Genomic DNA, 113,260 nt, shown 5'->3' with positions numbered 1-113,260 from the left:
AGCCGTCGCTGCCGCCTGCCGCGGTCTGCGCCGTGTCCACCTGCCCATGGTCGCCGCGGCGCCGACATTCACGACTGTCGGGCCGCACCGGCCGGGCCGCCCCCCACGGCCCACGCCGGCCGGCCGGCCGCTCACGCGTCGCGAGGAGTCAGGGCAGTGACCAACGACGTGTGAGCGGAGTCCGCGGTCAGTTCAGCCGTACCTCGTAGGCCGTCACCGAGACCGAATCGTCGTCCAGACAGCGCCCGGTCGCCAGGTCGAAGCGCTGCTTGAGCAGCGGCGACGCGACGAAGGGGCCGCCGGAGGACGAGCCGACGAGGCCCCGGGAGAGGACCTGGGCCCCGGCGAAGGGGTCCTGGTTGTCGATGGCGTACGGAGTGCCCTCGCGGTCCAGGAAGACCGCGGCCTGGCGGCCGTCCGGCAGCAGGGCCGCGACCCCGCGGCCCGGTGTGAGCAGGGACAGCGCGCAGAGCGCGAGCCACTCCTGGCCCAGGCGGAGCTGGACCTGTGTTTCCGTCTCTACGGGGGCGGTCTGCTCGGGTGCGATCGTCATCGGGTGGCGGTTCCTTCCAGGACTTCCAGCGGGCGGATGGTCAGCAGCGGCAGATCGGGCTTGACCTGGTCGCGCTCGGGCACGAACTTCACCGTCGGGTCCGGGACTTCGGGCGCGTTCACGAAGGAGACGAAGCGGCGCAGCCGCTCCGGGTCGTTGATGGTCTCGGACCACTCGTCGCGGTAGCCCGCGACATGGTCCGCCATCAGCGATTCGAGTTCCGCGCAGATGCCCAGTGAGTCATGGACGACCACATCCCGTACGTGATCGAGGCCGCCCTCGATCCGCTCCAGCCAGGTCGAGGTGCGCTCCAGCCGGTCGGCGGTACGGATGTAGAACATCAGGAACCGGTCGATGAGCCGGACCAGTTCCGCGTCGGAGAGATCCTGCGCGAGCAGATCGGCGTGGCGCGGGGTCGCGCCGCCATTGCCGCCGACATACAGGTTCCAGCCGTTGGCCGTGGCGATGACGCCGAAGTCCTTGCTCTGCGCCTCCGCGCACTCGCGCTGACAGCCGGAGACCGCCGACTTCAGCTTGTGCGGGGAGCGCAGGCCCCGGTAGCGCAGCTCCAGATCGATGGCCATCCGGACCGAGTCCTGCACGCCGTAACGGCACCAGGTCTGGCCCACACAGGACTTCACGGTGCGCAGCGCCTTGCCGTACGCATGCCCGGACTCGAAGCCCGCGTCCACCAGCCGCGCCCAGATCAACGGCAGTTGATCGACGCGCGCGCCGAACAGGTCGATCCGCTGGCCGCCCGTGATCTTCGTGTAGAGCCCGTAGTCGCGGGCCACCTCGCCGATCACGATCAGCTTCTCGGGAGTGATCTCGCCGCCCGGGATACGCGGCACGATCGAGTACGAACCGTTCTTCTGCATATTGGCGAGGAAGTGGTCGTTGGTGTCCTGCAGCGCGGCCTGCTCGCCCTCCAGCACATAGCCGTCGGCGCCGATCGTCGGCGCCAGCGAGGCGATGATCGAGGCGACCGTCGGCTTGCAGATCTCACAGCCGTTGCCGCCGCGGGCCGCCTCGCGTCCGTGCGCGTCGAGGAGCTTCTGGTACGAGGTGATGCGCAGCGCGCGCACGGTTTCGTACAGCTCCTGGCGGGTCTGGGCGAAGCAGGCGCACAGGCCCTTGTCGACCTCGACGCCCGAGGACTCCAGCTCGGCATTGACCAGCTGGCCCAGCACCTTGACGCAACTGCCGCAGCCCGTACCGGCCTTGGTGCACTTCTTCACCTCGGGCACGGTCGTGCAGGAGTGCTCGGTGACCGCGCCGCGGATCGTGCCCTTGGTGACGTTGTGGCAGGAGCAGATGACCGCGTCGTCGGGCAGCGCGGACGGGCCGAGCGCGGCCGGTGCGCCGATCCCGGCCGGCAGCACGAGCTGTTCGGGCGGGAGCGGCGGGACGGAGCCGGTGAGCGGGCGCAGCATGCCGTAGGAGTCGGCGTCACCGACCAGTACACCGCCGAGCAGCTCGCCCTCGCGGCCGATGACCAGCTTCTTGTAGACGCCGGAGCGGGAGTCGGAGTAGACGACGTCCAGGCAGCCCTCGGCCGTGCCCTGCGCGTCGCCGAAGGACGCCACGTCCACGCCCAGCAGCTTGAGCTTGGTGGAGGTGTCGGCGCCCGTGAAGCCGCCCGCCTTTCCGGCCTCTCCGGCGATGGCGTCAGCGGCCACCTCCGCCATCTCGTATCCGGGCGCGACCAGCCCGTACACCCGGCCGTCGGCGGCCAGCGCACACTCGCCGATCGCGTACACCGCGGGGTCGCTGGTACGGCACTGCTCGTCGACCGTGATGCCGCCGCGTTCGCCGACGGTGAGGCCGCTCTCGCGCGCGAGCTGGTCCCTGGGCCGCACGCCGGCCGAGAAGATGACCAGGTCGGTGTCGATGGACGAGCCGTCCGACAACGCCATCGCGGTCACCGCGCCGTTCTCGCCCGCCGTGATCTCCTTCCCGCCGACGCCCGTGTGCACGATCAGGCCCATGTTCTCGACGGTGCGGCGCAGCGCGGCGCCGCCGCCCTCGTCCACCTGTATGGCCATCAGCCGCGGATTGAACTCGACGATGTGCGTGTCGAGCCCCAGCCCCTTGAGCGCCCCGGCCGCCTCGAGGCCCAGCAGCCCGCCGCCGACCACGGTGCCGGTCGTGCAGTTCTTGGCGTACTCCTCGATCGCGAGGAGGTCCTCGATGGTGCGGTAGACGAAGCAGCCCTCGGCGTCCTTGCCCGGCACCGGCGGTACGAAGGGGTACGAGCCGGTGGCCAGGACGAGAGTGTCGTACGCGAAGGTCCGCCCGGCGCGCGAGGTGACCGTGCGCGCCTCCCTGTCGATGGTCTCGGCCGGGTCGTCGAGATGCAGCTCGATGCCGTGGCGCTCCATGAAGTCGCCCTCCACAAGGGAGAGTTGCTCGGGCGTCTGGCCGGAGAAGTACGAGCTGAGCCGGACCCGGTCGTAGGCGGCGCGGGGCTCCTCGCACAGCACGACGATCCGCGCCCGCCCGGTCAGGCCGCGCTCGGCGAGAGCCTCGAGGAATCGCTGGCCGACCATGCCATGGCCGACGACCACGATCGTGGGAGTCGTGGGGGTGGACATCGCAGGCATGTCAGAGGCCTCCATCATTGGTGAGCAGGTGGAGCAGGGGCACACTCTCCGGGAGGGCCTCGTCGCCCTCCCAGGCCCGGGCGAGCGCGCCGACCGCGGCGAGATCCCCGAGCAGCACCCCGCCGACGAGCCGGTCTCCGCGGACGACGACCTTGCGGTACGCGCCCCGGGTGGCGTCGGCGAGCTGGACGACGTCGTCCCCGGGCCGGGGAGTCGGATCGCCGAAGGCGGCGAGATCGAGCGGGCCGGCCGTGGCGGGTCCCGGCCCGGTGAGCGTGAGGCGGGTGAGGGCGCGGGTGCCGGTGTACCGGGGCGACGCCGAGATGAGTTCCGGCGCCGAGGTAAGTTCCGGCGCCGAGGTAAGTTCCGGCGCCGAGGTGAGTTCCTGCCCCGAGGTCAGTACGGAGGCCAGGACATCGGCCTGTTCCAGGGCCGGACCCGCCAGGCCGTACACCTGGCCGTCATGCTCGGCGCAGTCGCCGATGGCGTATATGTACGGGTCGGAAGTGCGCAGCTCGTCGTCGACGACGATGCCGCGACGCACCTCAAGACCGGCGGCGTGTGCCAGGCCGATCCGGGGGCGCACCCCGCACGCGAGCACGACGAGCTCGGAGTCGAGGACATACCCGTCGGCGAGCTCGACCGCCGTACCGCGCAGGCCCCTCACCCGGCACTCCGTGTGGACCTCCACACCCAGTGACTCGAGGTGGCCGCGCAGCAGCTGAGATGCGGACACGTCCAGATGGCGCTCCATCAGATGCTCGCCCTGCTGGGCCAGCACCACCCGGGCACCGCGTGCGGCCAGCGCGCGGGCGGCCGAGACGCCGAGCAGTCCGCCGCCGACGACGACCGCGTGGATCCCGGGGCGTACGGCGGCGGACAGCGCCGCGCAGTCGTCCAGGGTGCGGAAGGGGTGCACACCGTCGGGAAGCTCTCCGGCCAGTCCGCGCAGCGGCGGCAGCACCGGGTTGGACCCGGTGGCCAGCACCAGCCGCTCGTACGCCACCGAGGTGCCGTCCGCGCAGTGGACAAGCCGCAGGTCCCGGTCGATCGCGGTCGCCCGCACACCGCGCCGTACCGGCGCCTCGGGCAGGGCTATCACCTCGGGGCCGTAGCGCCCGGCGAGTACCTCCGCGAGCAGCAGCCGGTTGTACGGTGCGTGCGGCTCCTCGCCGAGGACCGTGACGTCGACGCCGTGCACGCCGAGCTGTCGCGCAAGCCGCACGCCCGCCGTTCCGCCGCCGATGACCACGATCTTCGATTCCATGCCTGCAGCCTGCGGCGTCGGTGTTACCCGGCAGGTCTTCTGCTGTTTCCCTCGGGGAACGCTGCGCTCAGCGCGGCGCGAGCCGGGATGTGAGGGCGCCCCCCGACCACTCACCCGGCGCCGGAACCTCAGGCGTCGCTCAAGTCTCCCGGGATTGATGGACGGCGCACTCATCTCGTCCATAGGGTCGTGACCATGCCCGACATATCGCTGACCACACTCGTCCTCCTCTGCCTCGCCGCCGCGGCGGCCGGCTGGATCGACGCGGTGGTGGGCGGCGGCGGGCTGCTGCTCCTGCCCGCCCTGCTGCTCGGCCTGCCCCACGTCCAGGCCGCTCAGATCCTCGGCACCAACAAGGCCGTGGCCATCGTCGGCACCTCGGGCGCCGCCGTCACCTATGTGCGCAAGGCCCCGGTGCAGGTGAAGACGGCGCTACGGATCGGACTCGCCGCGCTCGCGGGCTCAATGGGCGGCGCGTTCTTCGCGGCCGGCATCAGCAGCGACGTACTCCGGCCCGTGATCATGGTGGTGCTGCTCGGCGTCGCGGCCTTTGTGATGCTGCGCCCCAACTTCGGAACCGCCGCGGACACCGGCAAGGGCCCCGTCACCCGCGCCCGCGCTGTCACCGCGATCGTCCTCGTCGGCGGCGGGATCGGTTTCTACGACGGGCTGTTCGGGCCCGGCACCGGCACCTTCCTGGTCCTCGCGCTCACCGCCGTACTCCATCTCGACCTGGTGACCGCCTCGGCCACCGCCAAGATCGTCAACGTCTGCACCAACGGCGGGGCGCTCGCGATGTTCGCCTACCAGGGCACGGTGATGTGGCAACTGGCCGCGCTGATGGCGGTGTTCAACCTGGCGGGCGGCATGTTCGGCGCCCGGATGGCGCTCAGGAAGGGCAGCGAGTTCGTCCGTGGAGTGCTGCTCGTGGTCGTCTTCTCGCTGGTCGCGAAGCTCGCCTTCGACCAGTGGACGGCCTGACGGCCTGCGCGACCGAGTGCGCCACAGTTGCGGTGCAGCTGCCTGCCACGGAGGCAGGCACCGAGACGATCAGAGTCGGATTCCAGGTCACCGGAAAACGCCAATAGGATCGTGAGCAGTAACGTATAAGAGAAGGCGCGCGGGAAAGGCGCATCGCGACACGAATAATTCGTCTAATTCGTCTAATTCGTCCATTCGCTTCTGTATGGGCGGAGAGACGCGTCTAGCAGGTTCGCCGACGGCGTCGCAAGCCCGCCAGGACGAGTCCGATGACGACCAGGACAGCGGCTCCGATTCCGGCGTAGAGGAGTGCGCGAGATGTGGCCTCCTTGGAAAGCGTCACAGTTGCTGTGGCCTTTCGTTCCACTGTGCCGCTCCGCAGCCTCACCTTGGCTTTCCAAGGACCGTCGGGCAATCGTGGCTCAAGGGGAACCGTGACGGTACCCGTTCCGTGCGGGGGAAGTGTGGTGCCGGAGGGTACCCGGAACGGGCCTGCGCTGATTCCGCCGGGGCCGTCGCGCAGGTCGAGTGTCCCGCTCAGGTCCACTGCTCGTCTGCCGAGGTTTCGCACGGCGGCGGTGACGCTGGGGCGGCCCTTTTTGTCACGCGCCCCCCTCATCTTCTCGATCTTGAAGTCGGAGACGGGCTCTCCGCCGGGCCCGACGTCCAAGTAGATCCGCACCCCCACGCGGTGGATGCTGCCGACGTTGTGGGTGGCATCCGCTGCCGCGCTGCTTTCCGCCCACACGACGGCGTAGCGCTCTCCGGCTTGCGCGGTCCTTGGCACATTGATCGTGATCTCGGCCTTGGCTACTGAGTGCGGGCGCAGGTTCACCATGCCGGGTTTGGCTCTTGTCCACTGAGTCAGTTCGTTGGCCGTGCGCTTCGGGGCGAAAGTGAATCCGTTGTTCGCGATCGAGGCGGCGGCCGCATACAGGTCGATGTGACGTGGGACTGACGACTTGTTGGAGATCTCGATCCGCCGTTGGATGGTGACGCCCGGATGGAGGTGGTCAACGATGTAAGTACGTGCGCGCGGGTCGGCGCGCCGGGCCACGGGGACTTCGAGGAGCCGGATTCCGAAGAATTCCGGCTCGGCCTCCGCGGCCGCCGCTGATGGGACGCCGACCGGCGCGAGCCCACTCATGCCGACCGCCGCTGCGGCGAGGGCCGCAGCGGCGATCAGGGTGAAGACCCGGCGAAATGGCTTGTCAAGCCACAGAATGGGTCACCGTCCCGGTGTAGGTGCCGGCGACTGCGTCATCGGGCACGGCGACGTCCAGGGTCGGGTTCCATGTGACGGTGTTGTTACCGGAACCGCCCACTTTGCTGTAGGCGGTCACGGGGGCGGCAAGGGTTCCAGTAGCGCCCGCGGTGAACGGCCCGTTGACCTGGGCAACGGTAGCTCCGGGTGTGTAGGTGACGGCGTCGCCGGAGATGGGGCTGCCACCAGGGGTGGTGAAGTCAGTGGTCAAGGAGACGGTGGCCACCCAGCTGGCATCGGCCAGCGAACGCTGGTCGTCCACCGTGACGTTGCCGAGCGGGCCGCTGGCGGTCCCGCCCGGAGCGGCCGCGCTCAATGCGGCTGTATCAGGAACGGTGATGGTCAGGCCATCTGTCGGGGTGACCTCGAACGTGACCACCGTGTCCCCCTGACTCGGGGAGGCGGCAGCTCCTGATGCACCGCCGCCGACGGTGAGGAGGGTGGCGCTGGCCGTGTCGGTAGTAGTGTCGATCACCGATACGTTGCCGCTGGTGGTGTTGGTGACGTAGGCCTTGGCGCCGTTTGCGGCGAAGGCTACCCCGGTGGGGCCGTCACCGATGTTGGTGGTGATGGTGGAGCTGACGGCGTCGGTGGTGGTGTTGATCACGGACACGCTGTCGGAGCCGTTGTTGGTGACGTAGGCCTTGGATCCATTGGACCTGACTGCCACCCCCACGGGCCCCGTACCGACAGTGATAGGGGTACCGACGGTGTTGCCGGCGGTGGTGATCACCGAGACGGTGCCGGCGGTTTCGTTGGCGACGTAGGCCTTGGCGCCGTTGGGGGTGATGGCCACCCCTTCGGGACCGTCACCTACGGCGACGGTGTCGGTGACGGTGTCAGTGGCGGTGTCGATCACGGACACATTGTCCGAGCCGTTGTTGGTGACGTAGGCGAAGTCGCCGTTGGGGGTGACGGCCACCTCGTGCGGGGTTGTGCCGACAGTGATGGCGGTACCGGTAACGGCGTCAGTGGCGGTGTTGATCACCGAGACGGTGCCGGCGGTGGCGTTGACAACGTAGGCCTTGGCGCCGTCGGGGGTGACGGCCACCCCTTGCGGACCGGCGCCGACAGTAATGGTGGAACTGACGCTGTTGTCGGAGGTGTCGATCACCGAGACGGTGCCGGCAAGGGAGTTGGTCACATACGCCTTGGTGCCGTTCGGGACGATGGCCACCCTCAGGGGACCGTCGCCGACGGTGATGGGCGTGCCGCTCACGGTGTCAGTGGTGGTGTTGATCACCGAGACCGTGTCGTCGGCGGTGTTGGCCACATAGAGGAAGTCCGAGGGAGCCGCGGCTGCAGGAGGCGCGGTGACCATGGGCAAGATCACCGAAGCCGCCGCCACCAACCCCAAGGCGGCCGCCCGCTTGCGGGCCCACCGCAAGCTCCGTCGTTGCCGTCTTTCAGGCCGCCCTGCGAGGCAATCAGCCATCCCTGGCTGATGAGCCCGTTGTCCGAACACGAGGACCTCCACGTCCACGATGATGGCGCCCGCATACGCCGGGCGCCGAGATCATCCGCGATGACTCGAAGATCACTATATGAATGCCAATGTCGTGATACTGGCATTAGTGCGCTTAGTTTGTTTCGTGTCCTTTTTCATTCAATATTCCAAATGGGTGCACTTGGTGCTGTTTATCGGATCTCCTGATGCCGGTAGATCCACTAGGCCTGCAGCACCCCGATGAGATGCGCGTACGCCACCACATTGCCCTGGTAGCCGGTCTCCCTCGTGAAGCCGCCGCCACAGGTGATCACTCGCAGTTCGGCCCGGTCCTTCGCTCCGTAGACCTTCTCGTCCGGGAAGGCGTCGGCCTCGTACACCTCGATCGCGTCGATGGTGAACACGGCGGTACGGCCGTCCTTGCGGGTCACCTCGATCCGGTCGCCCTTCTTCAGCGCACCCAGGTTGTAGAAGACGGAGGGCCCGTCCTCGTTGTCGACATGCCCGGCGACGATCGCCGTGCCCTTGGCGCCCGGCGAAGTGCCGTCCCTGTACCAGCCGGCGAGGTTGCGGTCGGCGGCGGGCGGCACGTTCAGGCTGCCGTCCTTGTCGAGGTCCAGCGGCATCACGGGGGCGTCGACACTGATCTCGGGGATGCGCAGCCGTACGGGTCCGGACGGCGGCAGCGGGTCGGCGGCCGCGTCGGTGTGGTGTCCCGGGCCGGCCGCGAAGGTCTCGGCGGCCGACGGCATCGGCGGGGTCACGTCCGCGGAGCCGTTCTGGACCAGCCGCAGGCCGATGCAGACGGCGACGGCTATGCCCCAGCCCCGTCCTTTGGCGTTCATCGCTCCTCGGCGGTCATCTGGTCCTACGGACGAACTCCCCGCTCCCGGCAGGCGCGGCGAACCGGCCTGACGGGAACGGGGACACGGCGGGACGCGGGACGGTGCAGACCGTCCCGTCAGCTGTCCTGCGCGCCGCTCGCCCGGCGGCGCAGGAGCAGGATCCCGCCGGCGGCGGCCGTGGCCAGTACGGCCACACCCGCCGCGATCTGGGTGGTGTCGGGGCCGACGCTGCCGCCGACGCCCGTTCTCACATGGCCGCTCGGCCTGTCGTGGCGATGTACCACCGGCTCGGCCGCGGCCCTCCTGTCGTTCTGGCAGGTCACGCCGATGGCGTAGGTCCCCGGCTCGGTGCCGTGGGGGACCGTGAGCCGGCCGGACGCGACCGCGTTGTACGTACCGGGAGACAGGCGGAAGTCGCCCGCGCCGATCGACCGCGCGTCTGCGACGCCCTGGCCGTTGTGCTCGCAGGCGATGGTGTTCGCGTTGAGGGTCGCCCCCGGGTCGACGGGCGACGGGAATATCTCGAGCGGCCCGAAAACCCCGGCGAACGCAGTGTGGGCGCCGAGCCCGATCGTCGCGGCTGCCAGCGCGGCGCTGGTCAGCAGACGGGCAGTGGTGCGCATGGCGGTCCTCCGGGGAAGTGCGGTGGTGCTCTGTTGCGTGCTCTCTCCGAGGTAAGGCGCAGCCCGCCCGCAACGCCTGCTGATGGGCAATCAGATTCGATGGCCTCGCTCGGCGTGTCGCGCTGGACGTGATGCGTCGTCGCAGGTCATCGCCGGTGATGGGGAATCAGATGGTGTGCGGGGAGTCGTCGTGCTGAACGGGTGAAGGATGCTCCGGGTCCCGAGGTGTCAGCCCGCCTGGAGGGGCGCGAGGGGCCGCGTGAGGAGAGCGCCGGGCGCCGCGAGGGAGCCTGGCGCGCCGGAGCTCGGTGACGAGGGCTTCGGCCTCCCGCGCGAGGAGAGGGCCGGCCGCAGGTCGGAGTCGTCCCGGCCGTACTCCCAGGACGCGTCGATCCGGCCGGACGCCGCGTCGGGGATCTGCCGGGAGACCGGTGCCGGTGTCGGGCGGCGGTTGGCCGGGCACCCGGCTGTCCACGGCGCACCGGCCACCACCTGCGCACCGGCGACCACCTGCGCACCGGCCACCACCGGCGCCGTCGGCCTCCACCTCGCGGTCCGGCGGCGGGGAGCCCGGCCAGGGGCTCAGATCAGGTCCCACTCCACCGCGTCGTACGCCGTCGTCACCGTCTTCATCAGCTCCGCATCCACCGCGTACTCCACCTCGTCGATCCGGCGCACCGGCGCGATGCCCTGCGAGTTGGTGATGAATGCCGCCTCGTACGAGGGGAGGTCGGCGAGCGTCACCCGGCGGCGCACCGACGGCAGACGCGGCTCCAGCAGCGCCATCGTCATGCCGAGCAGCGATGGGGCATCCGGCCAGACCACCGAACTCCCGTCCCAGAACGCGATGTTGGTGATCGCGCCCTCCGTCACAAGACCGTCGGGAGCGGTCAGCAGCGCCTCGTCGACGCCCGCCCGGCCCGCGAGCGTCAGGCAGTGGTTCTGTCCGAAGCCGCCCAGATGCTTGATGTGCGGTATATCGCGGACGTACGGAACGGACATCAGGCTCTTCGGGTGCTCCGCCATCTTCTGCGGCGGCCGTACGGTCACCATCAGCGTCGCCCGCTCGTCGCCGTCCGGCCAGTAGACATGGACCCGCACGGAGGCATCGCGCGCGTCGGCCGCACCCAGCGCGTGCCTGATGTCCTCCCGTACCCGCTCGCCGTCCAGGCCCCGGCCGAACAGCTCCCGGGTCGACGCGTCCAGCCGGCCGAGGTGGAGTGCGAGGCCGCGCACCCGGGCGTCCCTGACCTGCATGGCGGTGAAGTGCCCGTAGCTGTTGAGCGCGGGGAGGTGCAGCGCCTCCGCGGTGGCGGGCGCGCCGTTGATCTCTATGTACGTCATGCGATCACCGTAATGCGGGCGATGCGCCATACGTTCAGGAGCGGCTTGACCTCAACCTCGGTTCAGGTACGAACCTCTTCCTCATGGACCTCACCACGCCTTTGAAGCTTGCCGTCATCCTCGGCAGCAACCGCGACGGCCGCTTCGGCCCGGTCATCGCCGACTGGTTCCTCTCCCGCACCGCCGAGCGCGCGGACTTCGCCGTCGAACTGATCGACCTGGCCGAAGTGGACCTGCCCACCGCTCTCTCCTACCGCCCGGCACCCGAAGTGCAGGCCGAACTTGCCAAGACCGCACCGAAGTTGGCCGACGCCGACGCCTTCGTCGTCCTCACGCCCGAGTACAACCACTCCTTCCCCGCCTCCATCAAGAGCCTCATCGACTGGCATTTCGGCGAATGGCAGGCCAAGCCCGTCGGCTTCATCTCGTACGGCGGAATCTCCGGTGGGCTGCGCGCCGTCGAGCAGCTGCGCCAGGTCTTCGCCGAAATGCACGCCGTCACCGTCCGCGACACCGTCTCCTTCCACAACGCCGGCAGCCAGTTCGACGACGAAGGTCAGCACAAGGACCCCGTCGCCTGCGACGCCGCCGCGAAGACGATGCTGGACCAGCTCGCCTGGTGGGGGCACGCCCTGCGCAACGCCAAGTCGGTCTGTCCGTACGCCGGCTGACGCCATCGCCATCGCCATCGCCATCGCCATCGCCACCGCCGCGGCCGTGGGCAGGGGCGGGACGACGGGGCGGGAAGGGTGCGTCGTGCGTACGGTGGCCTGATCGACCGGCAATGGACTTAAGGTCCCGCCCGCCCCTGCGACCCGAAGGAACGTGTCCATGGCCCAGGCACTGACCGCACTCACCGTGCTGACCACGACCGACAGTGCGGAGAAGGCGGAGGCGCTCGCGCGGGGTGCGGTGGAGTCGCGGCTGGCCGCCTGCGCGCAGATCTCCGCGCCCGTCACCTCCGTCTACCACTGGAAGAACGCGATCGAGACGGCGGAGGAGTGGCAGGTCCTGTTCAAGACGACCGAGGCCTGCTACGCCGCGCTGGAGGCGCATCTGACGGCCGCGCACGACTACGAAACGCCGGAGATCATCGCGACGCCGGTGGTGCGCGGCAGTGCGGGGTATCTGGCATGGATCGACGCGGAGACCGTGGCGCCGTGACCGAGCCCGTGACCGAGCCCGAGCCCGAGCCCGAGCCCGAGATCGAGAACGAGTCCGGTTCCGGGCCCGGGTCCGAGACCGAGTCCGGTTCCGGGCGTGGGGCCGAGCTCCCGTTCTTCGTCTACGGCACGCTGCGCCCCGGCGAGTGCAACCACGATCTCTTCCTGCACGGCCGCACGGCGGCGGAGGAGCCGGCGCTGCTGGCTGACGCGGTGCTCTACGAGGGCCCGGGCTATCCGTACGCCCTGCTCGCCGCCGGTGGCGGCACGGTCGCGGGTGAGGTGGTGACGGCGGCGCCGGGGGAGTACGGGGAGCTCCTCGCCGTACTTGACCGGCTGGAGGAGTACGTCGCGCCGGGCCACCCGCGCAATCTGTACGAGCGGGTGGCCCGCGATGTCGTCCGGCCGGACGGCACTGCGGTCCGGGCCTGGGTGTACCTTGCGGCGCCGGGCCTGGCCCGGGAGCTCCGCGCGAACGGCACCCGCATCCGCGGCGGCGACTGGTGCGGCCGAAGCAGCAGCTGACCCGCGCCTGCTGCTGCTGTCACCACTACTGCTGTTCCTCCTGCTCTGCGCGTTCCACCCGTACCGCGCACACCTTGAACTCCGGCATGCGCGAGGTCGGGTCGAGCGCCGGATTCGTCACCGAGTTGACCCGGCCCTCGCCCGGCCAGTGGAACGGCATGAAGACGGTGTCCGGCCGGATCCCGGTCGTGATCCGCGCGGGCCCGACGGCCCGCCCGCGCCGCGAAACGACGGCGAGCGGAGCCCCCTCGACGGCTCCCACGCGCTCGGCGAGCTGCGGATGCAGCTCGACAAAGGCCCCGGGCGCGGCGGCATTGAGCTCATCGACCCGCCGGGTCTGCGCCCCGGACTGATACTGGGCGACGACCCGCCCGGTCGTCAGCAGCACGGGATACTCGGCATCCGCTTCCTCCGCGGCGGCCCGATGCCCGACGGCGATGAACCGGGCACGCCCGTCCGGAGTGGCGAACCGCTCGAGGAAGAGCCGTGGCGTACCGGGATGGGCGGGTCGGGGTCCGGGCGCGTGCTCGGCCACGGCGGGTCCATGGGCGCCCCCGGCCGCAGCCGGCTCCTCCGGGCACGGCCAGAACACCCCGTCCTCCTCCGCGATCCTTTTGTAGGTGATGCCCGAGTAGTCCGCGGGGCCGCCCGCCGACGCCCGGCGGAGTTCCTCGAAGACCTCCTCCGGGTCCGACGGGAAGCCCTTCTCGTGGCCCAGCAGGCCCGCCAGGCCGCCCAGGACTTCCAGGTCGCTCCGTACTCCCGGCGGCGCCGACACCGCCTTCCGGCGCAGCAGGACCCGGCCCTCCAGATTCGTCGTCGTGCCCGTCTCCTCCGCCCACTGGGTGACCGGCAGCACCACATCCGCCAGCGCCGCCGTCTCCGACAGCACCACGTCCGCGACCGCGAGGAAGTCCAGCGAGCGCAGCCGCTCCTCCACATGCCCGGCGCGCGGCGCGGACACCACCGGGTTCGAGCCCATCAGCAACAGCGACTTCACGTCCCCGCCCAGCGCGTCCAGCAGTTCGTACGCGCTGCGCCCGGGACCCGGCAGCGTCTCCGGCTCCACACCCCACACCCCGGCGACATGCGCCCGCGCCGCCGGGTCGTCCAGTTTGCGGTAGCCCGGCAACTGGTCCGCCTTCTGGCCGTGTTCGCGGCCGCCCTGGCCGTTGCCCTGACCGGTCAGACAGCCGTAGCCGGACAGCGGCCGCCCCGCCCGGCCCGTCGCCAGGCAGAGGTTGATCCAGGCGCTCACCGTGTCCGTGCCTTTGGAGTGCTGCTCGGGCCCGCGCGCCGTGAGCACCATCGCGGACTCCGCGTCGCAGAACATCCGTACCGTCTCGCGCAGTTCGGGTACGCCGACACCCGTGATGCGCTCGACGAGCTCGGGCCAGTGCGCCATCGCGGCCGCCCTGGCCTCTCCCCAGCCGCTCGTACGGTCCCTGACGAACTCCTCGTCCGTTCGTCCCTCCGCCACCACCACATGCAGCAGCCCGAGCGCGAGCGCCAGGTCCGTTCCGGGCCGCGGCGCCAGATGCAGATCGGCCTGCTCCGCGGTCCGCGTGCGGCGCGGATCGACGACGATGAGCTTGCCGCCGTTCGCCCGGAGCTCGGTCAGATAGCGCAGCGCGGGCGGCATGGTCTCGGCGAGATTCGAGCCGACGAGGATCACGCATCCGCTGCGCGGAATGTCCTCCAGCGGGAACGGAAGCCCGCGGTCGAGACCGAACGCCCGCTGGTGCGCGGCCGCCGCCGACGACATGCAGAAGCGGCCGTTGTAGTCGATCTGCGAGGTGCCGAGCACGACCCGGGCGAACTTTCCGAGCGTGTACGCCTTCTCGTTGGTGAGGCCGCCGCCACCGAAGACGCCGACCGCGTCGGGACCGTACACCGCCCTCGTACGCCGCAGTCCCGCAGCGACCGTGCCCAGGGCCTCCTCCCAGGTGGCCGGCTCGAGCCTGCCTGTGGCGGGGCGTCGGACCAGGGGCTCGGTCAGGCGCACCCGGGAGGAGAGCAGCGCGGGCGCGGTGCGGCCCTTGCCGCACAGCGCGCCACGGTTGACGGGGAAGTCCGGCCGCTCCACCACCTCGACCGCCTCGGCTCTGCCGCGCAGGCTCATGCCGCACTGCAGGGCGCAGTAGGGACAGTGGGTCGGGGTGGTGTCGTCGAGCATGTCGGGCATAGCGCCAGCGTGCGACGCCCGTGTTACGCGGGCGGACGCCCCGGATTACGGTCCGGGTACGCCCGGCTCCGACCGCGCCCGACCGCCTCGTGAGGCGCCTCGGCCTCTTTCAGGCGCGCCGGCCCAGCAGGGCCAGCAGCCTGGTCTGGTGGCCGTCGCCCGGCGGCGGCTCGATGGGCGGGGCGAACAGGCCGGACTTCGACAGGCCCGACGCGTACGGCGTGACTTCGTCGAGCGCGAAGCTCACCAGCGCGGCCGGCAGCTGCTCCTGCGCCCCGATCCCACGGGACAGGTCCCAGGTGTGCACCACGGCATCCGTGATCATCTGTGCGCAGTACGCGACGGCCGGTGTCTCCCCGTACGACAGCTGTACGGTCTGCTCCAGCGCCCCCGGGGCCGCGAAGGCCTTGCGTGCGGCGCGTGCGGCGGCGTCCCAGGTGGCCTTCGGTTTCTTGCCGAGCACATCCCCCTCGTACGCGTCGCCGACCTCCTCGACGCTCGATCCGTCGGTCACCAGGGCGGGCACCCAGAGCTGTTCCGCAGCGAGGTGGTTGACGAGATCGCGTACGGACCAGTCGGTACAGGGCGTCGGAGCGTCCCACTGGTCGGCCCCTACGGCATGTACGCGCTCGGTGAAGAGCGCGAGCGCTTCGGTGTGCCGGGTGAGGAGGATTGCCACGTGGTTTTCCATACGGCTCACTGTCGCGCGCCGCGGATGCCGACGCGAGTCGGTCGGCCGCCGTGAGGCTCGTGTCGCAGCGTGTCACCCTGCCGCTGCGGCCAGTGCTTCCTTCACACCGCGCTCCTGGGCGCCGAGGAATTGCGGATCGGGCGTGAGCGTGGCGTCCAGCGCCGCCTTGCCGGCGGCGAACATCTCCCGCGTCCCGCCGTAGTACCAGGTCGCGTCATGGGGCTCGGCGACCCCGACACCGTACGACTCGACCCCGGCCGCCTGGCAGAGCGCGACGGCCCGCCGGATGTGGAAGCCCTGCGTCACCAGGACCGCCCGCTCCACACCGAAGATCTTCTTGGCGCGGACGCACGAGTCCCAGGTGTCGAAGCCGGCGTAGTCGCTGACGATCCGCCCACCCGGTACTCCGCGGGCGGTGAGATACGTCCGCATGGCATCCGGCTCGTCGTACTCGACCCTGCTGTTGTCGCCGGTGACCAGCACGACCTTGACCTTGCCCGCCCGGTACAACTCGGCGGCGGCGTCGAGCCGGTGCGCGAGGTACGGCGTGGGCCGGCCCTTCCACAGCCCGGCCCCGAAGACGACGGCGACATCCTGTGCGGGCACCTCGGCGACCGTGCGGACCCGGCTGTCGGCGACGGCATGCATCCAGGTCGCGGGCGCGAGCGCGAACACGCACGCGAGCATGACCGTCTGCACGATCCGTCGCTGGGTGCGGCGGGCGCGCGGCAGCTTCGGGAGTCGCAGCAGCTTCAGTCCTGATGCCTTGGACGGCTTCGGAGCCTTGGCTGCTTTCGGTGCTTTCGACGTCTTGGGCGCCTGCGATGCCTTCGATGTGCGGGATGCCTTCACGCCTGGTCAGACGCGGATCGGGGCTGAACGGTTCGGTCCACGGCGCCGGAGATCGCCCTCGTGCCGTGGTCCGGGCCCGTCGCCGACCATGCGGCCGACAGCAGCGACCTGGCCGCCGCCGAGGTGTAGACCGCGGCCGCGAGCCAGGCTGCCGCGAAGGCGTCCGGGTCGGCGGGCAGTAGCCGGCCCAGCGCGTCGTGGCGGCGGTCCGCTGCCGTTTCTGCCAGGGACAGGGCGCAGTCCGCGCCCGTGGCGAGGCCCACCGCGCGCAGGCGGCGAGGGAGTTCGCCGTCGGCCGATGCGGCGGTGACGGCGCGGCCGCCCGCGACCGTACGGTCCACCGCGCGGCGCAGCAGATCCAACTCCACCGGCAGCGCGGGCGGCGCGGCGGCAACGAGGTGCAGTGGATCGGTCTGTGCCGGTATGGGCGCCGGTATATGGGAACGGTTCAGCCGCCGCAGGCCCAGGTCCGCGCGGACGCTCTCGCCGTCGTGGCCCGTCCAGGCAGCGGCCAGGGCATGGACGCCGCCCGGCCGGTCGGGAACGGCTCGGGCGATCAGCCGCAGCGCGAGTCCGGGTCGCGAGGCGAGCAGACGCAGATTCTCGGCGTACGGCAGTTCCGGGCGCTCGTCCGGGGCGAGCAGCTGCAGCGCCGGGCCGCCGGCGACGCGGAACCCGCCGCCGGAGACCGTCCCGGTGAGGAAGAGCAGATCGCCGCCCGCCGTGCGGGCGTCGGCCGGTTCCGCCAGCCAGTCGAGTGCGGCGGCGAGTTGAGCCGCGGGTGGCCGCTGCCAGATCGCGTCGAGCGGCGGCTCGTGCCATTGCGCGCCCGCCGCTCGTACGGAACGGAGCCGGGCGCCGCCGCCGATCCGGCCGTCCGGTGAGACGGTCGGGCCGGTCAGGATCACCCCGCCGCCGTCCCCCCACGCCCGCAACGGCAGCGCACAGCCGCCCGGCACCGGAGAGCCCGCCGCCTGGACCGCCCGCTCCGGGCCGCCGGGCGCCACGTCCGAGACCGTGCGGAGGGTGCCGTCCGGTGCGACGGCGTACGTGGTCGCGCCCGCATAGCCGGACGCGGTGACGACCGGTTCGGTGAACAGGCCGTACAGGCGCAGGGGTTTGGCCGGCTGGTAGGCGCGGCGCGCGGGGGTGACGGCGTCGGCCTGCCGCTGTACGAGATCGAGCAGCTCCGCGAGCTCGGCGGAGAGCTCGGGCAGCCGGAACGCCGGATCCTCGGAGCGCGCCTCGCCCAGCCGGCGTGCGATCCGTACTGCGGCGGCGGAGTGCAGCTGGAGCCCGGCGAGCCGCGCGGAGTGCGCGGCATGCAGCAGCTCGGCGCGGTGAACGGCGCCGGAGCCCGTAACTCCCGTGACGAGGACCGCTGTTGCGGCGGCGCGGAGGGTGTGGAGGGCGGTCGACCGGGTGGTGCCGAGACTGGTGCTGGTGCTGGTGCTGGTGCTGGTGCTGGCGGGGGCGCTGGCGGGGGCGGTGGTGCTGCCCGTGGGCGCCGCGGCTTCCGCCTCCGGGGTTTTCGGTGGTGCCGCGTCCGGGACCTCGGGCGGCGCCGTGTCCTCCGCGAGTGGCGCGTGCGACAGGACCGCCGCGCGATGCAGGCAGGCCGGGGCCAGCAGACAGCCGCATACCGCGTCGTCCGCCCGCGCCACGATCCCGTTCGTGACCTTCAAGGTCACCGCGGTGTCCTCGTCCACCCGGACGCGGACACCGTCCGGTGTGGCCTCCACCGGCCAGCCGGACACCTTTGCCACGGCGCCGTCGACGCGCTTGCGCAGCCGGGCCGGGAGCAGGTCGAGAGCCCCGGCCGCCACCTCGGTGGTCACCGGAGGCAGTCCCGGGGGTCCTGAAGGCAGTCCCGTAGAGGGTGGTGTGGTCACCGGTGCGTACCTCCTACGCGCTCGCCGACCCAGCGGGCCAGCTCCAGGGGACTGAGTGCCGCGACCGGCATGCCCGCAGCCACCAGCCGGCCCGCCACGCCCGCCGAGTAACGCGGTCTGCCCTCGTCGTCCAGCGAGGCGCAGCCCAGGACATGGCAGCCCGCGTCGACCAGCGTCCGTACCTCCGACAGCAGGGGGCCGACCGGCCCGCCCTCCTCGAAGTCGCTCACCAGGACGACGAGCGTGCGTGACGGCACCGTCACCAGCTCGCGCGCGTGGCGCAGGCCGCGCGCGATGCTCGTGCCACCGCCGACGCGTACCTCCAGGAGCAGGCTCAGCGGATCGTCCACATGGTCGGTGAGGTCGAGCACCTCGGTGGAGAAGGCGATGAAATGCGTGCTCAGGGCGGGGACTCCGGCCAGTACGGACGCGGTGAGCGCGGACCAGATCGTCGAGGCCTCCATCGAGCCCGACACGTCGACGACGAGGACCAGCCGCCAGTCGGCCGACCTGCGGGCCCGGGTGCGGAAGACGGGCCGCTCCGGGAGGACCGTGACCGTGCCGGTGTCCGGGTCGCGGCGGGCGGTCGCCAGGTTCGCGCGCAGCGTGCGCGGGAGGTCGAGCGGGCCGCCGGGGCGACGGGTGGGGCGCGGGTGGGCCAGGCCGGTGAGCGCGGGGCGCAGCCGGTTGGCGAGGGCCTCGGTCAACTCCCGTACGAGCCGGGCCACCAGGGGCCGCAGACGGGCGAGCTGCTGCTCGGGGAGACCGCCCGCGTAGGAGAGGACGGTGCGCAGCAGCTCCACGGAAGGGCGGGCCGAGGCGGGGTCGAGCTCGAGCGCGGCGTCGAGCCGGCCGGCGTCGGCGGCAGCGGCGAGCACCTCTTCGCGGACGCCGGGCCCGAAGAGCGCGGCGAGCTCGTCCGACCAGGTCCGTACATCGGGGTACGGAGCCTCGCTCCCGCCGCCGCCCCCGAGACCGTCACCGTCCTCGCCACGGGAGCCCTCGCCCCGCCCGTGCCCGTACAACTCGTCGAGCGCGGCGGCAACTCGCGCGGCGTTCCCCGTCAACTCCCGCCCCCGCCCGAGAAGCAACCGCCACCGCTCCCCGGACACGAGCCCGAAGCCCGCACCCTTGGCTTCAGGCCCGTCCGGTCCGGCTCCGGCCCCCGGGTCACCGTCCACCGGAGCACCAAGGCTCTGATGTTCCGGAACCGGCGCACCCAACGTGCCCCGTCCCGCAGTCGCCTCGGACCGGCCATCCCGGACCTGGGGCTCCCGGGTCAGGTCTCTTGCCGCCAGTGCATCCCTGCCCGCCAGGTCCGCCGTCGCCAGCAGGGCCAGCGTCGCCGGATCTGTCACCGGTCCCTGGAGGGTGCCGGCGGCCGTACCCGTGCGGTCCTCCACCACCGACAGCAGCCGGGAACGGGCCGCGGGCGCGAGCGTGTCGAAGCCCGCCCGCAGCGCGGGCAGCCGGTTCAGGAACTCCCGGTCGGGCAGCGACTCCACCCGCTCCAGCAGCGGGTCCAGCGCCTTGCCCGTCTCCAGCAGCGGGCCCGCCGCGAGCAGTGTCCCGCGCAGGAACTCCGCCAGCCCCGCGCGCAGTTCCGGCGAGGTCGCGCCGTCCGCGCGGGAGGCCAGGCGCTCCCCGAACTCTCCCGGGTCCCGCTGACCCAGCAGCACCCGTGCCGCGCCCGCCGCGCCCCGCATCAGCGGTGTCGCCCCCGAATCCAGCCGGGCCAGCGCGTCGGCGAGGCGCAGGCCGCCGCCCACCCCGGCGGCCTGGCAGGCGAGCGTGACGAGGGCGCGGGCGTCGTCCGGTGCGGTGGAGCCCGCGAGGCCGTCGAGCGCGCGGACCCCCGCCGCGGCCAGTTCCTCGTACGCCGCGTCGACGGCGTCCCGCTTCCATCCGGCGTCGAGCCCCGGCAGATGGCCGGATCTGATCCGGTCCAACAGGGCCATTCCGGCGAGCAGTTCGGGCAGCGTTCCGGTGGCCGGGAGCAGTTCGGCGGACTCCGCCAGCCGCTCCGCCGCCAGGTCCGGCAGGCCGCACCGCGCGGCCTCCGCCAGCCCGTCGACGACCTCGGCGGCGGTCGGCCCGCCCTGCCGCCGCTCATCGGCGCGCCGCTGCCGCAGCACTCCGGCGGCGGCCTGCTCGATGGTCACCCCGTGCAGGCCCGCCACATCGAGCATCGCGGCCGTCGACGGGGACCAGGCGACGGCCCAGCGTGTGGTCAGCGCGGCGGCGTGGCCGACTCCCGCGACCGCGGACTCCTCGCCGTACGGGACACGGCAGACCGCGAGCCGCCGCAGAGTGATCTCGCGGCGCCGGTCGAGCTCGGAGCGGAGCATGTCCAGGCGCAGCTCGCGCCGCTCGGGCGCGTCCGGCACGGGCAGCTTCAGCTCGCCGAGCAGCGTCTCGACGGAGGGGCCGAGCCCGGAACGCGGTGTCCCCGGCGCCGGCCGCCCCTGCCGTCGCCCGACCAGCACCCGCTCCATGGCGGCGGCCACCACGCGGCCCCGCCCCAGCAGCCGGCCCTGCGTGAGCACGGTCTGCGCAGCCTCCGCCAGCTCGCCCCGCCCGGCCGCAGGCAGCCCGCGCAGCGACGCCAAGTCCCGGGCGACGCGGACCACTTCGCGGGCATCGGCGGGCCCGCTCGGGTGACCGGCATCCCGTACAGCCGCACATATCCGTACGGCGGTGGAGGTCAGCAGGTCGTCCAGCAGGCGGGGATCGCCCGCCGCGTGGAAAACACCGCGCTGCCACTCCGGGTCCCGGATGCCTGCGGGATAGCCGGAACGCTCGTCGAGCAGCGCGTACGAGTACGGCACCAGCGAGGTGACGACCTCGGCGCCACCCGGCCGAGGCGACTGGGGCAGGCCGCTCTCGGCACCGGAGCCCGCCGTCAGCGCGGGCGCGTGAAACGCGCCGATCACCGCGGCCGCGCGCCGCCCCGCATGCTCGGGATCCGCCAGCCGGCGCCGCATATTCGCCTCGCGCCGCAGGTCGTACGGATCCACCGCACCCGCACCCGCACTCGTACCCGCACCCGCGTCCGTCCGCAGTGCCCACCCCACCAGCAGTGCGGCACGCCGCAGCGCTTCGGGCCCGGAGCCGGGAGCGGTCGCCTCGACCAGCCGGTCCCACAGGTCGTCGCCCGGCCGGCCACCGGCTCTCGCACGCAGCGCCGCCGTGAGCGAGCCCGCACCGGGACCTGCCTCCCGCGCCTCCTCGTCGGCAGGACCTCGCGCCGCCAGCGGGAGATCGAACGGCACCACCTCCACGCCCGCCTCCCCCGCCCAGCGGATCGCCGCCAGCTCCGGCGAGAACTCCGCGAACGGCAGAAACACCAGACCGGCGCCACCTTCGCCCCCGCTGCCCGCCAGCGCGACCGGCGGCACCGTCGCCGGGTCGGCAAGGTGCTCCAGCCACGGCGCGAACTCCTCCGGCAGCTCGATGAACAGCACCTCCGGCGCCGCCTGAGCCAGCAGTGCGGGCACGGCCGCCGCGAGCGCGGGGGAGTGGTGCCGCACCCCGATCAGATACGGGTCACGGCACCCGGCAAGTTCAGTCAGCGCTTCCTCCGGAGCTTGCTCAGAAGCCTGCTCAGGTGAGCTCATCGCGCAGCTCCCACAGCGTCCGCCACAGCGGTGCGCCGCCCTCGGCCCGCCGCCGCACCGGCCCGTCCCAGTACCCCAACAGCCGTGCGTGGTCGGCCGGGTCGTCCTTGCGCACCGTGCCGAGGAGATGTCCCGGCAGGGTGCGTACGACATCCCGCCCGTCGCTCAGATACGCCGCACCCAGCCCCATCGACGTGGCCACATGGACCGCCTCCGCCGTCGACATGACCGTCGACGGCCGCTCGACCTCCCAGCCCTCCGCGCTGCGCCCGGTCCGCAGATCCCGGAAGGCCGTCACCAGCGCCTCCAGCACCGTCTCGTCCACCCCGAACGGTGCGCCGGAACGCGCCAGCGCCGCCGTGGCCTGCCCGCGCACCAGCTCCGTCTCGGCGTCGAGGTCGCCGATCGGGCCGACCTCCTCGAAGTTGAAGCGGCGCTTCAGCGCGGCGGACATCTCCGAGACGCCCTTGTCACGGAGGTTGGCCGTGGCGATCAGCGTGAAGCCGGGCACGGCGTGCACGGTCCCGTCCGCTCCCTCCGTCCCCTCGGTGCCGTCCCCGCCCGCGAGTCCTGCCAGTTCCGGCACAGACATCCGGCGCTCGGAGAGCAGCGAGACCAGTGCGTCCTGCACCTCGGGCAGACAGCGGGTGACCTCCTCGATCCGGGCGACCGCGCCCCGCGTCATCGCGGTCAGCACCGGAGAGGGCACCAGGGCCTCGCGGCTCGGCCCCTTGGCGAGGAGCATCGCGTAGTTCCAGCCGTACCGCAGCTGGTCCTCGGTGGTGCCGGCCGTTCCCTGCACGGTGAGCGTGCTGCTGCCGCACACGGCTGCGGCCAGCAGTTCGGAGAGCATCGACTTGGCCGTGCCCGGCTCGCCGACGAGCAGCAGCCCCCGCTCGCCCGCGAGTGTCACCACACACCGCTCGACCAGTGCCCGGTCGCCCACGAACTTCCGCGAAACGACCAGCTGCTGCCCCTCCGCCGTCCGCAGCGGCTCGCCGTCGGAACCGCAGACGAACAGCACCGCCGCGCGTGGCGTCATCCGCCATCCCGGCGGCCTCGGCCCGCCGTCGTACGCAGCGAGGAAGCTCAGCTCCTCGCCGTATCGGTCCTCCGGCAGCTCCACCTGCCGCGCCGCGCCCCCCGTGACCCTGCTCATCGCCACCTGGCTCTTCGCGACCCTGCTCCCCGCGCCCGCTCCCGCGCTCATCGCGAACCTCCCCTGCTGCTACGTCCCTTGAACTCCTCGAACCCCGGCGCATCGCCTTCCACGACCCGCCGCCATGCCGCCGCGTACAGCTGCGCCACCGGACGGTCCGGCACCACGAAGCCGTACAGATCCCATGGCACGATCGCCGTCTTCCAGCTCTCCGCCGGCAGTCGCGGTGTCTTCTGCTCCAGCCAGCCGCCGGGCAGGAAGAGCGAACGTCCGGCGCGCGCCCGCTTTGCCTCCACCACCAGGTCGGTGGCGGCCAGTTCGGCCCGCGCCTTCTTGAGCCGGGCAGGCTTCCAGCCGGTCCACTCCGCCTGATTGCGGTCGGTCGGATCGGGCAGGGCCAGCAGCATCAGATAGAGCGCGGCCGCGTCCTCGGAGAGGCCGAAGCGCTCCGCCGCCGCTGTCACCAGCTCCGGCACGCTGTGCGGTGGATACTGCGCCGCCCCTGCCTGTCCGTCGGCCGTGACCAGCGCCGTGAACTCCTCGCTCAGCACCGTACGCAGCGCCTTCAGCGCCGGCTTCTCGCCCGCCATCGCGGCCAGCTGCTTCAGCGCCGGATGGTCCGGACCTCCGCTCGCACCGTCCACGAGGGCAGCCGACCGCACCCACACCGAATCCCACTCCGAGCGGTACCGCATCGGCGCAAGCACCACCGCGTCCGAGACCTCGACCAGCCCGTCCTTCGCACTGTCGCGCTTCAGCGGCAGTCCATACGCCTCCCGCAGCCGCACCGAGGTCGCGCTGCCCTCCGTGTCCCAGTCCACGCCGAGGTCCAGCAGCAGCCCGGGGTCGGCGAGCCGGTCACGCACCATCCGCAGCGTGACCGGCAGGACCGCGCGCAGCGGATCGCCGTACGGCAGCCGGTACGCGAGCCAGCGCAACATGGCCACATAAGTACTCAGCGTGGATCCGGTGAGCAGCTTCTCCGGGTCCGCCGGGACCAGCCCGTCGTCGCCGTGCCGCTGCTCGGTACGGCCGGTGAGCTCCGTCTTTGCCTCGGGGTTGAGCGCGTAGTCGAGGATCGGTCCTGTCCCGATCTCGGCCACCGCCCGTGTGATCAGCCAGGCGGGCGCGACGCGCCGCTTGCCCCGCGCCGCCAGCCAGGCCCGGGTGAGCGGCTCCAGATCGAACCCCTTCGTCCACAGCTCCGCCACCCGCTGCGCCTCGGCCGGCACCAACAGGCCGGTGTACAGCTGCCGTTCCGCTGGTGACAGCGAGCCCAGCACTCCTCGCCCGGCCTGCGCCTCGGCGCTCTTCGCCCCCAGCGGCGCCAGATACTCGGCGGAGAGCAGCCCGCCCCGGCCGTACGCGGTGACGCCCGGCAGCCCGAGCAGCAGCAGCGCACCCGTGACCGCGCCGACGCCGACCTCCTCGGCGAACTCCTGTGCCTGCTCGGGCCGGTACTGCAGCGGGCCGTGTTCCCGTACCCCGTCCACCATCCGGCGCACCGAGGCCGCCCGCAGCGGATCGTCGGCCGCGCCCAGCACATCCGACTCGGCGAGCGTGAAGTCGTCCCAGGCACCGAAGGCCCCGGCCGGGTCGTACTCGATGCCGTTCCAGTACGCGTACTTGTCCTCGATCCGCTGACAGGCGACGATCAGCAGCCGCCGCGCCCCCGAGTGCCGGACCTCACCCAGCAGTTGATCGCTGTGGGAGGGCCGCGCGATCCGCAGCTGCACGATCCGCAGCCGACCGCGCGGATCGACGAGTACCGCGTCGCCGTCCGCCTGTACCTCCAGCACCGCGTCGAGGAACTCCAGCAGCGCCGCGCGGTCCGTCTCACTGGTCGTCGGGGAGGCCGCACGTACGGCGAGCGCCGACATACCGGGCCCCGGAAGCGTGAGCCACCCCACGCCGGTGCCCGTCAGTGCCACCTTCCCGGCGCCGGCCTCAGGTGCCAGCACCCGTTGCAGCAGCCGGAGTTGGTTCACGCACGTGGTGGTGTCCCGCTCCCAGTAGCGGTGGTGGCCATAGAAGTGCCGGGAGCCCATGAAGCCGTCGAATGCTTCGCGCAGCGCGCCGTCGAGCGCATGCCGTACCCGCTGCTCCTGCGCCTCGGCCGCGTCCGGCTTCTGCCGCTCCTTGGCCGCCCGCTCGGCGAACACACCGATGCGCTTGCCGTGCCGTGCCGCCTCCTCGACCAGGCCGGCCACGCCCGCCACCAGCCCGGGATGGGTGACCTCCGGCAGCAGTTTCCGTACGGCCGCTTCCGGCTTCGAACCGTCCGCGACAGCGCTCAGAAGCGCCTTCGCGTCCGCCTCCGTCACCGCCCGCAGCACCGCCGAACCCCGCTCGTCGCGCGGCCGCAGCGCATGCCAGTAGGCGATCGGCGGAACCAGCGGAGTACCCGCCGCGTGTGCCCCGCCCCGGTCGCCCTCCTTGAACATGGCCAGGCAGATGCCCTCGGAGTCGTACAGCGCGAGCTGCCCGTCGAAGCCGCGCGACTCGCGCGGATGCAGCGCGGCCCCGCCCGGCAGCCGCAGCGGTGGCAGCGGGATTCCGTGCGTGAGGTGCTCGATGCTGCTGCCTCGCGGGAGCTCCACCGCAGGGCTGCGGCTGCCGTCCACCGAGCAGGCGGTGAGCGTCCGCGCCTGCGCGTCGTACCGCACCCACCAGCCGAGCAGCCCGTCCTTGCTGCCGAACGGCGAGGACTCCAGGCCCGGTTGTACGGGCAGCAGCCGGCAGGCCCTCTCCAGCAGGCGGCTCTGTCCGTGCGCGCTGCCCGCTCCTTCGGCGAGCGCCGAGTCGAAGAAGGCCGGCAGCGAGACCCGGCCCCTGCGGGCCGAATCGGGGTCGTAGTCCCACCACTGGCCCTGGTGCAGCACCCATACCGAGATGCCGTCCGAAGCGACCGGCCGCTGCTCCGCCGCGAACGAGGTGTCGCCCGCGTGGACGGGCCGCCCGCCGAAGGTGCGGCTGCCGTCGGGCAGTGCCAGCGTCGGATTCTGGAACGAGGTCCAGTGGTCCCTCAGGTCGCCGTCCGGCTTGAACACCTCGGCGGGCCGTCCCGACCAGCGCGCCCGCCGGTCGGCACCATGGCCGTTGGCGACCAGCCACTGGCCGCCCACATAACGGACCGTCGGCACATCCCAGGAGGACGACGACCGCACCGGCAGCGTGAGCGTCTGCCGGTCCAGCACGCCGTTCGGCCCCACCGCCGCGACGCGCGTCCCGACCCGGACGACCAGCGCGGGCCAGGCGTCCGCGAGCCGGTACCACTCGTCGGCCAGATAGCCGTGCCGCTGCCCGGAAGCCATGGGATTGACCTTGCCGAGCTCCGGAAGCGCCTCCTCCAGCGCGGGCCAGCCCAGCTCGTCGAGAATGCCCGCGCGCAGGGTGCGGGCCAGCGCACCGGCCGGGGAGACGGCGGCGATACGGTCCACGGCCTCGGGCGCCGCCGCCAGGACGGACGGTGCGGAGAACTTCGTCAGCCGGCCCAGCAGGCCGTCAAGACCCGGCAGTCCGAGCGGCTGCGACAGATCCTCGGCCCGGTCGGCCAGCCAGCCCGCAAGCACCGCACGCAGCGCCGGATGGTCCGCGATCCGGTTCAGCTGCGCCGACGCCTCGTTGGTGCCGGCCGCCCGTTCCACGCCGCCGCGCAGCAGCGGCGCAAACCGTGAATCGGCGGCCAGCGCCGTCAGATCCCTGCGCCCCTCACCCTCGTCGGACAGCCACGGCCCCAGCTCCAGGTTCTCCATCGCGTCCGACGGCGCCTCGACCGGCACCCCCAGGGCCAGACACGCGTCGAGGAGATCCAGGTCGACGGTGGTGCGCCAGCCGCCGCCGCGCAGCAGTTGCAGCGGTGTGCCGTCCGCGACGAGCCGGTCCGCCAGCCGCTCCACCAGGGCGAGTTCGGCCGCGAGCCGCTTCATGCCGCGCCAGCCCCGCTGCCGGTGCCTGGCCCAGGACGACAGCCACTCGGCCGCCGGAACCGTCCCGTCCAGCAGCAGCCCGATGGCCCCGCACCGGTCCAGCAGTGACAGCCAGGCCTCGTCGAACTCCGCCGGGCTGTCGCCGCCCACCGCCGGGAGCAGCGCCAGCAGCCGCTCCCGTACCGCCATATCCTCGGCTGCGATATGAGCCAGGGCCGGCAGCGCCGACTTCCAGAAGCTCGCCGCCGCGCGGTTCATCGCCCCGGTGTGGATGATCTCCGAGATCAGCGCACGCTCCTCGGCGGCCGCGTCCAGACCCGCGCCCTTCGCGAGGCGCCGCAGATCCTCCACCATGCCCGCGTACGGAGTGAGTCCGGCCGCGCACCGCTCCAGCGACACCGTCCTGAACTGCGCGTACGCCTCCGGTGACGCCAGCCGGGCCGCCAGCCCCTTGGCGTACTCCCGCAGCGCCTTGCCGCTCAGTGCGCCCGCACCCGCGAACTCCAGGAAGACCTCCCGCAGCCGCTCCTCGTCGACCGCCAGTGCGTGCCGCTGCTCCGCCGCCCGCGCCTTGCCGAAGAACACCGCGGCGTGCTGCCGCGACTCGGCGGCCAGGAACAGCCGCGCCGCCTGCTCGTAGAAGGTCGGCAGGAAGTGCGGTACGGAACGGTCCAGCCGCGCACCGATTTCGTCGAAGCCGTCCTTGGCGAGCCCCGGCTTGGTCGTGACGAGCCGCGCGAGCCGCTCCATCTCCTTGACCACGGCGAGCGCGTGATGCCCGTTCTCCGGGTCGTGGACCAGTGCCCAGGCGGGGAAGCCGAGCGACTGCCGCTTCACCCGTCCCACCGGCGCCGACCCGGAAGGGGCGAAGCCCAGATACTCCAGGGCGAGATCCTCGGCGGGGCCGATCGCCTCCGGGACCAGCCGCACCACCGTGCGCCCATCGAGCGCCGGATGCCCGTACGCCCGCGCCGTCAGCTCGTCGCCCTGAGCCTGTACCTGTCCCTCGTCGCCAGGTCCCGCACTGTCGCCCGCGCCGAGCGGCAGCACCGCCCCCGCCTCCAGCAGCCCGTTCACCGTTCCCCCTGCCGTGCTTCCCACGCCGCTCACAGCAGCCCCTCCTCGTCACCCGCGGCCACCCGGCCCGCGTACACCAGCGCGGCCATCCGCTCGCCCTCCGACCAGGCGACCGGCCCCACCTCGGCGAGCGGCAGCCGCCGGCCGTCCTTGTCCCGCCACTCCAGCGGGCCGGTCAGCGCCTCCAGATCCGGATAGTCGTCCCCCAGCCAGTACGCCGCCTCGAGCGACCGGCCGTCCTCCACCAGAGGGCAGACCGCCTGGCCGCCGCGCACCCGGTAGCCGAGCGAGACCGCGCGCGTCGTGGCGTGCCGCAGCTGCTCGAACTTTCCGTTGGCGTACGCCTGCCAGTCCTGGCCCCGCACGTCCTCGGGCCGCCGCCACACCTCGCGGAACAGCTGCTCCACGCCCTGCTCGACCCCCAGCTCCACCGCGAACTCCCGCAGATCGTCGAGGTCTTCGAGGAGCACGGGATGCGGGATCAGCACGGTCTCGCAGTCCAGCCGCACCGAGTCGCCGTCCAGATCGACGATCCCCGCGCCCTTCTGCGCATCCGCGTCCCGCAGAAACCCGGCGCGTTCCATGTCGGCCGTTCCGTCCGCCGCCACCGGCGCCACCACAAGATCGCGCAGCGCCGTCTGCCATGCCGTGTCCGGCCACACCCGGGCCAACAGCCCCACCGGTACCGGCAGCGAGCGCACCAGCCAGGTGTCCACCTGCTCGCGGCAGTCCCGTTCGTGCCGCTCCAGCCACTCGGCCAGCTGCCGCAGCCGCACGACCTCGGCGTCGTCCCGCAGCTTCGCCGGCACCTGCTTCAACGCGCGCCCGGCAGCGTTTCTGCACAGCACCTTGGTGCCGTCCAACGTGACGGCGTATCCGCCGCTCTCCGTCTCGATCCAGCCCATGGCAAGACCGCCTCCCCGACGTTCCGGTTCCGATGTCGATCACAGTAGGTGACGGGTCTGACAACGCCGGCGGGCAGCCGGTGAGCCCGTGGAAAACACCTGTCACCCTCACGCAACGACCCGGCAACCTGCGCCCGTCAGGATCGGTTCATGACGGAGTCGGCACACGTTCGTGAGTCTCTGCCCCTCGACACCACCGCGCAGCTTCTTACGCGCATCACGGCTCAGCTCGGCACCCAGCTCAGCCACGTCACACTGAACGGAACCCGCAGGCCCATGCCCCCGACCGACCGGCAGCCCACCCTCGTCGCAGTCGCCCACGGCAGCCGCGACCCGCGCGCCCTGCGCGCCGTGACCACGCTCCTCGACCGGGTCCGCGAACTGCGTCCCGGGCTCGATGTCCGCCTCGGCCACATCGAGCTGAACGAGCCGCTGCTCTCCGCCACGCTCGCCACGCTCGCCACGCTCGGCGGCGAAACCGGCGAAACCGGCGAAACCCGCGACGTGCGCGAGGTGCGCGGCGGGCTGAGCGGAGCCAAGGCCGTCCTCGTACCGCTGATGCTGAGCCGCGGCTACCACGTCAAGCACGATCTGCCGCAGGCCGCCGCGGCCGTCCCCGGCGCGGACATACGCATAGCCGCCCCGCTCGGCCCGCACCCCCTCCTCGTCGAGGCGCTCTGCTCCCGTCTCGCCGACGCGGGCTGGCGCCCCGAGGACGGCACCAGCAGCAGCGTCGGAGTCGTCCTGGCCGCCGCCGGATCCCGTGACCCGGACTCGGTCGCCGACGCCCGCCGCACCGCCGACCAGCTCAGCGAGCGCCTCGGCGGCGTGCCCGTCGTCCCCGCGTACGCCTCCGCCGTCTCGCCCACCGTCCCGGCGGCCGTGCGCGCGCTCACCGCCCGTGGCCGCCACCGGATCGCCGTCGCCTCCTACTTCGCCTCCCCCGGCCTCTTCGCCACCCGCAGCGCCGCCGTCGCGCCCTGGATCGCCGCCGCCCCGCTCGGTGCGCACCCGGCCCTGGCCCGGCTGCTGCTGCAGCGTTACGACGAGGCCGTGACCACTGCGTACGCCCCTCAGCGGCGCGAACTCACTCCGGCGTAGCCCGCCCGCAGCCACCCGGCTGTCACCGGCTCCGGTTACCTTCGGTGCATGGAAGGCACCACCAGCACCACCTCATACGACCCCGCCGGCCACGACGTGTACGACGAGGCTGCCACCGCGCGCTGGGCCGCCGAGCCCGACAAGCGTCCGGGCCGCACCGCCTTCCAGCGAGACCGCGCGCGCGTGCTGCACTCCTCCGCGCTGCGCCGCCTCGCCGGCAAGACCCAGGTGGTGACCCCCGGCACGCGCAACCAGGCATGGGACGCCAGCCCGCGCACCCGGCTCACCCACTCCCTGGAATGCGCCCAGGTCGGACGGGAACTGGGCGCGGCGCTCGGCTGCGACCCCGATCTGGTGGAGGCCGCCTGCCTGGCCCACGACATGGGCCATCCGCCCTTCGGGCACAACGGCGAGCAGGCGCTCAACGACTTCGCCAAGGACTGCGGCGGCTTCGAGGGCAACGCCCAGTCGCTGCGGCTGCTGACCCGTATCGAGCCCAAGCGGTTCGTCCACAGCGAGGCCGTGACATCATCCGCCGCCGCGGCGGGCGGCGAACTTGTCAGCGTCGGCCTCAACCTCACCCGGGCAGCCCTGGACGCCGCCACCAAATACCCCTGGCCGCGCGGCGGCCACCCCACCGATCCCGGCTCGGTGAAATTCGGCGTGTACGAGGACGATCTGCCGGTCTTCGAATGGGCCCGCCAGGGCGCGCCGGCGTACCGCAAATGTTTCGAGGCCCAGGTCATGGACTGGTCCGACGACGTGGCGTACTCCGTGCACGATTTCGAGGACGGTCTGCACGCCGGCCATCTCGACCCCAATCTGCTCCTCGCCGAGCCGGAGCGGAGCGACATCTGGGCGGTGGCGATCGGACGGTACGTACCTCAGGACACCGATCCGCAGGAGCTGGCCGAGGCCCTCGACCGGCTCGTCGGCCAGGAGTGGTGGCCGCACCACTACGACGGCTCGGCCGTCGCGCAGGCCCGGCTGAAGGACGCGACGAGCCAGCTCATCGGCCGTTTCTGTCTCGCCGCCGAGGCCGCGACACGTCAGGCGTACGGATCGGGGCGGCTCACGCGGTACGCCGCCGAGCTGGTCGTCCCGCGCGCCACCCGCAATGAATGCGCGGTACTCAAGGCCGTCGCCGACCGCTATGTCATGCAGCGCGCCGAACAGGAGGCCATCCGCGCCGACCAGCGCATCGTGCTGGCCGAGCTGGCCGAGGCGCTCACGGCCCGTGCCCCCGAGAGCCTCGACCCGCAGTTCCATGCCCTGTTCGACGCCGCGCCGGACGACCGGGCGCGCAAGCGGGTGATCGTCGACCAGCTCGCGTCTCTCACGGACGCATCCGCGCGTACGCTCCACACCCAGCTCACGGCCCGCCGCTGAGCGGCCCGGAGCGCCTTGGCGGCGCCTGGCCGGCACGTCCGAGATGGCACGCCCAGGGACTACTCCCTCTTCCGCCATCACGCTCCGTGCGGGACGCTCGCTGAAGGCTGAACGGCGTAGAAGCAAAGAGGAGGCATCAAGTGGTCGACGCACATCGGACATTCGTCATCGTCGGCGGTGGACTGGCCGGAGCCAAGGCCGCCGAGACCCTCCGCGCCGAAGGGTTCACCGGACGAGTGATCCTCATCGGTGACGAGCGCGACCACCCCTATGAACGCCCGCCCCTGTCCAAGGGCTATCTGTCGGGCAAGGAGGAGCGCGACAGCGTCTTCGTCCATGAACCCGCCTGGTACGCGCAGGCCGACGTCGAGCTGCACCTCGGCCAGACCGTCGTCGCCATCGACCGCGACGCCAAGTCCGTACGGATGGGCGAGGGCACCGTCCTCCACTACGACAAACTCCTGCTCGCCACCGGCGCCGAGCCGCGCCGGCTCGACATCCCCGGCACCGACCTGGCCGGCGTCCACCATCTGCGCCGCCTCGCCCACGCCGACCGGCTGCGCCAGGTGCTCACGGCCCTGGGCCGCGACAACGGCAAGCTGGTCATCGCGGGTGCGGGCTGGATCGGTCTGGAGGTCGCGGCGGCCGCCCGCGGCTACGGCGCCGAGGTCACCGTCGTCGAACCGGAGGCCACCCCGCTGCACCAGGTCATCGGCCCCGAGCTGGGCCAGGTCTTCACCGAGCTGCACCGTGAGCACGGTGTCCGCTTCCACTTCGGCGCCCGCCTGACCGAGATCACCGGGCAGGACGGCATGGTGCTCGCTGTCCGTACCGACGACGGCGAGGAACACCCGGCCCACGACGTCCTCGCCGCGATCGGCGCCGCCCCCCGCGCCGCACTCGCCGAAAGCGCCGGCCTCGCGCTCGCCGACCGGGGCCACGGCGGCGGTATCGCCGTCGACGCGGGCCTGCGCACCTCCGACCCCGACATCTATGCCGCGGGCGACGTCGCGGCCGCCCACCATCCACTCCTCGACGCCCGGCTGCGCGTGGAGCACTGGGCGAACGCCCTCAACGGCGGCCCCGCCGCCGCCCGCGCGATGCTCGGCCAGGACGTCTCGTACGACCGCATCCCGTACTTCTTCTCCGACCAGTACGACCTGGGCCTGGAGTACTCCGGCTGGGCGCCGCCCGGCTCCTACGACCAGGTTGTTCTCCGCGGCGACGTCGGAAAGCGGGAGTTCATCGCCTTCTGGCTGAAGGACCGCAGGGTGCTTGCCGGGATGAACGTCAATGTGTGGGACGTCACCGACCCCATCCAGCAGCTGATCCGCAGCGGAACACCCGTGGACCCCGAGGCCCTCGGCGACCCGTCCGTACCGCTCACTTCCCTCAACAGCTGACGGGAGTGTCACAGCGCCACCGTAGACTTCACGCGTGGCAGGCAGGATCAACGATGACGACGTGAAGGCGGTACGGGACGCGGTCCCGATCGACGCCGTCGTTTCCGAGTACCTCCAGCTGCGCAATGCCGGCGGCGGAAACCTCAAGGGGCTCTGCCCCTTCCACGACGAGAAGTCCCCCTCCTTCCAGGTCAGCCCGAGCAAGGGTCTCTTCCACTGCTTCGGCTGCCAGGAGGGCGGCGACACGATCGCCTTCGTGATGAAGATCGACCATCTCTCCTTCTCGGAGACGGTCGAGCGCCTCGCCGCGACGGCGGGCATCACCCTGCGCTACGAGGAGGGCGGGTACAACCCCACTCATCAGCGCGGCGAGCGCATCCGCCTGGTGGAGGCGCACAAGATCGCGGCGCAGTTCTACATCGAGCAGCTGGAGACCGGCTCCGAGGCCGAGACCGGCCGCAAGTTCCTCGCCGAGCGTGGCTTCGACCAGGCCGCGGCCCAGCACTTCAGCGTCGGCTACAGCCCGCAGGGCTGGGATCACCTCACCCGCTTTCTGCGCGGCAAGGGCTTCAGCGACAAGGAGCTGATCCTCTCCGGCCTCTCCCAGGACGGCCGCCGCGGCCCCATCGACCGCTTCCGCGGCCGGCTGATGTGGCCGATCCGCGACATCTCCGGCGATGTCGTCGGCTTCGGCGCGCGCAAGCTGTACGAGAGCGACAACGGCCCGAAGTACCTCAACACGCCTGAGACGGGCATCTACAAGAAGTCCCAGATGCTGTACGGCATCGATCTCGCCAAGAAGGAGATCGCCAAGACCAGCAGGGCCGTGGTCGTCGAGGGCTACACCGACGTCATGGCCTGCCATCTCGCCGGCGTCACCACCGCCATCGCGACCTGTGGCACGGCCTTCGGCGGCGACCACATCAAGATCCTTCGCCGGCTGCTGATGGACAACGCCACCGCCGAGGTCATCTTCACCTTCGACGGCGACGCGGCAGGCCAGAAGGCCGCGCTGCGAGCCTTCGAGGACGACCAGAAGTTCGCCGCGGAGACCTCCATCGCGATCACGCCGGGCGGTATGGACCCCTGCGAGCTGCGCCTCGCGGAGGGCGACGACGCGGTGCAGAAGCTGGTCGAAACCCGCACGCCGCTCTTCGAGTTCGCGATCCGCCACAGCGTGATGCGCCACAACCTCGAGACGCCCGCGGGCCGGGCCGCCGCGCTGGACGAGTCCGCGCCGATCGTCGCCGGCATCAAGAACATCGCCATCCAGCACGAGTCGGCGGTGCAACTCGCCGGCATCCTGGGCATCCTCGACACCCAGTTCGTCGTCAAGCGCGTTGCCCAGCTCGCGCGCTGGGCCCGCGACCGCGGCGGCCGCGGCCCGGTGACGCCGTCCCGCGCCCCGCAGTCGTACGAGCAGCAGGGCGCCCCGCGGACCCCGGCGGGCCCCGCCCTCAACCTGCGCAGCCCCGCCCACCGCACCGAACGCGAGCTGCTCAAGCTCGCGCTCCAGCACCCGGGCCTGGTCTCCCCGGCCTTCGACGCGTACGGCGTCGACGAGTTCACCGCCCCGCCGTACGCCGCGGTCCGCCAGACCATCGCGGAGGCGGGCGGCGCCGAACAGGGCACCCAGGACAGCCCCGACTACCTCGCCCGGGTCCGCGACGCCGCACCGAACGACACGGTGCGCGCCATAGTCACCGAGCTCGCCGTGGAAGCCATCCACGCCAGGACGGTCGACGAGACCTACGCCGGCACCCAGTTGGTCCAGGTCCGCCTGCGCGCGGTCGACCGCCGCATCGGCGACGTCCAGGGCACCCTCGCGCGCCTCGGCCCGAACGCCGACCCGGAGCACCACACGGCCGTGGCGAACGAACTCTGGGTGCTCCAGCAGTACGCCCAGTCCCTCCGCAACCAGGGCGCGGACGCTCTCTAGCCCATCTCCAGCCCATCTCCAGCGCATCTCCGGCCCCCGCGGATCCCCCTTCGGTAACCACCCGGTCACGCACGGGACTCAAAAAGTCACCGCACGCCCCTCGTGGCAGCGATGTGTCGTACCCCACACTGGGGTGCGGTGCCTGAGTCCTCGGAGCGCGGCCGGTCCACCCACAGTGGGCCCCTGACCCCCGCGGATCCGCTCATCGTGTACGGGACGGAAAGTGGCCCGGCCGCCTCCGTCCCGCTGCCGCACGCCCCCGAACCGGCAGCGATCACCCTGGAGGTCGCCCCCGTGCAGACCCAGACCCTGACCGAGACCGACTCTGTCGCGGCCGTCTCCGCGCAGGTCCCCGCGCAGAGCCGGGCCGTACATCACCCCGAGGCGGTACCAGAAGCGGTCCCGGAGACCGTTGTCGAGGATCCGGTGGAAGTGCCCGAACCTCCCGAGTCGCGGGCCCGCAGCCGGGCGGACAGCGGTGGGCCCTCGTCCGATCTCTTCCGGCAGTATCTGCGGGAGATCGGCAGGATTCCCCTGCTCACGGCCGTCGAGGAGGTCGATCTCGCGCGTCGCGTCGAGGCAGGCCTGTTCGCCGAGGAGAAGCTCGTCAGCACTCCCGACCTGGACTCCCAACTCGCCATCGACCTGGACAAGTTGGTCGTCATGGGCCGGATGGCCAAGCGCCGGCTGATCGAGGCCAACCTCCGGCTCGTCGTCTCCGTCGCCAAGCGCTATGTCGGCCGCGGACTGACCATGCTCGATCTCGTCCAGGAGGGAAACCTGGGCCTGATCAGGGCAGTCGAGAAGTTCGACTACGCCCGCGGCTACAAGTTCTCGACCTACGCGACCTGGTGGATCCGTCAGGCCATGTCCCGGGCCCTCGCGGACCAGGCACGCACCATCCGGGTGCCGGTCCATGTCGTCGAGCTGATCAACCGGGTCGTACGGGTCCAGCGCCGGATGCTCCAGGAGCGCGGCTACGAACCCACTCCCGAAGAGGTCGCCATCCACCTCGACCTGCCCTCCGAGCGGGTCAGCGAGGTGCTGCGGCTCGCCCAGGAGCCGGTCTCCCTGCACGCCCCGGTGGGGGAGGAGGACGACGTCGCACTCGGCGATCTCATCGAGGACGGCGACGCCGCGTCCCCCGTGGAGTCCGCCGCCTTCCTGCTGCTGCGCGAGCACCTCGAGGCTGTCCTCTCCACCCTCGGCGAGCGCGAGCGGAAAGTCGTCCAGCTGCGGTACGGACTGGCCGACGGCCGGCCGCGCACGCTCGAAGAGATCGGCCGGATCTTCGGCGTGACACGCGAACGTATCCGCCAGATCGAATCCAAGACCCTCAACAAGCTGCGCGACCACGCCTTCGCCGACCAGCTCCGCGGCTATCTGGACTAGCGGCTGTCCGGACTAGTGGGGACCCTGCGCCTCAGTCGCCGGCGAGGCTCCTGTTGGGGCTCCTCCCCAAGCCCCGCTCCTCAAACGCCGCAGGGGCTGAGTTTCGCCGCCGAGGCTGGAAATCCAAGCCCGTTCGGCGTTTGCGGACACGGCCGAAGGCCGTACGGGTCTGGGGCGGAGCCGCTCACTCCACCTCCACGACCGCCTGCGCGAACTGGGCCGCGTACAGCCGCGCATACGCACCGTCCGCCGCCAACAGCTCGTCATGCGTGCCCTGTTCGACGATCGCGCCGTTCTCCATCACCAGGATCACATCCGCGTCCCGGATGGTGGAGAGCCGGTGCGCGATGACAAAGCTCGTACGGCCGTGGGCCAGGCGCGCCATCGCCTTCTGGATGAGCACCTCGGTACGGGTGTCGACCGAGCTGGTCGCCTCGTCGAGCACCAGGATCACCGGGTCGGAGAGGAACGCCCGCGCGATGGTGATCAGCTGCTTCTCGCCCGCGCTCACGCCCGAGCCCTCGTCGTCGATCACCGTGTCGTAGCCGTCGGGCAGGGTCCGTACGAACCGGTCCGCGTGGGCGGCCCGCGCCGCCTCCTCGATCTCCTCCCGGGTCACCTCGCGGGAGGCTCCGTAGGCGATGTTCTCCGCGATGGTGCCGCCGAACAGCCAGGTGTCCTGGAGCACCATGCCTATCCCGGACCGCAGTTCCTCGCGCGACATCTTCGCCACGTCCACGCCGTCCAGACTGATCCGGCCGCCCGTCACCTCGTAGAACCGCATCAGCAGATTCACCAGCGTGGTCTTGCCCGCGCCGGTCGGTCCGACGATCGCGACCGTGTGACCGGGCTCGACGCTCAGCGACAGATCCTCGATCAGCGGCTTCTCCGGCTCGTACCGGAAGGCCACCTTCTCCAGCGACACCTGACCGCGCAGCTGCTCCGGCCGCTCGACCGAGGAGGAGTCCGGCTCCTGCTCCTCCGCGTCCAGCAGCTCGAAGATCCGCTCGGCCGAGGCGACGCCCGACTGCACCAGATTCGCCATCGACGCGACCTGCGTCAGCGGCATCGAGAACTGGCGCGAGTACTGGATGAACGCCTGCACATCGCCGATCGACAGCGACCCGGACGCGACCCGCAGCCCGCCGACGACCGCCACCAGCACATAGTTGAGGTTGGAGACGAAGAACATCAGCGGCTGCATGATGCCGCTGTTGAACTGGGCCTTGAAACCGGCCTCGTACAGCGCCTCGTTCTGCTCGGCGAAGGCCTGCGCCGACTCGTCCTGCCGTCCGAAGATCTTCACCAGCGCATGGCCGGTGTACATCTCCTCGATATGGGCGTTGAGCTTGCCCGTGGACTTCCACTGCTGCACGAACTGCGGCTGCGAACGCTTGCCGACCTTCGTCGCCACAAAGACCGACACCGGCACCGTCACCAGCGCGACCAGCGCCAGCAGCGGCGAGATCCAGAACATCATCGCCAGCACGCCCAGAATGGTCAGCAGCGAGTTGATCAGCTGTCCCATGGTCTGCTGCATGGTCTGCGAGATGTTGTCCATGTCGTTCGTCGCCCGGCTGAGCACCTCGCCGCGCTTGGCCCGGTCGAAATACGACAGCGGCAGCCGCGACAGCTTCGCCTGTACGTCCGCGCGCATCCGGTACATCGTCCGGTTGATCACCCGGATCGACATCCGCGTCGACACCAGCATCAGCAGCCCGGCGGCCACGTACACCGCCAGCGCGATCAGCAGCACCTTGCCCACGGCGTCGAAGTCGATGCCGTTGCCGGGCGTGAAGTCCACCCCGGAGAGCATGTCGGCCAGTCCGCCGCTGCCCTTGTCCCGCAGGCTCTCGATCGCCTGATCCTTGCTGGTCCCGGCCGGCATCCCACGGCCGACGACCCCCGCGAAGACCAGGTCCGTCGCCTGCCCCAATATCTTCGGCCCGACCACCGAGAGTGCGACGCTCAGCACACACGCGCCGAGCATCGTCCACAGCGTGGCCCGCTCCGGCGCGAGCTGCCGCAGCAGCCGCTTGCCCGAGCCCTTGAAGTCCATGGACCGCTCGGTGGGGCCCATCATCATGCGTCCGCCCGGCCCGCTCATGCGGCCTCAGCCTCCGTCAGCTGCGAGAGCACGATCTCGCGGTAGGTCTCGTTGCTCTCCATCAGCTCGTGATGGCTTCCCGTCCCCACGACCTGCCCCTCGTCCAGAACCACGATCCGGTCGGCGTCACGGATGGTGGACACCCGCTGGGCGACGATCACCACGGTCGACTCCGCGGTCTCGAGCGCCAGCGCCCGGCGCAGCGCCGCGTCCGTGGCGTAGTCCAGCGCCGAGAAGGAGTCGTCGAAGAGATAGATCTCGGGCCGCTGCACCAGCGTCCTGGCGATCGCAAGCCGCTGGCGCTGGCCGCCGGAGACATTGGTCCCGCCCTGCGCGATCGGCGCGTTCAGCCCGGCTTCCAGCTCCCGTACGAAGTCGGCGGCCTGCGCCACCTCGAGCGCCTGCCACAGCTCTTCGTCGCTCGCGCCGGGCTTGCCGTACCGCAGATTGGTGGCCACGGTCCCGGAGAAGAGATACGGCTTCTGGGGCACGAGCCCCACCGTCTTCGCCATCAGCGCCGGATCGAGTTCGCGCACATCCACGCCGTCGACGAGCACCTCGCCGCCCGTCACATCGAACAGCCGCGGTATGAGCCCGAGCAGCGTCGACTTGCCACTGCCCGTCGACCCGATGATCGCGGTCGTCTCGCCCGGCCGCGCCACCAGTTCGACGCTCCGTAGCACCGACTCCTCGGCCCCCGGGTAGCGGAACTCGACGTTCCGTATCTCCAGATGCCCGTGCCTGCGCAGCTGCCGTACCGGCTCGGTCGGCGGGACCACGCTCGAATCCGTGCCCAGAACCTCCTCGATCCGCTCGGCACAGACCTCGGCGCGCGGCACCATCATGAACATGAAGGTGGCCATCATCACGGCCATCACGATCTGCATCAGATACGCGAGGAACGCGGTCAGCGCGCCGATCTGTATGGCGCCGCTGTCGATCCGGTGCGCACCGAACCAGACGACAGCGATGGACGACACATTCACCACCGTCATGACGGTCGGGAACATCAGCGCCATCAGCCGGCCGGTGGACAGCGACACGTCCGTGAGCTCGTTGTTGGCCTCGCGGAAGCGCTCCTTCTCGTACTCGTCCCGTACGAAGGCGCGGATGACGCGGTTGCCGGTGATCTGCTCCCGCAGCACCCGGTTCACGGTGTCCAGGCGCTCCTGCATGGTGCGGAACAGTGGCCGCATCTTCTTGACGATCAGCGACACCGCGATGCCCAGCAACGGCACCACGGCCAGCAGCACCGCCGACAACGGCACGTCCTGGCCGAGCGCCATGATGATGCCGCCGACGCACATGATCGGCGCCGACACCATCAGCGTGAACGCCATCAGGACCAGCATCTGTACCTGCTGGACGTCATTGGTCGTACGCGTGATCAGCGACGGCGCACCGAACTGCCCGACCTCCCGCGCGGAGAAGCTCTGCACCCGGTCGAAGACGGCCGCGCGGACGTCCCGCCCGAGCGAGGCCGCGGTCCGTGCGCCGTAGAAGACGGCTCCCATATTGCAGAACACCTGGACGACGCTGACGGCGATCATGAGCGCGCCGAGCTCCAGGATGTAACCCGTGTCCCCCTTCACGACACCGTTGTCAATGATGTCCGCGTTCAGGGTGGGCAGATAGAGGGTGGCGCTGGTCTGCAGCAGCTGGAGAGTCACGAGCAGGGCGATGGGTTTCTTGTACGGACGCAGGTGCGTCCGCAGTAGTCGTATTAGCACACGCAGTCTCTCGAGGTCGGCAAGATCGGGGGGTCACCCCATCTTCCGACACTCCACCCCTGGAATCTCAAGCCATTAACCCAAGGCGGGGTCAAGAAGTCGGGTTGAACGCCCCCGGATGAATCTGATCCCGCGTCGCACCGTACTGCTGGCGCACCGCCTGACCCACCGCCAGATCCTCACCGGGCTCGAAGACCTGCGCGGCCGCGCCCTGCCAGGCCGGCGGAGCGGCCGGCGACAGCGTCCCCTGCGAGACGCCGAGCGACCAGGCGGCCTGCCGGGCCGCGCCCACCGCCGCATAGTCGGCGGGCTGCGGTACGACGACCTGTGCCCCGAAGATCGCGGGCGCCGAGGCCTGTACGGCGGGCAGCCCGGCGGCCGCACCCAGCAGAAAGACCCTGCGCACGTCGACCCCGCGCCGGCGCAGTACGTCCATCGCGTCCGCGAGCGAGCAGAGCATGCCCTCGAACGCGGCCCGCGCCAGATGCTCGGGCTTCATCGACTCGCGCCGCAGCCCGCTCAGCGTCCCCGCGGTGTGCGGCAGTTGCGGAGTCCGCTCGCCCTCCAGATACGGCAGCAGCACAAGCCCCGACGATCCCGGCGTCGACTTCAACGCATGCGCGGAGAGCTCGTCGAGGCCCTCCAGACCCAGCAGCTCGGCCGTTCCGCGCAGCGCCCGTACGGCATTGAGCGTGTGCACGACCGGCAGATGCATCCCGGTCGCATCGGCGAACGACGTAATCATCCCGCTCGGATCGGCCAGCGCCTCATGGTGCACGGCCATCACGGAACCCGAAGCCCCCAGCGACACCACCGCGTCGCCGGCCCCGACGCCGAGCCCGAACGCCGCCGCCATCGTCTCGCCGGTCCCGGCGGAGATCAGCAGCCCCTCGGGCGTCGTCCCCGCCGCCTCGGCCGGGCCGAGCACCTCGGGCAGCGCGCACTGGTGCCCGAGCGCGAGCTCCACCAGATCGGGCCGGTAGGACCCGCTGCCCGCGGACCAGTACCCGGTGCCGGAGGCGCCGCCGCGGTCCGTGGTCCTGCGGGCCGGTCGGCCGAGCAGCTGCCACACCAGCCAGTCGTGCGGCTGCATCACCATCGCGACCCGCTGCGCGAGCTCCGGCTCGGAGCGCGCCATCCAGCGCAGCTTCGCCACCGGCTGAGCGGCCTGCGGCACCGAGCCGACAGCCTCGGCCCAGGCCTGCCGCCCGCCCAGCGCATCGATCAGATCCGCCGCCGCGACCTGCGCCCGCTTGTCGTTGCCGAGCAGCGCGGGCCGTACGAGATTGCCCTGGCGGTCCAGCGCCACCAGTCCGTGCTGCTGCGCGGACACCCCGATGGCCTGTACGCCTTCCAGCAGCCCGCCGGTCGCGGCCTCACCGAGCGACAGCAGCCAGGCCTGCGGATCTATCTCGGTGGCCTTCGCCTCGACGGGGTGCGGTGCGTACCCCTGGCGCAGCACGGCGCCCGTGTCCGCGTCACAGACGACGATGCGCGTGAATGCAGACGAACTGTCCAGCCCGGCGACTATCCCCATGTCAGAAGATTCTGCCGCACCCGTGGAGGTATCCCGTCACGTGTTGCTCGTTCCCCAGTCGTCCTCACCGGCCGCGGTCCGCTCCCGCAGGGACCGCACCCGCTCCGCAACCGAGTCGGGTACCCGTTCCCCGACCTTTTCGCTCACGGTGTGGAAGGCCTTGCCCGCCACCTCGCGGCTGCTGTGCGCAGCGGACTCGGCGGCATTGCGCACAGCGGGGTTCTGGGCGAACTGGCGCGCGGACTTCTTGAGCTGCTCGTAGCGCTCGTGGCCGGCCCGAGTGCCGAGCACGTAGCCGATTGCCAGTCCGATGACGAACGTCAGCTTGTACCGCATGGCTGCCACCCTTCCCTTGCGTCGGTGCTGCCCGCCTACCCGGCGCGGCCCGAGATCACCCCGGGCATACCGATTGGCGGAACACCCCCCTGCTTGCGCTAATGTATGTGTCGCAGCGAGCACACGCCCCCCGGGACGCCCTGAGGTGGGTACGTTCGGTGCACATGCAGCAATCCCCTGTAGCTCAATTGGCAGAGCAGCCGGCTGTTAACCGGCAGGTTACTGGTTCGAGTCCAGTCGGGGGAGCGCGATCCCCTGTAGCTCAATTGGCAGAGCATTCGGCTGTTAACCGGAGGGTTGCTGGTTCGAGTCCAGCCGGGGGAGCAGATACCGGAAGAGGACCCCTTGGGGGTCCTTTTTCGTGTGTCCTGCACGACTCTTCGATGTCTTCTGGAACCGGGCAGCGGGCAGCACAGTCCTCATGATTGTGCGTTGCCGACCATCCGAGGCAGGAGATCGTATGAGCGGCTATGCTGCGGCAGACGGCGCGCACATATGTGCGCGACGCGCCGTTAGGGGCGGTAGCTCAGCCGGTTAGAGCAGCGGACTCATAATCCGTCGGCCGTGGGTTCGAGTCCCACCCGCCCCACTTGAAGCATGCTCTGACCTGCGGAAACGTTTCTCACGAGGTGTTGGAGCGTCAACTCCGGCTCAGCGGACTGAATCCGCTGCTCGCGAGTTCGGTCCCGGAGGGGTCTGTGCCGGTTGGCAATTCGCTGACCTGCGCGGATGTATCGACCCGGCGTTGGTGCGAGCCACCGCAGGTGGCTGGCCTGACGGTCGGCACTGTGAATTCGGGACGCTGGCAGGACGCGGGTACCGGAAAGTGTCAACGAGGGGTCCGAGCACATCGGCCTGCTGGGCGTACCGTCCACCTCGTGGTGGATGTGATTGATGCCGCGGACGACTGAGGTTGTGGATCACCTTCCGGCTGGCGCGAGCCGCGGCAGACGACCGTGCGACGACGGAGCCGTGATGTGGGGACAGCGTGGGGCCCTCGGTAACTTGGCACGTGTCCGCGAGGGGTCTGCGCTCCGGTCGGCCGCCTGCATGCGGTCGCCGGGGTTCATCCGGGCACAGGCCGTGTTCACCACGTTCACGCCGGGCGGTGGCCTCGGTCCCGACCCCCACCTTTACGGCCTGGCGACCACCGGCTGGGCGAAGTCCGACGAACTCGAAGGCTGGGCCGAGCCCGCCCCCGGCTGGAACGCCGTCCTGGACGTGGCCTGGCAACCTTCTCACCATGACCGGCCCCGGCGGTGTGCTGTTCTACTCCTGCATCCTGGGCAGCGAACCGCACGAAGGGCGGTGCCCGCCGCTGTGCCCAGGTGCGCCGTGGTCCCCTGCTCGCTCGCAGCGAGGACCGGTATTTCCGCGCCCCGGTCGCCGTGGTGATGCTGTCGGCCTAGCGTGGAAGTGCCCGGGTCGCGCCCCAGCCGACGGCCGACGACAGGGTGTCCTGTTCGGCCATCCGATAGGGATCCCGTGTCGGCGACAGGGCTCTGTTGTGGCAGCCGCATGCACAAACATCACCGGTTCTCGTGCCGGCTGGTGGGACGGAGGCCGGAATGTCGCAGACATCGTGGAGTGAGTACAGGCCGGGGCAGGGGTTCCCGGGAGTGGTGGGGCGGACGACGGATGAGTCAACCCCGGCGTGGCCGCAGCCGGTGCGGGCGGTGCCGGGTGCACCGAACGTGCTGCTGATCGTGTTGGACGACACCGGGTACGGGCAGTTCGGCTGCTACGGGAGCCCGATCGAGACGCCGAACTTTGATGCGTTGGCCGCGGGCGGGCTGCTGTACAGCAACATGCACACCACCGCGCTGTGCTCGCCGTCGCGCTCGTGCATCGTGACGGGCCGCAACCACCACGCCAACGGCATGGCGGCGATCACCGAGCTGGCCACTGGCTATCCCGGCTACAACGGGCAGATCCCGTCCGAGAACGGGTTCCTGTCGGAGATGCTGCTGCAGCACGGCTACAACACGTACATGGTCGGCAAGTGGCACCTGATGCCCTCGGAGCAGGAGTCGGCCGCGGGGCCCTACGACCGGTGGCCGCTGGGGCGGGGCTTCGAGCGGTTCTACGGGTTCCTGGGCGGCGATTCCAGCCAGTGGTATCCGGACCTGGTGTACGACAACCACCAGGTCGAGCCGCCGGCGACGCCGGAGGAGGGCTACCACCTGACGGAGGACCTGGTCGAGCGGGCGATGTCGTTCATCGCCGACGCCAAGCAGGTCGCCCCGGACAAGCCGTTCTACCTGCACTTGTGCCCCGGTGCGACGCATGCCCCGCACCATGTGCCGAAAGAGTGGGCGGACCGTTACCGGGGGCGGTTCGACGACGGCTGGGACGCCTACCGCGAGCACACCTTCGACCGGCAGAAGCAACTCGGCGTGGTGCCGGCGGACGCGCGGTTGTCCCAGCACGATCCGGACGTGCCCGCCTGGGAGTCGCTGTCTGCGGACGCGCGGCGGCTGGCCGCGCGGATGATGGAGGTCTACGCCGGGTTCCTCAGCCACACGGACCACCACATCGGGCGGCTGCTGGACTTCCTTAAGGAGACCGGCGAGTTCGACAACACACTGATCATGGTGATCTCCGACAACGGGGCGAGCGCCGAGGGCGGGGTGACTGGCACCACCAACGAGCTGCAGTTCTTCAACAACGCGCCCGAGCCGCTGGAGGAGAGTCTGGCCAGGATCGACGAGCTCGGCGGCCCGGAGACGTTCAACCACTACCCCTGGGGCTGGACGTGGGCGGGCAACACCCCCTTCCGGCGCTGGAAGCGGGAGACCTACCGCGGCGGCGTCAGCGACCCCTTCCTCGTCCACTGGCCGGCCGGCATCCGGGCCCGCGGCGAGATCCGCAACCAGTTCGCGCACGCCATCGACATGCTCCCCACCGTCCTCGACGTGCTCGGCATCGAACCGCCCGCGACCATCCGAGGCGTCACCCAGTCGCCACTGCACGGGGTCAGCTTCGCCCACACCTTCGACGATCCCACCGCGGCGAGTCGCCACCGCACGCAGTACTACGAGATATTCGGACACCGGGCGATCGACCACAACGGATGGCGGGCGGTCTGCCCCTGGCCCGGCCCCTCCTTCGCCGAGGCCGAGCGGCCGTTCGGCGCCCCGATCACCATGGCGGACCTCGACGACATCGACGCCCACCACTGGGAGCTGTACCACGTCGACGCGGACGTCGCCGAAACCAGAAACCTCGCCGAAGAGCACCGCAGCAAACTGATCGAGATGATCGCCCTGTGGTACGTGGAGGCCGGCAAGTACAACGTGCTGCCGATCGACGGCAGCGCCTTTGAGCGCGTGATGATCGAGCGCCCGCAGATCACCCAGGCCCGGAGCAGCTACACCTTCCGTCCCGGCACTCAGGTCCTGCCGGCCGCGGTGGCCCCACGGGTCCTCAACCGCCCGCACAGCGTCACCGCCGACGTCGACATCCCGCCCGGCGGCGCGGAGGGCGTCCTGCTCTGTCAGGGCACCAACGCCGGCGGCTGGACCTTCTATGTCAAGGACGGGCACCTCCACTACGCCCACAACTACGTCCAGCGGACCCTGCACCACGTGGCCTCGAGCGAAACCGTCCCCGAGGGACGGCACGCGCTGCGCTTCGAGTTCGAGCCCACTGGCGCGCCGGACATCGCCCATGGCAAGGGCACACCCGGCCGGGCCCAGCTGTACATCGACGGCCGCCTGGTCGGCGAGACCGACATGCCACTCACCACCCCGGTCATCTTCAACCCGGGCGGTATGGCCTGCGGCGCCAACCCGGGATCGGCCGTCACCCCCGACTATCCGGCACCGTTCCGGTTCACCGGCACCCTGCACACCGTCACCGTCGACCTGTCCGGTGACCTGATCGTCGACGCCCCGAGCGAGATGCGCATGCACATGGCCCGCCAGTAACCGTCCGTCCGGCCGGGGCTGCTCAGCCGGTGCCTTCGTCCATCAGCAGCCCCAGCCGCTGGCCAGTCTGGAGCGACTACGCCCCGCTGTTCCACTGCCTTGGCGGCGCACCCCGGCGTGTCCTCGTCGACGTCAGCGGGCAGCCCTGCGCCGACCTGTAGAAGGAGGCCACCGGCGCGTTCATGCGGAATCAGCGGGGCTGCCGCAGCGGCGCAGAAGTCGACAATCTGCCGGGAGCGTCCGGTGGGTGGATCCGGAGGGCGAGAACATGAGCAGTGGCGCCTGGACCGGTGTGGCGGTGGCGGGCGTCGCTGCCGCGTACGCATTGGGCTCGCGTCGGCTGTCCTCGACGCCGCTGTCGTCGGCGATCGTGTTCGTCGGCTCCGGGATCCTCCTCGGGCCGGCTGTGCTGGACATCGTCGACCTGGAGCACGACGCCGCACCGATCATCGCGCTTCTCGAAGCCACCCTGACGCTCGTGCTGTTCACCGATGCCATGGCGGTCCGCAGACGGGACCTGGTGACCGGCGGCTTTCTGCCGGGCCGCCTGCTGGGCATCGGACTGCCGCTGAGTCTCGGGGCTGGCTGGCTGCTTGCCTGGCCCTTGCTCCCGGGGTTGACGGTGTGGGAGCTCGCACTCGTCGGCGCCATCCTCGTCCCCACCGACGCCGCCCTCGAAAAGACCGCCATCTCCAGTCCCCGCGTCCCGGCGCTCGTACGTCACGGCCTGAATGCCGAAAGCGGCCTGAACGACGGCATGGTGCTGCCGTTCTTCGTCCTGTTCCTGGCAGCCATCCCGGGCACGCAGTATGCGGAAGAGGGCGTGGCGGGTGTCTTCTGGCGCGCACTCGTGCTGAGTACCGTGCTGGGCCTCCTGGTCGGTGGACTCGGCGGTCGGCTGCTGCAGTGGTCCCGGGCAAGGGAATGGGCCACGGGGGAGTGGCGGCAGGTCTACCCGCTGGCTGTCGCGGCAGCGTCGTACGAACTCGCCGTCGTGACGGACGGCAGCGGCTTCATCGCCGCCTGGGTCGCCGGATTCGCCTTCGGGTTCGTCCTGCGCCGTCACCGGACCGGCCACAAGCAGGAAGACCCGGACCGCACGGCCGAGTTCGCCGAGAATCTCGGAGGACTCCTCGCGTCGATCAGCCTGCTGGTCTTCGGGGCGGTGCTGCTCGGCCCTGCGCTGGAGCACCTGAGCTGGCGGGTCATCCTGTACGCGGTGCTCAGTCTTACCGTCGTCAGGATGCTGCCGGTGGCCCTCTCGCTCGCCGGGAGCAGGCTGCGGCCCCCCACGGTGGCGTATATCGGGTGGTTCGGGCCGCGCGGTCTCGCGTCCGTCGTGCTGGCGCTGCTCGTGGTGGAGGAGAACGTCCCCGGGGTGGAACTGCTGGGCAGGGTGGTCGCGATCACCGTCGGCCTCAGCGTCCTCCTGCACGGCGTCTCGGCCGTGGCCCTCGCCGAGCGGTACGGCCGCTGGTACGAGAAGGCCGCAGCCACCACCCGCGACCTGCGCGAGGGCACACCCGTACCCGAGAGCCCCGCGCGCCGCAGGCTCGATCCCCCGGACCCGCCCGAGATGTGAGGCAGCGGCCCGAGCTCGCTGCATCACGGCATTGCGCGTGGCTCAGCCGTCTCCGTCCAGCAGCCAGCGCAACTCGATCTCAAGCCATTGGCTCTCGTGACGCCACGTGTCCAGGGCGGTCACCAGCTGGCGGCTCACGGCGTCGGCCGTCAGCGAGCGCCACCGGCAGCCGGTAAGAAACTCGACGAGTACCCCGATCCGCTCGTCGTGGCGGGCCACCGGCGCCGCGTCGGCCGCTCCGTGTCCATTGATCGCGGCGAGCGCGCGACGGCTGACCATTTCGGGGGTGAGCCTCCGCCACGCGTACGGGCTCAGCGCCTCGCTCACTGCACGCACGCGCGCATCGCTCAAGGAAGCCGGCCGCACCATCGGAAAAGCCCTCCGCAATATCTGGTGACGTTCCCCGTCAATGGCCACGTCACCGGTCGGCACTGGGCTGCCCGGGCCCTGCATCGTGGGGAGCGGCATGTTGCGCAGAGCGTAAGGGCCACACCAGGGCACGTCCAGCTCTACATCGGCCGCCACCGTTCCGGTGCCCGGCAGTAAAGGGCGTCCCGAGCGTCGCCACCCGCAACTACGTGTTTGAGTTCAATCTCACCGGATGGGGCTGGATCCATCTGATCACGGGCGTAGTCTCTCGCCGGTTTCGCCCTGTTCCAGGGCGCCACGTGAGCGAGGGGCGTCGGCGTGGGGCTGGCTGGCCTGGCCATGTGCGCTCTGTTTCTTCCGGCACTGCGGACACGCTGACCGACCCGAGCTGGGACGCCAGCGCGCGCATGCCGGGCCCGATCAACAGGAGGGGGATGGTGGCGATTTCCGCGCCGACGTCTGCGTCGAGCGCGGCCATCAGGGCCACCGCGCCCGCGAGCAACGCGAGCAACGCGAGGATCCCGAGCCGCACGATCCGCCGCGGCGAGACGGCCGGGAAGAAGCGTGGGATCAGGATCGCGGCGGCCAGCAGTGTCACCGAGATCGGCAGAGGGGCAGCGTCATACGCTGCGGCAGATGTGCTTGTCGTCGTCCGCGCGCCGGCAGAGCGCGAACGCTCACGTTGGAAAGGAAATCCGCTGCGGGCGAGTTCGAGACCCTTTGCCGAGCTGGGGCGATCGCGCTCGCACTCGTCGGGGCCGTCCGTCTGGGACGCGGTCAGGACGCGGTCAGGACGCGGTCAGGACACAAGGACAGGAACAGACCGACGAAGACGAAGTAGCGCAGACACGGCTTGCCCCGTCTGACCTGCAAAACGTCGTAGATCGGCGTAGATCGACAAGGGCCGCCAAGATCCCCAAAGGACTCATAATCCGTCGGCCGTGGGTTCGAGTCCCACCCGCCCCACTGCGCGCTACGCGTGGAGAAACGATCTGACCTGCTCAAACGCAGTAGTGAGGCCCCTCGCGAATCTCGTGAGGGGCCATCTCTTTCCCCGGAACAAGATCCAGTGGACACGCAGTGGATGCGGCGTGTCCGAAATGGGGCTGATGCTCGATGAGTCTCATGTGCCCTAAAAAGTGATCAAGGTAGATGCCGTCGCGTGCGTCGAGAATCAGGACTTGGGTCTTGGGTGGGCTCGCTGATTCGGCTTCGTGTCGCCGCTCCTCTCGGGGCTCCGATAGTGAATGTTGGTGATGTACCTTGAATATGTACATCGTGGACTCTCGGGTGGGGTGGTGAGCATGTCTGTTACCCAGATCGACCTTGACGACGAGGCGCTGGCCGAGGCGATGCGCCTGATGGGCGTGACGACGAAGAAGGAGACCGTCAACGCGGCTCTGCGGGATTATGTGGCCCGCATCCGGAGGCTTGAGGCCGCGGAGAAGTTGGCTGAGCGGGGCGAGCGCGGCGAGTTCGAGGAGGCCGCAGCGGCGTACGACGCTGCCAAGCGCGCGCGGCGGGCGGCCTTTGAGTGATCACGTATCTCGTTGACACCTCTGCGTTGTGGCACCTGTTCCGTACCCCTGGGGCACTGCGCCCCTGGGAGGGGCACATCGCCGCCGGGGTGTTCCGTATCTGCGAGCCCACGCGCACCGAGTTCCTGTACTCGGCCACCAGCCCGTCTCACCGCGACGAGTTGGCCGGGGAACTGGATGCGCTGTGCCAGCTCTCGCCGGTCTCGAAGAACGCCTGGCGCTGGGTCGACACCGCCCAGTACAAGCTCACACAGCGGGGCCAGCACCGGGCCGCAGGAGCCATCGACCTCCTGGTGTGTGCGACCGCGGTCCATCACGGTCACACCGTGCTCCACGTCGACAACGACTTCGCCACCGTGGCCACGGTCCTCAAGGAAGTGCAGCAGCGCGACGTCCGCGCCTGACCACGACGTGTTTCAGCCGCTGCTACCACCAGTCCCCAGGAGACCGTCCACGTCGGACGCGCCCTGATCGACTCCGCCGCACGGCGCGTACCCTCGCCCCTCTCACGGCCTTCGACACCGTCCTGGTCGATGACGGTCTTCCGCTTAAAGGAACGGCCGCATCCGCGACGCCGGAGTGGCCCTCAGAGTCGTCAGACGGCCATGAACATGACCGCCGAGTCGTAGGCAAGAGTGGGCGCCAGGACCTCCACGCCCGCTCCATCGAGCGAGCCTGTTGGCGGTATCCCACGCACCAGCAGCTCAAGTGCTTGGCTGTGGTGGGTATTCGCGCCGGAGATGGCGACCGAGACCGCAGTGCCGGAACCCGGCCGCCCCAGGATGTAGGACCGAGCGGTCACGCTTGGGGCCTGCCCGTCTCGGCAGACCGCGGCCCAACCCGCGACACAACCCACCTGCCCCCCAGAGGTGAGCCTGCGAGACCCGTGGCGGTGCCACCCAACTGCCGCCCCGCCGGCGTTCCATGTGCAAGGTGAAGCTGCCTCGCGGCCATACGAGCGACGGCCTGCACGGTTGGCGCACCAGGGCGCGACGGAAGAGTTAAAGGGCGGAGATGCTGACCTGAACGCCCCAAGACGGAAGTTCCTCCCATGTTGGAGCGTGCCCGCCACAAGAAGTGCACCGAGGCCCTGGTTGGGTCGACGGGGCGGAATGGTCAGTGTTTGAAGGCGTCCTTGATCTTCGCCCCGGCCTGCTTGATGTTGCCCTTGACTTGTTCTCCGTGGCCTTCGGCCTGCAAGCGCCGACTGCCGGTGGCGCGGCCGGTTGTCTTTTTGGCGCTGCCTTTCATCGCTTCGGCCTTGTGCGCGATCTTCTTCGCGATACTCATGGGTGGCCACCCTGGGTGAATTGTCTGCTGGGGTTCGGTGGCAGGAATACCGTGGCGCCGGCCGGTCAGCGATCTGCGCGTGCCGCACACCTACTGGGGGGCGGATCGGTGCCCGAAGTGCAGCCTGCTGCGGCGACCGCTGTCCGGGGCTCGAGTGCGATCACCGCGGGGTGAGTCGTTCGCCCGCGCATTCGCGTTGTCCCCGCGGGCGGGCTCGCGTTGGTCGACCGGGTCGTCGCGGTCCCTCCCGGCAGAGGCCGTCTCGCGGCGCGACTGCTTCAGTCCGCGGCGCGAGACACTGCCACGGCGAGAAGGGCGGCGGCGTGCACCGGTCAAGAGCAGGATCAGCCCGAACAGCGCCACCGCTCCGACAACGATGCCGTACAGGAACAGCGTGCCGGTGGAGCCGGTCATGTCGTGGCCGAATACCGAGAACCCGCCGGTGAGTTCATGCCCGCTGCCGCTGTTGGTGAGTACACCGGCCACGCCGAAGACCACCGCGGCGATCAAAATGATGAGTCCCAGGATGACGATCATGACGCGCTCCGAGGGTCTACCTACTACTCCCCCAGTAGAACCGCACCGTCCACAAAGCCACCGCGACAGGGATGGCAGGCTCGCCGGGACTGGTGGCCCACTTGCTGGAGACCATCGACCGACCGAGATGCCGCTCGGCCGTGGCCCGTGCCGACTTCCAGGGGTCCAGGTGTGGGATTGCGCTGATGGCGGGTGGGGGACCTGCTGGGCAGGGGGATCACTCGGCGCGATCGGAGGACATCATGATCATCCTCGGTGTCGTCCTGCTCGTCGGGCGGACAAGACAGTGATGGGGCCTCTGGCCAGGCTCTTATGAAGTCACGGCCCCCGCCCGGCGGATGCACGCGAGCGTTCCCGGACAGAGCCGACAGATCCACTTGAGGACCCTGAGTCAGTCAGGTGCTGGGTCAGACCCGCCGGAGGACGTTCATGAACATCCTCACTGTCAGGTGCTGAGCAGGCGGTCGAAGAAGGATCGGTATTGGCGCAGGGCCAGGCGCAGGTCCTCGGTGGCGACCTCCTCGCCGCGGTGCCATTGGCCTTCCAGTCCCTGCTTGTGGTCGGCGAATGTGGTGGCGAGCAGCTGCATGACCTCGGCGACGAGCCCGTCTGCCGCAAGCACCGACTGCTGCGGGTCATCGACGAATCCCTGCTGGATCTCCTGCCACCTGGTGCGGAGGCCTTCTGTCTCCTGGGGCCCGAGAAGCGGGGCAGTATCGGGTTCCTTCGCGGAGGCGTCGTATTCGTCGGCGTCCGGTTCGTTTCCGGTCTCGTCCGTGATTCTGGTCCTCGGTGCTGCCCGGTCCGCCTGCTCCTCGAACTGCTCGCCGTCGGGGAAGCCCCGGTCCTTCGCCAGCCGCGCCAGCAGTGCATCGGCCTCGGTGACCGCCTTCTGCGGCGAGTCCACGAACTGCTCCTGGGTTCCGGCCCACTGGGCCACGTACTGCTCGCGGGCCTCGGGCGGCAGCGGCTGCTCCTTGAGGGAACCGTGCCGCTTCACTCGCTCGTCGAGTTCCCGCTCTGCCGCCTTGGTGTCGCCGTCGTGGCGGGCGACGGCACGGTCGTACTCGGGGCCGAAGCGCCGCTTCAACCCGCGGCCGCCACCGTCCCGGCCGAGTCCGGCGAAGAGGGCGGCCACCACGACAACGACGGCCACGGCAATGATCACGGCCATGAACATGGCTGCCCTCTCTGGCTCTCGTGTCGTAATCCGCTCTGCTTCATTCCCATCAACCCCTGTCGGCTCGTGCCCCGCATCGTTGCCTGCCGGGTGGTGTTCACGCGACGTGAACACCACCCGGGGCGGAGGTGGTCAGCGCCTGAACGCGCCCTTGGCCTTCCCACCGGACTGCTTCAGATTGCCGACGACTCGGTCGGTCTTCCCCTGCCTCTTCAGCCGCGGGTTGCGGGTGGCCCGGCCAAAGGACTCGGTGATCCGGCCCTTGAGTTCCTGTGCCTTGTTCCTGATCTTCTGTTCAAAGCTCATGACTGTCCTCTGCTCGCCTATGGGGTGGGGCTCCCGATGCGGGATTGCCGTCCAACTCGCCATTCCTGCGGGTGGGGCTGCGGCCTGGTACGGATTACCCGCGGCTTCGGCCGTATCGGCGCCCGCCGCGACTGCGACCGCGGCCGCGCATGGCGAACCCGGCGATCCAGACGACCAGCAGTACAACCGCGACGTACCAGAGGATCTGCATGGTGAAGCCGAACCCGAAGAGAGCCAGGATCAGCAGAAGGAGAAGTATCCAGAGCAGCATGGCTGCGCCTCCACGCGGTCACAGGGACATGTCCTGCGTTCCGCGGGGGCTGGGCGAAGCGAAGGTGAAGGCTTTGCCCGGGAAATCCGGAGCACCACAGCCCTACGCCGTCGTTGTCAGTCAACGCCGGGTGGAGGTCCCTGTCAACGGACCAGTGTTATTGGGGAGTTGCGGCGTGGGGTCCGGGGCCTCGGGTGTGAACGCAGCCTCGGGGGCTTCCGCCGGCTCCTCGGCCGGTGGCAGGACGTGATCCTCCCATCAGGACAGGCCCATCACGGTGCCGAGCAGGACGAAGGGGACCGAAGCCGGAACGATCAGCGCGTACATGTGTACTGCCAGTTGTCGGATACGTGCGACGCGGCGGGCAGCGGAAGCGGCCCGCACGGTGGCGCATCGAGGCTGCGCCGGGATCGCGTAGCGACGGCGACTGCGGGACGGCCACGCTCGTGACGAGGCAGGTTCCGGCATCGATGCGCAAGGTGCGCCCCCGAGGGAGCGCGGTAACTTCTCGACGCTGCCGGGGGCCCGGGCCGCACCACGCACGCTAGTCGCCGAGGCACTCCCTGAACAGGCATCAGGCGGCCATCCGACGCCCGGCAGGGCTGTCTTGCGGCGTACACGCAGGACTACGCTGGCCGGAGAGTCCCCAGCCCCCGGATGCCATGACCTGTTCCGCTCCGAGGAGCTCGTGCCGCACAGAGGGTCGGTTTCTTCCCCGTCGCATTGGGGCTCTCCACTTGGCTGGGGAGGCTGAGCAGAGGTCAATCCGATGGGCGGGAGCGCAGGGAAGCCCATCCCGGTCTGCCAGGCGCCGGGTGCACCGGCTGGACCGGTGCGGCGCCCAGGAGCAGTCACAGGGTGCGCGCTGGTTTCGGGTAGCGGATGGGGGCACACTGAGAAGTGCTGAGGTCACAGGCCCGGGGCGGGGCGCGACCCCCGGTCGGCGAGCACGCCCCGAGCGGTCGGGCCTCCGGGAGGGATCCAGGATGATCAACGTGGGCGATATCCGCGAGTGGCGCAGCCACGATGTCATTGACCGCGACGGACACAAGATCGGCATGCTGGAATCGATCTATGTGGACACCAGCACCGACGAGCCGGCCATGGCGACCGTCCAGACCGGTCTGCCCACACGTCACCGCCTGGTCTTCGTACCGCTGGACGGCGCGACTGTCGGACCCGGCTACGTCAAGGTCACCTACGACAAGGCGCTGGTGAAGGAGTGCCCCTCGATCGGCACGGACGACGTCCTGCCGGCCGAGGAAGAGGAACCGATCTTCAAGCACTACGGCCTGACCTACCAGCCGGGCACCGGCGGCGAGCGCCAACTCGCCCGGCGCTGAGCGCCCGCTCCTACGAAGGAGGCATCCGCGTCACGGTGCTGTCCTTGTCGTCCTCGTCGTGGCGATCGTGCTGGGCATCATCGGCGTAGCCGTCGAAGGCATGCTCTATCTGCTCTCCGTCGGCGCACTGCTCCTCGTGGCCGCTTATGGCGTACCTCGCCGTTCGCTCGGCATTGCGCTCACGCCGACGCCCGGCCCGCTGACGCGCAGGCTCACCACTTCCGAAGGAGGCGTCTGCGTCATGACTCTCTTCCTGCTCCTCGCCATGGCGGCCGTCGTGGTGGGAATCATCGGCGCGGTGGCAGAGAGGGGCTGGGCTACCTGCTGATCATCGGCATCGTGCTCCTCGGGGCCGATCTGGCCTTCATCGCCGTGCGATGGTCCCGATCCTCCGGTCGCCACCCCATCCGATAGCCCTGGCGGAAACTCATCGTCGCCGGCACCAGGGAGGCCTGGCCGCCCGCGACATGTTGCCCAACCCCGAGCAACAGCATCGAGTTCCTCGCGCGCCTGCTCGGCGTCAGCGCCTGCACCCTCTACAACCACATCCCCTCCCTGAACTGCGCTCCTCTCGCACCTCCACCCAGCTCAAAGCAGCACGACGTGAACTACGGCTACCACCGCGCCAAGGGCAACGCGCCCGTGCTCGGCGCCACCCGCCCCGACGAAGAGGGCCCCTTCGGCCGCTGACCCAAACCAGGCGTGGACGAGAACACCGCGGTGAACCGGTCGCGTCGGCCAGGCGGCGCTCGACCTTGCAGTCGAGCCACTGAAGCAGCAACTCGGTACGGCCACGCCGCACTTCTACCGCCGGACCCCGCATGCCGGAGGCTGCCTGAGCCACCCACCAAGGGCGCCCTGGATGCCCGCAGCGGCGAGCAGATTTGGAAGCACTACCCCCCCGCGATTGGGGGAAGCACCGGCCCCTGGTAGCGACCACCAGTCCTGGCCATCTCCCCACAGGGCAGCGTGTACACAGTCGGATAGACCTCACGGCCCTGAACAATTGACGGATAGCCACTTCCACCGGATGCCGGTGCCACACGAACGGGATCGCGCACAGCACCTTGCGGTGATCAGCGCAGTCCTTGCCCGGATACCGATGTCGGCGCTGACCGGCAGCAGCGGTTCGATTGATGCGGCTCCCGAGGTCGCGTATGTGGGCCTCGGCGGCCACACGCGCTTCGGCTCGGCGTCCGGATGCCGGTTCAGCCAGGCGTCCAGGTGCCCGATCACGCGCCCCATGAGGTCCGGGCCCGTCGCGCCTGACCCGGAGGCCCCGTCCGCGCCCTGCCGCAGCCGGTGCGCCGCCTGTTGCAGGAGCGTGAAGGCGCCGCCGTCGTCCGGCCAGGCTCGACCGGCACACCACCGATCACCAGGAAGAATCCTCCGTCGACTTGGCAGCATGATCAACCCCCGAAGGATTTCCGAAGCTGACCGTTAATTAATGGCTGATTAACGACAGTTTCTCAAAGGGAATGTGCGACTCAATATTGTCGCCCGGTGTGGTGACCGGCGCATATTCGATTCCGGGTGATCTTCGCTCGACGGCCGGGCGATTGTGCGGAATGACTTATTCATCGCATAGGGGTGATCATGAGAGGTGCATGAGAATTGACATGCTTCTGAGGCTCTGGAAAGAATAAGGGCGTTCGCTCGGCGAGTGGGCATTTGGTGCAAGTCAAATGCCGACTGGTATTGGTGCAAAACCAACGCAGTGAATGGGGAGAGATGAGTATTCGAAAGAATCTTGGTCTTGTGGGGGCCGGCGCCCTGCTGATGCTCGGTTCCGGGGTTGGCCTGGCGCCCGCCGCGAGCGCGGCCTCGACCGGCAACGGTCAGGCGGTCTCCGTTGCGCAGAACGCCCAGGGTCAGACGAGGACCGAGGTCGCCTCGAAGTCGCTCGACAAGTCCACCGGTGTCAAGGCTGCCGCCAAGGGCGACGTCAACACCATGGCCAGCTGCTGGAACGGCTCCACTTCCGGCCAATACATGTACATGACCTGTTCCGGCAACGGCTACCGGGTCTACATCGACTGCTCCAACGGCTACCGGTACATCTTCTCGACGTACTACTACGGCACCTTCAACCACACGATGTGGTGCCCGTCGGGTACGTACGCCATCTGGGGCGGTTCGATCGGCGGCTGACCAGGGCCGCTCGCAACTGCTGAAGATCGAATTCGTGGACTGCCCGGACAGCCCACGAATTCGATCTTTTTGTACACCGGCACCGGAATGATTTCGTCCCTTTCTTCTCAGAGGAATTTCATGAACCTCTCATCGGCCTCTCGGTGGCCCTCGGCAATAATGACTGTCGCACCCGAAGTGCGGAATTTCTCCAGAGAGTATTCGACGAGGAGTCGACGTTGAAACTGCAACGATTACATCGAATCGCGATGAGTTCCGTCGCCGCGTTGCTCCCGCTCGTTGTGCTCACTGGTTGCGAGTCCGGCGAGAAGAGCGACATCCCCTCCACCGGCGGTAAGAAGGCGCCCAGCAGCAGCGCGAAGAAGCCGGGTGGCGGCGAGCCGGAGGAGGGCGTCCTCAAGTTCGTCCGCTGCCTGCGCCGGAACGGCCTCACGGTCGACGACCCGGCCAAGGACGGAAACCTGTCGATCCAGGTCACCGAGACCCAGGACCAGGCCAAGATCGACAAGGCGCGGAACGCCTGCAAGCAGTTCATGGACCAGGGCGGCAGCGGCGGTGGCGGCGCGGCCTCCGGCGGCAAAGAGAGCGAGGAGCGCAAGGTCTGGCGCCTCAAGGTCGAGAAGTGCATGCGCGCCAAGGGCTTCGACATGGGCAACGTCAAGGAGAACCAGAAGGCGGAGCACGAGAAGGCGTCGAAGGAGTGCTACAAGGAGGCCGGTCCGCTTCCGGATGAGGGGCAGTGAAAGACGGTGGCGGCGAGCACGAAGCCATGACCGAAGTCCACGCTCGGCCCCAGGCACACACCGACACCGTGACCAGGGCCGACGACCACGCCCCCCGCCCGCGGCGCTCCCGCGTGCTGCTGGTCTCCATCGCCGTCGTACTCACCGCAGGCACGGTCGCCGCCGTGGTGCTCCGCGACCGGCCGGGCGACGAGCCGCCGGCCCGGCTCTCGGAGACCGCGACCACACCGGTCACCCGGGGCGACCTGGCCGCGACGGACAAGCTCGACGGGACACTGGAGTACGCGGACGAGGTGTATTTGCCCAACCGCCTCACCGGCACCGTGACCTGGGTGGTCCGCCCCGGCGAGACGGTCTCCCGCGGCGGCGTCCTCTACCGAGTCGACGAGAAACCTGTGGTGCTCCTGTACGGAAAGATCCCGGCCTACCGCGCCTTCGGACCGGACATGTCCGACGGAGGCGACGTACGCCAGCTGGAGAGCAACCTCGCCGCCTTCGGCTACACCGGCTTCACCGTGGACGAGGAGTTCACCGACAACACGGCCGACGCGGTGAAACGCTGGCAGCGCGACCTCGGTCTGCCGAAGACCGGAAGGCTCGAACTCGGCCGTGTCCTGTTCGCGCCGCAGTCCGTCCGGGCGGGTGCGGCCGACCGCAAACCCGGTGACGAGACGCAGAGCGGCAGCCCCGTCCTGGCCACGACCAAGGCCGAACGGGCCGTGACCGTGAAGGCCAAGATGTCCCAGCAGCAGCTGCTGCCCGTGGGCAAGAGGGTGCTGGTCACTCTCCCCGGCCGCGACAAACCCGTCGCCGGCAAGGTCACCTCGGTCGGCACGGTGGTGGGCGGCGGGGGAGGCGACGACGACAAGAACAAAGGCGGCGGCGGGGGAGGCGACGACGACAAGAACAAAGGCGGCGGCGGGAACGGCGGCGGCGGGAAGAACCCCGAGGGTGGCGACCAGACCGTCGTCGTAAAGATCGCCCTCCTCGACCAGAAGGCCGCGGGCACCCTCACCTACGCCCCGGTCCGCATCGAGGTCGAGAGCGAACGGCGCCAGGGCGTCCTGTCCGTACCCGTCGCCGCGCTGCTCGCCCTGCGGGAAGGCGGATACGGCGTCCAGGTCGTCAAGGGCGACACCACACGCATCATCCCGGTCACCACCGGGATGTTCAGCGGAGGCAGGGTCGAAGTGTCGGGAACCGGAATCACCGAGGGACTCAAGGTCGGGATGCCCGCGCTGTGAACGCCATCATTGAGGTGACGAATGAACCGGCCGCCGCCGGGTCGGCACCGCCCACCGATCCCGTCATCGAGCTCACCGGGGTGACCCGCAGTTACCCCGGAAGCCCGCCCGTCCACGCCGTCCGCGACCTGTCGCTGCGCGTCCTGCCGGGCGAACTGCTCGCCGTGGTCGGCCCTTCGGGATCCGGGAAATCGACCCTGCTCAACCTGATGGGCACCCTCGACCGGCCCACCGATGGCCGCGTCGCCATCGCGGGCTACGCCGTGGACCGGCTGTCCGACCGCGAACTCTCGGCGCTCCGGGCGGAGCACATCGGCTTCGTCTTCCAGCAGTTCTTCCTCACCGCCGGGGTCAGCGCGGTCGACAACGTGGCCGAGGGGCTCTTGTACGCCGGACTGTCCCGGCGCGCCAGGACCGCGGCCGCCGTCGAGAGCCTGCGCCGGGTCGGCCTCGGCCACCGGTTGCGGCACCGCCCGCACGAGCTGTCCGGCGGAGAGCGGCAGCGGGTCGCCCTGGCCCGCGCGGTGGCAGGCCGGCCCTCCCTGCTCCTCGCGGACGAACCCACCGGGTCCCTCGACAGCGCGTCAGGGGCGAGCGTCGTCGAACTGCTGCGGGAGCTCAACGCCGACGGCACCACGATCGTCGTCATCACCCACGACACGGAACTCGCCGCCCGGCTGCCGCGCAGGGTGACCATGCGCGACGGGCGGATGGTCGAGGACGGCGGTCGCCCCGCGCCCGACGGCGGTCATCGCCCGCCCGACGGTGGCCGTACCGCCCCAGGTGCGACCGCCGACACCGCCCCCGGCACCGCGCAGGAGGCCGCCCGATGACACCCTCCCGACCTGCGCTGCGCCCGGCCCGCCTCGGACCGCTCGACGTCCTGCGGCTGAGCCTGTCCGGGCTGCGCGCGAAACCCATGCGCGCCGTGTTCTCGGCGGCCGGGATCTCCATCGGTATCGCCGCGATGGTGGCCGTGATGGGCATCTCCACCTCCAGCCGCGCGGAGCTCCAGGCCACCCTCGACACACTGGGGACCAATCTGCTGCACGTCGAAGCGGGGGAGTCCCTGACCGGCGGTGCGGCGAAGCTGCCAACCGGGGTGACCGGGATGGTGCGCCGGGTGCCACCGGTGACCGATGCGAGTGCCGTCGGGACGGTCGACGCCAAGGTATACCGCTCGGACCTGATCCCGAAGGAGGAGACAAACGCCCTGGAGGTCGCCGCGACCCACCCCGACCTCCTGGCCACCCTGGGCGTACGTACGTCGAGTGGAGTCTGGCTCAACCAGGCCACGGGCAGGTATCCGGCGGTCGTGCTCGGCTCCGCCGCCGCCCGCAGGCTGGGCGTCGTCCGCGCTGATCCGGATGTCCAGATACTGATCGGCGGTCGTTCCTTCACGGTGATCGGCATCCTGGAACCGGTCGTGCTCGCACCCGAGCTGAACAGCTCGGCGCTGGTCGGGTTCAAGGCCGCGCAGCAGAACCTGGGCTTCGACGGGCACCCTACGGCCGTCTACCTCCGGGCCGAGGAGCACGCGGTGACCGACGTCCGCAATGTGCTGGCCCGTACGGTCAATCCGGAACAGCCCGACGCGGTACGGGTCGCCCGACCGTCGGACGCACTGGCGGCGAAGCTAGCCGCCGAGGAGGCGTTCACCGGGCTGCTGCTCGGTATCGGAGCGGTCGCCCTGCTCGTCGGCGGCATCGGTGTCGCCAACACAATGGTCATCGCGGTGCTGGAACGACGTGGCGAGATCGGGCTGCGCAGGGCACTCGGTGCCACCCGGGGCCAGGTCCGCAACCAGTTCTTCACCGAATCCCTGGTGCTGTCCGGGCTCGGGGGCTGCGGTGGCGCGGTCCTCGGACTGCTGATCACCATCGGGTACGCGGAGCACCGGGGCTGGCCGGTCGTCCTGCCGGCGACCGCCGTGCTGGCAGCAGCGGCGGGCACTCTGGTCATCGGGGCCGTGGCCGGGCTGTATCCGGCGATGCGTGCGGCGCGGGTCTCTCCGACGGTGGCCCTCGCCTCGAGCTGACATGGTGGGGTCCCTGACGGTGCTGTGGGTGTCGATGCAGGCGAAGGTGCCGGGGGATGTCCCGGTGGAGACGGTGCGGGTGGCGCGGGGCGGCTTTCCCGAAGGGGAGTCTGGCGATCCGGGTCAGGGACGAGTCAGCTAACCCGTGGTGACACACCAGCCCCTACACGCCTCGCATACGGGTGAGGCTGGAGCGATCGCTGCCAACGGGGCTGCACGGGATGTCGGCGGGAGCCTTGGGGCCGGGGGACGCTGACCTTCGCCGTGGCCAGGAGGACCAGGGCTCACCGCGGGTCCCGTCTAGGAACAGACTGACAAAGGGGCGACGGTACCGACGCTGTGCAACGGTCCGGGGGAGAGTCTGGTGATGACATTGCTGCGGCGTTCGACGAGGACGACGTCCGGCCAGATACCGTGGTGGCGGCCGGTGCGCTCGCGGTTGCCGATGACCAGGAGGCCGGCACGCTCGGGCACGGCAGGGCGGGCGGTGTTCTCGGGGAGTAGGCACCTCGCGCCCGGCCAGCGGCACCTATCCAAGCGCGGTAGAGATATTGCCGTCGTCGAGCCGAGCCGACAGACCTCACTGCATTGGGCGTCACGCTCGTCGTGGGCGCGGACTGGCGCACCGGCGACGCCTTCCTCCAAGGCGGAGCCGTCGACGGCTCCGCCGAAGAACACCGAGACGGTCATGGGCGACGAGTTGGGCTGCATGGACGTCTCCGCGGAAGAGTCCAGAAAAATGGGACCGGACCAGCCCCAGCGCGTCGAGTGCCGTTTGACGCTTGCTAGGCCGCGGTTTCTGTGATGAGGACGGCGGCGGTTACCAGGCCCGGGGCGTCACTGGTGGCTGCGTCGGCTACCGCTGCCCGGACGGCGCGAGAGACTTCCAGTGGATGGTGTCCGGGCGCGACCGCGAGTTGGACCTCGATGTGTCGGCCGGGTGGATCGTCACGTTGATCCATCTTGACCGGGCGGCCTCCCAGCACGGCGGTGAGGCGGAAGACGCCCGGAACGGCCGCCGCGACGTCGGCCAGCTCCCCGATGGGCCCCGGCATGGGTCCTGTTCCGGTCGCTGGGGCCGAGCTTCGCGCGGCTACGACTTCCGGCGGGGGCCTCATGGCCTTCTCTGCGGTCCGCGACCTGACGCTTGTCTCCGGGCCCTCATGGAGATCCGTGACACGCAGATCAACCGCCACAGTGGCCAGGCCGAGCCGTTCAGCGGCCACATCGAGCAGTGTGCTCCTCAACTGTTCGGCGGTCTGGGGCAGCGGCTGCCCCATGGATGCGGTGAAGGCAGCCTCGATCCTGAGCGGGCCAGGCGGTAGCGCGCTGGCCGGCGGACGGACGGCCGGCTCGGACACGGGCTCGAGCGGTGCCGGCCCGATGCGCAGGGTCTCCAGCCACACGCCGGGAATCTCAGCGGCCGTGCGCCTGAGGGGCCGGACGGCCGCTTGCTCGGTGATCCATGTCCCGTCGTCGGGCCCTCCGAGCGGGAGCAGCCGACCCAGGTCGAGCTGGCGCCGTACTGCCTGCATCCACGCCTCAGTTTTCACCGGCCTTTCACCCTCTCCCACGGCCGCGGATCTTCCTGCCCACTGCGCTCGGAGTGTCCGCAAGGGCTCCAGGCAGCGCCGCTCATGCCACCCGTTTGGCCACCCCGTCTCATGGTTCACACACCGGCCAAAACGTACTAATACGATTATGATCTGAATAAAAGGTGCCAGGTGCCTTTATGGAGGAATTCCCGATGACTGAGAACGCCGGCGTAAAGCACGGCGGTGCGCCCGGCTCTCGCGGCCGGACGACCATCGCCGATGTGGTGGTGGAGAAGATCGCCGGAATGGCGGCACGGGACGTGATAGGCGTCCATGCTCTGGGCAGCGGATTCGCGCGCTCCATGGGTTCGATGCGGCAGCGGATGCCTGGCGGCGGCAGCGGCAAATCCGCCACCCGTGGGGTGAGCGTCGAGGTGGGAGAGGTGCAGGCGGCCATCGATCTGGAGATCGTCGTCGATTACGGCGTCTCGATCACCGACGTGGCCGGTGCCGTTCGGGAAGACGTGATTTCCGCTGTGGAGCGGATGGCGGGCCTGCAAGTCGTGGAAGTCAACATCGCGGTCAGCGATGTGAAGCTGCCCGACGAGGAAGACGAAGAAGAAGAGCGGCAGCGGGTCCAGTAGCCGGGGCAGGAGTAGGCCGCTTGAGCGAAGGAGCGCGCGATGAGCAGGGCCGTGGTGGGCTTGATTGCGGGGATGGCGCTGGGTTTCGCTGGGTATTTCGGCGGCTTCGGGGCATTCCTGCTGGTGTTGGCGTTGGGTGTTGTAGGACTTGTGGCCGGGCGGTTGATGGAGGGTGACCTGGAACTGGGCGACTTCTTCCGGCCCCGTGACGACCAGCAGCGGAACCGCGACGACCGGCGACGGGCTCAGGGGGACTGGCGGCGGTGACGACTGACACCGATCGGCGCCCGGGCATCCCCCGCAGGGAGCGGGGTGCGGTCACCATCGCCGACCGGGTCGTCGCGAAGATCGCTTCCCAGGTGGCGCGCGAGGCGCTGAGCCGGTTCACCGAGTCGGACGGTCTCGTACCGCCCGGCCGCCGGACACCACGCGTGACGACGTCCGTGCGGCGGGCACCCGAGCGGAACGACGCAGGACGAGACGCCGATCCTGCCGAAGGCCGGCCGGCAGTGCTCGGCCAAGCGCGGATCCGCATCGCCGTGGAGCTGGGCTATCCGTCCGACATCGGGGCGCAGTGCGCTGCGGTGCGCCGAGAGGTCACCGAACGGCTCAGGGCGTGGGCCGACATGGATGTGTCCGACCTGGCGGTGTCGGTCGAGAGGCTGCACTCGGTGCACTCGCGGCATACAGACCAGGAGAGGGTGACATGAGCGCGGACACCTGGCGGCAGCCAACCAGCGATGGCGACATTCCCTCCGGTACGGGACAGGCAGCTTCGTCCACGGGTGACCCCCCGGGCACAGACGCGACGGCGGCGGTCCAGGAATCGGGCCGGTCGGCGCGCCGTTTCTGGTCCGCGCGGCGGATCCCCGCGGGCATTGTGGCCCTGCTGTCCGTCGCAGCCACTGGACTGCTCCTGTACGACGTGGTCTCGGTGCGGGCAGGTGGGCCTGCGATGCGCTGGCGACGGCGGCTCGCCGAGGAGCTGGCGACACGACCGCTGGAGGACATCTGGATGATCGTCGGGGCCGCAGTGGCGATGGCCCTCGGCCTGTGGCTTTTCCTGCTGGCGGTGACGCCGGGACTGCGCAGGCTGCTACCCATGCGGCAGCCCACCGGTACCCCCAGAGCAGATGAGGTCCGCGGCGGGCTCGACCGCCGCGCAGCTGCCCTGCTTCTGCGCGACCGGGCCATGCGGGTGTCCGGTGTCCAATCGGCACAGGTCGATGTCGGCCGCCGGAAGGTCAAGGCCCGGGCACAGGTCCATTTCCGCGATCTCGACGAGGTCCGCGCGGACCTGGGCACTGCGCTGGGCGAAGCCGTGAGGACTTTGGGGCTCGCCCGGCAACCCACGCTGGCCGTGCGCGTTCGGCGCCCGAAGAAGGGCTGAGGTGATCCCGATGATCAAGACAGTGAACCGGGTGCTGCTGGGGCTGCTCGGCCTTGGACTGTTCGCCCTGGGTGGCGGCGTGCTGCTGGGCGGGCTGGATCTTCAGCGCCGCTGGGGTTTCGACGTGCCGGGCTGGTGGCCCTTCCGGGGGCCGGACGATGTGGTGCTGGCCACCGTGGGACGCACCCGGTGGCGGGAAGAGGGCTGGTGGTGGCCGGCCGTCATCGCGGTGCTCACCGTGTTGCTGGCGCTGCTGCTGTGGTGGCTTATTGCGCAACTCCGACACCGGCTGGGCCAAGTCCTCGTCGACAGCGAAGACGGCGCGGCGGCCCAACTCAACGGCCGCGCGCTGGAGGACGTGATCGAAGCAGAATCGCAAGCCCTGGACGGGGTCTCGCGGGCTCATGTCCGGCTGACGGGCCGGCCTACTGCTCCGGTCGCACGAGTGCGGCTGTGGCTGGAGCCTCCCGCGGAACCAGCGCAGACCCTTAGGCAACTCAACCGGGAAACGCTCGCACACGCGCGGGACTCGGCAGGCCTGGACCGCCTCCCGTCAAAGGTGCGACTCCGGGAAGTCCGCCACCGCGCCCACCGCGTCACCTAACAACTCTTCGCCACATACCAGGACGGAATTTCACAGAACTCGCAGGGAAGCAGAGCCGCCTCCCGCCCTGGTGCTGCCCGTAGTCCAGTCCTTCCTTCCGCCACGACCCCAGGAGGCGTAGCGCCATGGTCCTCTTCCTGGTTCTGCTCTGCAGCGCCATCGCGCTGGTCATCATCGGCGCTGTCGTGGACGGCATGCTGTACCTGCTCTCCATCGGGGTGCTGCTTCTCGTCGTCGCCGTGCTGTACCTGCTCGTGCGCTCGGTATCGCGCTCGCGCCGACGCCCGGCCCACTGACCCCTGGTGCTAGATGTCGGACCGCCAATCCACCTGCAACCTGCGACCGGTGGGCGAGGCGGTTCGACCCAGCCCCTCCAACTGTCCAGCAGCGGGCCCTACCTCTGGCCGCTGAGCGCGATGATGCCGTACATCGCATTTGCGGTGGTCGTACGGTGATGAGCCGGGCGGGCATAGGCGCGCAGATGGCCTCTTCGCTGCACCGAGCCCGTGGTGAGGCACCGTGCGCATTGGTGTTCCGCGGCGTCGTGCCGACGCTGGGGCTATGGACGGCTACTGGAGGCGGTCGCTGATGCCCTGGTCGTCGCCGTCGTTGTCGTCAGCGGGGATGTGGACGTCATTGACGTTGATGTTGACCTCGACGACTTCCAGGCCGGTCATCTGCTCGACGGTGTCGATGACGTTGTTGCGGACGTCCTTGGTCAGCTCGGGTATGGATGAGCCGTACTCGACTACCATCTGCAGGTCCACGGCTGCCTGCTTCTGACCGACCTCGACGGAGACGCCCTGTCCGGCGCTGGCGGAGGCTCCGGGGATCCGCCCCTTTACTGCGCCGAACGCCCGTGACGCTCCGCCGCCCAGCTCGTATACGCCGGGCACCTCGCGGGTGGCGAGCCCGGCGATCTTCTGGACGACGACGTCGGCGATGGTGGTGGAGCCCTGGTCGGAGGCTGCCGGTGTGCTGGTGGCGGTGCTGTCTGCGTCACCAGCGGCGAATGTGGAGTGCTCGGCAATCTTTGTGGTGGCCGGGTTCGTCATCGTGCTCTCCTCGGGTTCCTGGCTCTGGACGAGGCGGTTGCGCCCTCGTCACACCAGAAGGACCCGCGGCGAGGGAGAACGTCATGGCCCCTCAGACACCGGCGTCAGTTATCGCGAACGCGACGACTGAGGGCGGCAGCATCGATGTCGGTGACGACCAGGCGCAACCGGACGTCCTTCCACAGGCTCTCCTCCAGCGCCGTTTGCAGGGCGGCCTCGGCTTCGCGCAGGATCGGAGGAAGGGGGAGGGCGAGGGCGACGACACGAATCTCGATGAGTTCGGCGTCGATACGGACGGCCAGAGTGTCGACGTTCCACGGTACGCGTGAGCCGATGCGGGTGGCGGACGGGGTCGCTGGACGCAGACCAGGGAGCCTGCCCAGGACGGCCAGGAGTGAGCGCGTCATCTCTGTTCTCGGTGTCACCACGCACCAGCCTCATACGAGCCGATGTCCATGATCGACACCGTGACGGCTTGCGGGGTGATGCCCGTCGCATCGGCGACCGCGCGCGTGACCTCGCGCTGAACGGCCTGCGCCACAGCCGCAGCCTGGTCCTGCCCGGAGGCGACCAGGTCTACGGACACGCGCAGGGTTGAGGGCACGGCCGACTGGTCGACTGTGACTCTTACGCCCTCGGTCGGGGCCGGGGTGAGGCCGTTGATCTTCTGGCGTGCCAAGTGGGCCACCTGGGAGGCGAGCCCGGTCAGGCCGGGTTCGATTCGCACAACGCCTGCGGACGCGATAGCGGCACGGGCGACGATTGCGGCGATCACGGGCTCGGCGATGACCCACTGGCAGCGGGGAACCCCTGCCCTGTCGTCTGCCACTGTCATTCTCATAGCGAGCACCCTGTCCCTGTGCTTCAGCCCCTCTCAACCCTCTGCTGCCCGAACCCGGGGGTGTCATTCGTCGTAGAGGTCCTCCACGGTCAGGTCGAGACGCACCACGGATATCCCGATCCGTGCTGCAGCGGCTGCCTGGACCCGCTCGCGTACCTCGTCGACAGCGGCGGCGGCGAAGTCGCGGTAGCTGACCGCCAGACTCATTGCCACCTCCACCGCACCGTCGCTCTCCGCAGCGGTGATCCTGCAGCGCCGCGCGCGCACGCCGTCGACGGTATCGGCTGCGAACCGCAGCACCGCGGCGACCGCTTGTTCGCTGATCCGCACCCCGCCCGGCTCCGCGGTGGGCAGCGCGAGCATGCTGTGACGGCGCACCTCTGCCCGCACCGCGGACATGATCCGGCCGGTCAAGCCCAGCGGTGGCTCGATCTCCTCCGAGGCCAACTCGCCGGTCACCTCCCGCAGCACAAGCAGGCTGTCCCGGGCAGCAGAGCAGTACTCACAGCGGAGGTCATGGGTGGTCGCCACGCCGGTGTCGACGATGTCGAGCCGCTCCCACACCGCCTCGACATCGCGGCCGCAAGGCAGCATGTAGCTCTGAGCGTCGCTCATTTCCATGGAGCCATCACCTCCGCCAACTGCGCTCGAGCGCGCGCTATGCGTCCACGTACCGCCGCCTGGGTCGTGCCCATCACCACCGCGATCTCCCCATAGGAGCGCCCGTGGACCTCCCGCAGCAGCCAGCAGGCCCGCTGCTCGGGCGTCAGCCGTTTCAGAGCCGCCGCGAGCGCGGTCAGCTGCTCGCCGACCTGTGCCGCCCGTTCCGGCGATCCCGCCGCGTCGACGGATTCGCGGCTGTCCAGGTCAGCGTCCGTGACGGGCCTGCGTGCCCGGATGATGTTCAGGCACCGGTTGGTCGTCGTCCGGTAAAGCCAGCCCACGAGTGCTGCGTTTTCCCTTAGCTGCCCCAGCCGCCGCCATGCGGTCAGGAAAACCTCCTGCACCACATCCTCGGCGTCGCCACGGCTGGAGAGCATACGCAGTGCCAAGCGGTACATCGGCCCCTGATAACGGCACACGAGCACCTCAAAGGCACGCACGTCGCCGTCACGTGCCCGGGCCACCAAGGTCGCATCGTCCAGCACAGCCTCCCGCACGTGGGCGGCAGGCTGTGGGCCCATGTCAGCAGGCGATGTCACCTGCACAACCCTCCTGCGCCAGGCATGCTCTCGGCCCTTCCCTCGGACCTGCTGGACACCGGCCGAACAGCGCCGGGCAGTAGAAGGACACAACTGCGGAGAGATCGTCACCGCACATCAAGCATCGACCACACACGGGTCCGCTGCCGCGGTCAGCACTGGCATCACCAGCGACCGGCAACCACGGACTGCCACAGCGGCCCGTCTCCGCAGCAGGAGTGGGGGCTTCTCAAGATGCGACCGGCATGATCCGGGCGAGACTGGTGAGTGCAGGACCGGCATCGAGTGATGGCTCTCGTGCCGAGGCGACCGCCCGTCGCGGCCGGAATCGCCGGGCAGTAGATGGCCGGCCCCGCCCGAAGTGAGACGGACCAGGTTCCCTCTTTGCTGCGCTCCACGAATCGGCCGCAGCGGCCCCCTGTTGGAGCAGAGACCACGGGCAGCAGCAGTTGCGCGGCACGGGTGGGTTCCCGAGGGAACGATGAAGGTGACGTGCGCATGGACGATCAGACCAAGGTGGCTCTCGCCGCGGCCGTAGTCGCCGGTTACGTGCTGGGCCGTACGAAGAAAGGCAAGCTCGCCCTGAGCGTGGCGACCTATGTGGCGGGCCGACGGTTCGACCTCGATCCGCGCCAGCTCGCTGCCGAGGGCATGCGCAGGCTGGGGGAGATCCCGCAGGTCGCCGAACTGCAGGAGCAGCTGAAGGGGGAGGTCCTCGACGCCGGCCGAAAGGCCGTGACAGCTGCTGCCACTCGCGGCATGGGGACGCTCGCGGACACGCTTCGTGACCGCACGGCTGGCTCCGGCAAGAAGGACGAGGAGGAGCCGGAGGACGAGGAGGAGTACGAGGACGAGGAGGAGCCGGAGGAGCCGGAGGACGAGGAGGAGTACGAGGACGAGGAAGAGGAGGAGGACGAGGAGGAGCCTGAACACAAGCGTCCGCAGCGCCGCAGAAGCTCCCGGAAGCCGGCTCAGCCTGATCGAGGTACGGCGTCAAGGAGAGAGCGGGCCGGTTCTGCCCGGAGTTCATCCGGGGCAGCGTCGAAGGAGCCGGCTCGGAGGAAGAAGTCCTCTGCGACGAAGCCGGCCGCGAAGAAGGCAGCCCCAGCCAAGAAGTCCGCCGCTAAGAAGCAGGCTCCCGCCAAGAAGGCGTCTTCTTCAGGGCGGGCGGCGAAGAAGACATCCAAGCGCGCCGATCGTCGGAGGTAGCCCACCATGGCCGCGAAGGAGACGAAGCAGCCGGAGGCGGAGGAGTCGGGGGCGGGCCGACTGCGTGAGGAGCTGTCGGGTTTCCTCGGTTCACAGGTGGAGCGGCTCGCGGGTAAAGCCAGCGACAAGCTCACGGACGTCACGGGTCAGCTCACTGATGTCGCTGACAACGGCGGGTCACTGCTCAAGGTCGGCTCGCGCGTCCTCGGGGGTGAATCTCCCGTGAAGGCGTTCGTGTCCGAGAAGGCCAAAGGCGTCAAGGACAGCGTTGTGGACAAGGCCAAGGAAGCGTTCGGCGGCGGCAAGGGCAAGTCCAGCGGTAACAAGAGCATGAACATCATTGAAGTCCTCGATGTCGGCGTGCCCTTGCGTACGGCTTACGACTACTGGACGCAGTACGAGGAGTTCAGCAGCTTTACCAAGGGTGTTCGCGACGTCTCGATGGGCGACGAGGTGACCAGCGACTGGAAGGTCAAGGTTGGCCCTTCCTCCCGCAGTTTTAAAGCGACTGTTCAGGAGCAGATCCCGGACGACCGAATCGTTTGGACCTCCGAAGGTGCGAAGGGCAGCACTCGTGGTGCCGTCAGTTTCCACGAACTGGCGCCGACCCTGACGCGGATTGTCCTGGTCGTGGAGTACTACCCGTCCGGGTTCTTCGAGAAGACCGGAAATCTGTGGCGGGCCCAAGGCCGCCGTATGCGGCTGGACTTCAAGCACTTCCAGCGGTACGTCACTCTCACCGAGGAAGAGCCGGACGGCTGGCGCGGCGAGATCCGAGACGGCGAAGTCGTCATGTCGCACGACGAAGCTATGGAAGAGGAAGGAGCGGCACAGGCCGAGGACTCGGAGAATGACGGCGAGTACGAAACCGCGGAAGACGGCGATGCAGAGGACGAAGAAAAAGAGGAGGACGGAGAGGAAGACGAGTGGGAGGACGAGCCCGCCGATGAAGACGAGGAGGATCGATCCCGGTAAGCGACGTCACCAGAGGCAGGTGGCCAAAACCACTTTCTGTGACGGCCCGCCCTCTGCTGCCGTTCACGGGTTCGCTGTCACCTCGCGTAGACCGGCGGCTCTCCGTAGCAGGCATGCGGTCCCCACCACTTGGTCGGCTCTTCCCGAACGACCGAGCACCACTCGCGAGGCCTGGCCGCCACTCACCTCGGACAAGGCTTCGTCCGGTCCGTCGTGAGATCCGGTCGACCCGAGCATGGACCCGCGTGCGCCGGAACCGGATGATCGGGCTGTCAGATGTGGCGCGCGTTGCGGATGGGGATTCCTGCCTGGTGGAGGCTTGCGAGGGCTTGCCGGTAGGAGGCGATGAGGCTGGTCTCGAGGTAGGGGATGCCTAGTTCCCCGCAGTAGCGGCGGACGATGGGGTGGGCGTCGCGTAGTTGAGGGGTGGGCATGCTGGGGAACAGGTGGTGTTCGATCTGGTGGTTGAGACCGCCGAGCGCGATGTCGATGAATCGGCTGCCGCGCACGTTGCGTGAGGTGAGGACCTGACGGCGTAGGAAGTCGGGGCGGTCTTTGCCGGTCAGAATCGGCATGCCCTTGTGGTTGGGGGCGAAGATGGAGCCGAGGTAGAGGCCGAACAGGCCCTGGTGAACGGCGAGGAAGGCAATGGCCATACCTGGGGGCAGCACCAGGAAAAGCGCAGTGAGAAAGAGCGCGAAGTGGGCAAAGAGCAGGGTGCCTTCTTGCACGCGATGTTTCAGCGAGCGGTTGGTCAGGGCTTTCACGCCCATCACGTGCAGGTTGTAGCCCTCAAGCGTGAGAAGAGGAAAGAAGAGGAAGGCCTGTGAGCGGCCGATGAGTCTGGGAAGGCCCTGGGCGGCGCGGGCCTGGTGCTGGGACCAGACCAGCAGATCGGGGATCAGGTCGGGGTCGAGGGTTTCGTGGTTGGGGTTGGCATGGTGGCGGGTGTGCTTGTCTTGCCACCAGCCGTAGCCCATTCCGATGCCCGCGTTCCCGGCGATACGGCCGAACCGCTCGCTGGCCTTGCGCCGCCGGAATACCTGTCGATGCGCCACGTCGTGAGCCAGGAGGGCGACCTGGCCGAAAACAAGGGCGAGGAAGGCGGCGATGGCCAGTGACCACCAGCTGGAGCCGACGAGTACGAACGCGGTCCAGCCGCCGGCGTAGAGCACGCCTACCGTCGTGATACGGGCCGCGTAGTAGCCGGGTCGGCGGCGCATCAGCCCGGCGTCGGCGATCTCCTTCGACAGCCTGGCGAAGTCACTGCCGGACGCCTGGGAGGGAGGGGGACGAACAGGAGCGTGAATTGCCATCGAGACCGGAGCCTTCCGTCAGAAGGGGATGCGGCGGTGGGTTGCTTGGCAGCGCGACGGAGCAGGACCGAGCCATGCTGACGTTCGATGCTGTGCGGGGAGGGCATCGCCAACATGCTCAGCCGAATGCCCTGATGGAAGCGCGGCTACCAGTAGTGCCGTCGTCCGCCGACCGCGTGTCCTACCGCTCCCAGAATCCACAGCACAACCCCGATCGCGACCAGGACGATCCCGATAGTCCAGAGAATACCGATGCCGGCCAAGAGACCGATGATGAGCAGAATGATTCCGAGAATGATCATGATGACCTCCCGTGACGGGCGACCCCCTCTTCTCACAGGTCCCCGCCTTTTTGCGGAGCAAACTCGGGGCTAGCCCTGGCCAGCGCGTGCGCCTCCCGACAGCAGCATTGCGATCATGCTTGAAGGGCGACCACTGTCCAGTCGCGAGGGCTCATGCAGTCCGAGACTGAAGCGAGCGGCTCAGACATCGGCCGGGACTCTCCGGACGGGAAAACCGCTCCCACCTTCCTACAGGCACCGTCAGCAACGTCAGTGAGCCTGATATGACCGCTACGGCTGCAGGTGGGAGTATTGCCATACCGTCGGCAAAGCGTGTGGATGCAACCTCGAAGGACAGGCAGGTGAGGTCATGCCCAAGCAGTCGAAGCCGTCCCAGCCTTCGCATGGCGAGGGGCCGAGTCGGCACAAGGGTGATCAGCACGGCTGGTCGCCAGACTTGGACGAGACGCGTCAACAGGAAAACCCGAGCGCCCATCGCTCCTTCCACCCGGATGAATATGCCCCCGCGAAGGGCAGCGGCCGGAAGGTCTCCAAAGAGGAGTCGAAATCCGTCCCCGGTGGCACCGTTGAGAGCATCAGTCGCCGCGGGGAACAGCAGGGCAAGGGCTCTGGCGACAAGGGTATGCACGACAAGGGCCCCAAGGGCCGCTCACAGCGCCCCAGCGGAACCAAGGACGCCTCTGCCACGACCGGTGTGGACCCCCAGGACCCGCCCGGCAAGCGGAGCGCCGACTAGATAGCCGAAACGGCAACCGAAGTCATCGCGGAACCGACCGATGGCCAAACCAGTGCATACCGCTACGGTGATGTGGCCCTGTGGCGGCAGGGCGATCCCTAGTCTGCGCCCGGGTCGCCTCGGCGGTCAGGGTATCGCGCTGATTGATCTGATCATGGCGCTCCCGGTCGGCAACAGGCGTGTCGCCACGTGACAGGGTGAGTCCGCGGCGGGACAGGCTGCGGCGCTTGGCGCGCCGCGCGCCGATCAGCCGCAGGGCCAGTCCGAGCACAGCCGCCCCTCCGATAGCGATGCCGTAGAGGAAGAGCGTGCCGGTGGAACCCGTGACCTCGTAGCCGAAGACCGAGAACCCGCCAGAAAGTCCGTGCGCGCTGCTGTCAATCCTGTTCGTCATCGGCAACATGGCCAGCATTGGCATTTTGGCTTCTCCGGCCGGATCGCAGCCCCTATTGCAAGTTTAGGAAGCTATTTTCGGGTGAGGTTGAAGTTATCCATTGAGTTTTGAGGGAGCGGGATGTGAGTGACGTGGCAAAGGATGAGAAGGCAAAGGCCAAGGCGGAACAGGCTAAGGGTAAGGTGAAGGAGACCGCGGGCCGAGCGGTAGGCAACGAGGGTTTGACTACCAAGGGCCGCGCCGAGAAGGCGAAAGGTGACGTTCGTCAGGCCAAGGAGAAGATGAAGGACGCCTTCAAGCGCTGATACGGGCTCAGCGGATCCGGCGCGGAAGGATACTTTGCCGAAGCCGTCGGCATTGCCGTCCGGCTACTCTCGCTTGGTTTCACAGCGCCTTCCGAGCCGACGCCACGGCCCCGGTTCGCAAGGGCACCCCGCGGTGGCGTCGCCAGCCCGCCAGAGTCGTGAATACCCGAAGCAGCGGCTGCGTCGAGCAGTATCTTCCGGCGGGAGACCTCTTTTGGCGTGCCCGCTCAAGCACAGCGAGAGCGACGCGCGACACACCCGTGAGAGAAAGCGGCTGCCTCCGAGAGGGCGAGAGAGATCGGGGCCCGAGGCCAGCGGCCAGCCGACGTCGTCCAGGGTGCCGATTGAGGACCTGTGACGGCTGTTCGCCTGCACGCTGCTCGCCGGAGGCAACCCCCCTACTACCGAGAAATCCCGGACTCAGCACCAGGCAGTCTGCAGCGAGATCGTTTGCCGTCATGCCTGAGTGACGTCGCCAGTTGGGCGGGCATCGGCGGCCGTTGCCTGCTCGACGACGTCGGCGAGACGACTGAGCATGCTGCGATGCCGTACCTGGAGCAGTGCATCGATCAGCGAATTGTGCAGCGCGCCGCCTGGCCCGCGCAGAGGGTGCTCGTCGAGAATGACCAGAGCATCCGCCCCCCAGGGTCGGATTTCGATTGCAATTCGCGCGGTACCGAGTGGGCCGCTGTCCACCTCCAGCTCGAGCTGGCGAGGCCGCTCGACCCGGCGCACGATGGTGCGGCCCACTGCGGTCCACGGTCCGAGTCGTACCGTGTACTCGATCTGCGAATTGAGCTCGGGCCAGTGGTCATCGACCGGTCGGGATTCCGAGGTGCCCACGACCCAGTCCGCGTAGCGGCTCCCGTCCTCCAACACGCCCCACACTGCCATTGGCGGCTTCGTGATGAGCCGGTGGCGCACGGCCATAGGATCCTCCAGGGGTCTGAACGAGAAGCAATCGGGAGAACTCGGGCCCCAGAGACCACGGTCAGCCAGACCGCGGCGATTGGCAAACGCGCGACGACCTCCCCGCGGCCGCAGTAGCGTCGACACCGTATCCGGATATCGTTTAGCCCGGTATGGGTGAGGCCATTGCGCGTCGCAGGAAGCGGCGTTGGTTCGGGCCAGGCCCCTTCGGTACGCACGACCCGGTAGCGCATTCCAACGCCCGTTTACAGGACGCGTATTGACTCGATCCCCCCGCCTAATGACGAACGCCCTTACATGCGGCGCGCTCTCCTCTGTGGAAGGAATTCTTGCTGAGGAGGGCAGCTATGCAGCCCGAAGGACTACCAGCAGGCGGGCCGTCGCTGCCTGGGGGGATCCTCAGGTCGAATCGGCGGTGCTCGGTCAATTCCATGGTCCGTCGAGCCCGTCCAACCAGGACGCATTCGGGACGCGGTCGGGACGCAAGGATAGGAACAGACTGACAACGACTGGGGGACGCCGACATGGCTAAGCACCTTTGACTTGCTAGAACGACATGGATCAGCGTGGATCTGCTAGGGCCGCCAAGATCCCCAAAGGACTCATAATCCGTCGGCCGTGGGTTCGAGTCCCACCCGCCCCACTACGCAGGCCTCTGACCTGCAGAAACGTCTCATCGCGGGTGTGGATTCAGGACTTTGGCCCAACGGACTGAATCCGCTGCCCATGAGTTCGACAGCGTTGCCGTCGGCGGTAGTTCGAACTGGCCTGACCTTCGCGGATGTGTTGGCCCGACAGTCCGGGAAGTCACCGCATCTGGCCAGTGTGAGCGGCTGGACGGCGAATTCGGGACGCTGGCAGGACGCAGGGAATCGGAAGCGACTGCTTCGGCACCATGTTGCCCGACACCGCTCCGGACGTGGGTGGTGTAGTCCGCGCGGTGTGGCGGCAGGCGGCCGGGGTGCTGCGCAGCCTTTGGACCGGAGGGCTGTCGCCCGACCGAGGCGCGGGAGAAACGGCCCGTACTGGAAACGGCCCGAAGGAACACTTCGGTTCGCGCGGAGACGCCTTACGGGGCGCGGCTGTACGAGCGCCCGCGGGCGTCCCCGCACAGCTGGGCCGTGAGTCCCGAGCGCGGGGTGCCGGCGAGGTCGCCCGCCATGATCGCCGCGGCGCCCCGGTAGAAGCGGAACGGGGACTCCATCATCCGGCCGTAGCGGATCGGAACGAGTTCGGGCACCCGTGCCGCGGACTGCGCCTCCAGGATCGCCCAGCGGGTCCGGCCGGTCAGGAGACGGCTTGTACACGGCGTGGCCCGACCGCGGCGAACGGCGCCGCGCCTCTTTGCCGAGAGCCGCGCGTTCCTCGAGCGTGGCGTGCGGTGCCGCGCGCAGCGCCGTGGTCGCTTTCTGTGACATCTGAGACCCTCCTGCCTGGCCCTGCGGCTGTTGGGACGCCCGGCACAGGGCACGGCGGACAGAAGGGCTCCGTGGCCACCTCCGATGTCGGCCGGGTGGATCACCGATGCCGGGCGGGCGTCTGTTCTCAGCCCTGGGACTCGATCTCGGTCCCGCCGTCCCGGCCGACACCGTCGGCGCCGGATCCGAGGTTCTGGCTGCGTTCCCTGCCAGAATTGCAAGGTTAAAATAATTAAAACTGTGATTTGCCCAGAAGTGCGGCTTGCAGCCGCACGCCGACTGCGGCGATCGCGTACTCGCAGTCCCTGTGGGCGGCCGACACCGTCGGGTCCGATCTGCCCGGAAGGTCCGCAGCGAGGCCGTCGGCAGCCTCGGGAGGGCGCGGGCGGATCACATAGGCGCCAGGAGGAAGATTTCTCGATGACCCGCCCCGAAGACCCGCGCACCGCGGCGGCCCGGATGTTCGCCGAGGCCGGCGCGTTCGGCGAGCTTCTGGCCGGGATCGAGTGGGCGGCGACGCCGCTCGGGCCCCCCGAGTCCTGGCCGGGGCCCCTGGTGGACACCCTGCGCCTCATGCTCACCTCTGAGCACGGGATGGCTCTGTACTGGGGCGCCGAATTCACGACGCTGTACAACCTCGGCTCCTCACCCATTGTCGGCGCCAAACACCCCTGGGCGCTCGGCAGGCCCTATAAGGATGTGTTCCCCGAGGTCTGGGTCCACCCCGTGAGCTCCCACTTCCACTATGTGACCGACACCCGCAAGCCCCTGCTGATCCCCGATGAGCCGCTCATCATGGAGCGCCACGGCTTTCCGGAACAGTGCTACTTCGACTCCGCCTTCCAGCCTGTGCTGCTGGACGACGGCACCGCCGGCGGCGTGCTGCAGATCATCACCGAGACCACCGGCCGGGTACTGGGCGAGCGCCGGCTGCGCCTGCTGAGCGAGACCGGCGCCCGCACCGCCGGGCTGCCCACCCCGGGCGAGGTCGCCCGCGTCGTCGCGGAGGTGCTGGGCTCCTATCCCGAGGAGATCCCGTTCCTGGGCCTGTACCTGGCCTCCGAGCCGGGGATGCTGCGGCCGGCGGCCTCCGCCGGGCTCCGGCCGGCGCCCGAGGCCGTCTCGCTGAGTGCGGCCGACGGGTCGGAGGTCGCGGCCCGGCTGGCGCAGGTGGTCGCCGACGGTGCCCCTGCCACGCTGCCAGCCGCCGCGTTCACCGGCGGCAACACGGCCGGGCAGCACGCCGCGGCCCTCCGGCTCCCCGTCGAGCAGGCGCTGGCCCTGCCGCTGGACTGCGCGGGCCAGGTGGAGGGCGTCCTGGTGGTGGGCGTCAACCCCTGCTTCCCGCCAGCCGGGGCGTACCGGGACTTTTTGGAGGTGCTCGCCGCCGCCGTGGCCGGGGCGCTGACGGCCGCGCTCGCCCACGACGAGCAGCGCCGACGGGCGGAGGCGCTGGCCGAGCTGGACCGGGCCAAGACCACCTTCTTCGCCAACGTCAGCCACGAGTTCCGCACCCCGCTCACCCTGCTCCTGGGCCCGCTCCAGCAGGCCCTGGCCGACGAGGACCGGCCCGAGCGGCGCGAGCAGCTGGAGCTGGCCGAGCGCGGCGCCCTGCGCCTGCTGAAGCAGGTCAACACACTCCTGGACGTCGCCAGGGCCGAGGCCGGGCAGATGCGCCCGGCCCTCGAGCCGGTCGACCTCGCCGGTGCCACGGCCGAGCTGGCCGGGGTGTTCCGCTCCGCCTTCGAGGCGGCCGGGCTGACGCTGGAGGTGGACTGCCCGCCGCTGCCCAAGCCGGTGTCCCTGGACCGGGAGATGTGGGAGAAGATTATCCTCAACCTGCTCAGCAACGCCCTGAAGTTCACCTTCACCGGCGGCGCCCGGGTGCAGGTGGCCGCGGCAGACGACCGCGCCCGGCTGACCGTGACCGACACCGGCATCGGCATCCCCGCGGACGAGCTGCCGCGCCTGTTCGAACGCTTCCACCGGGTCCGCGGCGCCCGCTCCCGCTCCCACGAGGGCAGCGGCCTCGGCCTGGTGCTGGTGAAGGACCTGGTGGAAGCGCACGGCGGCACCGTCGGCGTGGACAGCCGGCTCGGCCAGGGCACCACCGTCACCATGGACCTCCCCTTCGCCGCCGCCCACCGGCCCCGCCCGGACCCCCCTGCGGCCGGCGCCGGATCCCTCGGGGAAACCCCCAGGGAAGGCGGAGGCGGCCGGCCCGGCCGCGCCGCGGCCTACGTGGACGAGGCGCGGGGCTGGCTGGCGACCGACCCCGTCCCCGCCGCGGCACGCACCCCGCACGCCCCCGCGACCCACGATGCCCCCCACGGCCCCGGCCCGCACGAAACCGACCGCCCCCACCGGGCCCGCCTGCTGGTCGTCGACGACAACGCCGACATGCGCGCCTACCTCACCCAGCTCCTGCAGCCCGACTACGACGTGCTGCTCGCCGCCGACGGCCGGGCCGCCCTGGAGATGGCCCTGGCGCAGCCGGTGGAGCTGGTGCTCAGCGACGTGATGATGCCCCGCATGGACGGCTTCGAGCTGGTCCGGGCGCTGCGAGCCGACCCGCGCACCGCCCGCCTGCCCATCGTCTTGCTCACCGCCCGCGCCGGCGAGGAGGAATCCGTGCAGGGCCGGCACGCCGGCGCCGACGACTACCTGGCCAAACCCTTCTCCGCGCGCCAGCTGCTGGCGCGCGTCCGCACCGGGTTGGAACTGTCCCGGCTGCGCGAACAGGTCCTGACCGAGACCCGCAACCAGCTGGCCGTGCTGGCCTCCCTGGCCGACGCGGGCCTGCGGCTGTCCGCCACGCTCGACCCGGACCAGGTACTGCAGACTGCCGGCCAGATCCTGCTGCCCGACTTCGCCGACCAGATCAGCATCCACCTCACCGCCGCGGCACCCGCCCCGGCGCAGTCGCCCCCGGCATACATCGCCGGCACCCCCCTTCTTGCCCGCGAGGCCCTGGCCACCGCCGCCACCCACGCGATCAACGGCACCGCCCCAGCCCCAGCCAGCCCGCACCCGGCGCCCGCCGCCGTGCTGGCCCTGCCACTGCACGCCCACGACCAGACACTGGGGGCCCTGGTACTGGTCCGGCACACCGACTACTCCGCGGTCGAACACAAGTATCTGGAGAACCTCGCCCACCGCCTGGCCCTGGCCTACGACAACTCCACCCGGTACCACAACGAGCGCCGCCTCGCCCTGACCCTGCAGCGCGCCCTGCTGCCCCACCGCCTGCCCCAGGTGCCCGGGGTGCGCCTGGCCACCCACTACCGGGCCAGCAACCGCGGCGCCGAGGTCGGCGGCGACTGGTACGACGTGCTCGCACTGCCCGACGGCGCCGTGGGGCTGGCCATCGGCGACGTCATGGGCCACGACGTGGAAGCCGCCACCGTGATGGGCCAACTCCGCTCCGCCCTGCACAGCCTCGCGATGGAGGGCGCCGGCCCGGCCCGGGTGCTGGCCAGGCTGGACACCTACCTTCAGTCGCTCGCCACCGAACGCTTCGCCACCTGCCTGTACGCGGTCTACAACCCACACCGCCACCGCCTGCGCTACGCCGCCAGCGGGCACCTGCCGCCCCTGCTGGTAGCCGCCGACACCGCCTACCTGGAGCTGCCCCCGGCGCTGCCGCTGGGACTGGGCAGCACCCCAGTCGACCGCGAGGTGGCGTTCCCGCCCGGCACCAGCCTGCTGCTATACACCGACGGCCTGGTGGAAAACCGGGCGCTGTCCCTGGACGACTGCCTGGCGGCCCTGCGCCAGACCTGCGGCGCGCTGCCCGCCGCCGCCCGCGCCGACCCCCAGCAGATCACCGAACGGGCTCTGGAGCTGCTGAACACCCCCGACCGGGTCGACGACGACACCGCCCTGCTCGCCGCCACCGCCGAACCATCGTGTCGAACCGGCGACCCGCAGGCTGGCGGAAGCGCCATACAACCGACCGCTACTGCTCGTAGTCATTGCTTAGGAAGCTGCGGATTTGCTGTAACGAACTGTCTTCATTGCTAATGGAGTCGCGGATCCTAGAGGAAGGGAAATCCGCTGCGCCGAGGTTCGGGTCCCTTTTTCGAGCTGGCGAGATCGCTTTCGTCCCTTTCGATCCTGTCCAACCGGGACGCATTCGGGACGCGGTCAGGACACAAGGACAGGAACAGACTGACAGAGACGAAGTAACACCGACACAGCTCGCCCGCTCTGACCAGCAAAAACGTCGTGGATCGGCGTAGATCGACAAGGGCCGCCAAATTCCCCAAAGGACTCATAATCCGTCGGCCGTGGGTTCGAGTCCCACCCGCCCCACAAAGCGCTACGCGTGGAGAAACGATCTGACCAGCGCTTTCGCTGGTCGGACGGATCTTGCTGGTGATCGTGACGGCCCGTTTGGATCACGGAAACGTGGTCCAGGGGACGCAGGGTCAGGCGGCCTGGGATTTTCCCTCGTCTGGCCCGTCTGCAGGGGACGCTGCACTCCAGCTCACCCTGCAGATCGTCAAACGCAGCGATGACATGCAGGGGTTCGTGGTGCTGCCGAGGCGGTGGATGGTGGAGCGCACACTGGGGTGGCTGCTCAACTCCCGTCGGCTCGCCCGCGATTACGAGCGCCGCTGCGACACATCCGAAGCGATGGTCCACTGGTCCATGGTCAGGCTGATGACGCGCCGGCTGGCCCGTCGGCGAGGCTGAACTTCCCCGCTACGGTTCGCACCAGCCACCCCCCTCCGCCAGTCGGCGGGCCCGCGAGCGCACTACACCCTCGATGCTCGAAGGCGTCAGCTCGATTCCCAACTCCTGCGCGATCTCCTTGCAGGCCATCGGCTTCCGGCCCGCGTGGCTCGCTTCGGTGAGCACCGCCAAGATCCGCTGATGGTCCACCGCCAGCGCACGGACATCGGCCCCCGTCCGCCACCGCGGCACGATCGATCCCGGCCGGGCGGGAGTCACGGCCTGCGTCTTCGACGCGCCCTTCGCCTCCGCTCCCGCGGTCGATCCGGACGCCGGAGGATCGACCCCGGCAACCGTCGGCACGTCCGCCGCCATGCCCTCCTCCTGGACCTGCCCGGCCAGGACCCCGCTGACCCGCCGCTGGGAGTTCACCAGCTCCTGCCAGTCAGTCTCGGCCTCGTGCAACTCCGCCAGCAGACGGTCGGTCTGCTCCCGCAGCACCTCCACCCGCTGCCGGGCGGCACGTTCCTCGTCCTCCAACAACCCCATCACCGACGGCATCAGCCCCCTCCCAGGCCAGGACAACACAACGCGCCATCCCTGCCACCGGATCTCGGACACTACGCCTGACCAGCGGAAACCTACCGATCACGTACGGAAAGACAACAGCTTCTAACTACTCCGGCAAACACCACACCCAATGGCCTGCACTTCCTCGCCCTGACCGACGAGAAGGGCCGCCTGATCTGGATCTCCGCGGCCCGGCCCGGCCGCACCCACTACATGACCGCCGCCCGCCGCGACCAGTTCCGCGCCACCGACCTCGGCGCCCTCGCGGACCTCGGCTTCCTCGGCCTGGACGACGACGCGGACGACCCCGTGGTCGTCACCGGCTTACCAAGGCCACCCGCTACCGCAAGCTCACCACCTGCGAAAAGGACGCCAACAGGCCCCTGGTAGCCGGACGCGCCCCCGTCGAACACGGCTTCGCCCACCTCAAGAACTGGCGCACACTCACCAAACTCCGCACCGACCCCGCCCGCGCCACCCAGCTCCTGCGCGCGCTGCTCGTCCTGACGAACCTCGAAGTCCACCGCTGACAGCCGACAAATGACCTTCAGTCGCAGACTGCCGCCCACGACCAGCAGGAGCACCCCGACCGAACCTCACGGAAGAGACGCTGACCAGCGACGGCCGCGGCGGGGTGGTGGGACTCATGTTGGCTCCCGATGGCACGAACAGGCTGAGATCAGTTACCGAGATTGAACAGCCCAGTGTCGGCCCGGGTGTTGGGGATGCAGACGTTGGGGAACAGCTCCTCCACCGATCCGTCCTCCCGCTCGATATCGGTGCTCACCGTAACTCCCACGGTAATCGTGCTGGTGGCGTCCCGGTACTTGGGCGTCGGGCTTGCTCACTGGATCAGTTCGATGTGCGGGTGGGACGGGTCCGCCGGGCAGGCGTGGAGTTGGAGGTTGTTGCCGCCGGTGATGTCGATCAAGGTGAAGTTGCCGTCCTCCTCGCCCAGATGATGCGGGGCCGGGGTCGTCCGTTCCTCCTCGGCGATCCAGGTCTCGCCGGCGCCGTCCCATTCCGAGGAGGCGATGGTGAGGAGCGGGACCGCCTCGGTGCCGCACTCAGGGCAGGAGCGGTCGACCGGGTCGGTGGGGCTCCAGCGGGTCCAGCCGCCGGTCTTCCAGCCGGGGGCGGTGCTGAGGTTGGTCAGGTAGAGCTCGCCCGGGTCGTCCGCGTACGAGTTGTAGTCGGCAGGGTCGATCGCCGACCAGCGGTCCATGTCGTCCAGCTGGTCCCGGAGCTCCTGGCTCAGCTCCAGGGGGTGGGGGTAGTCGGTGACCTGCTCCGGCGAGAACAGGCACGGCTCCGGGAGGTAGTGCCGGGACTGGATGACCGGCGGCTCGGGCGGTGCGTCGAGGGCGTCGGCGACCGTGGCGGAGGAGCGCCAGAAGAGGGTGGTCCGGGGGTGGGCGGCCTCCTCGTGGTCGAAGGGGCACCACAGGACCTGGAGGAGGTCCGCGCCCGGCGGGCACGGAAGGGGGGCGTCGCGGGTGTAGAGCTGGGCGACGGGGAGGAGGGGGACCGGGGCGTCGGACCACGGGCGGCCGGCTTTGATCCGCTCCCAGGTCTCCCGTTCCTCGGGGGTGGCCGCGATGGCCTCGGGGTCGAGGCGCAGCCGCTCGGCCGATGCGGCGAAGTCGCGGCGGAGGAGCCGGACGTCGTCCGGAGAGAGGACGGTCGGCGACGCGTGCCGGTCGTGCGGACCGTCGCAGTACGGCCACGGCTCGCCGGCGGGCCACAGGAGCGGCCCGCCGACGGAGCTGTCGTGCACGGTCGGCGACCCGGGGCGCGGGTGCAGCCGGGTCGCCGTACGCGCCAGCGGGGCCAGTTGAGGGAAGAGCGCGGTCACGTCGAATGGCCGCGGCGGGGTGGTGAAACTCATGCCGGCTCCCGTTGGCGCGAACTGGGGGATCAGTTACCGAGGTTGAGCGTCCCGGTGTTCCCCAGGGTGTTGGTGACATAGACGTTGGGGAACAGTTCTTCCACCGTCCCGTTGGCCCGTTCGATATTAGCGGTCATCGTGACGCTCACCGGGATGGTGCTCTTGGCGTCCTTATAGACGGGGGTCACCTGGTAGAAGACCGCGTCGTTCGCCCCGAAATCGGCGATGGGGCCCTTGATCAGGTCCTGCGCCTTGGACTCGAAGGTCCGCATGCTGGGCGTGCCCGTGTTCATCCCGGACTGCCAGCAGGGGACGAGGTTGAACCGCGTGACCGCACTCGTGCCCTTTCCGCCGAGGACCTTCGGGATGAGATGGCACCGGGCCAGCGAGGACGTGGGTGAGTTCGCCGTCTTGAACGCCTGGGCGTCCAGCCAGCCGGTGATGTCACCGGAGGTCTCGGTGCCCTTGCCGAGATTCCGCCCCAGGCAGGCCTGCGCCTGGGTCGGCCGCTGTCCGGCCCCGCTGGTCGGAACGGTCTGCTGGACGAGAACAACCGACTCGGTGGTGTTCTTGAACCAGCCGTCGCCGCTGGGAAGCGAGTCGGCCGGCGCGGGGTCGTTCAGGCAGCCGGCCTGCGGTCCGGTGTCCGGCGTCGAGATCGTCAGCTCGAACGGGTCGGTGTCGATCACTCGCTGGTCCTTGAAGCCGTCGGCGAGCTGCGTCTGTGCGAACTGCGTGTCGGCGGCGGTGACATGGGCCTGTACGCAGGGTGCGGTGCGGTCCAGTTCATGGCCGTCGTTCAGGATGTACGTGTCCCACTCGCCGTTGCCGAGGTTGGGGATCACCTCGACGCACTGCGTACCGGCGGCACCGCCCTCCTTCGCCTCGCCGAACGGGAAGTCGCCGCAGGTGTCGGTGTCGACAAGTTCCGTCTGCGCCACGAAGCCGCTGCACGTGCTGGCCGTGCGGCCGGCCACGCCGTTCGTCGACCTGGTCAGGGGGCTGCCCTTCTTGCCCCAGGCACCGTCGAGGTTCTTCTGGGCCCACTCATACGCGGCCACGGCGCCACCGGGGTCGGAGCCCTGCGCGCTCATCGGCACGACGGCCATCACCGAGGGGACGGCACAGCCGGCCGACGAGGTGCCCCCGACCGCGTCGTCGCAGCGGATCTTGCGGGGGTTGTCCCACGAGGCGTTCGGATCGACGGCCGCGGCACCCGGGGAGGTCACGTACATCTTGTACGAGGTGGTGAACTCCACGTCGGTGTTGGCGGCGGGGGTCGAGGAGTAGGCGACGGAGCCGCTGACGGACTGGCCCAGGATCAGGTCACCGCCGTACCAGGGCGCGGTCTTCGTCGTCGTGCAGCCGGTCGTGCAGGAGGCGCGGAACTTGGCGTTGAGGGCGGTGACATCGCCGCTCGCACTCGTCATCTTCGCGGTGATCTGCTCGTTCCAGGCCGTGCCCTTCGCGGGAAGGGTCGCGCTGGTCGAGACCTGCAGGGTGCCGCGTCCGATCTCCTTGCCGTTGCTGTCGCGCAGGATGTAGAGGACGTTCACCCCCGTCACGCAGTACTCGAAGCGCTTGTAGGTGTAGTTGCCGGGGTTGGTGATGTCGCAGCTGCCGGTGTCGGCGGCTGCGACTGCGGCCCGGGTCTGCTGTGGTGTCGCGGTGGCGGGGCTGGTGCTCACACACGCCTTCGCGGCGCCTGCCCGGCGTTCCTTCGAGCCTGCCTGCGTGGGCTGGCAGTGCTCCCCGGACTCCGCCCGGAACGCGGCGGTCTCGGTGAGGGGCGCGGTGGCCGGCAGGTCCGCCGAGTCGAGCCTGCCCACCCGCTGCGGCTTCTCTTCGGCCCTCTGCTGCGCCGGGCTCATGCCGGTCGTGGTGAGCCCCAGCGTCACCACGGTCAGCAGTGCCAGAACGGTCGACCGGGCACGTCTTCGGCCGGGCCGTCCAGGTCGTATTGCATGCGTGATCGTCATACCTCTCCTTTTGGTGTGGGTGCCCCGATGGCTTCGGGCGAGGGGCAATGGGGCACCGGCACAGCGATGCCCCCGGGCAGCGGACAACTGCCGGACATCCAGGGGATCCGGACCGGCACGGTCGGCAGTTCGCCCGCGTGAGAGTCGTTCTCGTGCGGTGGGGACCGGCCGGGCCGCCGGGCTCGCCGGCGCCGGGATCGTCCGGGCTCGGGCCGAGGCCGTTCGGGTCGGCCGGGTCGCCGAGCGCTGCGACGCAGGTCAGAAGATGGACGACAGGACCTTGGTGGCCCCCGACACGACGTCCTCGCCGACGTCGGCGATCTTGCCGACGACGGGCTTGATGAGCTTGCCGCCGAGTGCCTTGTCCGCGGCACCGATCCACTTGGACTGGCCGAAGGTGACCAGGCTCAGGCCGGTGCCGATGGCGGATTCGATGAACTCGCCGCTGGAGAAGCCGTGTTCGATGCCGGTGAAGAGGGTGCCGAGGGCGCCGGCGCCCATCGAGACCGCGGCGAAGAAGCCGGCGGCCGCGGCCGCCGGGGGGAACACGAAGGCGGCGAGGGCGCAGCCCGCGGCCAGGAACCCGGCGCCGACGCTGATCGCGTTGAACGCGTCGGCGTAGAAGCCGGCGTCGTTCCACCACTCGTCGGCGTCCGCGCCGGTGCCGTTGGGGTTGATCTGGTCGTTGGTGTCCTTGTCGGCCGGGTCGATCTTGGCCTCCCGCTCACGTCGGGCCTTCTCGGCAGCCGCCTTGGCAGCCGCCTTGACCTCGGCCTCACGCTTGGCCGCAGCGATCTGCCTGGCCTCGGTGGCCGCAGCCGCCGCCGTCGCCGCGTCCTTGCCCGCCGCGATCGAGGAGGCGCGGGCATCGGCGGCCGAGGCCTGGGCGCTGTAGGACGACTTGAGGGCGGAGCGGGCGGAGTCCATCGCCTTGTTCGCCGAGTAGTTCGCGGAGCGGGCGGCACCACGGGCGGTCGACGCCGCCGCGCTCGCCTTGTTCGCGGACGCCTTGGCGTCGGCCGCGGACTTGTCGGCCGCGTCCGCGTTCCGCCTGGCCTCGTCGGCGTAGTCGTCGGCCTTGGCCGCGGAGTCAAGTGCCTTGGCCGCCCAGTCCTTGGCCTCGGCGGCGGCGCTACGGGCGTCGGCGCCGGCCTTCGATGCCAGGGCGGCGTTCTCCTGCGCCTTCTCGGCGATCTTCGCCGCAGCCGCGATGGCACCGCGGATCGCGGCGACATGGGTGGCGGTGTCGTGGTCGAGCTGGGCCGTCCGGAACTGCACCAGGGAGACGAAGTTGCGGCGCATCCAGGTGGGCCCCTCCATGGCCACCTCGGCGTACGCCTTGGTGAAGGCACCCCCGGTGTTCATCAGCGTGACGGTGAGGACCGCGTCGTCCTCCCGTATCGCCTCGGGGTAGTCGTGGTCGAAAAACTTCTGCAGCGATTCGGTGGTGTTGAGGTCGAGTGCCTTGTTCGCCGCGGCGGTGACGGCCTTGCCGGGCTTCGAGGCCAGGATGCGACCGATCGCCACCCGGTTGTCCTCGTCGGAGGCCTTCTTCATGCCGCCGGTGAGGAAGTCGCCGACCGCCTTGGAATCGGGGCTCTCCAGGGCACCCTGGGCCGCTTCGGCGATCTTGGGACCGGCGATCGTGGCCACGTGGAGCGTGGTCTCCCGGTCGTCCTGTCCCTGGGCCAGGAGCCGGTCGAGGTCGATCCAGGCGTACACGTCGTCGTCCGTGCCGGAGAGAGCGAACTGGGCTGCCTGCCGGGTCCAGGCACCCCTGGAGCTGAGCAGGGCGATGGCCGCCTTGCGCCCCTGGACCGCCGCGAGCGCCATGTCGTTCGCCGCCAGCGCCTGCTCGGCCTTGGTGATCAGATCCTTGGTCGCCTGATCGGTCTGCTGGGCCTGGGCGGCCTTGTTCTGATAGGCAGTCAGCTCCTTCGTCTCGATCTCGGCGAGCAGCCTGACCTCCTCGATGGCCTGCAGTTTGTCCTGCTCAAGGGTTTCCGCCTCGGCCTTCCGCGCGTTCTGCTCCACCAGGAGCGCGTCCGAGACAGCCTTGGTGGCCGTGTTGGCGGCCAGCACGGCCGCCGCCGCGTGGGCGGTGGACCTGTTGGCGTAGTCGACGGCCTTGCCCGCGTACTTCACGGCCTCCTCGGCGGCGGCCGCCGCCTTGTCGGCGTGGTCCGCCGCGGAGTTGGCGGCGTCCCGTGCGGTGCGGGCGGCCGCGGCCGCGATGGTGGCGAGGGTCTGGGCGGTGGAGGCGGCATTGGTGGCCCGGTTCGCGGCGCTGGACGCGATCGCGGCCTGGCGCTTGGCCTCAGCGGCCTCCGACTGTGCGGCGCCGGCGGCGTTGCCGGCCTGGGCGGCGGCGTTCGCGGCGGCGGCCGCGTTGCGTGCGGCTGAGGCGGCGGCGGAACCGGCGGCGGCGGCCTTGGTTCCGGCGACGGCGGCCTGGTCGGCCGCCTTGGCCGCGGTACGCGCCTTGGCCGCGGCGTTGCGGGCGGCGACCGCCGCGTTCTTGGCGGCCTCGGCCTTGCCGGCGTCCTTGGAGGCACCGATCGCGGCATGGAAGGCGCGGGCCGCGGCGCTGCCGGCGTTCGCGGCGGCCTGGGCGGCGCCGGTGGCGGCCCAGGAGGCGCGACGGGACGCCGACACAGCGGCGTTCGAGGCGTTGATGGCGTTACGGGCGGCATCCGCCGCGCCCTTCGCGGCGCCCGCCGCCTTGCGGGCCGCCGCCCCGGACTTCTGCACATCCTCCTTGGCAGCGGCTGCCTCGGCGGAGGCCTTATCCGCCGCCTCCTTTGCCTTCTCCGCGGCGGTCTGGGCGCGCGCGGAGGCCTCGACGGCCAGGTTCGTCTGGCGCTCGGCGCGCTTGCCCTCCCGCTCGACGACGGCGACGAGCTCCTCGATCGTCGCCGACTCCTGGTCCCGGGCACGGGCGATGTGCTGCCCGGTCTCGATGAACCACTCCACGTCGGACGCGGTGCCGCTGAGGGCACGGTCGGCGTACTTCTGCACCTCCGGGCCGGCCTGCATCAGCATGGTGGTGACCTGGACCCGGGCGTCCTCCAGGCGTGCGTCGTACTGGGTGTCGGTGAGGAACGCGGTCAGGGTCGACTGGGTGTTGGCGTTCAGGGCGGCGGTGGCGTCTCGCTGGACCGCCCTGTCGCCGGTGCCCGACACGATGGTGGTGGCCACCCGCAGGTCCTCGAGGATGGCGGGTTTGAAGCCGTCCCTCAGGAAGTCGGCGATGGCGGCGTCACCGTTGTCGAGGGCGGCGACCGCCTCACGGCGCAGGCCCTTGCCCGCGCGGTCCAGGCAGCTGACGATGGCGACGCGGTTGTCCTGCACGGTCTGCTTCGACAGCGTTTCGGCCAGGAAGGTCTGGATCTCGCTGTCGGAGCCGAACAGGGCCTCGGCGGCTGCCGCCTTGACGCCTCTTCCGCCCGATATCCAGGCTTTGACCACCTTCGCCCGCTCGGTGTCCGGCAGCGGGACCGGATCCGGCGCCGCGCCCTGTGCCGCGGCGGCGACCGGGGCGAGGAGCACCGAAGGCGTGGAGGCTACGGCGGTGGCGGCGGCGAGCGCACCAAGCACGCGGCGCCGGCTCCAGAAAACTGTCTGCATAAGAGCGTTGTCCTCGTGTGAGCTGTTGACAGGACATGTCGGATCTCACTGGCAGGGCGGTTTCCGACGTGCCCGCGGGATGGAATGCCAATGGATGCGAAGTAGCGCGTAGGCGGCGCTTCTTGTAGTGCTGGACCATATCAACTGCTCCTACAAGACAAGCCAATTGGGGAGTCCGATTCCTCAACGCACCTTGGAACTAAAGTCCTTGACTGTCCCTCAGGGATTCTTTGCATGCCCTTCACAGTCCTCCGTACAACCTTTACGAAGTGTGGCGGAGATCACGAATGGAGCGCATAGATTGCCGCAGTATGCGTGGTTTTCTGCACTCGACCTGAGGGTCACTTCATGTTGGTATGGCGAAGCGGATGATGATCACCGGGGCAGGGGGGCCTCTCGCTTCGAGAGGTAAGGGAACTGCTTTCCAAGGGAGTTGGGGTATACCCGGCAGAGCGATGTCGATATCGCATTCCTGTGCACCCGAATTCGAGCCCGGTGATGAACATCCGGCCGTCAGTGACGAACTTGGGGATGCAATGAAGGAATACAGCAGAATGTCCTTGAAGCCGCAGCGCAAGCGGCTTGCGCGGCGCGCACTGGGCGCGGCCGCGGTCGGCGCCCTGGCTTGGATCACGGCGACCACGGGCATCCCCGGCGGGGCGTCGCAGCAGACGGGCCCCACCGCACTGGTCGCGGGGGACGCCCCCGGTTACGCGGTGGAGGACTTCAACTACCCGCAGGCGGACAAGATCCTGGCCGAGAAGAACATCGTCCTCAAGCGCGGCGACGGGCACATCACCCTGGCCGACTGTGCGGGTGGCACCGGCCTCCTGGAGATCATGGCCCGCGACAAGGCGGACAAGATCTGCTTCAAGGTGGTGGGCAACTCCGGCTGGCTGACCCTGGAGATCCCCGCGGTCTACGCGATCAAGGGCAACGACTACACGACCGCGGTCGACATGACCGTAGGTACCGAGGAGAAGTCGTTCGACATCACCAAGAACGCCTGGACCTCGGTGGGTGAGGCCGCGGACACAGAGGGCCGCGATCACATGCTCGTCGAGATCAGGTCCTCCAAGTAACTCCCCGACCCCGTCTCAAGGAAATGGTCATGCATCGTCCACACCACGCCCGCTCCGCCGGGCTCGCCGCGCTGACCGCGGTCCTGATCGCGGCTCCGCTGGCGCTGACCGCCGCGCCCGCCCACGCCGTCACCGGCACCCCTCAGGCCGACGAGTCCCTCGCGTTCACCGCGCGTCTGGACATCGGCAACGGCCAGCGCGCCTGCTCGGCCGCGCTGATCGACACGCAGTGGCTGCTCACTGCCGCCAGCTGCTTCGCCGACAACCCGGCCGCGAGCCTGGCGGTGCCCGCGGGCAAGCCGCAGCTCAAGACCACCGCCACCATCGGCCGTAGGGATCTCACCACCACGTCCGGGCAGGTGCGGGACGTCGTGGAGCTCGTACCCCACCCATCCCGCGACGTCGTCCTGGCCAGACTCGCGAGACCAGTCCCCGCCATCACCCCCGTCGCCCTCAGCAGCACCGCGCCCGCCGTCGGGGAGGAGCTGCGGGTCGCCGGGTATGGCCGCACCAAGGGCGAGTGGGCGCCTCTGCTGCTGCACACCGGGACGTTCACCGTGGACACCGTGAACGCCGTTGAGGCAGGCATCACCGGGCAGAACGGCGCCGCCGTCTGCATGGGCGACACCGGTGGCCCCGCTCTGCGTACGGTGGGCACGACGACCCAACTCGTCGCTGTCAACAGCCGGTCCTTCCAGGGCGGTTGCTTCGGCATCGACGCGGCCGAAACCCGCACCGGCGCGGTCAACACCCGCGTCGACGACCTGCGCGACTGGGTCGCCGCCAAGGTCGCGGCGCCCCGCGTCACCGACTTCAACTGCGACGGCGTGCAGGACGTCGCCGTCGGCGACCCGAAGGCGACCGTCGGCGGCGACGCGAACGCCGGACTCGTACGGGTCATCTACGGCGGCGGCAAGGGCAACGAGGAGATCAACCAGGACCTCGCCACCGTACCGGGCGACGCCGAGCCCTCGGACTGGTTCGGCCAGACCCTGGCGGTCTTCGACCACAACGAGGACGGCTGCAGCGACCTGGTCGTGGGCATCCCCGCCGAGGACATCGGCACCGAGGCGGACGCCGGCATGGTGAACATCCTCTACGGCGCCCCCGCCGGTCTCACCAAGGGCAAGGCATCCGTCTACCTGCAGCAGGGCAGCGGCGCGGGCGCCATCCTGGGTGCGGCGTCGGAGGCCGGGGACCGGATGGGCCACGCCGTGGCGGCCGGCCACACCGCCGACGGTGAGCCGTACCTGGCCATCGGCGTGCCCGGCGAGGACCTGGGCACCGTCGCGGACGCCGGCGCCGCCTTCTACCTGCGAGGCGCCACCAACATCGGCGTGCACCAGGACAAGCCGGGCGTGGCGGGAACCGCGGAGAAGGGTGACCGGTTCGGTACCTCCATGGCGGCCTCGCCGAACCACCTCGCGATCGGCTCCCCGAACGAGGTCATCGGGACCCTGGCGAACTCCGGCGGACTGCAGATCTTCGAGCACAAGCTGAGCGCGGACGGTATCCCCAACCCCAAGGCGGGCGTCGACCAGGACACCGAGGGCATCAACGGTGCGGCGGAGGCCGGCGACCTGTTCGGCGCGTCGCTCTCGATGGCCGCGTACCGGTCGGCCGGCGCGCTCGCCGCGACCGACTCGATCATCGCGGTCGGCTCGCCCGGCGAGGCCATCACGGTGGGCACGAGCAGCAAGACCACCGCAGGCCGCGTCGTCACCCTTCGGGTGACCTCGGCCGGAGTGGTCAGCCAGCTCGGCGACATCCAACAGGAGGCCGACGGCGTGGACGGCGGCGCCGAGACCGGCGACCGATTCGGCTCGCAGGTGTCCGTCTTCAACACCGCGCCGAACGCGGTGAGCACCGCCTCCACCATGCTGATGGCGGTCGGTATCCCGGGCGAGGACGTCGGGACCCTGGCGGACGCGGGCGCGGTGCAGACCTTCTCGCTCCTCGGAGCGGCGGGTGACCGCGACTACTGGATCCAGGCGGGCAACGCCTCGGGCCTGCCCGGCCCCGCGGGTGCGTCGCAGCAGGTCGGCAACAACATCACCACCGGCGCCACGCACCTCTACATCGGCATGCCCAACGGCCCCTCCGCGTACGGCGCCGTGCATGCCCTCCCGTGGGCGAACGTCACCGGCGGGACGACCGCCGCGGTGACGACCTACCAGCCCGGCCTGAACGGGATCCCCGCCGCGGGCGTGGCGTTCGGTACGGCGATCCGCTAGGACATCATCCAGGACCTCGTGACCTGAGTTCCATGCGGGTGCGAGCCCCGGAAGGAACCTTCCTTCCGGGGCTCATTCTTCTCCGGGGGAGAATGACGAGCCGGTCGGCGGCGTGCGGCCGGATCCGCAGGTGGAGCGCGATGCCCCGGATCAGCCCACCGCGATGCACAAGAAGTCGTGGTGGGCGGTGCTCAAGCGCAGGGCGGCGGAGTTCAAGGACGATGGGCTCGCCGACTGGCAGCACGAGGGAGGGCGGTCAGAATGGTGACCTGTGCGCCGAGCTGACCCCTCAAATAGCGAACGGTGTGTGGTCCGCCCCGGCGACCTGGCCCGCTCGTCCTGCCACGGGCACGAAGACCTGCCTGCGGCTCCACGTCACCGGGCGCGTCAAGTACTCCGCCGGCGGGGTTCTAGGATCCCTGCGCAAGCTCCAGCGCCTCGTGGATGGCGACCCCTTCCGTATCGAGTTCACCGCATGAGGACCCGGCCGGGCGTCCCGCCCGGTACTGATCTCACCACCTGAACCAGGCATCATGAACCGGGCCCCCCGCAGCACCGCGCGCGCTGCGGGGCCCGGAAGGCTCGATCCGGCAGGCGATGCCGGGCGTGAATGGCGGAGGCAGAACATGGAAGCAGGCGCGGACGCACGCTCGCTCGACTGGGCGACGGCCTGGATGTGCGTCACTTTCACCCGTGGTCTGGGCCCCGAGGAGGTGTTCGCCCGGTACGGGGCCGATGCGGCCCAGGCGCGCCTGCTCGACTGGGACGCGGCCTCGGATCTGCCCTCGGGCGACTGCGGCGACGGGATGGTCTCGCTGCTGCGGTCCGGGAGGATCGGTGAATGGGCCTTCTGCGTCGAGGAGGAAGGTGGCATCGGCCTTGGGGAAGAATCGCTCGCGGAGTTGTCTCGGGGCACTGAGACGTACAGCGTGGCGACTACCGACGGAATCGACGTCTTCCAGTACTGGTGTGACGGCGAGTGCGTCGAGTACTTCGAGCCCGGCATGGAGCACACCCGGTCCGAACCGCTCGGCCCCTGGTGGGATCGGGTGGAAGCGGCGCTCGCCGCGCACGAAGGCGAGGATGCCGGGATGGCGCCTGTGGTGGCCCTCGTACTGGACCATCTCGGCATCACTCTGGACGACGCCGCCCTCACCGGGCCCTGGCCCAGCCTGACGCTCGCCGAGGACGACGCCCCGTCGGCGCCGCTGGGCGACACCTGCACGAAACCGGTTCCGCCCGGGACTGTCGAGATCTTGTAAGACCCCACGCTAGGGCCTGTTCGGAGTCGTGATCTCAGTCCCGGTGATCGCTTCCCGCAACCACGATCGAACTGGTAGATCTCTCGTGTGCTTTGACGTGAACTGAGAGATTCTGACTGGGAGTCAATTCGCCCTCACCTGCCGATCGGGCAGTACGGCCCCTATCCGGAACACTTGCGCGACCAGCTGGAGGGGATCATCTGGCGGTTCGGTACCGGCAGCCCGTGGCGGGACGTTGATGACGCCATGCTCTGCGGCCCCTTGGTCACGGTGCTGCTGCGCGACGACCAGCGTGCCGCGCTCGACGACGGGCCGTACCCGTCCGCCCCCGCCAGGAGCGAAACCCGGCCCCGGGGGCTTGGCCGGCTCATCGAATAGCGCGGCCAGAGGACTCGCCCTGACCGTGCCGAAGGGAACAGCAGGGTCCAAGGGCCTGGCGTGTGCCGGGAAGTCTGGGTTCCTGGTGGTGCGGCAAAACTGTGTGGGCCTACCACGTGGTGACCGTCCCTGAGAAGGGACAGGAGAGAGAAGTAGGGAAGATCGTGGGCAAGGGCGGGGCGTCCATACCGGACGAGGAGTGGGAGCGCTTCCTGCGGGAAGCTGAGGCCGGGACTTCCGGGGCACCTGAGGAGCCATCGGCGCGGGCCCGGATGGTGGCGCGGCGGCTGCGTAAGGAGAGCGGCCAGCCACAGGGGTGGCGGACTTACCAGCCAGCCCCGCGGCGACGGGGCGCAGGCTGGTACGTGGTCGGTCTGCTGGTCGCAGTCGGATTGCTGGCCGTGGCGCTGGACCCGGGCAGGGTGGTGGGCTGGTTCGGTGGCGGAGACGGTGGGAAAGCGCCGCTCGCCGCGGAGTCGGACCGTCCAAGTGGGCCGCCCGCGGCGCAGGGTCCAGCTCAGCTGCCCACCATCGAGGAGCCGTTCAGAGGATCGCCCGCGGATCAGTGGGGCAACGGGGCGAAGGGTGTCCACCTGCCTGAGGCGCGGCCGACCGGCTGGATGAGCCGGGAGCAGGTCGCGCAGGCGCTCGCCCGGACGCAGGACTTCCTGACCGGGACCAATCTGGATCCCGGTGTGCTGCGCGGGGAGCGCCCCGGGAATGCGATCGCGTTGATCAATCCGCATCAACGTGACGTCCAGGACTACCTGGCGGCCGCGCTCCGCGCGCCCAGTCGGCAGAGTGATCCCCTGCTGCTGTTCAGCCGCTTCACCACGACGAAGGTGCGGCTTGTCGGGAACGTGATCAAGTCACGAGGCCGGATCACGTACCGGGAAGGCGAGCGCGGCGCGGTCGAGGTGACTGCCGACGTCACGTACGTCTATCCGGTCGTACGCCCCGCAGCGGGGAGCGACGAAGTGGCGCGCACCATCGTGCGCCGCGAGATAGTGATGAGCTGGGACAACCCGGCGAAGGTGGTCACCGAGCCGGGGACGTTCTCCCTTGTCTCCTACAAGGTGGACACGACCAACGGCGGCTGCGACAACTCCACCGGCTACTTCACCCCCGAGTTCAGGGCCGAGCGAGCGGTCACAGGCTCGGGAGACGGCCATGAGGTCGACCCGTACGACCGGAGCACGCCGATGGATACACGCATGCGGGAGGCCGGGGAAGGGGAGTGCGGGACCGCCACACGATCGTGAGCGACAGAGACTTATCTTGTTTTTTATCTTCGTGCGTCACGCAGAGCGACGAGCGACTCGGGGCGTCTGACGGTTTTACCGACGTCGTAGCGGGGTGCACGCTGCCGGTTTCTCGCACCGAGTGGCCGTCCGGGGCCGGTGCCGCGGGGTTTGAGAACACTGGCCGGGCACAGGGCATGTGCGCGGATGTTCCTGAACCCGCGGCGGACTCGGGCCGGGGTCAACTGCTCGGACAGGACGGGCTTTTCCCAGGGGCGGCGGAGATCCGCGGTCAGGGAGCGGACGAGTCGGCCGGACGCCAACCGGAGGGTCATCTGCCCGGACGGCTGGGCCGCGAACAAGGGACACCCCGACACCACGACGGTTCCTCCCGACATCAGCACCAACGACAAGCCCAGTTGTAACGTGCCCCGCACTCTTCCGGACCGGAGTGCGGGGCTTGGCGTTTGTCAGGACTGAACACAGCGCTCATAACCCTCGACATGGCCTTCATCGTCCGGATCCGCCTGCTGCACGCGTCGGCCACCGCATGCCACGACGTCGCCCTCGGGCTGTCCGGCCGGGGCCCGGCGCCTTCCTTCCCTGGGGGTGGCCGGTTGCGGGTCAGTAGCCGGTGCCACGGTGGACCTGGTCCCGCTCGACCTCGGTGGTCGCACCCTTGTGATCCAAGGTGCTACACGCGTCGGCGATGTCCTGGGTCAGGCGCTTGATCTGCTCGCGGCTCAGGGTCTCCTTGACCAGGGCACGCAGGATCTTCACCCGCTGGGCGTTGGCCGGGAGCGTGTACGCCGGCACCATCCAGCCGCGCTCGGCTGAGAGCTGCCAGGCGATGTCGGACTCGTCGTAGGTGTGCTTGCCGGCGAGGCGGAAAGCGACCAGTGGCAGCTGCTCGAGGTCGCTGCCGATCACTTCGAAGCGGCCGCTGCTACGCAGGTTGTCCGCCAATGCGCGGGCGTTCTCCTGCATCGTCTCCATGACGTAGGTGTAGCCCTGGCGACCGAGCCGCACGAAGTTGTAGTACTGCGCGAGCACCATCGACGCGCCGGTAGAGAAGTTCAGCGTGAACGTCGCGTCGGTCTTGCCCAAGTAGTTCTCGTAGAACACGAGGTTCTTGGCCAGGTCGGACTCCTCGCGGAAGACCAGCCAGCCGATGCCGGGGTAGACCAGACCGTACTTGTGTCCCGAGACGTTGATCGAGCGGACCTGCTCGAGCCGGAAGTCCCATTTCGAATCCGGGTAGAGGAAGGGCCACACGAAGCCGCCGCTGGCGCCGTCAACGTGGATCGGGATGTCGAGGCCCCGCTCTTTGCGTACGTCCCGCAGGAGCTTGTCGATCCCCACGACGTCGTCCTTGTGGCCGGTGAACGTGGTGCCGAGGACGGCGACGACGCCAATCGTGTTCTCGTCGAGGTGGGGCTCCACGTCCTCCGGGCCGATCGTGTACTTGTCCTCGGCAAGCGGCACGATCCGCGGCTCGACGTCGAAGTAGCGGCAGAACTTCTCCCACACGACGTGGACGTCGCCGCCGAAGACCAGGTTGGGCCGGTCGACCGACAGGTTGGCCGCCTGGCGGCGCTCCCGCCACTTCCACTTCAGCGACAGCGCGCCGAGCATGATCGCCTCGGATGAGCCCTGGGTCCGACATCCGGTGGTCTTGCCCGGAGCGTGGAAGAGGTCGGCGAGCATGCGCACGCAGCGCCGCTCGATCTCGGCGGAGATGGGGTACTCCGCGTGGTCGATGAAGTTGCGGTGGAGGTTCTCGGCGATGATCCGTTGCGCCTCCGGCTCCATCCAGGTGGTGACAAACGTGGCGAGGTTGCGCTGCGGGTCGCCCTCCATGACGAGGTCCTCATCCAGCAGCCTCATGGCGTCCGTCGCGGTCATGCCCCCCTCGGGGAATTTCTCCGAGGGAGCGGGCGCGGTCAGGAAACGGTTGCCGAACAGAGCCGCGACGTCACTCTTAGTCATATCGACGACTCAACCACGTCCGGAGCGGGAGCCATGCTCAGAACCTGTGGATGGGGCTCAGCATGCACGCGAACGGCGTACCTTCCCGAGTGATCGACTCAAGTCACCGAGTAGGCCATCGCCGACGAGGCGGCGAACGCCGTGCGGGCGATCCGGTGACTGTGCACCTGTTCGGCTCCCGTCGGCCCGTCGGATCGCCGCCCCGAGATCGACCGATAGCTTCAAAATCGGCACTGAACGTCCGGATAGCGCGGATGTGCGTCCGGCACGGTGCAGCACCGCCCTCCGGTGCTACGGCCAGTGCAGCCAACGACTTCTAGAACGGGACCTTCGCATGGCCGGTGATCACCACTATGACGTCATCATCATCGGTACGGGAGCGGGCGGCGGCACGCTCGCCCACCGGCACCTGCGCTCACTTGACGAGGTCGCCGCGCTGAAGGAGACGGAGGGCGGGCCGATCATCGTCCACGGCAGCGCCTCCCTGAACCAGGCCCTTTCGGACGCCGGCCTGATCGACCGTTACCACCTGATCGTCTTCCCGCTGCTGCTCGGTGCGGGCAAGCGGCTCTTCAGCGCCACGGGCAAGGACACGCAGAAGTGAAGCTCGTCGAGCACGAGGTCTACGCCAACGGCCTGCAGAAGAACGTCTTCGACGTCGTCCGCCGACAAGGCTCGCGCACTCGCCCTGCCGTCGCGTCCCCGGACGTGGCACTCGTCGGAACGACTTGCTCGGCGGGCGTTGGCTCACCGCGCGGACCATTAAGAAGATGCCTGCGATGTGGAGCCCGGCCAGGTAGATGGCCGCGGTCTTCTCGTAGCGGGTGGCGATGCCGCGCCACTGCTACGTTCCGGCGTGGTCCGGCGAGATCGTAGGCTCTGGGCATGGTGGGTACACAGGGTCGCGGGTCGGAGCGGGGACCGGGGCGGCCGCGGGAGGAGCGGGTCACCGGGGCGGTCCTGAACGCGGTCGTCGACCTGGTCACCGAACAGGGGATCGGGGCCGTCACGATGGATGCCGTCGCCGCACGGGCCGGGGTGAGCAAGCCCGCCATCTACCGGCGATGGCCCACCAAGCAGGACCTGATCATCGCCGCTGCCGAGACCCGTATCGGCGTCCTGTCGGTGCCTGATCTGGGCGACTTCCGCGCGGAGCTCCGTTTTGTACTCACCACTCGTCTGGAGGCGTACCGGCTGCCGGGGTCGGACCGGCTGATCGCGGGCCTGATCGGAGCGGCGGCCGAGACCGGCGCGGTGCGGGGCCAGTACGCGCAGTACACCGAACGGATCACGAGCGAGACCAGGCGCATCCTCGAACGCGGGATCACACGCGGTGAGGTGCGGCCCGACACCGATGTCCGGGCCGCGGCGACCCTGGTGGCCGCACCGCTGCTCTTCCGGCTGATCGTCGAGCAGGAGCTGCCCGACGCCGCGCTGGTGGACACGCTGGTGGACCTCGTCAGCCACGCCGTCCGCTCGGCTGTCTGAGCGGCCTTCCGCCCCGGATTTCCGGCTCGATTTTTGATGGCTGCGGACCCTTGCCTCCGCACACTCTAATAACGATACTTCCGGTAACGATTTCCCGGCCCCCGTTACGGAGGATTCATGGACAGCGTCGTCACCGCCCCCGCCCCCACGCTCGACAAGCCCCTGATGCACTACGGGAAGCGCACGCTCGAGCGCATCGCGCCCGGCATGCCCCAGCCCGACTACCGGCTCCTGGACGTCTGCCCGCTCACCCCGCACATCGGCGCCGAGATCGAAGGCGTCGACCTCTCGCTCCCGATCGGCGAGGACCTCGCGGACGAGATCAGGCAGGCCCTGTTGGAGTGGAAGGTGCTGTTCTTCCGCGATCAGCACGCCTTCGCCCCGCAGCCCCAGCTCGCTTTCGCCGGCCTGTGGGGCGAGCCGGAGCCCAACCCCTTCTTCCCCAAGGGCGACACCGTCGGCGTCTCCCGCCTGGCCAAGGACGCGATGGCCATCGGCACCGAGAACATCTGGCACAGCGACCACTCGTTCATGGCCGCGCCGGCACTCGGCTCCGTCCTGCGTGCCGTCGAGGTCCCGTCCGCGGGCGGCGACACCATGTGGGCGGACATGTCGGCCGCGTACGACAACCTCTCCGAGGCCATGAAGGCCCGGATCGAGGGGCTCACCGCGGTGCACGACTGGGTGCCCAGCTGGGGCTGCTTGATGACCGAAAGCCAGATCGCCGCGCACCGCGAGAACCTGCCGGCCGTCGAGCACCCCGTGGTCGTCCACCACCCGCGCACCGGCCGCAAGCTCCTCTACGTCAACGAGCCCTTCACCACCCGGATCGTCGGACTGTCGGACCCCGAGAGCCGTGAACTGCTCGACGAGCTCGTCCTCCAGGCCCGGATCCCCGAGTACCAGGTGCGCTTCCGCTGGCAGCCGGGCTCCGTCGCGATCTGGGACAACATCGCCACCCAGCACTACGCGATCAGCGACTACTTCCCGCAGCGCCGTGTCATGGAGCGCATCGCGATCGCCGGCGTCCCGCTCTCCTGAACAGGCACCGGACCTCCCCTCCCCATCCAGTCTCCGCGGAGCCCTTGTGACCGACACCGATGTCGCACCCGCTGTGCCCGCCGGCCTCCCGAAGCCGACGAACAGATCGAGACGCCGTGCGTGGATCGTCACCGCGCTGCTCGTCGTCTTCATGATGATCAATTTCGCCGACAAGTCCGTGCTCGGTCTGGCCGCAGACCAGATCCGCGAGGACCTCGGCCTGTCCGCATCGGCCTTCGGACTCGCCAACAGCGCCTTCTTCCTGCTGTTCTCGATCTGTGGCGCCGCGGTGGGGCTGCTCGCCGACCGCATACGGCCCAAGTGGCTGCTGCTGGCGATGGCCGTTCTGTGGTCCCTCTCCCAGGCTCCTCTGGCCGTGGGCGGAGGGTTTGCGGTGCTCATCACCTCACGAGTTCTCCTCGGCGCCGCCGAGGGGCCCGCCTTCCCCGTCGCCCAGCAGGCCACGCTGTCCTGGTTCCCCAACCACCGGCGGAACCTGCCCGGGGCGCTGATCGTGCTGGGGGTCACCCTGGGAGTCCTGGTCGCCGCTCCCGTACTGACGTGGGTGATCCACCACCACGGCTGGCGCTCGGCCGTCGCCGTGGTGGCACTCGCCGGTGTGGTGTGGGCTCTGCTGTGGATCCCCCTCGGCGGAGAGGGACCGTACGCGGCCGCGTCGGACAAGGGCTCCCCGGCCTCGGCCGGCTCCGGCGACGGGACGGGGACGGGGACGGGTGAGGGGGCGGGGGCCGGAACCGGGACGGGGCCGGCCCGGCACAGGACGCCGTACCGCCGGATCCTCGCGACCCGTACCTGGATCGGTGCGACGACCGCCTACTTCGGCACCTACTGGGTCATCGCCTTCGCCCTGGTCTGGCTCCCTTCCTACCTCCATGACGGGCTGGGCTACTCCTCGGCCGTGTCCACCCAGTTGCTGATGCTGTTCTGGGGTGTGAGCGGCGTCGTCGTGCTCGGACAGGCGGGCCTGACCGGATGGCTGCTGCGCCGCGGGATCGCGAGCCGGTGGGCCCGCGGCCGGGTCGGCGGAATCCTCCTGCTCATCGGCGCCGCGGCATGCCTGGCCCTGCCGTCGGCCCCGGCCGGTGCCGCGACCGTCGTGCTTCTGGTCGCCGGATTCGGGCTCGCCGGAGCGATGAGCAGCGTCGCCGCCACCACTGTCACAGAACTGGCCCCGGCCGATCGCCGGGGCGGCGCCCTGGGCATCATGAACGCCGTGGTGACCATCGCCGGTCTGATCGCCCCGACGCTGATCGGGCGCCTCGTGGACACCCATGGAGCAGGGGGCTACCAGTACGCCGTCCTGATCACCGGTGGCGTGCTTCTGCTGAGCGGAACCGCCGCCGTCACGCTGATCGACCCGGACCGCGACGCGCGCCTGCTGTCCGCGTGACGACGCACCCTCGTCCCGTCTTCTCGGCGCCCGGGCCGGTTCCCCGGACAGCGCCGGGAAGCGGCCCCGCCCGCCCGACTCCCGACCTTCCCCAGGGAATGACGTGAACACCAGCACCCTCGACACCTCCTTCCTCGACCGCACCGTGACCGCCGTACGCGGCACCGCCGAGTCCTGGTCCGCCACCCCGCTCACCGAACGCATCGCCCTCCTGGAGCGGCTGCTGCCGCGCGTGGTCTCCCGTGCCCCCGAGCTGGCCGCTGCCGGTGCCCGCGCGAAGGGGTACGCACCCGATTCGCCGTGGGCCGCCGAGGACTGGATCGGCGGGCCGTGGGCCCTGGCGCAGAACGCCGCGGCGTATCTGCACGTGCTGCAGCGGATCGCCGCGGGCAAGGATCCCGTCGGCGCCAAGGCCGTCCACGAGGAGGAAGGCCGCACGCGAGTCGATGTCTTCCCCGCCACCGGCTGGGACACCCTCCTGCTCAACGGCTTCACGGCCCAGGTGTGGATGCGCCCCGGCACCTCTGCGGAGCAGGCACGGAGCCGTGCGGCGGGCGAGTACCGGGGCAGGCCGGGGCGCCCGGCCGTGGCTCTGGTGCTCGGCGCCGGCAATGTCGCCGCCATCACCGCGCTGGACATCCTGCACAAGCTCTTCGCCGAGGGCCAGGTCGTCATCGCCAAGATGAACCCGGTCAACGACTATCTACGCCCCCACTTCGAGTACGTCTTCGCCGAGTTCGTCGAACGCGGCTGGGTGCGCTTCGTCGACGGCGGCGCGGCCGAAGGCGGTTACCTCGCCGGCCACAAGAGCGTGGACGCCATTCACGTCACCGGCAGCGACCGCACCCACGACGCCATCGTCTGGGGCACCGACGAGGAAGCCGAGCAGCGCCGCCACGACGACCGGCCGCTTCTGGACAAGCCCTTCAGCAGTGAACTGGGCGGCGTCAGCCCCTGCATCGTGGTGCCGGGGCCGTGGAGCGACGCCGACTTCCGCTTCCAGGCCGAACACATCGTCACCAGCAAGATGAACAACTCCGGCCACAACTGCATCGCCAGCCAGATCCTTGTTCTGCCGCGCGACTGGGACGGCACCGAGCGGCTCCTGGCAGAGATCCGGCGGGTACTGCGCGAACTGCCTCCGCGCACCGACTACTACCCGGGCGCCGCCGGGCGCCTCGCCTCCGTCCTCGCCGCTCACCCGCAGGCGGAGATTCACGGCGACGGCTGCCGGCTGCTCGTCCCCGACATCACCGATAGCGACGACGTCCTCATCACCGACGAGGTCTTCGGCAGCGCGCTGGGCGTCGTACGCCTGCCCGGACAGGCTCCGGCCGCATTCCTGCGCCACGCCGTCGACTTCGCCAACGACACTCTCCCGGGCACGCTCGGCGCCACTCTGATCGTCCACCCGAGGACCGAGAAGGCCCACCGGGACGCGGTGCGCAGCGCGATCGCCGACCTGCGCTACGGCACCTTGGGCGTCAACTGCTGGTCGGCGGTCGGCTTCCTGCTCGGCTTCACACCGTGGGGCGCCTACCCCGGGCACACCCGCCAGGACATCGGCAGCGGCATCGGCTTCGTGCACAACGCCTTCATGCTCGAGGACATCGAGAAGACCGTGCTGCGCGCCCCGTTCACGCCCGCCCCGCGTGGCCTGGTCACGGGCGACCCGTCGTTGTCCCCTCGCCCGCCGTACTTCGTCACCAACCGCACCGCACTGACCACCGTGGAGCGCGTCACCCGCTTCACGGCCGCGCCGAGCGTGATGAAACTGCCTGCTCTCCTCGCATCCGCGTTGCGGGGCTGACTCCTTCGCGGATGGCGCAGGCATCGGTTCAGCGCAGCGCACCAGGATGCTTCGCCTGCGCACTGCCCTTGCCGTGACGTTGCCGTTCCACGGACGGGCTCCGGTGGCCGATTCCGCTCTTCCGCCGCTTACACCGACACATCCCACGGAGACCTCACATGCTCAATCTCGCCACCACGCTGGAGAACAGTGCCCGTGCCGTGCCCGACCGCACGGCAGTCGTGCTGGGCGTCCAGCGGCTGACCTACGCGGAGCTGGACGCGGCGGCCCGCCGCGTGGCCAACCTGCTCCGCTCGCGCGGCATCGGGCCGGGCGACAAGGTCGCGCTGTCCTGCCCGAACCTCCTCTGGTTCCCGATGGTCTACTACGGCATCCTCAAGGCCGGCGCGGTCGTCGTCCCGCTCAACGTTCTGCTCAAGGGCCGGGAGATCGCGTACCACCTGGCCGACTCCGAGGCCAAGGCCTACTTCTGCTTCGAGGGCGGCGCCGAGCTCCCGCTGGGGCAGGAGGGCTGGGCAGGCTTCGGCGGGACGCCAGGGTGCGAGCACTTCTTCCTGATGACTGCCGCCCCCACCGAGGACTCCCCGATCACCGGCGCCGAGACCCTGACGGCGGCGCTGGCCGGGCAGAGCACGGACTTCGACACGGTGGCCACCGAGTCCGGTGACACGGCAGTCATCCTGTACACCTCCGGCACCACGGGCCGCCCCAAGGGCGCCGAGCTCACCCACTCCAACGTGATGCTCAACGTGCTGACCTGCCACAAGCTGTTCGGCGAGATCGAGCACGACGTGCATCTGATCACCCTGCCGCTGTTCCACTCCTTCGGCCAGGTCGTCCAGATGAACGCCGGCCTTGCCTCAGGGGCGACGCTGGTACTGCTGCCGCGCTTCGACGCCCGCTCGGCCCTCGCCCTGATGCAGCGCCATGCTGTCACTTTCTTCGCGGGCGTCCCCACCATGTACTGGGCCCTGCTCGAAGAAGAAGCGCCCGACGTGGATCTGCCGCAGATCGCCAAGAATCTGCGGATGGCCGGCTCGGGGGGCTCGGCGCTCCCGGTCGAGATCCACCGCCGGTTCGCCGAGCGGTTCGGCGTCACCATTCTGGAGGGGTACGGCCTCTCCGAGACCAGCCCGGTGGCCACGTTCTCGCCACGCGGCGAGAAGGTGCGGCCGGGCTCCATCGGACGTCCGGTCTGGGGCGTGGAGGTGGACCTGGTCGGCAAGGACTGGGCCCCAGTTCAGGGTGCCGACGCGATCGGCGAGATCGTCATCCGCGGGCACAACGTGATGAAGGGCTACTTCAATCGGCCCGAGGCGACCGCCGAGGTGATGCGCGACGGCTGGTTCCGCACCGGGGACCTGGCCCATCGGGACGCCGACGGGTGGCTCTACATCGTCGACCGCGCCAAGGACATGATCATCCGTGGTGGCTTCAACGTGTACCCCCGGGAGATCGAGGAGGTGCTCCTCACCCATCCCGCCGTGAGCATGGCGGCTGTCATCGGCATGCCGCACGAGCGCCACGGTGAGGAGATCAAGGCCTGCGTGGTCCTCGCCCCGGGAGCGACGCTCTCCCAGGAGGAGCTGATCGCCTGGTGCAAGGAGGAGATGGCGGGCTACAAGTACCCCCGCCTGGTGGAGTTCTTCGCTGTCCTGCCCACCAACGCCACCGGCAAGATCCTCAAGCGCGAGCTCCGGGACGCGGGTACCGCGGATGCCGGCGCGATCGAGGGGGCCCGATGAGTACGCCGCCCGACAACGTCGACTACGTCGTCGTCGGAGCCGGCTCGGCCGGAGCCGCGCTCGCCGGCAGGCTGACCGAGAAGAGCACGGCCTCGGTCGCCCTTCTGGAGGCGGGCGGCCCGGACAAGAAGGCGGCCGCCCACATCCCCGCAGCCTGACTGCCGGCAGCAACGAGACGATGCGCATACCCAGAGCCCAGGCGTCTGACGAGGGCGGCGGGCTGCCGCGGCGGGTGGAGATCAGAGGGGTCCCGACTGCGGTACGTCGGTGCAGGGCGGCGTCCTCAAGGCTCGGGGTGCCGCAACGACCGGATCGGGTCGTGTGGCGCCCTGGCTTGAGTACCGAGGGCGGTCTGCGCACCGCTGGTTCCGTGGGTCGACGAGTCTCTGCTGACGGGGCAGCCGGCCGCTACCGCTACCGCCGACGCGTGAGTGTCAGCGATGGCTGCGGGATAACGCCCGGGTTGATGCGGGCATCAACTCCGCCGCCCGGTGCCGACGGTGCAGAGCGGAGCCCCCCTGCCTTCGGCAACGGCGAGGACGGGCAAGGTCATCGGCGGTGGCGCGGGGCGGACAGTGCGGCGGTGAAGTCGTCCAGGGCCGCGAGGTTGTGGGCGCTGACGACGGCGTCGCAGTAGGGCAGTGCGGCGGCCATGCCGGCGACGAGCGGACGGTAGCGGGGGCTTGCCGTGCGCGGGTTGACCCATACGACGCGGTAGGCGACCCGGGACAGCCGCGCCATGTGGGTGGCGAGGGCGGCGGGCCCGCCGGTGTCCCAGCCGTCGGAGATGATGACGACCACGGCGCCGTGCGCCATGCCCCGCCGGCCGAACCGCTCGTTGAACTCCGCAAGGCACTCCGCTATCCGGGTGCCCCCGGACCAGTCCGGGGCCGCCCGCCCGGCCCGTGCCAGGGCGTCGTACGGGCCAGCCCGCCGGAGGGAGGGCGTGAGGCGTGTGAGCCGGGTGGCGAAGGTGAAGACCTCGGCGTGGGCGGCGCGGACGGCACAGTAGAGCAGTTGCAGCATCGCGCGGGCATAGGGCTCCATCGATCCGGAGATGTCGCAGAGCACGATGAGGTCGCGGGGACGGGTGCGCGGCATGAAGCGGCGCAGTTGCAGCGGATATCCGCCGGTGCGCCGGCTGACAGAGAGGGTGCGGCGCACGTCGATGCGCTCACCCTGGAGCGCGGTGCGGCGCCGACGGGACGGCCGGGTCGGGGTGCGAAGCACAAGGGTGCGCATCACCTCGGAGAGCCGCGCCAGTTCCTCGGCGGACAGGTCCGCGAAGTCGCGGTCGGCGAGGCGGTCGAGCGGACTGGCGGCGAGGGGTACGGGAGCCTCCCGCGGCTGTGCGTCGGCCTCCCGGCCGCGTCTGTCCGCGGTGGCCTTCCGGGTGCCGGGGACGCGGCCGGGAACGGTGTCCGGGAGCGATCGGGCCGGGTCGCCGGGCTGCCCGCGCTGTGCTTCGCGGTCGGCCGGGCCGCCGAAGACCTCACGAAAGACCGCGTCGAACGGCTCGATCTGCTCGCGGTCGGACACCAGGGTGGCGAGCGCGCAGTGCCGCAGCTCGGGCGTCGTCGACGGTGCCAGCAGGGTGAGCGCCCGAGCGAAGCTCCGGGTACGGTCGGGGCCCACCGCGATCCCTGCGTCGTGCAGGGCGGCGGTGAACGAGGCTGCCAGTTCCGGCAGGTCAGGCATCGGAGCCTGCCTCCGCGTCGACCAGCTCCGCCAGTCCGGCCCGGCGCACTGCCTCCAGGTCCTCGGCGTACTTGAGTACCGCCCCCAGAGTGCGGTCGGCGGCGTCGGCGTCGAGAACGGAGAGCCCCAGCGCGTGCAGCGCGCCCGCCCAGTCGATCGCCTCGGCGATGCCGGGCGGCTTGGTGAGCTCCTGCCGAGCACGCAGGCGCGCCACCCCGCGCGCCACGCGCGCGGCCAGCCACTCGGCCGACTCCGGCACCCGTCTGCGGATGATCGCGGCGACTCGTGCGGTGTCCGGGTAGTCGATCCAGTGGTAGAGGCAGCGGCGTTTGAGCGCGTCGTGCAGATCCCGGGTGCGGTTGGAGGTCAGTACGGCCACCGGCGGCACCGCAGCCGTCCGGGTGCCCAGTTCGGGGATGGTGACCGCGGCATCGGCGAGCAGCTCCAGCAGAAACGCCTCGAATTCGTCGTCGGCGCGGTCCACCTCGTCGATGAGCAGCACCGCCGGCCGCGGTCCCGGGTGGCAGATCGCGGCGAGCAGCGGCCGTGGCAGCAGGTAGTCCTCGGCGAACAGGTCGGCGTCCCGCAGGGGCTCCCCGCGGGACTCGGCCAGCCGGATGGCCAGCAGTTGCCGTGGATAGTTCCACTCATAGAGGGCCTCGGCCGAGGACAGTCCCTCGTAGCACTGCAGCCGGATCAGCGGGGTGTCGAGCACGGCGGCGAGCGCGCGGGCCGCCTCGGTCTTGCCGACACCGGGCTCGCCCTCCAGCAGGATCGGCTGCCGCATGCGCACGGCCAGCAGCAGCGCCGTGGCCAGGGCGTCGTCGGCCAGGTAGCCGACGGCGTCCAGACGCGAGCGCAGGGCGGGGACGTCGGGTACGAGGGGGTCGAGGTCAGGCATGAGCGTAACGGGAGGGGTCGTCGGCGAAGGCGTGCTGGCACCCCGGCCCGCAGAAGTACACCCTGCTGCCGGCCCGGTCCAGTGAGAGGGTGGCGGGCGTGATCGCCACGGCCATGCCGCACACGGGATCCACGTCCTGGACTACGGCCTGCGGCGCGGCGGAGTCGGCTCCGGGGCGCACGGCTCGGGCCACCTGCGGCCGCAACGCGATGATCTCGGCGTACACCGACAGCGCGATCTCTCCCGGGGTCCGCGCGCCGATGTCCAGGCCGGCCGGGGTGTGGACGTGCGCGCGTTGTTCCTCGGTGAGACCCAGCCCGGCGAGCACCGCCGCGCCGCGCTTCGGACTGGCCACCAGCCCGATGTACGGGATCCCGGCGCGTGCAGCCTCGGTCAGCACAGTCTCCTCGTCGCGGCCGTGCGTGGCGATGACGATGACGTACAGATCGGGTGGCAGCGGCTCCCCGGGCGAGGCTGGTCGGGCGTCGAGGCCGAGCGCACGACCGACGTCGAGCAGAGCGCGGGCGATGGGGGCGTGTCCGTAGACGTACGCCAGCGCCTGGGGGAGGTTGGCCTCCAGGAAGATGTCGAGCGTCCCACCCGACAGGCAGGGGTTGGCCACCGTGACCAGGCCTTCGCCCGGCTCCTGCGCGCCTTCGGCCCCGGTGTCCGCGGCGGGCGTGATCCTCAGCATCAGCGACTCGCCGGTCTCCAGCACCCGCAGGCCCTGCAGTTGCACCGTCGTCTCGGCGCATGTGCCGCCCACGAAGCCCTCGACGGTGCCGTCGGGCAGCACCAGCGCGCTGTCCCCGGGCTTGGCGCTCGTGGGCCGTTCCGCGTGGACGACGGTGGCCAGGACGAACGGGGTCCGGCCGTGCCGGAGCACGTCCGCGCGGGCCAGCAGTTCGGTGTTCGTCATCGCGGTGGCCTCAGGTGATCGCCAGGTCGGTGCGCAGCGGCCGGCCCTGGGCGGCCCGCCACACCGCGGCGGGCGTCAGCGGCATGTCGACATGGCGTACGCCGAGCGGCTTCAGCGCGTCGACCACGGCGTTGACCACCGCGGCGGGCGAACCCACCGTGGCTGACTCGCCGACGCCCTTGGCTCCGATGGGGTGGTGCGGGGAGGGGGTGACCGTCTCGCCGAGCTCCCAGGACGGGCACTCGACCGAGGTGGGCAGGAGATAGTCCATGAACGACCCGCCGAGGCAGTTGCCGTCCTCGTCGAAGGCGATCACCTGCATCAGCGCCATGCCGAGGCCGTCGGCGAGTCCGCCGTGCACCTGGCCCTCGACAATCATGGGGTTGATCCGGTTGCCGCAGTCGTCCACGGCGATGAACCGGCGGACCTTCACCTGACCGGTGTCCGCGTCCACGTCGGTGACGCATATGTATGCGCCGAAGGGGAAGGTGAGGTTCGGCGGGTTGTAGACGCAGGTCGCGTCCAACTGGCCCTCGACACCCTCGGGCAGCTCCAGGTTGGAGTGCGCCGCGAGGGCGATCTCGGTGATGGTCCTTCCCTGGTCGGGGTCTCCTGTGACGAACCAGCGGCCCTTCTCCCATTCCAGGTCGTCCGCGTTCACTTCGAGCATCGCCGAGGCCACGAGCCTCGCGCGCTCGCGCACCTTGCGGGAGACCATTGCCGCCGCCGCTCCGGACACCGGTGTCGAACGGGAGCCGTAGGTACCGAGCCCGAACGGGGTCTGGTCGGTGTCGCCGTGCACCACCTCGACGTCCTCGGGCGGGATGCCCAGCTCCTCGGCGACGATCTGCGCGAAGGTCGTCTCGTGGCCCTGGCCCTGGGTCTGCACGGAGATCCGCAGCACCGCCTTGCCGGTCGGGTGAACGCGCAGTTCGGCACCGTCGGCCATGCCCAGCCCGAGGATGTCCATGTGCTTGCGCGGGCCGGCGCCGACGGCCTCGGTGAAGAAGCTGACCCCAACTCCCATCAGCTCGCCGCGCTCGCGCTTCTCGGCCTGCTCGCTGCGCAGGTCCTCGTAGTGCGCCATCTCCATCGCCAGCCGCAGGGCCCGCGGGTAGTCGCCGGAGTCGTACTCCCACCCGGTCTGCGTCCGGTAGGGGAACTGCCCTGGTCGCAGCAGGTTGCGCAGCCGCAGCTCGGCCGGGTCCTCGCCGAGCTCGGCCGCGAGCAGGTCGACCATCCGCTCGACCAGGTACACGGCCTCGGTGACGCGGAACGAGCAGGCGTAGGCGACACCGCCGGGAGCCTTGTTGGTGTAGACGCCCGTCACGGTGCAGTGAGCGGCGGCCAGGTCGTACGAGCCGGTGAAGACGCCGAAGAAGCCGGCGGGGAAGTTGGACGGTTGCGCGGTTGAGTTGAAGGCGCCGTGGTCGGCGATCACATGGACCCGCAGGGCCTGTATCTTCCCGTCCTTCGTCGCCGCGATCTCCCCGTGCATGTGGTAGTCGCGGGCGAAGGAGGTACTCATCAGGTTCTCCGAGCGGTCCTCCACCCACTTGACCGGCTTGCCGGTGACAATCGAACCGACGACCGCGCACACGTAACCGGGGTAGATGCCGACCTTGTTGCCGAAGCCGCCCCCGATGTCCGGGGAGATGATCCGGATTTTGTGCTCCGGGATGCCGGACACCATTGCGTAGAGCGTGCGGTGTGCGTGCGGGGCCTGGGTGGTGGACCACACCGTCAGCTTCCCGGTGATGGCGTCCATGTCCGCCACGGTGCCGCAGGTCTCCAGCGGCGCCGGGTGCACCCGCGGGTACAGCATGTCCTGCTCCACCACGACGTCGGCTGCTGAGAAGACCTCGTCGGTGCGCTCCTTGTCGCCCGCCGACCAGTCGAAGATGTGGTTGTCGGTCTGCTGTTCCTTGTCGTCGCGGATCACCGGCGCGTCCGGGTCGAGCGCCCGGCGGGCGTCCACGACCGGCGGCAGCGGTTCGTATTCCACATCGATCAGTTCAAGGGCGTCCCGGGCGGCGTAACGGTCCTCGGCGACGACGAAGGCGACCTCCTGGCCCTGGAAGCGCACCTTGTCGGTGGCCAGCACCGCCTGAGTGTCGTGCGAGAGCGTGGGCATCCAGGCCAGCCCGAGACCGGCCAGGGTCTCCCCGGTGATCACGGCCTTGACCTTCGGGTGCGCCTCGGCGGCGCTGGTGTCGACGGACACGATCCGGGCGTGCGCCATGGGGCTGCGCAGGACGGCGCCGTGCAGCATCCCGGGCAGCTGGACATCGTCGACGTAGGTCCCGTGGCCGCGGACGAACCTCGCGTCCTCCTTGCGGGTCATCCGTCCGAAGCCGACCGGCCGTTCCCCGGTGGTCGTCATGCCCGCACCTCCTCGCGGCCGGGCGCCTGCTCGGCGCCCGTATCGGCGGTCCGCGCCCCGCCGTCGTGCTCGGCGGCCCAGCGGATGGAGCGCACGATGTTCTCGTAACCGGTGCAGCGGCACACTTGTCCGGAGATGGCCTTGCGGATGTCGTCCTCGGACGGATCCGCGTTGTGGTCGAGCAGCCAGCGGGCGGTCATCATCATCCCCGGCGTGCAGAAGCCGCACTGCAGCCCGTGGCAGGCGACGAATCCCTGCTGCACCGGGTCGAGTTCGGCCCCGTGCGCCAAGCCCTCGACGGTCCGCACCTCATGGCCGTCGGCCATCACCGCGAGCACGGTGCAGGACTTCACCGGCGTCCCGTCCAACCAGACGGCGCACACCCCGCAGTTGGAGGTGTCGCAGCCCCAGTGGGTGCCGGTGAGCCCGAGTTCGTCGCGCAGGAAGTGCACGAGCAGCAGCCTGGGCTCCACGTCCCTCGTGTGCTGCTCGCCGTTCACGGTCACGGTGATCCGCATGTCACGCCTCCTGCCCCTGGGCGCGGGCGGCCGCGGCGCGCAGCGCCCGCGCAGTGAGCTCCCCGGCCAGATGCCGCTTGTAGTCGACCGGGCCGCGCTGGTCTGCTGTCGGCTTGCACTCCTGCGAGGCGATCCGGCCCGCCTCGGCGAAGCCCTCGTCGTCCGGCCGTCTGCCGCGCAGGAAGTCCTCGGCCCGCTCGGCCACGAACCGTGGGGCACCCACTGCGGTCAGCCCGATCCCGGCCTCGGTGATGACCCCGTCGGAGATCTCCAGCACCGCTCCTGCGGCGACGACCGCCCAGTCGCCGACCCGGCGCTCGACCTTGCGGTAGGCGCTGGCGTGCGAACGGATGGGCACTCGGATTTCCACCAGAAGCTCCGCTTCGTCGAGCGCGGTCTCGTACGGCCCGAGGAAGAACTCCCTGATCCCGATGGTGCGCCTGCCGCCGGGGCCTTGGGCGACAAGGGTCGCCCGCAGTGCCGAGAACGCCGCGGACAGGTCCTCCGACGGATCGGCCTGGCACAGCGAGCCGCCCACGGTGCCGCGGTTGCGTACGAGCGGATCGGCGATGACCCGTTCCGCGTCCCGCAGGATGGGGAAGTGCTCGCCGACGACCGGCGAGGCGAGCAGCTCCGCGTGTCGGACCATCGCTCCGACGGACAGTTCGTGCCCGTCCACCCGGATCAACGCCAGCTCGCCGAGGCCGTTGATATCGATCAGGGCTTCGGGCTGGGCCAGCCGCAGCTTCATCATCGGCAACAGGCTGTGTCCGCCCGCCACCACCCGGGCCTCGGGGCCGTACCGTGTGAGCAGCTCGATCGCCTGCTCGAGGCTGGTGGCCGTCTCGTACTGGAAGGCAGCTGGAACCTGCATCGGGCCCTCCTGGAATGCTGCGCCCGTTGTGCAGTGATGCTGCGCTCTTCCTCACCGGCCATGCAATGGGTCGATAAGCATTCACTTATCCCTCTAAACGAGGGAAAATCGAAAGGTGACCGTCACACAGCTCAGCACCTTCGTGCTGGTTGCCCGGCTCGGTTCGGTGGGCGCCGCCGCGCGGGCTCTGGACGTGAGCGAGTCAGCGGTGTCGCAGGCGCTCACTGCGCTGCGCACCCACTTCGGCGATCCGCTCATCCGGCGCACCGGCGGCGGTGGGATGCGCCTGACGCCCGCGGGGGCGCGGCTGCTGCCGGTTGCGTCGCGGATGGTCGCGCTGAGCGCGGATGCCGAGGCGGCGGTGCGGGCGGCGCGGGGTGCGCCCGACGAGCTGCGGGTCGTCGCCACGAGCACGCTGGCCGAGTTCGTGCTCCCGTCGCTCGTGGAGGCCTTCGACGGCCGCTCGGGGCGCAGGACCGAGACCTCGTTCGGGGTGGCCGTCGGCAACGAGATACGCGTGCTGGTGGAGAACCGGCTGGCCGACGTCGCCCTCGGGCCGTACCTTGGCGCCGTTCGCAGGGGCGAACTCGTCAGCGAGCCGCTGTTCCGCACCCAGCTGGTCGTAGTGACCGGCGCCAGGTCGCCGCGGCCGCCCGGTCCGCCGCCGCAGTGGTCGTGGCTGGTCGACTCCTCCGGAACCGATCCAGACGCGGATTCCGGGCGGCTGCTGCGTCGGCTCGGTGTGGCCGAGGGGCACGTGTGGGTGTTCCCCAACCAGGCCGCGACCTGGGCGGCCGCCGCCGAGGGCGCGGGGGTGGCACCAGCGTTGGCCCATCTGGTGTCGCCCCGCATCCGGCGTGACGAGCTGCGCATACTGGAGACCCCAGCCACGCCGTCGGACGCCACGTGGCACGCCACCGTCCTGCAGCCCGAGCACCGTTCCCCGGCCACCGACGCGTTCCTGCACTTCCTGCACACCCCCGCGGCGACCCGCATCATGCGCGCGCCCGGCGCGGGCGTCCCGCCCTCCCGGTTCCGGCCGCCGGTGTACGTCACGCTCTGGGGCCGGTGAGAGAGCAGGCTTTCCCCCCGTAGCGGCGGGCCTGGCTTGTGTTTTCGAGGGCCCGGTCCGGCGAGCTGACCACGGCGGAACGCGAGGAGCTCCAGCGGCTGCGCCTGGGGACGTCCAGGGGACGGTGAGGGGACGTAAGTTCCCGACCGCAGCTTCGCGCCGTTCAGGGCTGCTGGGCTGTCTCGCCGCGGGTGCGCTCGTATTCGGCCTGGTCCAGGATCTGCCAGGCGGCCTGGCCGATGGCGAGGACACCGCGGGCCGGCAGGGGGACGCCACCGATCCGCGGATTCTCCTGCAGTTGAACGGGGCGTCCGAGGTCTGCGCCATCAAGCGTGGCTCGTGAGGCGTCGATGAAGTACATCTGCTGTGGCATCAGCGTTCCGGGGTGGCCGCTCGGCATCACGCCGGTCAGCTCCAGGCGGCCCAGCCCCAGCGCCCGTGCCAATCGCTCGCGCGCCCCCACCAGAGCTCGGAGACGCCATGTCGCCAGCGGCAGCGCCACGCTGACATGGTTCAGCAACCCGAGGAGTCGGGTCACGGAGGCGGTGAGAGTCCAGTTCAGAGAGGGTGAATCCATCGTCACCCGCAGGGAGGCCGGGGCCGTCCACGTGAGACCGATCCGGGCGTGGCCCGTGTGATCGCAGGCCGCGCCGTAATACCTCGGGCATGCCGTGTCGAGTCGCTCCCCGTCGACGTAGATCGACCACCTGCCGCTCGGGTCGCGATGCCACACCGTGCGATAAGGACCGAAGGAGCTCTCCGGAAACACGCGCAGCGCGAGCACGTGACCGGAGTCGAAAGGCAGCCCGAACACGCCCCAACCCTTGACGTACTCGTGGTTCGGCCAGGGGGCCCGTCCCCGTCCCGCCGGGATCCCCGACAACTTGGTCGACAAATCGAGCATCTGCGCCACCTCGTTCCGGACAGCTCCGGGCCTGCACCCAGAATGCCAGCAACTGACTGGCTGGACACTGTGGGACGACCTGGTCCAGCTCGTGAACGGCGGCACCACCAGCCGGGCCGCGCGGGGTCGCCGATCTTCACAAGCGATGGTTCTTGAGGATTGCGGGCGATCGCTCTCGTGCACTTCGATCCCGTCCTACCGGGACGCGGTCAGGACCCCGGTAACGCCGATCGCTGTCGGCGTGCGGGTGCGAGCCCAGCAGGACAATGAGGTCGGATGGGAGCTCCGGACTGTCCCGAGTTGTGTTCGGTACAGCGTCAGGACCCGGACGGTACC

At 69.9% G+C, this 113,260-nt stretch carries 97 protein-coding genes, 3 tRNA genes and 5 pseudogenes (1 of these 105 only partly in view); 50 read left to right on the top strand and 55 right to left on the bottom strand.

What is annotated here, in order from left to right; genetic code table 11:
- The 4 genes from ACFYXH_RS06970 to ACFYXH_RS06955 all read right to left on the bottom strand — a co-directional run.
- On the bottom strand, positions 1-40 hold the 5' portion of the coding sequence (locus ACFYXH_RS06970; protein WP_389561091.1) for an AraC family ligand binding domain-containing protein. It extends 206 nt beyond the left edge of the window; only the first 40 of its 246 coding nucleotides appear in the window; the start codon lies at positions 38-40; its stop codon lies off the left edge, out of view.
- 147 nt (positions 41-187) lie between these two features.
- Positions 188-553 (bottom strand): nitrite reductase small subunit NirD, encoded by a 366-nt coding sequence (nirD, locus tag ACFYXH_RS06965; protein ID WP_389561090.1) that lies wholly within the window; start codon positions 551-553, stop codon positions 188-190.
- Positions 550-3,156, bottom strand: coding sequence for a nitrite reductase large subunit NirB (gene nirB / locus ACFYXH_RS06960; protein ID WP_389561089.1), 2,607 nt, complete (start codon positions 3,154-3,156; stop codon positions 550-552). The genes nirD and nirB overlap by 4 nt, the downstream gene beginning before the upstream one ends.
- Position 3,157: 1 nt before the next feature.
- Positions 3,158-4,423: an NAD(P)/FAD-dependent oxidoreductase gene (locus ACFYXH_RS06955; RefSeq protein WP_389561088.1), complete on the bottom strand. Its 1,266-nt coding sequence runs from the start codon at positions 4,421-4,423 to the stop codon at positions 3,158-3,160.
- A 195-nt stretch (positions 4,424-4,618) separates the two neighbouring features.
- On the opposite strand from ACFYXH_RS06955, the gene ACFYXH_RS06950 reads away from it, so the two are divergent.
- Positions 4,619-5,404: a sulfite exporter TauE/SafE family protein gene (locus ACFYXH_RS06950; RefSeq protein ID WP_389561087.1), complete on the top strand. Its 786-nt coding sequence runs from the start codon at positions 4,619-4,621 to the stop codon at positions 5,402-5,404.
- A gap of 223 nt (positions 5,405-5,627) precedes the next feature.
- On the opposite strand, the gene ACFYXH_RS06945 is transcribed toward ACFYXH_RS06950, so the two are convergent.
- From ACFYXH_RS06945 to ACFYXH_RS06920, 6 genes are all read right to left on the bottom strand, one after another.
- Positions 5,628-6,551: a peptidase gene (locus ACFYXH_RS06945; RefSeq protein WP_389561086.1), complete on the bottom strand. Its 924-nt coding sequence runs from the start codon at positions 6,549-6,551 to the stop codon at positions 5,628-5,630.
- Between the two features lie 64 nt (positions 6,552-6,615).
- Positions 6,616-8,001 (bottom strand): beta-propeller fold lactonase family protein, encoded by a 1,386-nt coding sequence (locus tag ACFYXH_RS06940; protein WP_389561085.1) that lies wholly within the window; start codon positions 7,999-8,001, stop codon positions 6,616-6,618.
- A gap of 335 nt (positions 8,002-8,336) precedes the next feature.
- Positions 8,337-8,960: a class F sortase gene (locus ACFYXH_RS06935; RefSeq protein WP_389561084.1), complete on the bottom strand. Its 624-nt coding sequence runs from the start codon at positions 8,958-8,960 to the stop codon at positions 8,337-8,339.
- Between the two features lie 116 nt (positions 8,961-9,076).
- Positions 9,077-9,583: a hypothetical protein gene (locus ACFYXH_RS06930; protein ID WP_389561083.1), complete on the bottom strand. Its 507-nt coding sequence runs from the start codon at positions 9,581-9,583 to the stop codon at positions 9,077-9,079.
- 228 nt (positions 9,584-9,811) lie between these two features.
- Positions 9,812-10,108 (bottom strand): hypothetical protein, encoded by a 297-nt coding sequence (locus ACFYXH_RS06925; RefSeq protein WP_389561082.1) that lies wholly within the window; start codon positions 10,106-10,108, stop codon positions 9,812-9,814.
- A gap of 57 nt (positions 10,109-10,165) precedes the next feature.
- A complete protein-coding gene (locus tag ACFYXH_RS06920) occupies positions 10,166-10,927 on the bottom strand; it encodes an aminotransferase class IV family protein (RefSeq protein WP_389561081.1) in 762 nt (253 codons plus the stop codon).
- Positions 10,928-11,010: 83 nt separating this feature from the next.
- On the opposite strand from ACFYXH_RS06920, the gene ACFYXH_RS06915 reads away from it, so the two are divergent.
- The 3 genes from ACFYXH_RS06915 to ACFYXH_RS06905 all read left to right on the top strand — a co-directional run bounded on the left by ACFYXH_RS06915 (position 11,011) and on the right by ACFYXH_RS06905 (position 12,615).
- Positions 11,011-11,598: an NADPH-dependent FMN reductase gene (locus tag ACFYXH_RS06915; protein ID WP_389561080.1), complete on the top strand. Its 588-nt coding sequence runs from the start codon at positions 11,011-11,013 to the stop codon at positions 11,596-11,598.
- A gap of 160 nt (positions 11,599-11,758) precedes the next feature.
- Positions 11,759-12,091 carry a divalent-cation tolerance protein CutA gene (gene cutA / locus ACFYXH_RS06910; protein WP_389561079.1) on the top strand — a complete coding sequence of 111 codons (333 nt, stop codon included), beginning with the start codon at positions 11,759-11,761 and terminating at the stop codon, positions 12,089-12,091.
- 131 nt (positions 12,092-12,222) lie between these two features.
- A complete protein-coding gene (locus tag ACFYXH_RS06905) occupies positions 12,223-12,615 on the top strand; it encodes a gamma-glutamylcyclotransferase family protein (RefSeq protein ID WP_389561295.1) in 393 nt (130 codons plus the stop codon).
- Positions 12,616-12,640: 25 nt separating this feature from the next.
- On the opposite strand, the gene ACFYXH_RS06900 is transcribed toward ACFYXH_RS06905, so the two are convergent.
- The 8 genes from ACFYXH_RS06900 to ACFYXH_RS06865 form a co-directional block, all read right to left on the bottom strand.
- Positions 12,641-14,791 (bottom strand): molybdopterin oxidoreductase family protein, encoded by a 2,151-nt coding sequence (locus tag ACFYXH_RS06900; protein ID WP_389561294.1) that lies wholly within the window; start codon positions 14,789-14,791, stop codon positions 12,641-12,643.
- 118 nt (positions 14,792-14,909) lie between these two features.
- Positions 14,910-15,491: a TIGR03086 family metal-binding protein gene (locus tag ACFYXH_RS06895; protein WP_389561078.1), complete on the bottom strand. Its 582-nt coding sequence runs from the start codon at positions 15,489-15,491 to the stop codon at positions 14,910-14,912.
- Positions 15,492-15,563: 72 nt separating this feature from the next.
- Entirely contained in the window at positions 15,564-16,178 is a 615-nt protein-coding gene (locus ACFYXH_RS06890) for a vancomycin high temperature exclusion protein (RefSeq protein WP_389561293.1), read from the bottom strand.
- A 161-nt stretch (positions 16,179-16,339) separates the two neighbouring features.
- Entirely contained in the window at positions 16,340-18,181 is a 1,842-nt protein-coding gene (locus ACFYXH_RS06885) for a hypothetical protein (protein ID WP_389561077.1), read from the bottom strand.
- 50 nt (positions 18,182-18,231) lie between these two features.
- Positions 18,232-21,852 carry a DUF5682 family protein gene (locus tag ACFYXH_RS06880; RefSeq protein ID WP_389561076.1) on the bottom strand — a complete coding sequence of 1,207 codons (3,621 nt, stop codon included), beginning with the start codon at positions 21,850-21,852 and terminating at the stop codon, positions 18,232-18,234.
- On the bottom strand, positions 21,839-23,011 hold the full coding sequence (locus tag ACFYXH_RS06875; protein ID WP_389561292.1) for an AAA family ATPase: 1,173 nt from the start codon (positions 23,009-23,011) through the stop codon (positions 21,839-21,841). Before ACFYXH_RS06875 ends, ACFYXH_RS06880 begins: the two co-directional genes overlap by 14 nt.
- Before the next feature lie 47 nt (positions 23,012-23,058).
- Positions 23,059-28,050, bottom strand: coding sequence for a hypothetical protein (locus tag ACFYXH_RS06870; protein ID WP_389561075.1), 4,992 nt, complete (start codon positions 28,048-28,050; stop codon positions 23,059-23,061).
- Positions 28,047-28,922, bottom strand: coding sequence for a DUF4132 domain-containing protein (locus ACFYXH_RS06865; RefSeq protein WP_389561074.1), 876 nt, complete (start codon positions 28,920-28,922; stop codon positions 28,047-28,049). Before ACFYXH_RS06865 ends, ACFYXH_RS06870 begins: the two co-directional genes overlap by 4 nt.
- 150 nt (positions 28,923-29,072) lie before the next feature.
- Between ACFYXH_RS06865 and ACFYXH_RS06860 the strand changes: the two genes are divergently transcribed.
- The 5 genes from ACFYXH_RS06860 to ACFYXH_RS06840 all read left to right on the top strand — a co-directional run bounded on the left by ACFYXH_RS06860 (position 29,073) and on the right by ACFYXH_RS06840 (position 36,146).
- Positions 29,073-30,023: a sirohydrochlorin chelatase gene (locus tag ACFYXH_RS06860; protein ID WP_389561073.1), complete on the top strand. Its 951-nt coding sequence runs from the start codon at positions 29,073-29,075 to the stop codon at positions 30,021-30,023.
- Positions 30,024-30,071: 48 nt separating this feature from the next.
- On the top strand, positions 30,072-31,412 hold the full coding sequence (locus tag ACFYXH_RS06855) for a deoxyguanosinetriphosphate triphosphohydrolase (RefSeq protein ID WP_389561072.1): 1,341 nt from the start codon (positions 30,072-30,074) through the stop codon (positions 31,410-31,412).
- Between the two features lie 140 nt (positions 31,413-31,552).
- On the top strand, positions 31,553-32,815 hold the full coding sequence (locus ACFYXH_RS06850) for an NAD(P)/FAD-dependent oxidoreductase (protein WP_389561071.1): 1,263 nt from the start codon (positions 31,553-31,555) through the stop codon (positions 32,813-32,815).
- A 34-nt stretch (positions 32,816-32,849) separates the two neighbouring features.
- On the top strand, positions 32,850-34,754 hold the full coding sequence (dnaG, locus tag ACFYXH_RS06845) for a DNA primase (protein ID WP_389561070.1): 1,905 nt from the start codon (positions 32,850-32,852) through the stop codon (positions 34,752-34,754).
- 138 nt (positions 34,755-34,892) lie between these two features.
- Positions 34,893-36,146, top strand: a complete 1,254-nt coding sequence (locus ACFYXH_RS06840; protein WP_389561069.1) for an RNA polymerase sigma factor — start codon at positions 34,893-34,895, stop codon at positions 36,144-36,146.
- Positions 36,147-36,330: 184 nt separating this feature from the next.
- Here ACFYXH_RS06840 and ACFYXH_RS06835 read toward each other — a convergent pair whose 3' ends face one another.
- From ACFYXH_RS06835 to ACFYXH_RS06820, 4 genes are all read right to left on the bottom strand, one after another.
- A complete protein-coding gene (locus tag ACFYXH_RS06835; protein ID WP_389561068.1) occupies positions 36,331-38,253 on the bottom strand; it encodes an ABC transporter ATP-binding protein in 1,923 nt (640 codons plus the stop codon).
- Positions 38,250-39,983, bottom strand: a complete 1,734-nt coding sequence (locus tag ACFYXH_RS06830) for an ABC transporter ATP-binding protein (RefSeq protein ID WP_389561067.1) — start codon at positions 39,981-39,983, stop codon at positions 38,250-38,252. The genes ACFYXH_RS06835 and ACFYXH_RS06830 overlap by 4 nt, the downstream gene beginning before the upstream one ends.
- A gap of 91 nt (positions 39,984-40,074) precedes the next feature.
- Positions 40,075-41,520: an FGGY family carbohydrate kinase gene (locus ACFYXH_RS06825; RefSeq protein WP_389561066.1), complete on the bottom strand. Its 1,446-nt coding sequence runs from the start codon at positions 41,518-41,520 to the stop codon at positions 40,075-40,077.
- A 36-nt stretch (positions 41,521-41,556) separates the two neighbouring features.
- Positions 41,557-41,856, bottom strand: coding sequence for a YtxH domain-containing protein (locus ACFYXH_RS06820; protein WP_389561065.1), 300 nt, complete (start codon positions 41,854-41,856; stop codon positions 41,557-41,559).
- 173 nt (positions 41,857-42,029) lie between these two features.
- Between ACFYXH_RS06820 and ACFYXH_RS06815 the strand changes: the two genes are divergently transcribed.
- From ACFYXH_RS06815 to ACFYXH_RS06795, 5 genes are all read left to right on the top strand, one after another.
- Positions 42,030-42,102: transfer RNA gene (locus ACFYXH_RS06815), tRNA-Asn, on the top strand.
- A 5-nt stretch (positions 42,103-42,107) separates the two neighbouring features.
- Positions 42,108-42,180 (top strand) — tRNA-Asn (locus ACFYXH_RS06810).
- Positions 42,181-42,371: 191 nt separating this feature from the next.
- A tRNA-Ile gene (locus ACFYXH_RS06805) sits at positions 42,372-42,445 on the top strand.
- A gap of 1,087 nt (positions 42,446-43,532) precedes the next feature.
- Entirely contained in the window at positions 43,533-45,785 is a 2,253-nt protein-coding gene (locus ACFYXH_RS06800) for an arylsulfatase (protein WP_389561064.1), read from the top strand.
- 268 nt (positions 45,786-46,053) lie between these two features.
- Positions 46,054-47,367, top strand: coding sequence for a cation:proton antiporter (locus tag ACFYXH_RS06795; RefSeq protein ID WP_389561063.1), 1,314 nt, complete (start codon positions 46,054-46,056; stop codon positions 47,365-47,367).
- A gap of 42 nt (positions 47,368-47,409) precedes the next feature.
- On the opposite strand, the gene ACFYXH_RS06790 is transcribed toward ACFYXH_RS06795, so the two are convergent.
- Together ACFYXH_RS06790 and ACFYXH_RS06785 are read right to left on the bottom strand one after the other, a co-directional pair.
- On the bottom strand, positions 47,410-47,703 hold the full coding sequence (locus tag ACFYXH_RS06790; protein ID WP_389561062.1) for a hypothetical protein: 294 nt from the start codon (positions 47,701-47,703) through the stop codon (positions 47,410-47,412).
- A 388-nt stretch (positions 47,704-48,091) separates the two neighbouring features.
- Positions 48,092-48,355: pseudogene (locus tag ACFYXH_RS06785) on the bottom strand (MFS transporter); the annotation flags it as partial.
- Positions 48,356-49,040: 685 nt separating this feature from the next.
- Between ACFYXH_RS06785 and ACFYXH_RS06780 the strand changes: the two are divergent.
- Together ACFYXH_RS06780 and ACFYXH_RS06775 are read left to right on the top strand one after the other, a co-directional pair.
- The gene (locus ACFYXH_RS06780; RefSeq protein WP_175331083.1) at positions 49,041-49,274 is read left to right on the top strand and encodes a type II toxin-antitoxin system VapB family antitoxin; all 234 of its coding nucleotides are present in this window, start codon (positions 49,041-49,043) and stop codon (positions 49,272-49,274) included.
- On the top strand, positions 49,271-49,678 hold the full coding sequence (locus ACFYXH_RS06775; RefSeq protein ID WP_389561061.1) for a PIN domain nuclease: 408 nt from the start codon (positions 49,271-49,273) through the stop codon (positions 49,676-49,678). The genes ACFYXH_RS06780 and ACFYXH_RS06775 overlap by 4 nt, the downstream gene beginning before the upstream one ends.
- 191 nt (positions 49,679-49,869) lie before the next feature.
- Here ACFYXH_RS06775 and ACFYXH_RS06770 read toward each other — a convergent pair whose 3' ends face one another.
- From ACFYXH_RS06770 to ACFYXH_RS06745, 6 genes are all read right to left on the bottom strand, one after another.
- Positions 49,870-50,076, bottom strand: coding sequence for a hypothetical protein (locus ACFYXH_RS06770; protein WP_389561060.1), 207 nt, complete (start codon positions 50,074-50,076; stop codon positions 49,870-49,872).
- Between the two features lie 314 nt (positions 50,077-50,390).
- The gene (locus tag ACFYXH_RS06765) at positions 50,391-50,564 is read right to left on the bottom strand and encodes a CsbD family protein (protein WP_389561059.1); all 174 of its coding nucleotides are present in this window, start codon (positions 50,562-50,564) and stop codon (positions 50,391-50,393) included.
- 90 nt (positions 50,565-50,654) lie between these two features.
- Positions 50,655-51,101, bottom strand: a complete 447-nt coding sequence (locus ACFYXH_RS06760; protein ID WP_389561058.1) for a hypothetical protein — start codon at positions 51,099-51,101, stop codon at positions 50,655-50,657.
- Between the two features lie 445 nt (positions 51,102-51,546).
- Positions 51,547-52,281, bottom strand: a complete 735-nt coding sequence (locus tag ACFYXH_RS06755) for a hypothetical protein (protein WP_389561057.1) — start codon at positions 52,279-52,281, stop codon at positions 51,547-51,549.
- 132 nt (positions 52,282-52,413) lie between these two features.
- On the bottom strand, positions 52,414-52,587 hold the full coding sequence (locus ACFYXH_RS06750) for a CsbD family protein (protein ID WP_326654280.1): 174 nt from the start codon (positions 52,585-52,587) through the stop codon (positions 52,414-52,416).
- A 94-nt stretch (positions 52,588-52,681) separates the two neighbouring features.
- Positions 52,682-52,858, bottom strand: coding sequence for a hydrophobic protein (locus ACFYXH_RS06745; RefSeq protein ID WP_326654281.1), 177 nt, complete (start codon positions 52,856-52,858; stop codon positions 52,682-52,684).
- A 986-nt stretch (positions 52,859-53,844) separates the two neighbouring features.
- Between ACFYXH_RS06745 and ACFYXH_RS06740 the strand changes: the two genes are divergently transcribed.
- From ACFYXH_RS06740 to ACFYXH_RS06710, 7 genes are all read left to right on the top strand, one after another.
- On the top strand, positions 53,845-54,201 hold the full coding sequence (locus ACFYXH_RS06740; protein WP_389561056.1) for a PRC-barrel domain-containing protein: 357 nt from the start codon (positions 53,845-53,847) through the stop codon (positions 54,199-54,201).
- A gap of 58 nt (positions 54,202-54,259) precedes the next feature.
- Positions 54,260-54,529, top strand: a complete 270-nt coding sequence (locus ACFYXH_RS06735; protein WP_389561055.1) for a hypothetical protein — start codon at positions 54,260-54,262, stop codon at positions 54,527-54,529.
- Positions 54,530-55,932: 1,403 nt separating this feature from the next.
- Positions 55,933-56,352, top strand: coding sequence for a hypothetical protein (locus ACFYXH_RS06730; RefSeq protein ID WP_389561054.1), 420 nt, complete (start codon positions 55,933-55,935; stop codon positions 56,350-56,352).
- 248 nt (positions 56,353-56,600) lie between these two features.
- Entirely contained in the window at positions 56,601-57,095 is a 495-nt protein-coding gene (locus tag ACFYXH_RS06725; RefSeq protein WP_389561053.1) for a hypothetical protein, read from the top strand.
- A 26-nt stretch (positions 57,096-57,121) separates the two neighbouring features.
- Positions 57,122-58,339 carry a peptidoglycan-binding protein gene (locus ACFYXH_RS06720; protein WP_389561052.1) on the top strand — a complete coding sequence of 406 codons (1,218 nt, stop codon included), beginning with the start codon at positions 57,122-57,124 and terminating at the stop codon, positions 58,337-58,339.
- Positions 58,336-59,172: an ABC transporter ATP-binding protein gene (locus tag ACFYXH_RS06715; protein WP_389561051.1), complete on the top strand. Its 837-nt coding sequence runs from the start codon at positions 58,336-58,338 to the stop codon at positions 59,170-59,172. Before ACFYXH_RS06720 ends, ACFYXH_RS06715 begins: the two co-directional genes overlap by 4 nt.
- A complete protein-coding gene (locus ACFYXH_RS06710) occupies positions 59,169-60,377 on the top strand; it encodes an ABC transporter permease (protein WP_389561050.1) in 1,209 nt (402 codons plus the stop codon). The genes ACFYXH_RS06715 and ACFYXH_RS06710 overlap by 4 nt, the downstream gene beginning before the upstream one ends.
- A gap of 300 nt (positions 60,378-60,677) precedes the next feature.
- Here the strand turns inward: ACFYXH_RS06710 and ACFYXH_RS06705 are convergent, their stop codons facing one another.
- The gene (locus tag ACFYXH_RS06705) at positions 60,678-61,088 is read right to left on the bottom strand and encodes a hypothetical protein (RefSeq protein ID WP_389561049.1); all 411 of its coding nucleotides are present in this window, start codon (positions 61,086-61,088) and stop codon (positions 60,678-60,680) included.
- Between the two features lie 74 nt (positions 61,089-61,162).
- Positions 61,163-61,930, bottom strand: a complete 768-nt coding sequence (locus tag ACFYXH_RS06700; RefSeq protein ID WP_389561048.1) for a hypothetical protein — start codon at positions 61,928-61,930, stop codon at positions 61,163-61,165.
- Positions 61,931-62,124: 194 nt separating this feature from the next.
- Between ACFYXH_RS06700 and ACFYXH_RS06695 the strand changes: the two genes are divergently transcribed.
- From ACFYXH_RS06695 to ACFYXH_RS06670, 6 genes are all read left to right on the top strand, one after another.
- On the top strand, positions 62,125-62,556 hold the full coding sequence (locus tag ACFYXH_RS06695; RefSeq protein ID WP_389561047.1) for an Asp23/Gls24 family envelope stress response protein: 432 nt from the start codon (positions 62,125-62,127) through the stop codon (positions 62,554-62,556).
- A 39-nt stretch (positions 62,557-62,595) separates the two neighbouring features.
- Positions 62,596-62,823 carry a hypothetical protein gene (locus ACFYXH_RS06690; RefSeq protein WP_389561046.1) on the top strand — a complete coding sequence of 76 codons (228 nt, stop codon included), beginning with the start codon at positions 62,596-62,598 and terminating at the stop codon, positions 62,821-62,823.
- Positions 62,820-63,266, top strand: coding sequence for an Asp23/Gls24 family envelope stress response protein (locus tag ACFYXH_RS06685; RefSeq protein WP_389561045.1), 447 nt, complete (start codon positions 62,820-62,822; stop codon positions 63,264-63,266). Before ACFYXH_RS06690 ends, ACFYXH_RS06685 begins: the two co-directional genes overlap by 4 nt.
- Complete coding sequence (locus ACFYXH_RS06680) at positions 63,263-63,946, top strand: DUF6286 domain-containing protein (RefSeq protein WP_389561044.1); 684 nt, start codon at positions 63,263-63,265, stop codon at positions 63,944-63,946. Before ACFYXH_RS06685 ends, ACFYXH_RS06680 begins: the two co-directional genes overlap by 4 nt.
- Before the next feature lie 10 nt (positions 63,947-63,956).
- Positions 63,957-64,550 carry an alkaline shock response membrane anchor protein AmaP gene (gene amaP, locus ACFYXH_RS06675; protein ID WP_389561043.1) on the top strand — a complete coding sequence of 198 codons (594 nt, stop codon included), beginning with the start codon at positions 63,957-63,959 and terminating at the stop codon, positions 64,548-64,550.
- Between the two features lie 125 nt (positions 64,551-64,675).
- Positions 64,676-64,846 carry a hypothetical protein gene (locus ACFYXH_RS06670; protein WP_389561042.1) on the top strand — a complete coding sequence of 57 codons (171 nt, stop codon included), beginning with the start codon at positions 64,676-64,678 and terminating at the stop codon, positions 64,844-64,846.
- Positions 64,847-65,119: 273 nt separating this feature from the next.
- On the opposite strand, the gene ACFYXH_RS06665 is transcribed toward ACFYXH_RS06670, so the two are convergent.
- The 5 genes from ACFYXH_RS06665 to ACFYXH_RS06645 all read right to left on the bottom strand — a co-directional run bounded on the left by ACFYXH_RS06665 (position 65,120) and on the right by ACFYXH_RS06645 (position 67,594).
- Positions 65,120-65,605, bottom strand: coding sequence for an Asp23/Gls24 family envelope stress response protein (locus tag ACFYXH_RS06665; protein ID WP_389561041.1), 486 nt, complete (start codon positions 65,603-65,605; stop codon positions 65,120-65,122).
- Positions 65,606-65,709: 104 nt separating this feature from the next.
- Complete coding sequence (locus tag ACFYXH_RS06660; RefSeq protein ID WP_389561040.1) at positions 65,710-66,012, bottom strand: hypothetical protein; 303 nt, start codon at positions 66,010-66,012, stop codon at positions 65,710-65,712.
- Positions 66,013-66,026: 14 nt separating this feature from the next.
- Entirely contained in the window at positions 66,027-66,440 is a 414-nt protein-coding gene (locus tag ACFYXH_RS06655; RefSeq protein WP_389561039.1) for an Asp23/Gls24 family envelope stress response protein, read from the bottom strand.
- Between the two features lie 69 nt (positions 66,441-66,509).
- Positions 66,510-67,061 carry an Asp23/Gls24 family envelope stress response protein gene (locus ACFYXH_RS06650; RefSeq protein WP_389561038.1) on the bottom strand — a complete coding sequence of 184 codons (552 nt, stop codon included), beginning with the start codon at positions 67,059-67,061 and terminating at the stop codon, positions 66,510-66,512.
- Complete coding sequence (locus ACFYXH_RS06645; RefSeq protein WP_389561037.1) at positions 67,058-67,594, bottom strand: RNA polymerase sigma factor; 537 nt, start codon at positions 67,592-67,594, stop codon at positions 67,058-67,060. Before ACFYXH_RS06645 ends, ACFYXH_RS06650 begins: the two co-directional genes overlap by 4 nt.
- 552 nt (positions 67,595-68,146) lie before the next feature.
- Between ACFYXH_RS06645 and ACFYXH_RS06640 the strand changes: the two genes are divergently transcribed.
- A complete protein-coding gene (locus ACFYXH_RS06640) occupies positions 68,147-68,857 on the top strand; it encodes a histone protein (RefSeq protein ID WP_389561036.1) in 711 nt (236 codons plus the stop codon).
- Positions 68,858-68,863: 6 nt separating this feature from the next.
- Entirely contained in the window at positions 68,864-69,832 is a 969-nt protein-coding gene (locus ACFYXH_RS06635; protein ID WP_389561035.1) for an SRPBCC family protein, read from the top strand.
- Between the two features lie 272 nt (positions 69,833-70,104).
- Here the strand turns inward: ACFYXH_RS06635 and ACFYXH_RS06630 are convergent, their stop codons facing one another.
- Positions 70,105-71,148, bottom strand: a complete 1,044-nt coding sequence (locus ACFYXH_RS06630) for a fatty acid desaturase family protein (RefSeq protein WP_389561034.1) — start codon at positions 71,146-71,148, stop codon at positions 70,105-70,107.
- Between the two features lie 146 nt (positions 71,149-71,294).
- The gene (locus tag ACFYXH_RS06625) at positions 71,295-71,450 is read right to left on the bottom strand and encodes a DUF6131 family protein (RefSeq protein ID WP_389561033.1); all 156 of its coding nucleotides are present in this window, start codon (positions 71,448-71,450) and stop codon (positions 71,295-71,297) included.
- A 349-nt stretch (positions 71,451-71,799) separates the two neighbouring features.
- On the opposite strand from ACFYXH_RS06625, the gene ACFYXH_RS06620 reads away from it, so the two are divergent.
- A complete protein-coding gene (locus ACFYXH_RS06620) occupies positions 71,800-72,186 on the top strand; it encodes a hypothetical protein (protein ID WP_389561032.1) in 387 nt (128 codons plus the stop codon).
- Between the two features lie 22 nt (positions 72,187-72,208).
- Here the strand turns inward: ACFYXH_RS06620 and ACFYXH_RS06615 are convergent, their stop codons facing one another.
- Positions 72,209-72,604 (bottom strand): hypothetical protein, encoded by a 396-nt coding sequence (locus ACFYXH_RS06615; protein WP_389561031.1) that lies wholly within the window; start codon positions 72,602-72,604, stop codon positions 72,209-72,211.
- A 107-nt stretch (positions 72,605-72,711) separates the two neighbouring features.
- Between ACFYXH_RS06615 and ACFYXH_RS06610 the strand changes: the two genes are divergently transcribed.
- Positions 72,712-72,885, top strand: coding sequence for a CsbD family protein (locus ACFYXH_RS06610; protein ID WP_389561291.1), 174 nt, complete (start codon positions 72,712-72,714; stop codon positions 72,883-72,885).
- Between the two features lie 456 nt (positions 72,886-73,341).
- Here ACFYXH_RS06610 and ACFYXH_RS06605 read toward each other — a convergent pair whose 3' ends face one another.
- Both ACFYXH_RS06605 and ACFYXH_RS06600 read right to left on the bottom strand, forming a co-directional pair.
- Positions 73,342-73,815, bottom strand: coding sequence for an SRPBCC family protein (locus ACFYXH_RS06605; RefSeq protein ID WP_389561030.1), 474 nt, complete (start codon positions 73,813-73,815; stop codon positions 73,342-73,344).
- Positions 73,816-74,914: 1,099 nt separating this feature from the next.
- Positions 74,915-75,233, bottom strand: a pseudogene (locus tag ACFYXH_RS06600) (DUF2252 family protein); the annotation flags it as partial.
- Positions 75,234-75,653: 420 nt separating this feature from the next.
- Here ACFYXH_RS06600 and ACFYXH_RS06595 point away from each other — a divergent pair.
- Positions 75,654-79,256, top strand: coding sequence for a SpoIIE family protein phosphatase (locus tag ACFYXH_RS06595; protein WP_389561029.1), 3,603 nt, complete (start codon positions 75,654-75,656; stop codon positions 79,254-79,256).
- 459 nt (positions 79,257-79,715) lie between these two features.
- Positions 79,716-79,931: pseudogene (locus tag ACFYXH_RS06590) on the top strand (transposase); the annotation flags it as partial.
- A gap of 9 nt (positions 79,932-79,940) precedes the next feature.
- Here the strand turns inward: ACFYXH_RS06590 and ACFYXH_RS06585 are convergent.
- Positions 79,941-80,471, bottom strand: coding sequence for a hypothetical protein (locus ACFYXH_RS06585; RefSeq protein ID WP_389561028.1), 531 nt, complete (start codon positions 80,469-80,471; stop codon positions 79,941-79,943).
- A 222-nt stretch (positions 80,472-80,693) separates the two neighbouring features.
- On the opposite strand from ACFYXH_RS06585, the gene ACFYXH_RS06580 reads away from it, so the two are divergent.
- The gene (locus ACFYXH_RS06580; protein WP_389561027.1) at positions 80,694-80,870 is read left to right on the top strand and encodes a hypothetical protein; all 177 of its coding nucleotides are present in this window, start codon (positions 80,694-80,696) and stop codon (positions 80,868-80,870) included.
- A 454-nt stretch (positions 80,871-81,324) separates the two neighbouring features.
- Here the strand turns inward: ACFYXH_RS06580 and ACFYXH_RS06575 are convergent, their stop codons facing one another.
- The 3 genes from ACFYXH_RS06575 to ACFYXH_RS06565 form a co-directional block, all read right to left on the bottom strand.
- Entirely contained in the window at positions 81,325-82,368 is a 1,044-nt protein-coding gene (locus ACFYXH_RS06575; protein WP_389561026.1) for a hypothetical protein, read from the bottom strand.
- Between the two features lie 29 nt (positions 82,369-82,397).
- Positions 82,398-84,347, bottom strand: a complete 1,950-nt coding sequence (locus tag ACFYXH_RS06570; protein ID WP_389561025.1) for a DNA/RNA non-specific endonuclease — start codon at positions 84,345-84,347, stop codon at positions 82,398-82,400.
- 258 nt (positions 84,348-84,605) lie between these two features.
- Positions 84,606-87,974 (bottom strand): ALF repeat-containing protein, encoded by a 3,369-nt coding sequence (locus tag ACFYXH_RS06565; protein WP_389561024.1) that lies wholly within the window; start codon positions 87,972-87,974, stop codon positions 84,606-84,608.
- Positions 87,975-88,528: 554 nt separating this feature from the next.
- Between ACFYXH_RS06565 and ACFYXH_RS06560 the strand changes: the two genes are divergently transcribed.
- The 6 genes from ACFYXH_RS06560 to ACFYXH_RS06535 all read left to right on the top strand — a co-directional run bounded on the left by ACFYXH_RS06560 (position 88,529) and on the right by ACFYXH_RS06535 (position 94,192).
- On the top strand, positions 88,529-89,056 hold the full coding sequence (locus ACFYXH_RS06560; protein WP_389561023.1) for a hypothetical protein: 528 nt from the start codon (positions 88,529-88,531) through the stop codon (positions 89,054-89,056).
- A 29-nt stretch (positions 89,057-89,085) separates the two neighbouring features.
- Positions 89,086-91,290 carry a S1 family peptidase gene (locus ACFYXH_RS06555; RefSeq protein ID WP_389561022.1) on the top strand — a complete coding sequence of 735 codons (2,205 nt, stop codon included), beginning with the start codon at positions 89,086-89,088 and terminating at the stop codon, positions 91,288-91,290.
- 130 nt (positions 91,291-91,420) lie between these two features.
- On the top strand, positions 91,421-91,558 hold the full coding sequence (locus tag ACFYXH_RS06550) for a hypothetical protein (RefSeq protein ID WP_389561021.1): 138 nt from the start codon (positions 91,421-91,423) through the stop codon (positions 91,556-91,558).
- Positions 91,559-91,916: 358 nt separating this feature from the next.
- Positions 91,917-92,552, top strand: a complete 636-nt coding sequence (locus tag ACFYXH_RS06545; protein ID WP_389561020.1) for a DUF6461 domain-containing protein — start codon at positions 91,917-91,919, stop codon at positions 92,550-92,552.
- Between the two features lie 102 nt (positions 92,553-92,654).
- Complete coding sequence (locus tag ACFYXH_RS06540; protein WP_389561290.1) at positions 92,655-92,930, top strand: transposase; 276 nt, start codon at positions 92,655-92,657, stop codon at positions 92,928-92,930.
- A 164-nt stretch (positions 92,931-93,094) separates the two neighbouring features.
- Positions 93,095-94,192: a hypothetical protein gene (locus tag ACFYXH_RS06535; RefSeq protein WP_389561289.1), complete on the top strand. Its 1,098-nt coding sequence runs from the start codon at positions 93,095-93,097 to the stop codon at positions 94,190-94,192.
- 23 nt (positions 94,193-94,215) lie between these two features.
- Here ACFYXH_RS06535 and ACFYXH_RS06530 read toward each other — a convergent pair.
- Both ACFYXH_RS06530 and ACFYXH_RS06525 read right to left on the bottom strand, forming a co-directional pair.
- Positions 94,216-94,482 (bottom strand): annotated as a pseudogene (locus ACFYXH_RS06530) (transposase); the annotation flags it as partial.
- A gap of 313 nt (positions 94,483-94,795) precedes the next feature.
- Complete coding sequence (locus ACFYXH_RS06525; RefSeq protein WP_389561019.1) at positions 94,796-96,160, bottom strand: glutamate decarboxylase; 1,365 nt, start codon at positions 96,158-96,160, stop codon at positions 94,796-94,798.
- A gap of 409 nt (positions 96,161-96,569) precedes the next feature.
- Here ACFYXH_RS06525 and ACFYXH_RS06520 point away from each other — a divergent pair.
- The 7 genes and pseudogenes from ACFYXH_RS06520 to ACFYXH_RS06490 form a co-directional block, all read left to right on the top strand.
- A pseudogene (locus ACFYXH_RS06520) lies at positions 96,570-96,826 on the top strand (dihydrofolate reductase family protein); the annotation flags it as partial.
- Between the two features lie 219 nt (positions 96,827-97,045).
- Positions 97,046-97,648: a TetR/AcrR family transcriptional regulator gene (locus tag ACFYXH_RS06515; protein ID WP_389561018.1), complete on the top strand. Its 603-nt coding sequence runs from the start codon at positions 97,046-97,048 to the stop codon at positions 97,646-97,648.
- 117 nt (positions 97,649-97,765) lie between these two features.
- A complete protein-coding gene (locus ACFYXH_RS06510; protein ID WP_389561017.1) occupies positions 97,766-98,689 on the top strand; it encodes a TauD/TfdA dioxygenase family protein in 924 nt (307 codons plus the stop codon).
- Positions 98,690-98,735: 46 nt separating this feature from the next.
- Positions 98,736-100,100, top strand: a complete 1,365-nt coding sequence (locus tag ACFYXH_RS06505) for an MFS transporter (RefSeq protein WP_389561016.1) — start codon at positions 98,736-98,738, stop codon at positions 100,098-100,100.
- Positions 100,101-100,203: 103 nt separating this feature from the next.
- On the top strand, positions 100,204-101,910 hold the full coding sequence (locus ACFYXH_RS06500) for an aldehyde dehydrogenase family protein (protein WP_389561015.1): 1,707 nt from the start codon (positions 100,204-100,206) through the stop codon (positions 101,908-101,910).
- 158 nt (positions 101,911-102,068) lie between these two features.
- Positions 102,069-103,655 (top strand): long-chain fatty acid--CoA ligase, encoded by a 1,587-nt coding sequence (locus ACFYXH_RS06495; protein ID WP_389561014.1) that lies wholly within the window; start codon positions 102,069-102,071, stop codon positions 103,653-103,655.
- The gene (locus ACFYXH_RS06490; protein WP_389561013.1) at positions 103,652-103,813 is read left to right on the top strand and encodes a hypothetical protein; all 162 of its coding nucleotides are present in this window, start codon (positions 103,652-103,654) and stop codon (positions 103,811-103,813) included. Before ACFYXH_RS06495 ends, ACFYXH_RS06490 begins: the two co-directional genes overlap by 4 nt.
- Positions 103,814-104,204: 391 nt before the next feature.
- Here ACFYXH_RS06490 and ACFYXH_RS06485 read toward each other — a convergent pair whose 3' ends face one another.
- Genes ACFYXH_RS06485 through ACFYXH_RS06460 form a run of 6 tightly spaced genes read right to left on the bottom strand, consistent with a single transcriptional unit; the run spans position 104,205 to position 110,948 of the window.
- The gene (locus tag ACFYXH_RS06485; RefSeq protein ID WP_389561012.1) at positions 104,205-105,353 is read right to left on the bottom strand and encodes a VWA domain-containing protein; all 1,149 of its coding nucleotides are present in this window, start codon (positions 105,351-105,353) and stop codon (positions 104,205-104,207) included.
- Complete coding sequence (locus ACFYXH_RS06480; protein WP_327323416.1) at positions 105,346-106,254, bottom strand: MoxR family ATPase; 909 nt, start codon at positions 106,252-106,254, stop codon at positions 105,346-105,348. The genes ACFYXH_RS06485 and ACFYXH_RS06480 overlap by 8 nt, the downstream gene beginning before the upstream one ends.
- On the bottom strand, positions 106,247-107,173 hold the full coding sequence (locus ACFYXH_RS06475) for an XdhC family protein (protein ID WP_389561011.1): 927 nt from the start codon (positions 107,171-107,173) through the stop codon (positions 106,247-106,249). The genes ACFYXH_RS06480 and ACFYXH_RS06475 overlap by 8 nt, the downstream gene beginning before the upstream one ends.
- Positions 107,174-107,183: 10 nt before the next feature.
- Positions 107,184-109,556: an aerobic carbon-monoxide dehydrogenase large subunit gene (locus ACFYXH_RS06470; RefSeq protein WP_389561010.1), complete on the bottom strand. Its 2,373-nt coding sequence runs from the start codon at positions 109,554-109,556 to the stop codon at positions 107,184-107,186.
- The gene (locus ACFYXH_RS06465; RefSeq protein WP_362676273.1) at positions 109,553-110,074 is read right to left on the bottom strand and encodes a (2Fe-2S)-binding protein; all 522 of its coding nucleotides are present in this window, start codon (positions 110,072-110,074) and stop codon (positions 109,553-109,555) included. Before ACFYXH_RS06465 ends, ACFYXH_RS06470 begins: the two co-directional genes overlap by 4 nt.
- 1 nt (position 110,075) lies before the next feature.
- Positions 110,076-110,948 carry an FAD binding domain-containing protein gene (locus ACFYXH_RS06460; RefSeq protein ID WP_389561009.1) on the bottom strand — a complete coding sequence of 291 codons (873 nt, stop codon included), beginning with the start codon at positions 110,946-110,948 and terminating at the stop codon, positions 110,076-110,078.
- Between the two features lie 115 nt (positions 110,949-111,063).
- Here ACFYXH_RS06460 and ACFYXH_RS06455 point away from each other — a divergent pair, with 115 nt between their 5' ends.
- The gene (locus ACFYXH_RS06455; RefSeq protein WP_389561008.1) at positions 111,064-112,020 is read left to right on the top strand and encodes a LysR family transcriptional regulator; all 957 of its coding nucleotides are present in this window, start codon (positions 111,064-111,066) and stop codon (positions 112,018-112,020) included.
- A 163-nt stretch (positions 112,021-112,183) separates the two neighbouring features.
- Here the strand turns inward: ACFYXH_RS06455 and ACFYXH_RS06450 are convergent, their stop codons facing one another.
- Entirely contained in the window at positions 112,184-112,924 is a 741-nt protein-coding gene (locus ACFYXH_RS06450; protein ID WP_389561007.1) for a hypothetical protein, read from the bottom strand.
- Positions 112,925-113,260 lie beyond the last annotated feature (336 nt).

It is taken from the genome of Streptomyces sp. NPDC002730 (assembly GCF_042888805.1).
Taxonomy (GTDB): Bacteria; Actinomycetota; Actinomycetes; order Streptomycetales; family Streptomycetaceae; genus Streptomyces.
This window is presented reverse-complemented; position numbering and strand designations above follow the sequence as displayed.

What these genes read in the sequence shown, in the direction of transcription:
- nirD (WP_389561090.1), bottom strand. Translation starts at nt 553, where the DNA reads ATGACGATCGCACCCGAGCAGACCGCCCCCGTAGAGACGGAAACACAG.
- nirB (WP_389561089.1), bottom strand. Translation starts at nt 3,156, where the DNA reads ATGCCTGCGATGTCCACCCCCACGACTCCCACGATCGTGGTCGTCGGC.
- ACFYXH_RS06955 (WP_389561088.1), bottom strand. Translation starts at nt 4,423, where the DNA reads ATGGAATCGAAGATCGTGGTCATCGGCGGCGGAACGGCGGGCGTGCGG.
- ACFYXH_RS06950 (WP_389561087.1), top strand. Translation starts at nt 4,619, where the DNA reads ATGCCCGACATATCGCTGACCACACTCGTCCTCCTCTGCCTCGCCGCC.
- ACFYXH_RS06945 (WP_389561086.1), bottom strand. Translation starts at nt 6,551, where the DNA reads ATGAGTGGGCTCGCGCCGGTCGGCGTCCCATCAGCGGCGGCCGCGGAG.
- ACFYXH_RS06935 (WP_389561084.1), bottom strand. Translation starts at nt 8,960, where the DNA reads ATGAACGCCAAAGGACGGGGCTGGGGCATAGCCGTCGCCGTCTGCATC.
- ACFYXH_RS06930 (WP_389561083.1), bottom strand. Translation starts at nt 9,583, where the DNA reads ATGCGCACCACTGCCCGTCTGCTGACCAGCGCCGCGCTGGCAGCCGCG.
- ACFYXH_RS06920 (WP_389561081.1), bottom strand. Translation starts at nt 10,927, where the DNA reads ATGACGTACATAGAGATCAACGGCGCGCCCGCCACCGCGGAGGCGCTG.
- ACFYXH_RS06915 (WP_389561080.1), top strand. Translation starts at nt 11,011, where the DNA reads ATGGACCTCACCACGCCTTTGAAGCTTGCCGTCATCCTCGGCAGCAAC.
- cutA (WP_389561079.1), top strand. Translation starts at nt 11,759, where the DNA reads ATGGCCCAGGCACTGACCGCACTCACCGTGCTGACCACGACCGACAGT.
- ACFYXH_RS06900 (WP_389561294.1), bottom strand. Translation starts at nt 14,791, where the DNA reads ATGCTCGACGACACCACCCCGACCCACTGTCCCTACTGCGCCCTGCAG.
- ACFYXH_RS06895 (WP_389561078.1), bottom strand. Translation starts at nt 15,491, where the DNA reads ATGGAAAACCACGTGGCAATCCTCCTCACCCGGCACACCGAAGCGCTC.
- ACFYXH_RS06890 (WP_389561293.1), bottom strand. Translation starts at nt 16,178, where the DNA reads ATGCTCGCGTGCGTGTTCGCGCTCGCGCCCGCGACCTGGATGCATGCC.
- ACFYXH_RS06880 (WP_389561076.1), bottom strand. Translation starts at nt 21,852, where the DNA reads ATGAGCTCACCTGAGCAGGCTTCTGAGCAAGCTCCGGAGGAAGCGCTG.
- ACFYXH_RS06875 (WP_389561292.1), bottom strand. Translation starts at nt 23,011, where the DNA reads ATGAGCAGGGTCACGGGGGGCGCGGCGCGGCAGGTGGAGCTGCCGGAG.
- ACFYXH_RS06865 (WP_389561074.1), bottom strand. Translation starts at nt 28,922, where the DNA reads ATGGGCTGGATCGAGACGGAGAGCGGCGGATACGCCGTCACGTTGGAC.
- ACFYXH_RS06860 (WP_389561073.1), top strand. Translation starts at nt 29,073, where the DNA reads ATGACGGAGTCGGCACACGTTCGTGAGTCTCTGCCCCTCGACACCACC.
- ACFYXH_RS06855 (WP_389561072.1), top strand. Translation starts at nt 30,072, where the DNA reads ATGGAAGGCACCACCAGCACCACCTCATACGACCCCGCCGGCCACGAC.
- ACFYXH_RS06835 (WP_389561068.1), bottom strand. Translation starts at nt 38,253, where the DNA reads ATGAGCGGGCCGGGCGGACGCATGATGATGGGCCCCACCGAGCGGTCC.
- ACFYXH_RS06825 (WP_389561066.1), bottom strand. Translation starts at nt 41,520, where the DNA reads ATGGGGATAGTCGCCGGGCTGGACAGTTCGTCTGCATTCACGCGCATC.
- ACFYXH_RS06820 (WP_389561065.1), bottom strand. Translation starts at nt 41,856, where the DNA reads ATGCGGTACAAGCTGACGTTCGTCATCGGACTGGCAATCGGCTACGTG.
- ACFYXH_RS06795 (WP_389561063.1), top strand. Translation starts at nt 46,054, where the DNA reads ATGAGCAGTGGCGCCTGGACCGGTGTGGCGGTGGCGGGCGTCGCTGCC.
- ACFYXH_RS06780 (WP_175331083.1), top strand. Translation starts at nt 49,041, where the DNA reads ATGTCTGTTACCCAGATCGACCTTGACGACGAGGCGCTGGCCGAGGCG.
- ACFYXH_RS06765 (WP_389561059.1), bottom strand. Translation starts at nt 50,564, where the DNA reads ATGAGTATCGCGAAGAAGATCGCGCACAAGGCCGAAGCGATGAAAGGC.
- ACFYXH_RS06760 (WP_389561058.1), bottom strand. Translation starts at nt 51,101, where the DNA reads ATGATCGTCATCCTGGGACTCATCATTTTGATCGCCGCGGTGGTCTTC.
- ACFYXH_RS06755 (WP_389561057.1), bottom strand. Translation starts at nt 52,281, where the DNA reads ATGTTCATGGCCGTGATCATTGCCGTGGCCGTCGTTGTCGTGGTGGCC.
- ACFYXH_RS06750 (WP_326654280.1), bottom strand. Translation starts at nt 52,587, where the DNA reads ATGAGCTTTGAACAGAAGATCAGGAACAAGGCACAGGAACTCAAGGGC.
- ACFYXH_RS06745 (WP_326654281.1), bottom strand. Translation starts at nt 52,858, where the DNA reads ATGCTGCTCTGGATACTTCTCCTTCTGCTGATCCTGGCTCTCTTCGGG.
- ACFYXH_RS06740 (WP_389561056.1), top strand. Translation starts at nt 53,845, where the DNA reads ATGATCAACGTGGGCGATATCCGCGAGTGGCGCAGCCACGATGTCATT.
- ACFYXH_RS06730 (WP_389561054.1), top strand. Translation starts at nt 55,933, where the DNA reads ATGAGTATTCGAAAGAATCTTGGTCTTGTGGGGGCCGGCGCCCTGCTG.
- ACFYXH_RS06725 (WP_389561053.1), top strand. Translation starts at nt 56,601, where the DNA reads ATGAGTTCCGTCGCCGCGTTGCTCCCGCTCGTTGTGCTCACTGGTTGC.
- ACFYXH_RS06720 (WP_389561052.1), top strand. Translation starts at nt 57,122, where the DNA reads ATGACCGAAGTCCACGCTCGGCCCCAGGCACACACCGACACCGTGACC.
- ACFYXH_RS06710 (WP_389561050.1), top strand. Translation starts at nt 59,169, where the DNA reads ATGACACCCTCCCGACCTGCGCTGCGCCCGGCCCGCCTCGGACCGCTC.
- ACFYXH_RS06705 (WP_389561049.1), bottom strand. Translation starts at nt 61,088, where the DNA reads ATGCAGCCCAACTCGTCGCCCATGACCGTCTCGGTGTTCTTCGGCGGA.
- ACFYXH_RS06695 (WP_389561047.1), top strand. Translation starts at nt 62,125, where the DNA reads ATGACTGAGAACGCCGGCGTAAAGCACGGCGGTGCGCCCGGCTCTCGC.
- ACFYXH_RS06690 (WP_389561046.1), top strand. Translation starts at nt 62,596, where the DNA reads ATGAGCAGGGCCGTGGTGGGCTTGATTGCGGGGATGGCGCTGGGTTTC.
- ACFYXH_RS06680 (WP_389561044.1), top strand. Translation starts at nt 63,263, where the DNA reads ATGAGCGCGGACACCTGGCGGCAGCCAACCAGCGATGGCGACATTCCC.
- amaP (WP_389561043.1), top strand. Translation starts at nt 63,957, where the DNA reads ATGATCAAGACAGTGAACCGGGTGCTGCTGGGGCTGCTCGGCCTTGGA.
- ACFYXH_RS06670 (WP_389561042.1), top strand. Translation starts at nt 64,676, where the DNA reads ATGGTCCTCTTCCTGGTTCTGCTCTGCAGCGCCATCGCGCTGGTCATC.
- ACFYXH_RS06665 (WP_389561041.1), bottom strand. Translation starts at nt 65,605, where the DNA reads ATGACGAACCCGGCCACCACAAAGATTGCCGAGCACTCCACATTCGCC.
- ACFYXH_RS06660 (WP_389561040.1), bottom strand. Translation starts at nt 66,012, where the DNA reads ATGACGCGCTCACTCCTGGCCGTCCTGGGCAGGCTCCCTGGTCTGCGT.
- ACFYXH_RS06655 (WP_389561039.1), bottom strand. Translation starts at nt 66,440, where the DNA reads ATGACAGTGGCAGACGACAGGGCAGGGGTTCCCCGCTGCCAGTGGGTC.
- ACFYXH_RS06650 (WP_389561038.1), bottom strand. Translation starts at nt 67,061, where the DNA reads ATGAGCGACGCTCAGAGCTACATGCTGCCTTGCGGCCGCGATGTCGAG.
- ACFYXH_RS06640 (WP_389561036.1), top strand. Translation starts at nt 68,147, where the DNA reads ATGGACGATCAGACCAAGGTGGCTCTCGCCGCGGCCGTAGTCGCCGGT.
- ACFYXH_RS06635 (WP_389561035.1), top strand. Translation starts at nt 68,864, where the DNA reads ATGGCCGCGAAGGAGACGAAGCAGCCGGAGGCGGAGGAGTCGGGGGCG.
- ACFYXH_RS06630 (WP_389561034.1), bottom strand. Translation starts at nt 71,148, where the DNA reads ATGGCAATTCACGCTCCTGTTCGTCCCCCTCCCTCCCAGGCGTCCGGC.
- ACFYXH_RS06625 (WP_389561033.1), bottom strand. Translation starts at nt 71,450, where the DNA reads ATGATCATTCTCGGAATCATTCTGCTCATCATCGGTCTCTTGGCCGGC.
- ACFYXH_RS06620 (WP_389561032.1), top strand. Translation starts at nt 71,800, where the DNA reads ATGCCCAAGCAGTCGAAGCCGTCCCAGCCTTCGCATGGCGAGGGGCCG.
- ACFYXH_RS06615 (WP_389561031.1), bottom strand. Translation starts at nt 72,604, where the DNA reads ATGCCAATGCTGGCCATGTTGCCGATGACGAACAGGATTGACAGCAGC.
- ACFYXH_RS06605 (WP_389561030.1), bottom strand. Translation starts at nt 73,815, where the DNA reads ATGGCCGTGCGCCACCGGCTCATCACGAAGCCGCCAATGGCAGTGTGG.
- ACFYXH_RS06595 (WP_389561029.1), top strand. Translation starts at nt 75,654, where the DNA reads ATGACCCGCCCCGAAGACCCGCGCACCGCGGCGGCCCGGATGTTCGCC.
- ACFYXH_RS06585 (WP_389561028.1), bottom strand. Translation starts at nt 80,471, where the DNA reads ATGCCGTCGGTGATGGGGTTGTTGGAGGACGAGGAACGTGCCGCCCGG.
- ACFYXH_RS06580 (WP_389561027.1), top strand. Translation starts at nt 80,694, where the DNA reads ATGACCGCCGCCCGCCGCGACCAGTTCCGCGCCACCGACCTCGGCGCC.
- ACFYXH_RS06575 (WP_389561026.1), bottom strand. Translation starts at nt 82,368, where the DNA reads ATGAGTTTCACCACCCCGCCGCGGCCATTCGACGTGACCGCGCTCTTC.
- ACFYXH_RS06570 (WP_389561025.1), bottom strand. Translation starts at nt 84,347, where the DNA reads ATGACGATCACGCATGCAATACGACCTGGACGGCCCGGCCGAAGACGT.
- ACFYXH_RS06565 (WP_389561024.1), bottom strand. Translation starts at nt 87,974, where the DNA reads ATGCAGACAGTTTTCTGGAGCCGGCGCCGCGTGCTTGGTGCGCTCGCC.
- ACFYXH_RS06560 (WP_389561023.1), top strand. Translation starts at nt 88,529, where the DNA reads ATGTCCTTGAAGCCGCAGCGCAAGCGGCTTGCGCGGCGCGCACTGGGC.
- ACFYXH_RS06555 (WP_389561022.1), top strand. Translation starts at nt 89,086, where the DNA reads ATGCATCGTCCACACCACGCCCGCTCCGCCGGGCTCGCCGCGCTGACC.
- ACFYXH_RS06545 (WP_389561020.1), top strand. Translation starts at nt 91,917, where the DNA reads ATGGAAGCAGGCGCGGACGCACGCTCGCTCGACTGGGCGACGGCCTGG.
- ACFYXH_RS06525 (WP_389561019.1), bottom strand. Translation starts at nt 96,160, where the DNA reads ATGACTAAGAGTGACGTCGCGGCTCTGTTCGGCAACCGTTTCCTGACC.
- ACFYXH_RS06515 (WP_389561018.1), top strand. Translation starts at nt 97,046, where the DNA reads ATGGTGGGTACACAGGGTCGCGGGTCGGAGCGGGGACCGGGGCGGCCG.
- ACFYXH_RS06510 (WP_389561017.1), top strand. Translation starts at nt 97,766, where the DNA reads ATGGACAGCGTCGTCACCGCCCCCGCCCCCACGCTCGACAAGCCCCTG.
- ACFYXH_RS06495 (WP_389561014.1), top strand. Translation starts at nt 102,069, where the DNA reads ATGCTCAATCTCGCCACCACGCTGGAGAACAGTGCCCGTGCCGTGCCC.
- ACFYXH_RS06490 (WP_389561013.1), top strand. Translation starts at nt 103,652, where the DNA reads ATGAGTACGCCGCCCGACAACGTCGACTACGTCGTCGTCGGAGCCGGC.
- ACFYXH_RS06485 (WP_389561012.1), bottom strand. Translation starts at nt 105,353, where the DNA reads ATGCCTGACCTGCCGGAACTGGCAGCCTCGTTCACCGCCGCCCTGCAC.
- ACFYXH_RS06480 (WP_327323416.1), bottom strand. Translation starts at nt 106,254, where the DNA reads ATGCCTGACCTCGACCCCCTCGTACCCGACGTCCCCGCCCTGCGCTCG.
- ACFYXH_RS06475 (WP_389561011.1), bottom strand. Translation starts at nt 107,173, where the DNA reads ATGACGAACACCGAACTGCTGGCCCGCGCGGACGTGCTCCGGCACGGC.
- ACFYXH_RS06470 (WP_389561010.1), bottom strand. Translation starts at nt 109,556, where the DNA reads ATGACGACCACCGGGGAACGGCCGGTCGGCTTCGGACGGATGACCCGC.
- ACFYXH_RS06465 (WP_362676273.1), bottom strand. Translation starts at nt 110,074, where the DNA reads ATGCGGATCACCGTGACCGTGAACGGCGAGCAGCACACGAGGGACGTG.
- ACFYXH_RS06460 (WP_389561009.1), bottom strand. Translation starts at nt 110,948, where the DNA reads ATGCAGGTTCCAGCTGCCTTCCAGTACGAGACGGCCACCAGCCTCGAG.
- ACFYXH_RS06450 (WP_389561007.1), bottom strand. Translation starts at nt 112,924, where the DNA reads ATGCTCGATTTGTCGACCAAGTTGTCGGGGATCCCGGCGGGACGGGGA.